Genomic DNA, 110,217 nt, shown 5'->3' on the forward strand with positions numbered 1-110,217 from the left:
CTGGAGGCCGGACTGCCGCCGGGCGTGCTCAACGTCGTCAACGGCACCGGCCCGGTGGCCGGCCGCGCACTCGGCCTGCACCCCGACGTCGACGTCCTGGCCTTCACCGGATCCACGGCGGTCGGCCGCCGGTTCCTGCACTACGCGGCCGACTCCAACCTCAAGCGGGTCTGGCTCGAACTGGGCGGCAAGTCACCGAACATCATCCTTCCCGACGCCCCCGACCTGGGGAAGGCCGCCGCCACCGCCGCCTGGGGCATCTTCTTCAACCAGGGCGAGATGTGCACCGCGCCCTCCCGCCTCCTCGTCCACACGTCCGTCGCCGAACAGGTCACCGAAGCCGTCGTGGCCCGCGCCCGCGCCCTGCGCGTCGGCGACCCGCTCGACCCGGCCACCGAGATGGGCGCCCTCGTCGGCGAGCACCACCTCGCCCGCGTACTCGACCACGTCCGCGCGGGCGCCGACGACGGAGCCCGCGTCCGCACGGGCGGCGCCCGCACCCTCCCCGAGACCGGCGGTACCTACCTCGAACCCACCGTCTTCGACCAGGTCGCCCCGGACAGCCGGCTCGCCCGCGAGGAGATCTTCGGCCCGGTCCTCTCCGTGCTCACCTTCGACGACCTCGACGAGGCCGTCGCCCTCGCCAACGCGACCGAGTACGGCCTCGCGGCCGGTCTGTGGACCTCCGACCTGTCGACCGCGCACCAGGTCTCGCGCGCCCTGAAGGCCGGCACGGTGTGGGTCAACTGCTACGAGGAGGGCGACCTGACCGTCCCCTTCGGCGGCATGAAGCAGTCGGGCAACGGACGCGACAAGTCCGCCCACGCCCTGGACAAGTACATGGAACTGAAGACGACCTGGATCCAGCTGTGACGACGCCCGTACGCCCGCTCATCGCGATCCCCGCGCGCTTCTCCGCCACCACATCAGCCTTGCGCTACGCCGCAGAGGTCAACGCCCGCGCCCTGATCGAGGCCGTCTGGCGGGCGGGCGGCGAACCGGTCACCCTGCACCCCGCCGATCCGGCCGAGAGCGACGTGGCCACCCGGCTCGCCCGCTTCGACGGAGTCCTGCTCCCCGGCGGCGGCGACCTGGCACCGCACCGATACAGCGCGCCCCACGCACACGAGACCGTCTACGACGTCGACGACCTCCAGGACGCGTTCGACCTGGAAGTCGCCCGGCAGGCACTGTCGGGCGGGTTGCCGCTGCTGGCGATCTGCCGGGGCCTCCAAGTGGTCAACACCGCTCTGGGCGGGACACTCCACCAGGACATGGGCGGCCCCCGAAGCGAACACCGCCACGTCCGCCACCCCGTCTCCCTGGCCCCCGGCTCGGCCCTGGCCCGTATCACCGGGGCGGACAAGACGGAGGCCTCCTGCTACCACCACCAGCACGTGGACCGCCTGGGGGAGGGGCTCCACGTCACCGCCCGCGCCGCCGACCAAACGATCGAGGGAGTCGAACTCACCGACGCCGGCGCCCTGTTCGTGGCCGTGCAGTGGCACCCGGAGGACACCGCGCACGAGGATCCGGCCCAGCAGCGCCTCTTCGACGCGCTGGTACAGGCCGCGGCCGAAAGGGGCTGACAGAGAGCCGGTCGAGTCTTCGCCGGCTCAGCCCTTGGAGCGGCGCCCGCTGCGGCGGGGCGAGGGGGCCTCGCCGTTCAGCAGCGACTGGCGACGCTCCTCGCCGCCCTCCTCGACCTGGAGCACCACCTTGCGCAGCCCGTCGGCGAGACTGCGGCACTCGTCGTCGCTGAGCCGCGACGTGACGAACGCCTCCTCGTCGTTGAACGCCGGGAACACCTGACGCATGAAGGCCTCGCCCTCTTCGGTGAGGGTGAGCAGCACGAGCCGTCCGTCGGTGGGATGACCGGCACGGGCCAGCAGCCCGCGCGACTCCAGCGTGCGGGCCACGCCGGTCAGGGTCCCCTTGGAGATGCCCGCCTCCTCGGCGACGTGCCGGGTCTCCGACTCGCCCCAGACCCAGACCACCCACAGCACCACGAACGCGGTCCAGGTGAGGTCGGAGCCGCGCAGTACCGAGTTCTCCAGATGCTGGCGCACGGCGGACGCGGCCCGGTAGATGTTCGCCACGGCGGCCATCTGCTCTCGGCGGATCGCGATGCCGCCGAGCTTCGCCTCCGCGAGCTTCTCCGCCTCGCTGATGGACCGCTGCCCTGGCACGGGTCCCCCTCGCATCGTCGCCGCCCCCGGGTCGTGTCTCCCGGGGTCATTCGACCTCAAATTGTACGGCTGCCCGTGTCACCGGGGTGGCTGAGCGGCCCGGCGTTCCGACGGCTACTTCGTGCCGTGAGGAAGGGCGCCCGGACTCTTGGCCAGGGCGGGCGAAGCGGCACGACGTGCGGCCGCGGCCTCGCGGGCGGCTTCCCGGGGGTGACGCCGCTTCCAGTAGGGGTTGTCGTGCGGCAGCCGGCTGGAGACGCGGCCGTACATCCCGAAGACGAGAATCACGAGGCCCATCACGAAGCTGAAGATGACGTTCGAGATGCCGAAGTCCAGGACGTTGGCGCCTTTGTCGAGGATGAACACATGGACGAAGCCGCTGATCAGGAAGAGCGTCCCGACAGTCATGTTCAGGGTCGACGCGAAGTTTCCACCGATGACGGCACCGACGACGAGGGCCAGGCCGACGATGACGGAGATGAGGCTGAGGACGCCGTTCGTGCTCAGCCCGGCGATGTGGCTGCCGTCGGTGTCGAAGGGGCTGAGCTGATCGGCGAAGCCCAGGCATCCGAAGACCAGCAGTACGACGCCGCAGAACGCGGCGCCCCATCGGTACACCTGAGCCAGTTTGTGGTCCGTGGGCAGCTCGTCCTTGAGCTTCATGGCGACGTCACCTTTCTGCCGTCTCGAGTGGGAGGCGGCGCTCTGGGGGGTGCGCACGCCTCGCTCTCTTCTCAAACGGTGGCACAGGGTGGCGAACGGCGCAGATCCGGCGGGACGAATCCCGGGGCGGGGTGCACGATGAGGGCCATTCGGCACTCTGAGTAGTGTTGTGGCCATGGGGAAAGGGATGGGGCGCCGGCCCAAGGTGGACCTGGAGAGCGGCGTCGAGGATGCGACGCTGCTCATCCTGGAATGGCTGGGCGAGCAGGGCGTGGGGGCCATGATCCGGGTCGACGCGGAGCGCCTGCGCGACGGCCTGCCGGCGTGGACCTTCGCTGCCGGCGGCGGGCCGTTGTCCGCCGGCATGCGAGCCGATGGTTCCTCCGTCGCCGAGTGCATGGGCCGGGCGTTGCACCAGCTGCGCGAAGCCGGGCTGGCCGTTCCCTTCTGAGGCAGCGCCCCGCTCCCCACGAGGCCGTGGATCTTCGGCTGCCGTCACGCAACCCTTCGTGCACCTCGTGAGTCACATCTCCGAGATCCGTCGCTCTCATTGCCCCCTTCGACTACGGGAGTTCCCTCGTGCGTGCACGCACCCTGGCCGTCACCGCCGCCGCAGCGGCCCTCACCGCCGCCGGTCTGACCCTGCCGCTCGCCGGGAGCGCCGCCGCCGCAACGACTCCGCGGTTCGACTTCAACGGCGACGGATACGCGGACATCGCTGTCGGCATGCCCGACGCCACGGTGGACGGCAAGGTCAAGGCCGGCTACGTCAGCGTGATCTATGGCGGCCCGCAGAGCCCGAGCCAGTCCACCGGTGTGATCAGCCAGGCCGAGGCCGGCATCCCCGGCACGCCCGAGGCGGGCGACCGCTTCGGGTCCTCCGTGGCACCTGTCGACGTGAACGGTGACGGCGTCTTCGAGCTCGTTGTCGGCGCGAGCGGCGAGTCGCTCACCTCCGAACAGCTCAGGGACGAGGGCACCATCACGGTCCTGGACGGCTCGGGATGGAACGTCAAGGGCACCACCCTGGCCAGGGGCACGTCCGAGTTCAGCAAGATCGGCAGCACCATCGCCACGGGCGACTACGACGGCGACGGCGTCACCGACCTTGCCTACGGCGAGAGCGGCGAGGAGCACGGCTCGCTCCGGTTCCGCCCGGGCCCGCTCACCACCGACCAGGCGACCACCACCACCCTGCGCAGCTACGGCATGGGGGGCGGCACCGTCGACCTGGCCACCGGCGACTTCGACGGCGACGGCCGGGACGACCTCGCCACCACCTGGAGGGCCATGGAGGACTCCGGCACCTTCATCACGCGCTGGGACGGCCGGGCCAAGCCCGCCCAGTGGTGGGCCGACGCCGACCGTGGCAGCTCGCTCGCCGCCGCAGACTTCGACCGGGACGGTACGGAGGACCTCGCGATCGGCCTCGTCCAGCCCAACCCCGAGTCGGAGACCACGCATTGCGAGAACCGGCTCGGCGGTGCGGTGCTCGTGCTCAAGGGCTCGAGGACCGCGCACTTCGGCGCAGAGAGCCAGTGCATCACCCAGTCGAGCCCGGAGGTCGGCGGCGCCGCCGAGGAGGGCGACGACTTCGGCGCCGCGCTGGCCGCGGGCGACCTGAACGGCGACAGCCGTCCGGAACTGGTCGTCGGCGTACCCGGCGAGGACGTGGGCACCGTCAAGGACGCGGGCGGCTACGTCACCCTGAACGGCACGGAGCAGGGCCTTTACGGCGGTCTGGCCCGCAGCCAGAGCACCACGAACATGCCCGGCACTGCCGAGGCCGGCGACCGCTTCGGCGCCCAGGTGGCCGTCGGCGACTACAACCACGACGGCCTGTGGGACACCGCGGTGAGCGCGCCCGGGGAGAACGCCGGTGAGCCCAGGTCGGGCGGCGTCTGGTTCGTGCCGAGCAGCACGGAGGAGACGTACCCGGTGGGCAAGTCGCTGACTCCGTTCGGATTCGCCCTGCCCCACGGGGCCATCAAGTACGGCGAGGTGCTGGGGCTTTAACAGTTCCACGCGTCCACAGGGAGAGGTTGCTGCTCGTCGCCACGGCGATCGTTCGGCCGGAGAGGGAGAAGCCGGCCGCACGGAATGGGGAGTAGTGCGCGTGGAACATGTGCCACCACTCCTCTCCGTAGAGCCTGCAGACCCTCCCCGACGTACGCCAGCGAACGGCCCCGTGACCGGCTGGATGCTTTCCGAACGGTCTGGTCGGCGGTGCGGTCCAAGATCGTCGCTTGTAACCTGGAGCCATCGTGGCGAACGAGGTTCGCTGTCGTCGAGTGCGCTGCAAGCGCGACACTTTCGGGGCGAGAGGGGAGCGATCGATGAAGGCAGCCCGCTTCAGCCGGTTCGGGGGCCCGGAGGTCCTCGAGATCGTCGATCTCCCCGATCCGCATCCGGGCCCAGGGCAGGTGCGGATCGCGGTGCGCGCGGCCGGGATCAACCCGAGCGACTGGAAGAAGCGCAGCGGCCAGATGGATCCCGAGCTCCCGCAGACGATGGGGTACGAAGCCGCGGGCGTCGTCGACGAAATCGGCGAGGGCGTGACGGACGCGGCCGTCGGTGACCGGGTGTTCGGCTTCTCCGTCGAGGGGGCGGCTCAGGCCGAACGGGCCCTGCTGTCCTTCTACGCGCCGATCCCTCGGTCACTCGACTTCCCCGGAGCCGCCGCGTTGCCGGCCGCCATCGAGACGGCCACGCGCGCGCTCGACCAACTCGGCGTCGAGAACGGCAGCACGCTGCTCGTCAACGGCGCCTCCGGAAGCGTCGGCAGCGCCGCCGTTCAACTCGCCGTCGTGCGCGGTGCGCGCGTGATCGGCACGGCCAGTCCGGCGAACCACGCGTACCTGAGCGCGTTGGGGGCCGAGCCTGTCGCGTACGGCGAGGGTCTCGTCGACCGGGTCCGCGCGCTCGCGCCCGACGGCGTCGACCTCGCGCTCGACGTCGCCGGAAGCGGGGTGCTGCCCGAACTCATCGGGCTCGTGGGTGGCCCGGAACACGTCCTGACGGTCGCCGACTTCATGGGCGCGCAGGAGCACGGCGTGAGGTTCAGCCGTGGAGATTCCGGCCGCGCGGTCCATGTGCTGGCCGAGATCGGCGAGTTGGTCGACACCGGGCGTTTCTCGCTCCCGGTCGCGCAGACGTTTCCGCTCGCCGCGGTAGCGGAGGCGCATCGTGTCGGCGAGAACGGTCACATGCGCGGAAAGCTCGTGCTGCTCGTCGGCTGACACGGCGACGACGACCGCGACGGTGAAGCGCCACCGCAGGAACTGGCTCGGCCCGGTCCGCCCGCATCGGTCGCCCGAGAGGCAGCGGGACGGCCGGAGCGGTATCGGCGGGTCGCCGACCGGCCAAGCCGCCCCGAACATCACGTTGAGCCTGCGTGAGGCGGCCTACCAGGACCCGGATGTGCCGGACGCCGCCGCACGCCTGATCGCCGCGATCACCGGATCTGTGCGGGGTTGTACAGCTCGCTCAGGGCCGTCCCGATCGTCTTCCTCGCGTACGTCTCGCCGCGAGGGGTGTCGACGTGGGCTGTGGCCAGGTCCGGGTGCTCGGCGAACAGTTTCCGGGTGCCGGGCAGCATGCGCGCGGCGAGATCCTGACGGGTCCGCTCGTCCGAGTCGGTGCCCAGCAGCGCGAACTCCCTGTCCACCTCGTCGTCCGAGTGGTCCCGCATCACGTCGGCGTAGGCCTGTCGCGGGGCGGGCCCGACGACGCGCGTCATCACGGTGCACAAGGAGCGGTCGGCAGCAGACATGGCCGACCGGGCGGCCGGTGCCGGCTCGCCGGGCAGGTCGGCCGGCAGTGACTGGCGCAGGATCAGGGCGAGTTCGGCACGGGCCCGCCGGAGGCGCTCGATGATGGCCGCGAGTTCGGCGTCGAGCGTGTGCAGCGCTTCCACCGGATGCTCGTCGCCTTCGCCCATGGCGGCGATCTGCGGCAGCGAGAACCCGATGTCGGTCAGCCGCTTGATGCGCAGCAGGCGGAGCAGGTGCGCGACGCCGTCTGCTTGTAGCCGTTGCTGCGCCGCTCGGGCTCGGACAGCAGCCCGACCTCGTGATAGTGCCGGACCGCCCGCAGGCTGACGTCGGCGAGCTCGGCGATCTCTCGGGTGCTCCAGGCCATGGTTCCAGCGCACACCATGCCGCAGCGGCACGGTCAAGCCCGTCGGATGCGGGCGGGCATGGAGGGCGGCGCGCGTCATGTGCTTCTTGACTGTGCCGCGGCGGCACAGTGTGCGGTGGGCGGTGACAGCTCCGGCCGGGCGCCTCGCCCGTCATGGAAAGGACCCGCACCATGGACCGGCTCACCGATGGCGACCGGGCGCGCGCCCAGCAGATGCTCGCCCTGTACCGGGCGTGCCACGTTCCTCGCAGCCACCCGCCGTGACGCCTTCGACCCCGCCCGCCACGCCGCCGGGCTGTCGATGGCCTTCAGGCACGCGATCGGGGGCGCGGACCTGCCGATCACGAGGATGGAGTCTGTGAGCCGGACCGGCTCCATGGGCGGGCGTTCACCGGCCGTGCGGGGCAGGCTGGGACACGAGGGCCCCTGTTCCTGACACCGCACACCGCCATCCGAACCCCTACACACAAACCGAACCACCCGATGACACCGGCCGGAAAGGCTGACCATGCAGAGGCAGACCAAGCAGAACGAGCCGCTCTCGTCGAGGACCTGTTGCTGCTGATGTTGGACGACAAGTCGGGCACCATCGCAGGAGAGGGCACGCTCTACTACACCCTGGGCGGCGCCGTGCTCGTCGAGCTCGGTCTCAAAGGGCGTGTCAGGGTCGACGAGAACGATGCCGGGCTGAACGGCCTGAAGGTGCACGCCGTCGCCGGTGCGCCGCTCATCGACCCGTTGCTCCAAAGCGCCCACGGCAAGGTCGCCGAACGGCTGCGCGGTGTCCAGACCCTTCTCATCGAGATCGGCACCGGGCTGCGCGGGACCGTGCTGGACCGGCTCGTCGAGCGAGGCATGCTGCGCCGGGAGAAGAAGAAGCGGCTGGGTGTCTTCTCCTCGACGTCGACGACGATCGTGGACACCGAGTACAAGAAGGCCCTGGTCGAGAAGGTGCGGGCGGTCCTGGTGGACAACGCGGAGCCCGACGCCCGTACCGCAGCACTGGTCGGGCTGCTCTCCGCGAGCGGCACCCTGCCCAGCCTGCACCGCTCCATCCCCTGGTCGGGCAAGGTCTACCGGCGCGCCAAGGAGCTGGAGCAGGTCAGCTGGGGCGCCGAAGCGGTGAACAGCGCCGTCATGCGGACCATGGCCGCGATCTCCGCGGGAAGCGCCGCGGCTGTCACCAGCTGAGCCCCTGAACACCCGCGGCTGTCGGACGTCATGCGCGACCCCGGTCTGCGACTGCCCCGCTGTCCGACTCCGGCCGGTCAGTCGGTGGCCCCGGTGAGGAGGCAGTGGAGGACGTGCGTCATCGCGCGGTGCACGGCATCACGCGCCTCCTCGGTGTGATCGAGGTCCTCGAAGCCGTGGCGTGCCCGGGGCACGTCGATCACCTCGACCTTCTTGTCGTGGGCGGCCGCCGCCTGCAGGAACTCGTCCACCGTCGCCGCGATCACGGGCTGCTCCAGCTCCGGGCGGAGAACGACAAGGGGGAGCGCGGCGGCGGCCGGGACTGCCAGGGCCGGACGGAAACGGCCGACGGGCACACCCCAGTTCGGCAGCGGCGCCATGATCGGGTAGCAGGCGACGAGACAACGCAGCCAGGCCGGAGGCCCGTCCAGCCACTCGGCGGTCAGGGGCCCGCTCCCGGACAGGAACCACAGCGCGATCCGCTCCGCGTCGACACGGGGATCGGCCCGCAGGGCCGCCACTCCCTCGGCCAGGTCCGTCGCGGCCACGGCGTAGTCCGTCACGTCGTGCAGGCGGTGGTCCAGGGTGGCGCCCACCACTCCGCGCGAGGCCGCGTAGCGGCCGTAGCCGGTGAGCACCGGCCAGTCGCGGGGCGTCGGCTGCATCCCGCGCGGCACGGGCCCGCCGTGCACGAACAGCACCGCCGGCAGCGGCTCGTCCGCCGGCTCGCGGGGGAGATACAGGTCGAGATCGCCGTGCCGTTCGCGGGCAAGGGGCGGCACGTCGAGGAGGAAGGAGCGCGGCTCCTCGGCCGGCCGGGTCTCCCCGTCCTGCGGGGTGCCGAGGCGTTCACCCTCACCGGCCGCCGCCTTGACGAGCGTCTCGGCGAAGTCGTCGGGACAGGACAGCATCGGCCAGTGTCCGGTGGGCAGTTCGAAGAAGGTCACATCCGGGTGCACCAGCGCTTGAAGGGCCGGATTGCCGAGACGGACCAGTGTCCGGACCGACTCGATGCTCGAGCCGTTGAAGTGGCACAGGACACCGGTGGTGGGGATGGCGGCCGCCTCACCCGTCAACTTCAACGGCTGGACCAAGGTGCCCAGAGGCTGCGGCGAGGACAGGGCGGTGAGCCGCTCCAGTTCGGCGGCGGGAACACCCCGGGTGCTGCCCCAGAGCTGCCAGTCATCGGGCGCGGGCACCGGCAACGTATCGCCCTGAGCGCTGCCGGAGGCCAGTTGCGCGCGCAGGGACTGGTCCGGCACGGCCGACAGGGCCGGCATGCCGTCGCCCGGCACGGCGGCATCCACGTAGACGATGCGGTCGATCCGCTCCGCACGGCAGTCCGCCGCGCCCAGTGCCGGGTACACGCCGTAGTCGTGTCCGACGAGCACGATGTCGCGCCCTGTACCCGCCCCGGCGCCGTCGATGGCCGCGACGACCCGCTCGACATGTGTGCCGAGGACGACGCCGTCACCGGGACCGCCACGACCGGTACCGTCGGCGTCCGTGAGGTCGACCGCGTGCACCTCGGCACCCGTCGCCTCCAGACGCCGGGCCACCCCCGCCCACACCTCGGCGCCGTTGAAGAACCCTGGAACCAGAACGAAAACGCTCATGCCCTCTCCCTGCTCGATGTGCCCCGAAACCGACGGGACCGGCTTTCGGGCTCGCTCGCGGGTAGGTTAGTAACTCCCCTTGAGGGAGGTTCAAGTGCTGTTTCCGGACGACGGGTCGTGGAGCATCGGTGAGCTCGCCGAGCGCGCGGCCACCACGGTCAAGACGGTCCGCTTCTACTCCGAGCGCGGACTGCTCCCTGAGCGCCCGCGCAGCAGCGGTGGGCACCGCCGCTACGGCCCCGACGCGTTGGAACAACTGCGCCTGATCCGCTCGTTGCGCGGCCTCGGACTCGCACTCCCGCAAGTGCGCCGGGTGCTGGACGAGGCGGAGGACGACGGTGCCGGGACGGCGTTCGAGGACGCGGTCGCCGCCCAACTGAGCACGCTCGGCTCCCAGCTCAGCGCGCTGCGCTGGCAGGAGGCCGCACTCCACCTCGTCCACACCTGCCCGCCCGAGGAACGTGCCGAGCGGCTACGGCTGATCGGCGCCGTGAGCACCCCGCCGAGCACGCAGGCGATGGCCAGGTTCTGGCGCGCCTGGCTGCCCGTGCGCATGCCCGCCAAAGCGATGGCCGCGTTCCTCGACGCCACCGTCCCCCCGATCCCGGAGACGCCCCACCCGCACCATGTCCTCGCCTTCGCCCGCCTCCACGCCTTCGTATCCCGCCCGTGCACACCGGACCGGCCCACGCAGCCCGCGGCCCACCAGCACGCGAGCCCGCGCGACATGGCCATCCTCTACGCGGGGTTGGCGGAGGCCTACGACCTGGCCCGCCCTGAGCTGCGCGCCGAGCGGTCCCCGCGAGCAGGCCAGGCGCTCGACGGATTCGTGGACACCTACGCACGCGTCCAGGGCGGGCGCGACACCCCCGGCTTCCGCCGGCAACTGGCGCGGCAGCTCTCCAACGACCCACGGATCGACCACTACTGGGAGCTGGTGACCCAGGTGATCACCCCGGTGGGACGCCGCCCGGAACCGACACCGGGATCGGCCCACGACTGGCTGCTGGAGGCACTGCGCACGCAGGTCGCGGAGAGGGCCGCTTGAAGAGGCGGGGATGTGTTGGTGCCGCCGCGCCTCAGATGTCCCTAACGCTCTGGATGATGCGGGTGATGATGGTCGCGGCCTGCGGCGGGTGCTCCTCCAGCCAGGTGCCGAGGTGCTCTCGGACGGCTGTCTCCATGCAGGAACGTACAGAAGTGTTGCTCAGTCCACCCCGTGTGGCCCCATGAAACTCCGGGCTGTCCACCTTCACCGAGACGACCGCTGTCAGACCTTCGCTGACGGAAGCGGAGCTGAGATCGGCGTCGGCTGTCGACAGCAGGCGCATCCTCCGCGCACAGGCGTTGATCGCAGCGGTCACCCCGCGCCGGAAACCCTCCAGGTGCGTGCCGCCCTGAGGAGTGGATCGGCTGTTGGCGAAGCTCCGGACGTGCTCCTGTCGGGAGGTGCACCACCTGAGGGCGACCTCCATGGTGGCCGCCACCTGTGGGTCTGACCGCTCGAAGTGGATCACGTCAGTGTGGAGCGGTGTGCGTGTCTCCGCGTCGAGGAAGGCCACGGGGGAGCGTGCCCCGTCCGGGAAGCGGAAGCTTTCCGACCGTGGCCGGCCGGGATCATTCTCGTCGCGCATGGTGATGGCCAGGTCCCCGTTCAGCAAGGCCAGTTCCCTGAAGCGTTCTGCCAGTGCGGGAAAGGAGAGCTCTGTCGACCCGAAGATTTCGGGGTCGGGCCGGAAGGTGATGGTCATCCCGCTCTGGGGCGCCGGTCCTGCGGCGCTGGGCGGGGCGAGCGGGACGCCACGCACATACTCCTGGACCCAGCACACGCCGTCGCGCTTGACCTCGGCCGTCAGGTGGCTCGACAGGGAGGCTGCCGATTCGGGATCGTCGTACGCCCCTCGGAACGGACCACGGCCGGCACACCTCTGCGGACGGAAGCAAGCCGGCAGCGTCAGCTCCGCTGCGACGTCAACAAAGGCTCCAGAAGCAGCCGTTGAGCCACGGTCGCGGGCAAGTCGCTGACCTGACCGTCCCCGACCTCCACGACGCGCCACACGCCGTCGGAGCGCAGGGCCAGATCCGTGGTGACGAAACGGCAGCCGAGGGCGCGCACCAGCGGTGCCACGTGGTCGAGTTGCGGCACCAGCCGCGAGGCCCCGTCCCCGTACGCGTCCGGATGCGCGGTTGTCAGAGCCGGGCTGCCGTCGATCCACCACACCCGGACTTCGTCGCCGGTGAACTCCTCGAAGGTGCGCAGGACGATCCCTCCGGCGAGGAACTCCTCCTGCAGCTCGACGAAGTTCCGCACCACGGCGGCCAGTTGCTCCGTGTCGGCGGCGTCGGGTACGAAACAGGCCTCGTCCCACTCATGCTTGCGGGACTTGACGTAGTCCTTGACGACGACGGGCCCAGAGCCAAGGGACGCGGCGAGCTCGGCGAGGCGCGCGGCCGGAAGGGCCTGTCCTGGCTGTGCCGGGAGCCAGACGCTGCGGGGCGTCACGGCAGCGAACGTCGCGTACCAGCCGGGCAGTTCATGAGCCCTGCGGTACTGCAGTGCGTCTGTCGCCAGGGTGGTGCCGCGCTCGGCCAGCGCGTCTTCCAGTTCGGCGTAGCGACTGCTCGGCAGCATCCAGCCCCGGTACCAGAGCGGGCCGGCACCGCGTGGCACCCTGGCCACGGCCTCGCCGGCACCTCCCTGCATCAGGGCGTCATGATCGATGAGTGCGACGTCACGGCCCAGGACCTCGGCCGCTTCGACCACGGCCGCGAAGTGCGGGTCGGGCAGACGCGCCCGGAGCGGGTCGCGGCACGTCAACAAGGCAGCCGTCATGGGCGCAGCTTAGAGGCCGTCCCCATAGGCGAAGATGCCGGCCTGGTCGACCCGCTCGGTGTTGATGCGCCTGCCGTTCGTGGGTCACCTGAGATCGGGCGAGGCAGTGCGTCATCTGCCGACGGCACCGTCACTCCGCTCACGCAGGATGTCGGCGTGACCCGCATGGCGAGCCGTCTCCTCGATCATGTGCACCAGCACCCACCGCATCGATCGCACCATGTCCGCTGCGCCTGCCGCCCGAGCACTCGGATGGTTCAAGTCGGCACAGCGCTCGACGATCTCGTTGGACCGTTCGATGGCACTGCGATAGCCAGTGAGGAGACTGTCCGCGCTGTCCCCCTCGGAGAGGTTCATGCTGAAGTCCGGATGCTCGATATCGGCCCCTTCGAAGGCCCAGGCGAACCAGTAGAGCTCTGCTGCCGTCAGGTGCTTGACCAGGCCGAAAACACTGGTGCCAGAGGGCACTCCGGGCGCTCGTCCGTGCCCGTCGTCAAGGCCCTGCGCCTTCGCGGCCACCGCTTCACGGACGTAGTTCAAGAACGCGAGCAATGTCGATTTCTCGTCGGAGTCACCGTCAGGCGGGCCTACGTCGCGGTGTTGTTGAGTCTCTGGCACCGAGGGCACACCAGCTTGATCCACTTTCGAAGCACACCCCCGCGGCGGGCACTAACCCGTCGCCCCGTCGCCCCGTCGTCTGGCCATGGCCATCGCGTGAAGTGGCGCGGAGACGGACGCCGTCATGGTGCCGGTACAAGGCCCACAAGGGCGGAGGACAGGCCGGCCGGGCCCCGCCGGTCGTCGGAATCAGTGCTCGTCGGGCGGGGATTCCTCAGCCGCGTCGATCGCCATATCCGCATCCTCGCCCAGGTCGAAGACGCTCTCACGCAGTGCCTGGATCACGCCGTCGAGCTCGGCCACGCCGTGCATCAGCCGCTGGTGCGCGGGCCCCTCGCCGATCATCGCGGCCGTGCCGTGCAGGCTCAGCCCGGCGTCGAAGATTCGCCGCACCACGCTCTGACGCAGATCAGCGGCGATACGGTCCCGTTCCCGGGCCAGGGACAGCTCGCGAACCTCGGCCTGCAACGCCGCGTTGGCCACCTGGGAGCCGCTGATTCGGTCCCGCAGTCCATGAGCGGCCACCGCGATCAGCACGCTGAGCGCGCTCCAGAGCAGCAGCCGCCTGCCGACCACGGCTCCGGGCGTCGCCTGAGCGACCGACGACACCGCCTGGACCGTCACCACCGCCACCACCACGCACGCCGACTCCCACCGGCGGCGGAACAGCACCGACCAGATCAGCGGGACCAGCAGTACGAGTCCCACGCCGGAGGCCACGCCCGATGCGAGGATCAGTTCCAGGACGGAACCGGTGTAGAGCAGCGGCACCAGAACCGGCGTCCACGCCGGAAGCCGCTGCCACGGCAGGAAGAAGGCGCCGACGCACACAAGCAGGAGCCCGACGCTGACCCAGTACTCCAGCCAGGACTGCATGTCGATGTCCGGCACCAGGACGCTGACCGTGGCCACGACGGCGACGAGCGCGAACGGACCGGCCCGCAAGGCCAGTCCGGGCTGTTGGAACTGCCGGCCGACGGAGTCGCCGTCGGTTTCGTTCAGCGCCTTCCAGGGATCCATCGGTGACTTCACAGCACACCCCCGTCGGGTCGGAGCACTCGAAGCCCCCACCACAGGGCAAGTACGGCCGTGCGCATCGTATCGACGTACACCGATGTCATACAGGGAGGCAGCTGCGAAACCGCTACGCGCTGGCCTGGGCCGTTGACCGGTACGACAGCGCGCTACGGCACTGCGCCGACCACGCCCGGCCGGACTTTTGAAGCGGGCGTTCCAAGCGGTAGGAGCCGTCAGCCGTTGTGCGCGGGCCGCCGCCGTGACCGGGGGAGCTGTTCAACGCGCCGGGTTGTGGGGGACGTCAGGCGTTCGGAGTGCCTGGCGGCGGGGGAGTGGGTGCGGCCCAGGGGCGGGCGGCCCGGCGAGGCGCGTCCCGAGGCGGAACGGCGGGCGGCGGAGGCATGGGAGGCGGCAGGTCCACCACCGGCAGCACCGGACCGGACCACCTGCTCGCAGCCGGGCCACCGTCCTCTCGGCGCGACGCCGCGCGACCGGGCCGTCGTCACGCGCGAACACCAGGCGGAACCTCGTATGGGGAAGCCGCTCCGCGGTCGCCGGCCCGTACCCGAACGGGTACCCCACCAGCTCGACGCGTTCCCGCCCCGCGGGAGCGACGACATCGGGCTGCACCACGACAGAACCCTTACACCCCCCCCGAGCCTCGCTCGGCTACTACAACTACCGCTACCGCTTACTACAACTACCGCTACGACGAATGAGACTGAGACTCGTCCTCGACGGACGCTGCGCCACAATCACCGGATGATCGGCAAACGCAGAACTGAACACTCCCGGACCGCCGTCATGACGCGTCTGCTGCGCGCCAAGTACGAGCAGCACCCTCAGCTCGCCGAGATCCTGCTGGCCACCGACGACGCCACCTTCATCTACGACGACATCGACTCGGCTTTCTGGGGCGACAACGCCGGCCGAGGGCGCAACTGGACGGGGCGTCTCCGCGAACTCGTTCGCCCCGAACTGCACCTGCGGCGAGCCGAGATCCCGGGGTTCTGACCTGACCAGGCCGGACCTACTGATCTGTTCGGGGTGTTGTCGGGAGGGGTGACGGGCGGTGATTCCCGCGGTAGGCCGGTGGTATGCGGTACGCACAGGGCGGTGGACTGACCGCCGAACGGCAGCATTTTCGTGAGCGGATTCGCCTCGAGGCCGGGGAACGGTTCGAGCGGGGTGAGAAGAACACGGTGATCGCGAAGGAACTGCGGGTCAGTGTGCGCTCGGTGGAGCGCTGGCGGCGGGCCTGGCGCCAGGGCGGGACCGCCGCCCTGACCTCGGCCGGGCCGCCGAAGCTGCCCAGGGTGAGCGATGACCGGTTCACCGAACTGGAACAGGAGCTGGCCCGGGGGCCGGCGGTGCACGGCTGGGAAGACCAGCGCTGGACCCTGGCGAGGATCCGCATACTGATCTTCCGGCTATTCGCCCTGGAGGTCTCGCCGGCGGCGGTGTGGCGGCTACTGCACCGGCACGGCTGGTCCTGGCAGTCACCCGCCCGCCGGGCCGTTGAACGCGACGAATCCGCGGTCCATCTGTGGAAGAAAAACGTGTGGCCGCAGGCGGAATGACTGCGGCGGCGCTGGGCGCCTTCCTCGTCTTCGAGGACGAGGCCGGGTTCGGGATGACCCCGACACGGGCCCGGACCTGGGGCCGGCGCGGGCAGACGCCGGTGGTGCGGGTGCGCGGCCGGTCCTGGCGCCGCTATTCGATCGCCGCCCTGTGCTGTTACCGGCCGGGCGAGTTCTCCCGGCTGATCTACCGGCCCCGCCGGCACCGCAAGCACCCCGGCACGGGACGCAACAGTTTCGCCTGGACCGACTACCGCGACCTCATCGTTCGCGCCCACATCCAGCTCAAGGCTCCCATCGTCCTCATCTGGGACAATCTCAACACCCACCGGACCGCCGGGATGCGCCAGTACGCGGCAGGCCACGACTGGCTCACCATCGTTCATCTGCCCTCGTATGCCCCGGACTTGAACCCGGTGGAGGGCGTCTGGTCACTGCTGCGGCGCGGTCCGCTGGCCAATGTCGCCTTCACCGACGACGACCATCTCGAACACACCCTCCGCCGCGGCCTGCGGCACATTCAACGCCACCCCGAACTCATCGACGGCTGCCTCACCGGCACCGGACTCAAACTGACTCACTATCCGACGACAACACTCCGAATAGGTCAGTAAGCAGGCAGGCGACCAGCGTGACGCTCCCTCGCAGGCCCGCCCCCTGCCTCGTGCACCACCGTCATACGTCGAGAGGCCGCCTGAGCCCCTGCAGCAACAGCTCGATCATGCGCCGCGGGCTGTAACGGGGATCGGTCTCGCGCCCGATGCACAGGTTCCCGATGCTGCGCATCACCTCGAAGGGCTCGTAGCCGTCCCGGATCTCACCGGCCTCGACGGCCGCGTCCAGCAACTGACCGCACACCGGGACGAGACGGTCCAGGAAATGCGTGTGCAGGGCGGCGAAGCGGCTGCTGTCGGACTGCAGCGCGTCAGCCAGGCCGTGCTTGGTGACCAGGAAGTCGACGAACTGGTCCACCCACCGCTGCAGCGCCTCGAAGGGGCTGGCGCAGTCGGCCAGGAGCACCGGCCCGGCCTGCGCGCATTCCTCGATCTGGTGGTTGTACACCGCGGTGACGAGGTCGGCGCGGGTGGGGAAGTGGCGGTAGATGGTGCCCATCCCGACACCCGCCTTGGCGGCGATCTGCCGGATCGGGGCGTCGACTCCCGACGTGACGAACACGTCGGCGGCCGCCGCGAGCAAGATCTTCTGGTTGCGCTGCGCGTCCGACCGTTTGCCGCGCGCCCCTGCCTGCGCGGGTTCGGGGGGCGTCATCCCCGACTCCTTCCTGCCACGGGTTGACAAAGCGGAACGCTGCTCCGAATATGAAATGGAACGTCGCTCCGCTTGAATGGTACGCCACGCGGAGCCTGCCGTCCTCTTGCCGCTCCTGCTCTGTGCGCGGCAGCGCCAACACACGGAAGGGGCACCTTCATGTCCTCCGCCACCTTCGACCCCGACGCCCCGGTCCTGTCTTACAGCCCGGTGACTTTCCAGATCCCCGGTCGTCCCGTCAGCCTCCAGGTCCGGGTGACCGCGCCCGCCGCCGGCGGCAACCTGCCGGTGATCCTCCTCTCGCACGGGCACGGAGCATCCAACAATCTGTCCTCGCTCAACGGGTACGCACCGCTGGTCAACCAGTGGGCCGCGGCGGGATTCGTGGTCATCCAGCCCACGCACCTCAGCTCACGGACCCTAGCCGCGAAGCTCTCCGACGCTCCCGGCGCACCCTTCTTCTGGCAGTCCCGTGCGACGGACATGAGCCACATCCTCGACCACCTCGGTGAGATCGAGAACGAGGTCCCCCAACTGGCCGGTCGCCTCCACCGCGACAACGTGGCGGTCTCGGGACACTCCCTGGGCGGCTTCACTGCCGGCCTGCTCCTCGGCGCCACGGTCACGGACCCGGACACCGGTGAGGTGGTGAGCTTCCTGGAGCCCCGCATCAAGCAGGGCGTGCTCCTCGCGGCCCCCGGCCGAGGCGGAGAGGACGTCCTGACCGGATGGATGGCGGCGCAGGTGCCGTTCTTCCACGGCATCGACTTCTCCACCATGGCAACGCCCGCGCTCGTCGTGGCCGGCGACAAGGACGACTCCCAGCACTTCACCTCGGTCGGCCCCGACTGGCACGCCGACCCCTACCGACTCGCACCCGCACCGAAGGCCCTGCTCACCGTCTTCGGAGCCGAGCACCTCCTCGGCGGAATCTCCGGCTACGACGCCCAGGAGACCAGCGACGAGAACCCGGAGCGGGTGGCAGCCGTGGCCCGCCTCAGCGCGGCCTACCTGCACAGCCAGTTCCGGCCCGGAAGCCTGACGTGGGAGGCCGCGTGCGCGGAACTGGCCGCCGGCACCGCACCGTTGGCCGGTGTCGAGTCCAAGTAGCGCAACTCCAGCGGGCCAGGGCGCTGTTCCAAGAGTGACGCCACGCCTCTCGGGTGCCGCGCAACCGGATGCTTCGGCTCTGATCCGGCAATGCGAAGGCGAGTTGGAGCCGGTTCCGTCGGAACGGGTTCCCCTATCCGCACTATTTGCCCTATCCGTCCTATCCCTCCTCCTGTGCCGGCTCGCCGCGGCCGATGGTCATCGACCACGTCATCGTCGAGGGTGCGCTGACGGAGACCGTGCCGTTCTTCTCCGCGCCGGAGACGTCCAGTTGGTTGTACGTGGTGCGGACTTCGCCATCGACGCAGGCGAACGAGAAGGTGGACCGCAAGGGCTCCAGGTCCACCTTCATCTCGCCCTTCCCCTTGCGCCTCACCGCGACGACAAGGGCGTTCCCCTTCTCGCCACCTGGGAAGGCGAAGATGCGGCCTCCGCGTGTCTCGCCTTGGCGCGCGGCGAGCGTCTCTCCCGGCTCCAGCTCCGGCGCGACCTTCACGGGGATCTGTTCAGAGCTTGTGGGAACGGGGGAGCTCGACGTCTTCGATGCGGCGTGGACGGTCGCCCTCTTCGCGGCTGCGTGATCGTCGGCGTGATCGGTCGTGCAGGCTCCTGTCAGCGGCAATACGGCCGCCGTCAAAATACTCCCGGAACTACTCCTACGCCTCGTGCGGCGGTCGAATCCGTGGCGGTCACGTGGTGCCGGTCGGCAGCCAGTTGTCGACGGCGGCTGCCAGCTCCTCCCGTCCCGTGAAGGCATGTCCCTCCATGCCGATGGCCCGCGCCGCGCCCACGTTCTCCTCGCGGTCGTCGATGAAGAGGAAGTCCGCGGGTGCGGCCTGCAGGGCGGTGACGCAGTGGTGGAACGCTGCCGGGTCCGGCTTCGCGGCACCGATCTTTCCGGAGAAGGCGACGTGGTCCAGTTCGTGCAGCCAGGGCTGCGCGGTGAGGAAGACATCCGCATGGTCCGACGGGATGTTGGACAACGGGGCGACCTCGGCCACGTCCCGTAGCGAGCGCACGTAGGCGACCATGCGGTCGTCGACGCGTGACCAGCTGTCGATGTCGGTGAGCCGCAACTCCTCGATCGTGTCGGCGTCGTGGGGGAGCGACAGCGTTCGCAGTACGGCCGTCCAGTACGCGGACGCGGAATGCCGGCCGGCGTCGTAGGGCGGGCGGCAGGCCCAGTAGGCCTCGGTGAAGGTGCGCGTCGGTGCGTGGCAGCGGGCGGCCATCTTCTCCAGGGCGCCCGGGCGCTGGTGGCGGGCGATGACCCCGAAAAGGTCGAAGAGGACGATGTGTCGGTCGGTGGGCATGGCGGCAGGTGCCTCCGTGTCTAAGGGGTCGGCTCAGGAGCGGGGGTCCAGGACGCGCGCGAGCGAGTCGAGGCACGCCGGGGCGTCCGGGCCGGTCGGGGCGAGGACGACGCTGGTCGCGCCTGCCGCGTGGCGGGCCCTGATCGCTTCGCGTGCCTGGCCGGGCGTACCTGCGATGCTCAGCTGTCGGACCCAGGCGGCGGGCATGGTTCGCGCGAACTGCTGGGCGTCGGCGCAGGCGGCACGGTGCTCGCGCAGCTCAGCGGCGAACGGCAAGGGGGCGATGTGCGCGGCCCAGTCCGGCTCACCGATGACGCTCAGGGCGTCCCGGACGCGCGCGACGGCTGCGCCCTCGTCCTCGTCGACGGCGGCGGCGTCGTAGGTGACGACGTGAGGGGTGCCCGCGTCGGACGGGCTGCCCAGATTCCGTAGCGAGGCGGCGACGTAGGCGGGGGCCGCGGGCTCGGCGAGGAGCAGCCCGTCGGCCACCTGGCCCGCGGCGGCCTGTGACTTGGGGCCGCGCACGCCGAGGACGACCGGAGGCGCGACGTCGGGTGTCTCGGTGAGGACGACGCCCTCGCAGCGCACGTAACGGCCGCCTGCCGGACCGGGCTCGCCGCGCAGGAGCAGGCGCAGCGCGGTCGTGTACTCCTTGATCAGCGTCAGGGGGCTGTCGGGCCAGGCTCCGGCCTGCCGCATCCAGTCGGGCATTCCGTGGCCGATGCCGGCGATCAGCCGGCCCGGAAAGAGCTGGGCGAGGGTGGTCAGTTCCATCGCGGCGAAGCACACGTTGCGGGCACCGGCGGGCATGATGCCGATTCCGACGGTGATGCCGGTGGTGGCGGCGAGGATGGGGCCGGCCTGGGCGATGCCGCCACGCCAGCCCAGGTCCTCCACCACCCAGATCTGGTCGAACCCCAGCTCTTCTGCTCGCCGGGCGAACGGCAGCACCTCCCTCACGGGCAGGTCGCGGGGGAGCAGGACACCGACACGGCCACGCGTGGAAGCGGTGTCTGTCTCGGGCAGGGGCATCGAGGGCTCCTTGTGTCGGGCGGTGATTTCTGGCGTACGGCCCGGTCGGCCGGGGCGGGGAGCCTGCGCGGCACGGGGGTCAGGGTCCGTGCCGCACAGGCGGTCAGAGGCTGCTCGGTGCCGGCTCGCGCGTGCGGTCGGATCCGGTGCGCAGGATCCCGGCCGCCGCGGCAGCGACCGCACACAGCAGGATCAGCAGTACGAAGGTGTGGTTCAGGGCTACGAGATGGGTCAGCCAGCCGATGACGGCGGGGCCGGCCAGCATGCCGACATAGCCGAGGCCGGCGACGCGCGAGACGTTGGCACCGGCAGCGGCGGGGTCCGCATGCCCCGCCGCGCTGAACAGTTGAGGCACGCAGCCGGACAGCCCCAGACCGAACAGCGCCCACCCCAGGAACGCGGCCCATGCCCACGGGGCGATGGTCACGAGCGCGATGCCGACCGCGGCCACGGCCGAGCCGTGACGCAGGACGGCCACCGGCCCGAACCGGGCCGCGAGCCGGTCGGCGAGCAGCCTGCCGATCGTCATCGTCGCCGCGAAGGTGCCGTACGCGAAGGCGGCGGTGCTCGCGGGCGTGCCCAGGACGTCCTTCATGTGCAGGGCGCTCCAGTCGTTGGCGGCGCCCTCGCACAGCATGATCATGAGCGCCAGGGCGGCGAGAACCCAGATGCGTCCCGGGGCACCGTCTCGCTCTGCCGCCGGTGCCCGCTCACCCTCGGCCGAGCCGGAGTCGGCAGAGGGCGGCGCCGACGGCAGCAGGGCGCGGCTCGCCGCCAGTGCGGTCACGATGCCCAGGGCTCCCATGGCGCCCATGCCCGCGGCCGGGCTCAGTCCGGCGCTCGCGGCAGCCGCACCGACCAGCGCGGCGATGACGCCGCCGACCGAGAACGTGGCGTGGAACGCCGACATGACGGGCCGGCCGTAGGCCTTCTCCACATGTACGGCGTGGGCGTTCATGCTCACGTCCAGGCAGCCGTTGCAGAACCCGAAGACCAGCAGAGCGCCGGTCAGCGTCCAGGCGTCCCGGGAGAGGCCCGGCAGCACCAGGGTCGCGCCGCACAGGACACCGGAGGCCGGAACCACGACGCGCGCGCCGAGCCGGTCGGTCAGCCGCCCGGCGACCTGCATGCCGATGAAGGCTCCCAGGCCCAGCAGCACCAACAGGCCTCCCAGCGTCGCGTGGCTGACGCCCACGCGCTCCTCGATGGCGGGGATGTGCACCACCCAGGCGCCCATGAGGGTGCCGCAGAGGATGAAGTAGACGAAGGTCGCCACACGGGCGGATCGCAGCGAATGTTCCATGCGGGAACCGTAACGAACAGATGTGGTGTTCGTAAACTGCCACTTCGAACACTTTGCATGTTCGTTCAAGGGTGGTGTTCAATCGCGGTATGAGCAACGCAGACCGGCACGGGCTGATCGCGCAGGCCGTCAAGGAGTCGGGCAGTGTCACGGTCCAGGAACTCGCCGAACTCACCGGTGCCTCGGAGATGACCATCCGGCGCGACCTCGACGCACTGGCCGCGCAGGGTGTCCTCGAACGGGTCCGCGGCGGGGCGCGCACGCTGCTGCTCAGGGGCGAGGAGCCGCCGTTCGCGCTGCGCTCCCGCGAGGCCGTCGATGCCAAGCGGCGGATCGCGGCCGAGGTGGCCTCGCTCATCGCCGACGGCGAGACCGTCCTGCTGGACAGCGGCACCACCTGCCTGGAGGTCGCCCGCCTGCTGAGAGGGCGGCCGGTCACCGTGATGCCGTTGTCCCTGCAGGCGATCCACTCGCTCAGCGACCCTCCGGGCACGGCCGCGCTGATGGTGCCCGGCGGACGGCCCCGCGCCGCGGAAGGTGCTCTGACCGGCCCTCTCGCGCTCGCCTCCCTGGCCGCGCTGCGCTTCGACACCGCTGTCATCGGCTGCTGCGGCCTGAGCGCGGCCGAGGGCCTGACCGCGTACGACCTCGACGACGCGGCCGTGAAGAAGGCGAGCATCGCCTCCGCGCGCCGCGTCATCGTCGCCGCCGACGGCACCAAGCTCGGCCACACCGCCTACGCCTACGTCGGGCCCTCGGCGGACCTGCACACCCTCGTCACCGACACCGGGGCACCCGCCGGCGAGGTGAGCGCGCTCGAAGGCGCCGGAACCGTCGTCAGGGCCGTCTGACAAGGCCGGTACGCGAGCGCGGCGCCCTGTCGCAGGGCCTGACAAGGTGCGATCGCCGTCACCTGCGGGCACAGTGGACGACAAATTGCGCCGATGCCGCGCGCAGTGGAGGACCGGAAGACCGACGGACCGACGCGAGGGGTTCTCGTGGAACCGGAGTGACAGATGTTCCGCACCGGGGAGGCCGACGACGGCGAGGAACTGCTTGCCAGGCTCGGGGCGCTGACCGCCCGGGCACGGGAGCTGGCGGAGATGCAGCGTTCCCGGGTCGAGCTGGCGGTGGCGCTGCAGCGCGGCATGCTGCCCCGGGACCTTCCCAGCCCTCCCGGCGTCCGCCTGGCCGTGGGTTACATGCCGGCCACCCACGGGCTCAACGTCGGGGGCGACTGGTACGACGCCTTCACGCTGCCCGAGGGACGCATCGGCCTGTCCATCGGCGACGTACAGGGACACAACATCAAGGCGGCCGCATTCATGGGGCAGGTCCGCGTGGCGCTGCGTGCGCTGGCCTCCGTGACCGGAGACCCGGGCGAGCTCCTCGGCCGTACCAACGACCTCTTGATCTCCCTGGGCGCCGACCTGTTCGCCACGTGCACCTTTCTGCGCCTGGATCCGGCCACCGGCCTCCTCGAGTGCGCGAGAGCCGGGCACATTCCCCACATCTGGGCCACCGCCGACGGCCGCTCCGGTGTCGCCGAAGGCGAGGGCGGTCCGCCGCTCGGCGTCCTCAGCGGCGCCGAGTACCCCGTCGCCCAGTACCGGCTCACCACCGGTGGAGTCTTCGTCCTGCTGACCGACGGAGTGGTGGAGGGCCCGTCCTTGAGCCTCGACGACGGCCTGCGCCAGGTGATGCGGCTCGCCGAGGTCACCGTCGTCGCCGGCCTGGGCATCGACGCCCTCGCCAACGGCGTGATGAAGCTGGCCGAGACGGTGGGGCATGAGGACGACGCCGCGGTCCTCGTCGTAGGCCACGACAGCGGTCCCTCGTGGCGGCGCCGACCGGACGCTTGAGGGGGCCGGGAGGCCGTCCCGCGCGGGGCGGCTGCGGCGGACGTGACGCACGTTGCTGCTGGTCCCTGAGATAGCGCCCGATCCGGACCCGGACAGGGGCGCTCGTATGGCCGAGAAGGTGCGGCCGGTGTCTGATTGCTGCTGTGTTGGTGACTCGGCGGTTCCGGCTGCCCATGGAGGCGGCCCTGAGCACGCTGGCCGTGGCCGCCTGCTATTACGTGGTCGGGCGCCTCGGTCTGCTGGGACGACTCGTCGTCGAAGGCGTGGTCGTCACACCCGTCTGGCCGCCCACCGGCGTGGCTGTCGCCGCGCTGCTGGTCTTCGGCGTGCGGGTGTGGCCCGGGATCGCCTTCGGCTCCTTCTTCGTCATCATGTCCCTCACCACTCCCCAGGCCACCACGCTCGTCACCGTGGCGGGCAACACCGTCGCGCCGCTCTGCGCCTACCTCCTGCTGCGCCGCGTCGGTTTCCGGCCCGACGTCTCACGGCTGCGGGACGGGCTCGCCCTCGTCTTCCTCGGTGGACTCGGAGCCATGCTGATCAGCTCCACGACGGGGGTCGGGTTACAGCTGTGGACCGGGGAACTGGACAGCGGAGACTTCTGGTCCGTGTGGCTGGCCTGGTGGGTGGGTGACGCGATGGGCGTCCTGCTCGTCACCCCGCTCCTGCTCCTGCTCGCGGGACTGACCGGCCCCTTCCGGGCCGGGCGCTGGAAAGAGGCCGTGTGCCTGGCCCTCGCGACCTCGGTGCTCGTCCCGCTGGCCGTGTTCAGCCCGATGAGCTTGCTCTACCTCATCTTTCCCCTGCTGATCTGGGCCGCGCTGCGCTTCCAACTGGCCGGAAGCATGCTCTGCGCGCTGTTCGCGTCCGTGCTGACCACGTTCGAGGCGAACGAGCAGCGTGGCGCGTTCCTCCACCTGTCGGCCATCGAGGTCATGGCCAAGCTCCAGGCGTTCAACGGCGCCGCCGCTCTCACCGCCCTGCTGCTGTCCGCCATGGTGACCGAACAGCGCGCCACCCGACGTTCCGTGCAGCGTGCTTGTCAGGAACTGGCAGAGGTCCTCGATCATCTCGCCGCGGGCGATACGATGCCGGGCCAACCCACCAAACCCGCCCCCGGCATCGACGCCGACGAGGGCATCCCGCCGGCGACGGGCAGCCACCGGGACAGATGAGCGGGCGGCCCCGACCGGCTCTCCGGCCGTCGGCCCAAAGGTTCACAGGTCCCTGGTCTCTGGTCCATGCACCCGTAGGCCCCGTTCGGGAGGGGCCGATAGGTCGCGGTGGGGCTGACGAGTCTGGCGAGAAACTGATGTACGTAAGTTGTGGATGAGATGTAATGAAGAGGTGTGAGCAGTGTGCTCACGCCTTTGCTGCTCACGCAGGAGTCGCACCACCATGGCTTACCGGTTCAATCCGCCGCCCACCTGGCCCGTACCGCCTCAGGGCTGGGTGCCCCCGGCGGGCTGGCAGCCCGATCCGTCCTGGCCCGTACCCCCGGGCTGGCAACTGTGGATCCCGGAGCAGGCCCAGGCGACCCCCGCTCCCGTCCCGGCCGCATCCCCCTACAGCACGACAGACACCGGTGCGTCGAACGCCGGCGGCCTGTTCGGCCGTCGCCGCAAGCAGGCCGAGGCGGAAGCCGCGCGCCTTTCGGACGAGGTGGCCCGCGCCGACGCCCGGGCCGGTCAACTGGAAGAGGACAACCGGCACCTGACGCAGCAGCTGGCCGGCCTGCTGGGCGCCGACAGCGCGCAACTCGTCGCCGAGCAGCAGCGCTTGCAGCGCGCGCACGACGAGAAGGTCCAGGAAATGGCCCGGATCGACGCCCTGCTGGACGCCAAGGCCGAGCACGCCGCCGAGCGGGCAGCCCAGTCGCTGATCGACGTGCGTCGCCAGGCCGACACCCTGGCCCAGCAGGCACGTCAGGCCGAGCAGCAGGTCGCCGCCGCACAGCATGCGCTGGTGCAGACCGAAGAGACCCGGATGCTGCAAGAGGCCGGCATCTACACCTATCGGCACCCGCTGGCCGACGCGCTCGCCTACAAAGCCCGCCTCGACGATCTCAAGTCCCGCTACCAGCAGCTCGCACGGAACGACCGTGCCGTCCTGGGCAACCAGAACTGGATGGTCGACGGTTCGGCGGCCAAGGGCCGCAAGATGGTCCGCGACTTCTCCAAGCTCATGCTCCGCGCCTACAACGCCGAGGCGGACAACGCGGTGCGCGGCATGAAGCCCCACCGCCTCGGCTCCCTCGTCGACCGGCTGACCAAGACCCGGGACACCATCGCCCGGCTCGGCACCACCATGCAGATCCAGATCAGCGACGACTACCACCGGCTGCGCGTACAAGAACTCGAACTCACCGCCGACTACCTGGCCAAGAAGGAAGCCGAGAAGGAAGAACAGCGCGAACTGCGCGAGCGTCAGCGCGAGGAGGAGCGTCTCCAGCGGGAGATCGAGCGCGAGCGCCAGCGCCTCGACAAGGAACGCCGCCACTACGAGAGCGCTCTGCGGCGGCTGCGCGCGGGCACCGCCGACGCGGCTGCTATCGCGGAACTCGAAGGCAAACTCGCCGAACTGGACGCCGACATGGCGGCAGTCGACGCCCGGGAAGCCAACATCCGGGCCGGCTACGTCTACGTCATCTCCAACATCGGAGCCTTCGGCGAACGCATGATCAAGATCGGCATGACCCGTCGCCTGGACCCCATGGACCGCGTGAACGAACTGGGCGACGCCTCCGTGCCGTTCCGCTTCGACGTCCACGCCCTCGTCTTCAGCGAGGACGCTGTCGGCCTGGAACGCCACCTGCACCAGGAATTCGAGGCCCAGCGCGTCAACCGGGTCAATCTGCGCCGCGAGTTCTTCTACGCCACCCCGGCCGAGGTGCGCGACGCGCTGGCCCGACTGGCCGGACAGCATCTCCTGGAATTCCAGGACACCCCGGATGCGCCGGAATGGCGGGCGAGCCAGTCACCAGCGAGGAATTGAGGTTCCACGTCACTTCTCGGTCCCCGGAGCGACCCCGCGCTGAGGTTCGGCCGCGCCTCGGCCTCCGTCGTCACCCGTGGCGATGAACGCCGAGCGCGCCGCCCTCACGCGCACTGCCCCGACGGGCACAGTGGGCGGATGCGCCGCCCACTCCTGTTCGCCCTGCTTGCCGCAGCCGTGCTCGCGACCGGATGCACCACCGTGGGCCCGGACGACGCCAACCCGCCCCGGCGGGTCGGCCAGTTCGCGCCCGAGCAGGGAGGACAGCCCGCCCCCGTGCGACCCGTCACGTCATGGACCCCGCGCCAACCGGCAGCCCGCGAGGCCCTCGCGGACACGTCCACGGGCAAGTCGAAGGAGCAGCGTCAGCAACATCAGAAGAAGTCGAAGAAGTCCGACAAGCCGAAGAAGTCGAAGCGCGCGGCGAAGTTCCACGAACCCGCAGCACGGCCGGATCGGCACGTGGCCGAGCACTCCGTACGCCGTCCGGCTGCCCGGCACCGCACTGCGCCGACCGCGCCTCGCAGGCACCGGCCCGCCGCCCGGCCGCCGGTGCGCCATCAGACCCCCGAGCACCGTCCGGCCCCGCCGCGCCACCACCAGGCCCCGCGACCGCAGCCCCGTTCCACCTACGACCTGCGCACCGTGTGTCAGTGGGGCGATCAGATCGGCATGGACCCGTCGTTGTCGACCGCCTGTCATCAGCGGAGCCGGTGAGGGCAGGCGGCCGTCACGAGGGCCTGCGTCAGTCGTGCCTTCAAGGTCGCGTAGCGGCTACGAGGAGTCAGGAAGCGCCGGTGTGGTGGTCCAGCAAGCGGGAGAGCAACCGCACGAACTGGTCACGTTCGGCGGGGCTCAGCGGCGCGAGCAGTTCGTCGTGAAGGTCGTCCAGGACTCCGTCGAGACGGCGTAGGCGACGACGGCCCGGGCCGGAGATCGTGATGATGTTGCGGCGCTGGTCGTCGGGGTCCGGCGCCCGCTCGACGAGGTCGCGCTCGGCCAGTTCGTTGAGCACGCCGACCATGTCACTGCGGTAGATACCGGTGCGACGACTCAACGTCGCCTGGCTGCAAGGACCGAAATCCTGCAATGAGGCGAGCACGGCGTAGTGCCACTTGCGGGCGTCCACCCGGGCCAGCCCTTCGTTGACCAGCCGGTCCGACCGCGTGGTCAACTGCGACAGCAGCCGACTCGCCCGTCGACGCAGCCTGTCGGGCGCCTTGGGGGCGTCGTCCTCGGGCATCTCCGTAGCTTCGGCTCTGCTCATGACGCTCATCCTACGCATTGTGTTAGTGGGACTAACGATGTACGGTCGCTCGCGCCGATCAGCGTTAGTCCCACTAACGCTGATCCGCGAACTACAGGAAGGAAGCCCGCCATTCCCAGCCAGACATTGCTGATTCCCACCCCTGACGGTCAGGCCGACGCCTACGCCGCCTTCCCCGACGACGGCGAGCGGCACCCGGGGGTGCTGCTGTACACGGACGCCTTCGGCATGCGTCCCGAGCTCACGGAGCGAGCCCGCGAACTGGCCGGGCACGGCTACTACGTGCTCGTCCCCAACCTCTACTACCGGCACGGCCCGGCACCGGTGGTCGAGCTTCCCGAGCACATCGGAGAAGACGTCCGGCCTGCGGTCATCGGCCGGTTGATGCCCCTGGTCCAGGAGCACACCACCGAACGCATCCTGCGCGACGCCACTGCCTACCTCGATTTCCTCACCACCCGGCCCGAGGCCGGCGCAGGACCGGTCGCCACGGTCGGCTACTGCATCGGTGGCGCCCTGGCGCTGCGCACGGCGACGGCCCACCCCGACCGGGTCGCCGCCGTCGCCGGTTTCCACCCCGGCTTCCTGGTCACCGACGCGCCCGACAGCCCGCACCGCTTCATCCCAGAGCTGACCGCCGAGGTCCACCTCGGCCTGTCGGGGAACGACATGTCGTCCGAGGCCATGAGCGAACTCGACCGGGCCCTGGAGGCCGCAGGCGTGCGCTTCACCGCCGAGACCTACCCCGGCACCGTCCACGGCTTCACGATGTCCGACACCGACGCGTTCAGCGCCTCCGGGACGAAGCGCCACTGGGACGAGTTGCTCGGCCTGCTGGACCGAAGCCTGGCCGACAGCTGAGGCCGGGGGGGCTCGCCGCCTCGCAGATCTCGTTGGCCGCGACCATCACCATCACCGTCACTGTCGTCGACCAAGGCCGCAGGGACGTTCGCTCCGCCGCGAAGTGGGCCGTCAGCGAGACCTGCCTGCGTTCAGCCGGGCGGCTTGCCGCGTCAGATAGTCGCGTTCGGCGAGGTTGGGAGCCTTGTGGGCGGCGTCGGCGTACAGCCGGGCCGCCTTCACCAAGTCGCCGTCGCGTTCGTGGAGATACGCCGCCACCGCGACGTAGCGGGGGAGCGAGTCGTCGTCCAGAGCCGCGAGTGCCGCGAGCCCGGCGCGCGGTCCGTCCGCCTCGCCCACGGCGACCGCCCGGTTGAGCCGGACGACCGGGCTGTCGGTCAGCCGGGCCAGCTCGTCGTACCACTCGACGATCTGCACCCAGTCGGTCTCCTCGGCGGTGGGCGCATCCGCGTGCAGGGCGGCGATGGCCGCCTGCGCCTGGAACTCGCCGAGCCGGTCGCGAGCGAGAGCGGCCTGAAGGATCGCAACGCCCTCGGCGATCGCGGTCGTGTCCCACCGGCCGCGATCCTGTTCGGCGAGCGGCACCAGGCTGCCGTCCGACGCTGTCCGTCCGGGGCGCCGGGCGTGGTGGAGCAGCATGAGCGCGAGGAGCCCCGCCACCTCGGGGTGGTCGATCGCCGCGGCGAGCTGCCGGGTGAGGCGGATGGCCTCGGCGGCGAGGTCGACATCTCCGGAGTAGCCCTCGTTGAAGACCAGGTAGAGGACGCGCAGCACGGTGGCGACATCGCCGGCCTGATCGAACCGCACGCCGGAGACAGTGCGTTTGGCCCGGCTGATGCGCTGCGCCATGGTCGCTTCCGGCACCAGGTAGGCCTGGGCGATCTGACGGGTGGTGAGGCCGCCGACGGCGCGCAGGGTGAGCGCGACCGCGGAGGCCGGGGTCAGTGACGGGTGGGCGCACAGGAAGTACAGCTGCAGTGTGTCGTCCACGTCGGACGCGGGCCCGGGCGCCGGCTCCTCGTCCACCAGGTCCTCACGCCGCCGACGGGTCGTATCGGCGCGGGCCGCGTCGAGGAACCGGCGCCAGGCCACGGTGATCAGCCAGCCCTTCGCGTCCCGCGGCGGGTCGTCCGGCCAGACCCGGACCGCCTCGACGAGCGCGTCCTGCACTGCGTCCTCGGCCGCCGCGAAGTCTGCTCCGCGGCGGACGAGGACAGCGAGCACGCTCGGGGTGAGGCTCCGGAGCAGGGCCTCGTCCATCTGAGTCACCCGGAGGTCACTCCGCGGTGGTGGAGTGCGCGCCCAGGAACGGGCGGACCTCCAGCCACTCGTGGATGGGCTTCCCGCCCGCGCCGGGGGCGGCCGACAGCTCGCCCGCCAGCTCGACGGCGCGCTCGTAGCTGTCCACGTCGATCATCATCCAGCCGGCGATGAGGTCCTTGGTCTCGGCGAACGGCCCGTCGGTGACCGGCGGGCGTCCCTCACCGTCGTACCGGACCCAGGCACCCTCGGGGGCGAGTGCCTGACTGTCGACGAACTCGCCGCTCTTCTCGAGCCGGGCCGCGAAGTCGTTCATGTACTGCACGTGAGCCGAGATCTCCTCCGGCGTCCACTGGTCCATGGGTGCGTCGTTGACCGAAGCCGGGGCGCCGCGGTAGTGCTTCAGCAGCAAGTACTTGGCCATGGTGTTCTCCTCGGTTCTGGTGCGACCCATTGTGGTCGCGCTCACCCCGGGGACGGAGCCGGACGCGGGTTCTTGACATCATCGGCGGAACTTTTCTGGAATTTCTGGCCCGATGGCCCGATGACGGGGCTCGGAGCCGCCTCGGCCGGGCGCGAACTCGGCCACGACCGCGCAACGGCGGATGCGGGCGGCGGTGACGCGATGGTTGGTTCGAGTGGAATCCCCCCCGGACTGTCCTGCTTCCCTGATCTTCCGTAACGGCCCGTCGACCCGCCTGTCACAGGGGCGTCTTGATCGAACTCCGGGCGCAACGGCTCACCGGAAAGTGCGTGTCCTATGAAACGACAGCGCCCCGCTCGGGCCGAACGAGCGAGGCGACATCGCTTCCCAGGAGTACCGATGCGCGTCAAGAAGATCTCCGCACTCGCCCTCGTCGTCACCGCCGCCGGTCTGTCGCTGAGCGCTTGCGGCGGCAGTGAGGGTGCGAGCGCGGCCACCGACACCAGCGCGTCCGCGACCGCCGACAGCTCCGCCGGCAGCCAGGACGCGACCTCGGATACTTCTTCGGGTTCCTCCGCAGACTCCGGTTCGGACGGCAAGGTCACCGCCCGGACCCAGTCCATGACGTCGGGATCGATGTGCAAGACCGACGACCTCGCCTTCAGCGCGGGTTCCGCAGGAGTCAAGAACGAGATCGTCGTCAACCTGAAGAACGGCGGCTCGGCCACGTGCAGCATGCACGGCTTCCCCGGTGTCCAACTGGTGGGCCCCGACGGGCTGGGTGACACCGGGCCGGACGCCGCCCGCACCGACGCCTCGGCGTCCACCGTCACCATCGCGCCCCGAGAGGAGACGCGCTTCCTGCTCCGGTACATCCCGGACACCAGCGGTTCCGGCAAGACGTACACCAGGCTCTCCGTGACCCCGCCGAACGAGACCGTCTCGGAGATCGTGAACCTCGACGGCCTGAACATCACCGTCCCCGCCTCCAGCGGGCACGCTCCCGACGTGTACGTCGACCCGATCGGCTACCACACGGGCTCCGGCAAGTGAGCCCGGCCGCGACGGGCCCGGCGCGGGTCACGGACTGCGGCGAGACCGGCTGGCAGCCACCGGCGAATGAGGGGGATGCGGCCGACGGGCCGTAGCGGTGCTGGGCAGCGCGGACAGAGCCAGTTCGCTGGGTGCGGGGAGTGCCGTGTGGCGAGGCGTCGCACGGAAGGCGTCAAGAAGGTAGGCCACCAGACGCCTTGACGCCGCGTCGTCCTCGGGGAGGGCGGTCACCAGGCCACCGTGCGCGACCAGCGCGACGATCAGGTCGGACGGGGCGAAATCGGGGCGCAGGGCCCCGGCGGCCTGAGCTCTGCGGATGAGACCGGTGAGGTGGCGCTCCGCCGCAGTCCTCGCCTCGGAGTGCTTCTGGGCCTGGCCCGGAAACGCGGCGAGGAAGCCTCCGGGAAACCCCGCTCCTTACGCTGCAGCCGGCAGAGTTCCTCCACCAGCAGGCTGAAGCCCCGCCAGGGATCCGCATCGGCGACCGCCCGGGTGAGGACGCCCGCGCACGCCGTCATCTGCTCGGCGAAAGCCTCCTGGACCAGGTCGTCGCGGGTCGGGAAGTGACGGTAGAGCGTGGCGACCCCGACTCCGGCACGACGGGCGACGGCCGACATGGCCGCGTCGATGCCCCGCTCGGCGAACACCTCGCGGGCGGCCGTGAGGATCCTGCGCCGGTTTCGACGCGCGTCCACGCGCAGCCCCTGACCGCCCTGCGGAGCGTCGCTCGCCGAGGCGTCGCCCTCGATCCGAGAGGAATGCGCGGTCACTGTCTCTCACCTCCGCCGTAACCGGACGATGTCGTCCGTTTGTCACCCTACGCTGCGCAAACAGCCGCCGGGGTGGGCCCGCCGGCTGGGCAGAGCAAGGGAGGCGGGAGCGATGGAGCCGACGATGAAGGCGGTGCTGTACGACCGGTACGGAGGCCCGGACGTCTTGCGCGTGGGTGACATCACCCGCCCGGCGCCGGGCCCCGGCGAGGTACTGGTCCGGGTACGCGCGTTCAGCGTGAACGGCGGTGAGCTGGCAGCCCGATCGGGCCGGGTGCGCTTCGTCACCGGACGCAGGTTCCCGCAGCGGACGGGGCTCGACTTCACGGGCGAGATCGCCGCGCTCGGCGCGGGGGTGACGGGCGTCGCGCCGGGCGACCGCGTGTGGGGCGTCATGGGCCGGACCTCTGGATTCGGCAGTGCCGCGGAGTACGTGGTCGTACGACCCGAGCGCCTCGGACTGGTTCCCGATGACCTGGACCTGGTGGAGGCCGCGGCGCTCCCGGTGGGCACCACCGCCGTCACCGCGCTTCGGGACAAGGGAGCGCTGCAGCCCGGCGAGCGCCTGCTCGTCCGGGGCGCCGCCGGCGGCGTAGGAAATGTCGCGGTCCAACTGGCCAAGGCGCGGGGCGCTCATGTCACCGCCCTGGCGCGGGAGACCAACCTCGACTTCGTCCGCTCCCTCGGCGCCGACGACGTCGTGGACCATCACCGGGTTCAGCCGCGGGAGTTGGGGCGCTTCGACATGGTGCTCGACACCGCGGGCACCGACCTTTCGGCCTACCGCAGATTGCTGAAGCCCGGTGGCCGCATGGTCACGATCGCCTTCGACCTCAGCCGCCCCATCGCCTCCCTCGGCTTCATCGCCGCGAGCACGGTGTACGGACGCGGCCGGGTGCGTTTCTTCAGCGGCAACCCCAAGCGGGCGTTGTTCGACATTTTGGCGCGGCACGTGACCTCGGGTGAGCTGCGGCCTTACGTGGACCGGGTGTTCTCGCTCGACGAGGTGGCGGACGCTCACCGGGCCTTGGAGGCGGGCGGGGTGCGCGGCAAGTATGTGGTGCGAGTCGATTAGAGTCCGCACCCATGTGACGGCCGTCGAGGGACTGGTCCCCCTACAGGAGTTCGCTTTCGGCGCCCGTGGGATCGCCGTCGGATGCGGTGCGGGTCGGGGACGCGATGTCCGTCGTCGTCACCTCGGTCGGCCGAGCGGAACGGCGACTGTTCCTCGCCGGCCCGCGTGCTAGCGCTCCGCCTTCGCCCAAGGATTGACGCCCAGCTTTCCAGTGGTTCCCAGGTCGAGGTTCGGGGTCACCGTCACCGGGTCGGCTCCGGCCTTCGCCCGGACCCGCACGTAGGGCACGTTCACCGGAGTACCGGACTGGGTGGTGTTGCGCCACACCAGGCCGGCGGTCGCCGACTCGCCGGGCTTGAGCGTGACGGACTGGGGCGGTCCGTCGGGCCCGGTGCCGGTGGAGATCTCGCCGCTGCCGTCGAGGATCCTGATGCCGTCGACGGGCTCGAAGTCGGCGTCCAGGAGCTCCAGTTGGGGGTAGCCCTCGACGGTGTAGTCGTGCGTGCCGCAGTTGTCGAGGTGCAGGCCCACGACGCGCAGCCCCATGGCCGCGTCGCCCTGGTCGGTGCTGACGCGGATCCCGGAGGCCGGGCAGGTGCCCGGCTCGGCCGGTGCCTCGTCCGAGGGGACCTTCGTCACGGTGAGGACCTTGGCCCCCGTCACCCGCGGCGCGACGGACGGCAGTGCCTCGGCGCGGACCGTGCCGCGCACGGTCCGCCCGGGACCGACATCCCGCACGGTCGCGGTCTGGCTGGTCACGGCCCCGCCGTCGCCGCTCAAGAAGCTGATGACGACCGTATAAGTCAGGCTCTTCGCGCCCTTGTTGGTGACCTCGTAGGCGGCAGTGGCCGTCGGGCCCGTGGAGAGACTGTCGGCGGTGACAGAGGTGCTGCGGGAGGGAGTGGGGGAGGCCGACGGGAGGGTCAGCGAGGTGATCCGTACGCCGTCCTTGCCCGGATCGTCGACCTGCGTGCGCGACGGTGTCGCGTCCGCTTCGGCGCCGCTGTGGCCGGCGCCGCCAGGGCGCTGCGTCCCGCAGGCGGTGAGCAGCAATGCGCTCGCGGCGAGAGCCGACAAGAAGGGGGCGGTCGCGGCGAGGGCCGGGCGGAGCGGCGTGGGTCTCGGCATCCGGTCATCCCATCATGGCGTCACCTGTGCGTGTGATGAGGGCCATCGACGAACGCCGCACCGCCGGTCAGCGCCCCCACAAGATCGCGTGGGCAGGCCCCGGATCGGGGTAGACGGCCCATAGAGGCCCGTCGGGGAACTCGTCTCCAAGTGCGTGGCGGGGCTCGGTGGCGGGTGCCGGGAAAGTTTCTGGATCTGGTGCGTCACAACTGTCCACGGGCGGGGTCCAAGCACACAGAACGTCAATACAGCAAGGAGATGTGGACATGGCGACGCAGCAGGTTGCGGCTCCTCAGCAGAAGACTCTTACGCCGAAGGTGGCCAAGCTTTCCGAGGCCACGACCGAGGTGGGCACGGGACGTTCGGGAGTGGACGAGCCGGCGTCCACGCGGGGCAAGACGGCGATCGCCGATGTGGTCGTGGTCAAGATCGCGGGTATGGCCGCGCGGGAGATCCCGGGTGTCCACGCGATGGGCGGCGGCCTGTCGCGCACGATCGGCGCCGTGCGCGAGCGCATTCCGGGCGGGCGGGCCAACGTGGGCCGCGGCGTGAAGGTCGAGGTGGGCGAGCGGCAGACCGCCATCGACATCGACCTGGTCGTAGAGTACGGCGTGCCGATCATGGACGTGACCTCGGACGTGCGGGAGAACGTCGTCCTCGCGGTCGAGCGGATCAGCGGTCTGGAGGTCGTGGAGGTCAACGTCACCGTCAACGACGTCCACCTGCCGGGCGACGACGACGCCCCCGCCACCGTCGACTCCCGCGTCGAGTAGACGTCACCAGGGCAGCCGCGCCCGACGCGGACACGATCAGCAGCCGCCCCGTCGCGGGGGCACACGAGTGGAGGCACGCGGGTGAGCAGGGCGTTTCAAGGAATGCTGGCGGGAATGGCGCTGGCTTTCGCCGGCTACTTCGGGGGATTCGGAGCGTTCCTGCTCGTCGCCGCTCTCGGCGCCATCGGCTACGCGGTCGGCTACTGGCTGGACGGCGGCGGACGGATCGAGGACGTCCCGAACATGTTCTCGCGGAGCCGGCGGTGACCGCCCCCGCCCCCGCGCTGCGGGGCACCACCGTCCTGTCCGACAGAGCCGTGCGCAAGGTCGCCCAGGGCGCTGCCCGAGAGGCCGTCACCGTGGCCGCGCGTGACGTGAGCGCCTCGGCCACGGTCGCGGGACGACGGGCATCCGTCGGCGTGCAGGTCGCTCTGCCGTATCCCACGCACCTGTCGACCGACGCGCGCAGGGTGCAGGAACACGTGACCTCCCGCACGCGCGCCCTCACGGGTCTGCAGGTCCCCACGGTCCGCGTGGTCGTGTCCCGTCTGGCGCCGGACGCCGCGCCGCCGTCGCCGCCCGCCGACGCCGAGGCCGTTGCCGGGCCGGCGGTTCGGCCGCCGCGCCGCTGGTGGTCCCAGCGCCGTCGGCCGATGGGCGTGCTGTCGGGACTGGCCGCGGCGGCCGCGGTCGTGTGCACGGTCGACGTCTTCCGTGTGCATGCAGCCGGTGCACAGCCCTGGGTATGGCGACGCTCCGCCGTGACCTGGCTGGCCGGTCACGGTCCCGGTGATCCCACCGTCACGCTCGCCGGAGTCGGCGCCGCGCTGGTCGGCGCATGGCTGCTCTTCATGGTCGTCACGCCTGGCCGACGCCGTCAGTTGACACTCGGCACCGCGGGGGAGGGATGGAGCGCCGCGATCGACCGACCGGCCGTCGCCGCACTGCTCCGCGACGCGGTGGCCGATGTACCCGGAACGCAGGACATCAAGGTCCGCTGCGGCCGACGGACCGTCAAGGTACGCGGTGAAGTCGCCTTCGGGGACTGCGCATCGGCCCGGGCCGAGGCCCGTCGGACCGCCACCGACGTACTGGATTCCTGTGGTCTACGACGCCCCTTGCGACTGCGCCTGGTCCTCCGCCCCGCCGACACGTGGCAAGCACCTGCAGCAGACGCCGGGCAGAACCCCGAACCGCACCACGCAACACTGACGACCGGCGAGGGGGACGCATGATGTCGCGACCACGCACCACCGCCAACCGGCTGACCCTGGGCACCGTCGCACTCATCGTGCTGTGCGCGGGCGTGTGGCTGGCCTCCTTCGACGAGCGATGGGCCGCACACCTGCCTGCGGGCTGGCCGGCACCGCCCGCGGACAGCGTCCTGCTCGATCGTGACGGTCTGGCCGAACTGCGCACCCACGCCTGGTGGACGCCGACCGTCATGGCGGTCGGCATCCTGGCTGCCGTCGCTCTGATCCTCTGTTTCCTGTCCCAAGTGACCGTCCGGCGCCCCGCTCGCCTGACCCTGGCCGCTCCGGGCAGCCATGTTCGAGGCTCCGGCCTGGAAGACGCGATCCGCCTGCGGACACAGTCGGTCGACGGAGTGGCCCGCTGTCACGTGCGCATCGCCCGCCGCCGACGCCGCCTGCACGTACAGCAACACGTCTGGCTGGAGCCCGGCATCACACCCAGCAGCGTGCTCGGCGCGCTCAACACTGTTGTCGATGAGGCCCGGACCGCGGCCGCACCCCGTCCCGTCACCGTCCAAGTCCGCCTGCGCGGCACACACCACCGCACACCTCATGTCCACTGAACCCACCCAGCTGCCCACCCGGGCATCCGCCGTCGAACGCATCGCGCCCGCACCGCGCGACCTGCGGCACGCCCTGTTCCGTACACCGGTGTCGCTGTGGAACGACGACATCACCGACTACGCCGCTGCCCTCACCTACTACGCGACCCTGGCCGTCCTGCCGGGGCTGCTGGTGATGGTGGCGACGTTCGGCCTCGTCAGCCCCGACACCGCGCAGTCCCTGATCGAGCATGTGACCGCGTACGCGCCCGGACAGGCGGGCAACCAACTCCACGAACTGCTCACCCGCATGATCCGGGAGAACGCCGGCGCCTGGACCATCATCGGTACCGGCCTGGTCAGCGCGGTCTGGTCGGCCTGCAGCTACCTGGCCGTCTTCCGGCGCGCCCTGCACCGTATGCACCGCACCGCCGACCGGCGCACCCCCCTGTCGAGGGCCCACCACACCATCCTGACCGCGTTCGCCCTGCTGGCCCTTCTCGTCCTGACCGCTCTGGTGCTCGTGCTCAGTCGGCCGGTCGCCGAAGGCGTCGGCCGGGCTCTGCACCTGGACGCGACCGTGGCCATCGCCTGGTCGGTCGCCCGCTGGCCGCTGCTGCTCGCCCTGATCGTCCTGCTGGTGTCCACGGTGTTCCGCAACGGGCCCGCGGCGGCCCGCGTACAACACCGCAGTCTGCCGGGCGGCATCCTGGCCGCGGTGCTGTGGCTGATCGTGACGGGCGGTTTCGCGCTCTACACATCCATGATCAGCACGTACAGCCGCCTGTACGGGTCCGTCGCCGGCATCGTGGTGTTCCTGATCTGGCTGTGGCTGTCCAACCTGGCGCTGCTCACCGGCGCCCAGTTCTCGGCCGAACTCGCCGCATCCGAAGAGACACCCCAGAGCCGTGAATGAGCGATCCCGGCGTCCCGCCCCACCACCGCCTGCGGGGCACCTCTTCGCCCCGCTGGTTACTGGACCGGGCCCGTCGCGCCGGACCGGAGGTCGGCACCGACCGCGACCTCGCCACTCGGCTCCGGATCAGCGCCGCCCGTACTCCTTGACGATCTCGCCCGGCTCCTGCGTACGGCCACCGCTCAACTGGCGGCGGCCGTACGCGAACACCCGGCCCGCACCCGGACACGTAACCGGGCAGCTCACATCAACTCCGGCTGGGCGGCCGCCTCGTCGGCCACGATCTTCAGCGCCGTGTCCCGCTGCTCGACCAACGGGACGAGCTGCTCCCTGACACGCGCGGACGGCGAGATCACCCGCACCTGCCGGCCCGTGGACACCTTGCGCAGGAAACACAGGAACGCCGCCTGCACATGGGTGACGGGAGACAGGTCGAAGGCCACAGGAGCCTCATGGTTCAGCGCCTCGACCCGCTTCGTCACTTCCACGGCGGCGCGCGCGTCCGCTCGGCCGGCGAGACCGATCACCCACACCTGACCGACCTGAGCCGAACGCGTCACTCTCGGGCGCCGGTGCGTCGGCGCCTGATCGGACCAGGTCATCCCGGCGGCCAACGGAATCCCGCGCCTGCTCGGAGTGACGTCGAGGGTCTCGCCGAAGCACCCCAGCGCGCGCCCCGGCCGCCGACGAGGAAGCTCACCGTGCACATCAGCCATCGCGAACATCTCCCGTACTCGTCGTCTCCTGTGCCGCTCGCACGACGCATCACGCGTACGGCACCGTCACTTGGTTAGACCCGGTACCCGGGGTTGCGTGACGCAGTCGACCTCTGCCCGGATACGGACGTGCAGGCGCAGCAGGCTCGGAGACCCGCACCAGAGCTGCCCCGGTGCCGCCCCGTGCGATGTGCCGGGAGGCGGTGGTCCTCTGATTGTGGGTCTGTTCGAAATCTGCCGGGTGACGGGTGCAGCGGGGCAGTGGCCGGGCTGTGGGGATCTAGGGTCCGGGGTGTGAAGCCCCCGCTCAACGAAGACGCCGTACCCAGACGTATGAAGCGACGCGTCCCGCCCGGCGCCAGGGCCGCTGCCGTCGTGGCGGGCCTCGCGGGCCTGACCGCGTTGGTGGCCGCAGGCCTCTGGACGACAGTTGTCCCAGGACAGAAGGAGACCGGGCAGACGACGGGCGCCGGCGCCGGGCCTGCCATTACGCCGGCCTGGCAGAACGCCTCGCCGCCGGCCACTGAGCCGCAGGATCCCTCCTCCCGCCGCGGGCCGTCTTCGTCGCCGGCCGGTTCCGGCTCCCAGCGGGCCCCCGCGCCGGGGGCGTCCTCGCCGACGGCCGCTGACGACGGTGGGACCGCCCATGACGATCACCGGCCACTGCGTGCGGGCAGTCGCGGAAGCGGTGTGGTCGACGTGCAGGAGAGGCTGCGACAGATGCGGCTGTACGAAGGCCCGGTCGACGGTTACTACAGCGTGGACGTCGCCTCGGCCGTGGCGCGCTTCCAGCAGGCCCGGGACATCGACGAGACGCTGGGTGTCTACGGTCCGCGCACGCAGGCCGCGGTGGAGGCGGCGACGCCAGGTGTCTAAGAGGGAGGGGACCTAAGCCCTGACCCGGGCAGGGGCATAAGGCCTCTGCCTCGCCCGATCACCGCTTCGTGCGATTTCTGTGACATTTCATACGGATTGCCTTGATGTGCAGCTCCTACGTTCAGTGGCGTCGCACCAACCACCGAACAGGAAGCAAAGGGGGCCATCCCATGCAGACCTCTCGAATCGTCCGTACCAGCCTTGTCTCCGCCATCGTCGGAATCGGGGCCGTCACGGCTCTGGCCTCCACGGCAGGCGCCGCCACCGGGCATGCCCAAGCGCCTGCCGCCGACGTGACCCTGCCGTCGCCCACCCTGGACCAGCCGCAGGACATCGACCTGAGCGACGGCACCGTGGCGCACATCAGCCACCTCTCCGACGGGCACTGGCAGGCCTGGATCACCCAGCACGGCACCCGCATCGCCGCCCTCGACGCGAAGCAGCCCAGCAAGCAGACCCACGGCTTCACGTACGTCCTGAACCAGGCCAACGGCTTCGTGGGCGTCATCCACCCGGGCGGCTGGCACAGCGAGCAGGACGTCGCCCCCAAGCACCAGGCACACAAGCAGTACCGCGGCGAGCGGAACAAGGATTGCGGCCGGCACGCCAAGGCCGCGCAGGGCGCCGAGCGGGACTACAAGGCGCTGAAGGAGGACCTGCTGCGCGTCGTGCGCAACGGCGGGCATCTGGACAGGTCCCAGGAACAGGCGCTCAAGGACGCCCAGTACAAGGCGCAGCACGCGGCGGGCCACGACCGGCATTGCGGCGCGGTCAACTCCGGTGCGGGTGCGGGCAAGTAGCCCGTAGCCGCCGAACACCGGCGCTCAAACACGACACGTCCCGCCTCGGCCGCGCATGGAGGGACGCGGCTGAAGCGGGACGTGCTGATCGTGCCCGCGAGGGAACCCGGGTGCGGGTCAGAGGATGCGCTCCTCGGCGTCGTACTGGTCGACGGGCTCGTTGGTGCAGGTGCTGACCGGGCCGCCGAGGACGTTGCCGCCGACGCCCTGGGGGTCGGCAACGGCGCAACGCAGGTCGACGTTGACGAACGAGGAGCCGTAGGTGTTGGCGATGCCGCCCGGGTCTCCGGCGATGGCGACGTCGCCGTTGTCGGTGGCGAACTGCGAGGTGCCGGTGCCCGACATGGTCTCGCCGTAGGCGGCGCGCGAGGCCTGGTTCATGTCGTGCGCGCTGGTCATCGAGTCCGCCTGCGGGGCGGCCTCGGCGGCGGAGGCGACACCGGCGGCGCCGACGGTGGCAGCAGCGGCGGCGGACGCCAGAGCGGCTCCGGCCATCACCTTGCGAATCATGACAACTCCCGTCTGAAGGAAACGCTCTCGAAGGAAGAGCTCTCGCCGGAAGAATCGGCTCTCACCAGCGACGACCCGTGTCTGCGCCCGCTGATTTCGGCGGGGTCCACTCCTACGTGCGGCAAGCAGCCGAATCGTGTGCCGATTGGTCCTCTCGAGTGAGGCAGTCGGAGCGGCGAACCGAGAGCGAAGGCCCCACGCCGCGTGCCACCGGATCCGGCCCGAGCCGGTGTGTCAGGGGTCGCTGCGGCACGGATGAGGCCGACGGCCGTGTCTCACGCGGTGACGGTGGCCCGGACCCCGCTTCGTGTCAGGACCCGGCCCAGGTCGAGCACGCTCAGGCCGAACATGAGGATCCCCAGGGGGACATGCAGGCTGAGTACGTGAGCGATGCCGAGGACCACCTGGAGAGACGCGAGGAGCAGGAACCCGGTCGCGTACAGGACGGGGCGGGGCGAGGCGCCACCCGGACGCCAGGCGAGGACCGCGGCGAGCACGTACAGCATCGACATGCCGTACATGACACGGGCGCCGACGCTGTGCATGAGGTCGCCGTGCTGAGCGGACAACAGCAGTCCCGCGCTGACTGCCTGCAGGAAGATGGCCACGGTCTGCAGGGCGATCGAGGCACGTACGAATGCGGAGAACCTGGTGCCGGGCTGCTGTGCCTCCGACTGTGCGGGCATGGTGCGTACGGGCATGACGCCCCTTCCTTGCTGCTGCTCGGGCGTTGTCCGGGGCTGACACCGCGGACTGTCAGCTGTCCGACGACGCAGCCGCAGCAAACGTGAGGCGCAACAAAACCTCTGGTGTGTGAGCTGCGTCTCAGCGATCATGTGGAGGGGCGCTGTACGCATGGGGGAGTCACAGGCATGTCCGATAGTTCAGCAACGGGTATTTCTGCTGCGAGTGGTGGGCCAGTGAGCGGTTCCGCGACGAGTGGTTCCGCGGCGAGTGGTTCTGCGACGGGTTCGATTCAGGTGGCGGGGGAGCGCCGCCAACTCATGAACCTCACTTATCGGTTCCTCGGATCGCTGGCCGAGGCCGAGGACGCCGTCCAGGAGACCTACGCGCGCTGGTACGCCCTGTCCCAGCAGGAGCAAGAGGCCATCGCATCACCGGGTGCCTGGCTGACACGAGTGGCCGCCCGCATCTGCCTGGACGTGCTCGGCTCGGCTCGGGCGCGGCGTGAGCGCTACGTCGGTGAATGGGTGCCGGAACCCGTGCCCGACACCCGTGAATGGGGCTCGGGCATCGACCCGGCCGAACAGGTCACCCTGGACGAATCGGTCGACATGGCCCTCCTCGTCGTCCTCGAGACGATGACCCCGGCCGAACGCATCGCCTTCGTCCTGCACGACGTCTTCCGCTACCCCTACGCCGAGGTCGCCACCGTTCTCGGCCGCACCCCGGAAGCCTGCCGCCAACTGGCCTCGTCCGCCCGCCGTAGAGCCCGCACCGCGCGCGCTGCCCAGGCCCCCACCGCCCAACAGACCGCCGTCGTCCACGACTTCCGGCGCGCCTGGGACACCAAGGACATCGCCGCCCTGATCGCGCTGCTCACTCCGGACGCCACCCTCATCGCCGACGGCGGTGGCCTGGTCGGCGCGGCCCTGCGCCCGATCACCGGAGCGGGCGACATCGTTCGCTACCTGACCGGAATCGGCGACCGGGCTCCGGCCATGAATCTGCTGCAGCGAACGGTCAACGGACGTGCCGGCCTGGTGGCCCAGACGCGGACGAACTCCGTCACCGTGACGGTGGCCGCGTTCAACGTCGGGAGCGACGGCCGCGTCACGCACATCTGGGCCGTACGCAACCCGGAGAAGCTGCAGAGGTGGAGCAACGACGCCGTCGACCGGGGGAGCCTCATCCAGTGACGGGGCGCGGGACCTGCTCAATGCCGGGGCCCGCACTTGCACGATGCCGCCGCAGTCGCCCGGAGCCGGTCCGCGCAGACCGCTTCAGGCACTCGCCTCCGGTTCGGAACTGGCAGGGCCCTGTTGCTCGCTGTGAGGCTGAACCGAGCCGCTTGTCCCGGTCGTGAGGCGGCGCGTCATGGCGATGAGGTCGGCGCGGAGTGCGTCGGGGGAGTTGTCGGCTCCGGCCCGGGTCATGCGGGCGAGCTGGGGCATGGTGAGCCACCAGGTCGCCAGGGCGAAGACGGCACCGAAGAGCCGGCCGGGCGGGAAGTCGGTCGTGGCGGTGCCCGCCTGCTGCAGGAGGGCGATGGAGGCGGCCTTGTCGGCGTAGTGGGCCGAGCGTTCGTCCTCGGACACCGGCGGGGTGGTGCCGTCCTGCAGTGCTTCCCAGGAGAGCAACCGCAGCAGGTGCGGGTGGGCGCGGTGATAGTCGAACAGGCGCCCTGCGAGTTCCCCGAGGTCGCCGTCCGGACCGGGCATGGGCACCGCAGCGGCCGCCTGGGCCAGCTCTGCTTCCAGTACGGCGTTGAAGAGGGACTTCTTGTTCCCGAAGTACTGGTAGATCCGTTCCTTGTTGACGCCTGCCGCCGAAGCGACGCGGTCGACGCGGGCGCCTTGCGGTCCGTGCTCGGCGAATTCGGTCACGGCCGCCTCGAGCAGCAGCCGTTTTGTACGTGCGGTGTCCCAGGCCATGAGGCAAGTCTAGCCATTCTCCAACTGAAGGGTTGGACATGGGTGGCCGTCCATGCCAGACTCCAACTCGACAGTTGGAAAACGTGACCGCCCTCGCTCTCGCACAGGAACAGGAGCAGCACCTCTTGACCACACCTCACCTCTCCGACGAATCCTCGACCGGCCCCACGCGACTGGAGCGCGGTCTCGCCCTGCTCGACACCGTGGGAGCAGGCGCCCCGACCCCACTGGAGACCCTCGACGACATCGCGCCCGACCTCGCCCGCTACGCCGTCGAGTTCGCGTACGGAGATCTCTACTCCCGCCCTCACCTCACCCTGCGCGACCGGCAGTTCGTCACCATCGCCGCGCTCGCTGCCCTCGGCACAGCGGAGCCGCAGCTGCGCTTCCACATCGCGGGCGCCCTCAACGTGGGCTGCACACGACGCGAGATCACCGAGGTGCTCATCCACACACTCGTCTACGCAGGAGTGCCGGCGGCGCTCAACGCGGTAACCGCCGCACGTGCCGTCTTCGACTCACACCCTGGGTACCTCCAGGAATCCCAGGCGTCCGAAGCAACCGACAGCAACAGCGCCGAAGACAGTCACAGCGACATCGACGACCGCTACACGCGAGGACTTGCCGCCCTCTCCGCCGTCGACGGCCACGCAGGCGAAGCAGTCGTTACGTCCCTCGCCGACATCGCCCCTGACCTGGGCCGCTACATCATCGAGTTCGTCTTCGGCGACATCTACGCCCGCCACGGCATCGACCTGCGTACCCGAGAGCTGGCATCCGTGGCCATGTGCACCGCGCTGGGCACCGCCGCGCCCCAACTCCGGGTGCATCTGCACGGACTGCTCAACACCGGGGGCACCCGGGACGACGCCGTCGAGACCATCACGCACCTCGCCGCCTACGCGGGCTTTCCCGCGGCCCTGAACGGCATCACCGCCCTGCGCCAGGTCCTGCAAGAACGCGAGACGCCCGCGAACTCGGGGCGCGGCTGAGGAGCCGATCGTGCGGGGCGGTGTCGTTGAGAGTGCGCGCGGCATTGGGCCGGAAGGGTTCGCTGGTCGTTGCCGTTGCCCCTGCTGATCGTGTCCGGTTGGGCCCCTACAGCGCTTGGGAGAAGCGGTTCTCAGCGCGCACGGTGTCGCGTGGCGAAGAAGATGAGCCCGATCGGTGCCAACGCGACCAGACGGCAGATCTCCGCGACGAGCCATGGGGCATGAAGAGCACGGGGCAACCACACCACGCGGCGACCGGCCATCGGCCGTAAATCGAGTGCGGACTGTCGGTGCGGTGAGGTGTGATCGGGGGCATGTCGATTGCGATGAGCGAGCCGGGAGTTGACGGGCTGGGCGAGATTGTCGGCGTGCTGCGGGAGTGGCAGCACGACAGGGCGCCGATGCACCTGCACCCGGGCGACCTGGGCTGGTTCTGGCGGTTCGGGGCGCAGGCGACGGCCGCCGCGGTGCGGACGTGGAGCCGGGGCGGACGGATTGTTGCCGTCGGGTTGCTGGACGAGCCGGAATTGCTGCGCCTGACGATGGCCCCGGATGCTCGCCGGGACGAGGAGCTGGCGCGTCGGCTGGTCGACGACGTGAGCGCTCCGGAGCGCGGCGTACTGAAGGAGCGGAAGGGGTACGTCGACGCACCGACGGGCGCGCTGGTCCGAGAACTGCTGCTCGAGAGCGGATGGACCGCTGACGAGCCGTGGACGCCGCTGAGCTGTGACCTCACCCAGCCGGTGCGGGATCCGGGCGTGCGAGTCGAGGTGGCCGGACCGGAGCAGGCACAGGTGCGGACCGCCGTACATCGGGCAGCGTTCGACAGGCCGACGTTCACGGACGAGCGCTGGCAGGCGATGGCGGCCGGACCGGCGTACGCCGACGCCCGGTGTCTGATCGCGTACGACGACGCGGGCAACGCGGTGGCGGCGGTGACCGTGTGGTCGGCCGGTCGTGGCAGGCCCGGGTTGCTCGAACCGATGGGCGTGCACCCGGATCATCGAGGTCACGGCCACGGCAAGGCGATCACCCTCGCCGCGGTGGCCGCACTCCAGGAGCTGGGATCGTCGAGCGCGATCGTCGCGACGCCGAGCCGTAACGTCGCAGCCCTCGCCACCTACAAGTCGGCCGGATTCCAGCCGCTCTCCGACGTCCGGGACCTGGCCCGGGACGCGTAGCCGACGCCGACTCCGGCAGGCGGGAGCTCCGGCGACATCGTGAGACAGTCCGTTCACTGTCCGTCCGGGGCCCCCGGCCCGTCGTTCTCCGAGGGAGCGGCGCGGCGCAAAGTGCGGATCGCCGGGATCGCGAACAGCGCCGCGCAGCCCGCCAGGCAGGCGCCGGCCGACACCAGCAGGAGCCGCTCGGGGGAGGCCAGCGCGGTCGCGGGCCCGGCCAAAATCTGGCCGAGCGCGATTCCGGACACCGAGCCCGCCAGCTCGTAGGCGCTGACCCTGTTGAGTACAGCGGGCGGCGTGTGGGTCTGCACGCTCGTCGCCCACATCACCGACCAGAACGCCAAGGCGCCGCCGCCGAGGGCGTGACCCGCCAGCAGCAGCGGCAGGTCGGAGCCCAGCGCCACGCAGAGCGGCAGCACGGCGTACAGCACCATCGCCACCGCGCCGGCTGCCAGCGGCCGGGCCGGACGCAGCCGCAGTGCCAGCAGGCCGCCGAGCACCGTGCCGGCTCCGAGGAAGGAGACGGCCAGGCCATAGGAGTTCGGGCCGAGCCGGTCGCCGACCAGCGCCGAGCTGAGCGGTACCAGCGGCCCGAAGAGCAGCACGCCGTAGCCCATCCAGATGAGGATCACCGCCCACATCCAGGTGCGTGAGCGGAACTCCTGCCACCCCTGTCGCAGCTCGCGCCGCAGCGAACTGCCGGTGCGGGGCGAGGAGCCGATGCCGACCGAGGTGTCGGCGGACGCGTCGGCCAGTGCGAGCCGGATGAGCGCCAGGCACAAGGCGCTGAGCAGGAACGTACCGGCGTCGATGGCGTACACGGTCCCGGCACTGGTGGCCGTGATCAGCAGTCCCGCGAGGGCCGGGCCGATCAAGTGGGCGAGGGCGTCGGCCACCTTGAGCGTGGCGTTGGCCCGCTGCGGTTCGCGGGCGACCAGCGGAACCATCCCGTTCACCCCGGGCAGGAACATCGCGACGGCCGCCCCGGCCAGTGCCGCCATGGTGATCAGCAGCCAGAACGGCGGCGGTCCGGCGAAGAACGCCGCAGCCAGCACACCTTGGGTGAGCACCCGGGCGAGGTCCGCCAGAACCATCATCCGGCGCGCTCCGAACCGGTCGGCGAACACCCCGCCGAACAGGACCAGGAGGACGAACGTCCCGGTCCAGGTACCGAGGACGAGGCCGGCCCCGGAGATCCCGTACAGCGCGCCGACCGCGAGCGCGGCCGCCACCGGCATCATCGCGTCGCCGACCAGTGAGATGGTGCGGGCGGTGAAGTAGAGCGCGAAGCGCCGCTCCCACAAGGGACGTTGAGTGGTCGGCGGATCGAGCACGGTGGGCTGGGCGGTCTGGTCATGCGTCTGCGCGGTGGTCACAGCACTGATGTTGGACTGGACCAATCGGTCACCCCAGTGTCTCGAACGACACGGTGAGGTACTTTCCCGCCATGACGCCCGGCTCACTGCCCCATTCCACGGCACCGCACCGCGTCGTGGCGCTGCTGCAACCCCCTCAGGCGACCTTCCCGCTGGCCTGCGCGAGCGCGGTGTTCGGCGACCACGGACCGGCGATCCCTCAGCGCTACGCCTTCGAAGTCTGCACGGAGTTCCCCGGCACCGTACGCACCGACGTCGGCTACGACATGCTGGTCACGGCAGGCCTGGACGCGCTGGAGCGCGCGGACACCGTGCTCGTCCCCGGCTGGCGGCAACCGCCCGGTACCGACGTGTCGTCGGCGGTCGTCGCGGCGGTCCGCCGGGCGCACCGGCGCGGCGCCCGGATCGTCGGCATCTGCTCGGGCGCGTTCGTGCTCGCCGCCGCCGGACTGCTGGACGGCCGACGCGCCGCCACCCACTGGGCCCAGGCCCCCGAACTGGCAGACCGGTTCCCGAAAGTCCAGGTCGATCCCGCGGTGCTCTACGTGGACCACGGCGACGTCGCCACCAGCGCCGGATCGGCGGCCGGAGTGGACCTCTGCCTGCACCTGGTCAGCGCCGACCAGGGGTCTGCGTACGCGCTCCGGATCGCCCGGCAACTGGTGATGCCGCCACACCGCGAGGGCTGCCAGCTGCAGTACGCCGAACTGCCCACCTCCGGACCGGTCGCCGACTCGCTGGCCCCGCTGCTGGACTGGCTGGCCGGGCGACTGGACCAGCCGGTCAGCGTCGCCGAGATGGCGGCTCGCGCCCAGGTCTCGTCCCGCACACTGACTCGCCGCTTCACCGAACAACTCGGCATCAGCCCCGGACGGTGGCTGCTGGACCGGCGCATCGCCGCCACCCGGGCGCTCCTCGAGGAGACCGACCTGCCCGTGGAGACCATCGCGCACCGCGTCGGTCTCTCCTCGGCCGTCAACCTGCGCCGCCGCTTCCACGAGGCCCTTCGCACCACTCCCGCCGCGTACCGTCGCGCCTTCCGCGCGGAGAAGGCCGGGTAGGACACGGCTCGGTGGACAGGACCACAGGTCCTCGCCGTGCCGCCCAGTGCTCTGACCGCGGAGGTTCGCCGGGCTGGCGGTTGGCACGGTTGGAACGGTTGGATGGGCGGTGACGTCCGTTGCGACGCGTGTGAGTGGTGGCGACGGCCACCCAGGCCACCTCGATGCCGTCCGCGTCCACGACGGGCACACCGCCAGCGTGGCCGCTTCCTGACGTGCCTTGGAAAAAGTTGCGGGCTGCTGTCGATCCGGCCACGCCCCGTTCGACGTGAGGATGTGCGGCGCCCCGCCACACGATGACGCGACAGGACCTGAGAAGGAAACACGTGGAACAACTGCTGAGAGTCATGAACTTCACCGTCTCGAGTGACGGAATCGGTGCCGGTGAGGACCAGAGCCTCGAGAGTCCGTTCGGCCACGCCGTGGACCCGGCGAGGCTGTTCGCCTGGGCCGGTGCCACGGCGAGCTGGCCCATGCGCACGGATCCCGGGGGGAGCCGGGGCCTCGACGACTACTTCACGCGAGACTTCGCACGGAACATCGGTGCCGAGATCATGGGCCGCAACAAGTTCGGGCCCCAGCGCGGGCCCTGGCAGGACCATGAGTGGCGCGGCTGGTGGGGAGAGGAGCCTCCGTTCCACACACCGGTGTTCGTCCTGACCCACCACACGCGTCCGTCGTTCACGCTCTCCGACACCACGTTCCACTTCGTCGACAGCGACCCGGCCACGGTCCTCGAACAGGCGCGGGAAGCGGCGCAGGGCAAGGACGTCCGGCTCGGCGGCGGGGTCACCACCATCCGGCAGTTCCTCGATGCCGACCTCGTCGACACCATGCATGTGGCGGTCTCGCCGGTGAAGCTCGGGTCCGGACTGCGCCTGTGGGAATCCGCCGATGAGCTGCTCGACCGGTTCCACCTGGAGATCGTGCCCAGCCCGAGCGGCATGACGCACCACCTGTTCTGGCGAAGGTGACACGAGGGCCCACTCGAGTTCAGGCTGCGACTGCGAGAGGGGCGTCCGCCTCAGCGGATGTCCCTCTCGCCGCGGATGCGGGCACGTTCCTTGCGTTGGGCGGCGAGGCTGTCGGGTCGGGCGGATGATGGCCGCCTGAATGACGAAGTCCTCGTCGTCAGGGCTGAGCAGGCGGCGACGGCCTCCCGCCCACTGAGGGGCCGGACAGGCCCTAGCCCGGCAGGACGGCAGATACGTGTGCCGCCGTCCGTTGCATCGTCCGCGACTACGCCAAGGCCCGTTGCGGCTCCCGACCACCGTCATCGGATCCCGACGCATCCATGAGTACTTCACCGGCCGCCGTCCGCACATACAACACCGACCGTCCAGCCCGCCGTCGCTGAACGAGCCCCGCGTCCAGCAGCACCCGCAGGTGCCGGCCCACCGACCCCAGCCCCTGCCCGGTCACGGCGACGAGTTGCGTCGTGCTCATGGGAGTTCCGACCAACGCCAGCAGCCGGGCCCGCGCGGTGCCGATGAGCGCGCCGAGACCGGCCGGGACGGGGCGGCGGTCGTGGTCCTCGGAGAGCACCCCGAGGCACGGGTAGACGACGGCGTACCGCTCTCGTCCCTCCCACGACACCCAACCGGTCCTCGGTGTCACCGGCATGAACAGCAGCTCGGCCCCGGCGGCGATCTCCCGCGGCGGATACGTGTTCAGGTTGACCTGGAACCTGCTCTCCCCGAGCCACCGAGTCATCCCCGGCTGCAACGAATCCAGCACGGCTGCCCAACCGCCCTGGTTCACCCTGGCGGTCCGCGCGACCATGTCGGCCTCCAGGACACGTCGTCGGCGGTCCCAGTCCGGCCGTACGGTCTCCTCCCAGACGTACGTCAGGAGCGCGGTCGCCCGCTCGGGCAGGTCGTTGCGCTCCAAGGCGGCGGGCAGCGAATCCTTGAGGCACACGCGGAGGTTGGCCCGAGCCTCCTCGGCCCCGGTCTCCCGCACCCGCGCCACGGTCTCCTCGAAGGCCTCCCCGACACACGAGGTGGGGCAGAAGAAGTCGGCGATCCACGAGGTGCCGATGGCCACCCGCACGAGATGCGCGACCACCGGATCGGCTTCGAGGCGCGCGCGATAGCCGGGCAGGTGGGCGCGCAGCCAGGCATCCTCGCCCGGATGGGCGCCCGTCTCCGTGTGCAGCAGCCTCAGGCTCGCGAACGTCTCGGCGAAGGGCGAGAGGACGAAGCGGCTGCGGGCGAGAGTGTCGGTGCCGATCTGCCACAAGCCCATGAGTACGACCTTTCGCGTGTCGGCGAAACAGTACACACGCCTCCGGACCGCTCCGAGACTGCGGCACATGCGCAGCTACCGCTCCCTGTTCCGGACCCCGGAGTTCACCCCGTTCCTGCTGTCCTTCGCCGCCTTCGCCGCGGCCCAGACGGTCGGCGGGCTGGCCCTGGGCACGCTGGTCTTCAAGGCCACGGGCTCCCCGCTCCTGTCGGCGTTGAGCATGTTCGGCCCGCAACTGGCGCAGTTGCTGGGCGGCGCGTTCCTGCTCTCGGGCTCGGACCGGCTGCCGCCACGCGCGGTGCTGTCCGGCCTCGGGCTCGCCTTCGCGGCCGGAACGGCGCTGCTGGCGCTGGACGGCCTGCCCGTCTGGGCGGTCTTCGCCGTCGTCCTGGCGCAGGGGCTGGTCGCGTCACTGAGCGGGGGAGTACGTGGGGGACTGCTGAACGAGATCCTGTCCAAGGACGGCTACGTGCTGGGCCGATCCGTCTACAACATGCTCTGGGGCCTGACACAGATGGCCGGATTCGCGACGGGCGGCGCCCTGCTGACGCTCCTGTCCCCACAGACCTGTCTCCTCCTCGCCGCGGCCCTGTACGTGATGTCGGCCCTCGTCACGCGCCTCGGCCTCACGGCCCGCCCGCCCCGCTCCACAGGCCGGCCGTCCGCCGCGGCGAGCTGGCGCACCAACGCCCTGCTGTGGTCCTCGCGTCCGCGCCGCCTGGCGTACCTCGGCCTCTGGATCCCCAACGGACTCATCGTCGGCAGTGACTCGCTCTACGTCTCCTACGCCCCCGCGGCAGCCGGCACGCTGTACGCGTTCGGGGCGCTGGGCATGTTCGTGGGCGACCTCGCGGTGGGCCGCCTGGTGCCGCCCGCGGTACGCTGCCGTCTCGCGACGCCGCTGCGCCTGCTGCTGGCGGCTCCCTACCTGTTCTTCGTGCTGCGGCCCGGCGTGGCACTGTCCGCTGTGGCCGTCACCGTCGCCTCTGTCGGATTCGCAGCGAGCCTGGTGCTGCAGGAACGCCTGCTGTCCCTCACCCCCGACGACCTCACGGGCCAGGCCCTCGGCCTGCACGCCACTGGCATGGCAGCTCTGCAGGGCATCGGCGCCGTCCTCGCGGGCACGCTGGCCCAACTGGCCTCTCCGGCAACGGCGATGACCCTGATGGCGGCCGGGTCGGTCACCGTGACACTGTTCCTCGCGGCGCTGGGCAGGCGCGAGGAACGACAGTCGGCAGCTGTGCCAGGTAGGGGCTCCGACGTCGTGCCGGAGACGGCGGCCACGGAGTGAGCCTCGGTCCGGATCCGTTCCACAGTTCCGCACCTGTCGAACTGACCGCGTGTGGACCGGGCGGCGACACCACGGCGAAGGACGCCTCTTCGAGCAGCTCCCCGCCCACGCGGCTCACCCTGGGGCAGCCCGGGCCCGCGCAGGAGATCACCAAGTACAAGAAGACCTCGAAGTTCCTGGTCACGCCGACGAAGGTGATCGAGGGCACGGCCGCAGACCTCAAGGAACTCGACGACCAGAGCAAGTACGAAGGGCAGAAGGTCGCCTGGGTCTACGTGAAGGCGAAGAACGTCGGCACCAACGCCATCAAGTCCCCATGGTGATGAGCGACGTCGGCGCCGAGGCCAACGGCAGACCCGCTACGAAGCTCCTGCTCCTGATGGGCGACCTCAGCAGCAGGCCCAAGGACTGCGTCGGCAACGACGGCACCACCCGGCTGGACGGCGAAGACATCTGGAAGCCGAGAGACCAGCGCACCGTGTGCCAGCCGTACCTGCTGCCGACAGACGCGAAGATCACCGCGGTCACGTACTCGCAAGGTTCTTACAACGAGCCCTTGAAGTGGTCTGTCTGAGGAAGGACGAGGATCCTCCTGATCCTCGCGGAGCGGTGAGCAGCAGAGCCGGCGCGTAAGCAGGGCTGCTGCTGCTCGTTCGCGAAAACGTGACGCCGCGACTCCGCGACTCCCGATGGAAGCGACGGAAACGCCGGAAGCGACGGAGACTGCGGAAGCGACGGAAACTCGGATGCGGGTGTCGAAGGGCCACCCCTAGGCTGCGCCTCGGGGAGGGCGATGCGTGCCGCGTCGGCCGTCAGCGGATCGGAGATGCGCGGGGTATGACCAGTCAACTGTTCGCGATCTGCTTCAATGCGACCCGGCCATCGGACCTGGCACGGTTCTGGTCCGGAATCCTGGGCTGGCAGTTGGCCGACGATCCGGACGGCGATGACGTCGCGGTCCTGCCTCCGAGCGCCGCCGGTTTCCGCATCCGGTTCCTGCTGAGTCAGGAACCGAAGACCGCCCAGAACCGGGCGCATTTCGACCTGACGAGCGCTACCCCGGAGGACCAGCAGCAGACGGTGGCCAGGGCATTGGCATCCGGCGGGCAGCACATCGACGTCGGTCAACTCCCGGAAGAGGGGCATGTGGTGCTCGCCGATCCGGACGGCAACGAGTTCTGCGTCATCGCGGCGGGCAACAAGTTCCTCGCCGACACCGGTGTCGTCGGAGCGCTTGCCTGCGACGGTACGCAGAAGGTCGGCTACTTCTGGAGCGAGGCGCTGCGGTGGCCCCTGGTCTGGGACCAGGACGAGGAGACTGCGATCCAGTCGCCGAGCGGCGGTACGAAGATCACGTGGGGTGGTCCGCCGGTGGCACCGAAGGCGGGCACGAACCGGCTGTACCTGGAGCTGGCGATCCCCGCCGACGCCGACTGGAACGCAGAGGTCGACCGCCTGATCTCGCTCGGCGCGACCCGCACCGACACCGGCGAAGGCGACAGTGGTCAGCTGCTGATGCTCGACCCCGACGGCAACGAGTTCGCGGTACAGAAGCCCCGGTAGCGGCCTTGGCGCCCGACGGACCGAGCCTTCGTGGGGAGCGTCAGCGCTCGCGGCTCTTCGACCACCATCAGCCGCCCGCCGTCCGTTCGCTCCCTGAACCGGGGGCCGGCAGAGTACGACGCTCGAACTCGTCGTCGATGCGAGTAGTCGGTCGGCCCGGATCCGCGCGGGAAACGCCACGTATCTCCTGAACCACAACATGTTTGCGTGACGGCCATCGCCCGGCGCGGACCGCGAGCCAAGCATGGCCGGCCCACTCTGAGGTCGCCCTTGCAGGCCCCCGTTTCCGCTCGACCGGACAAGGCCCTCTGGCGGCAAGGCAGTTGAACCAGGAACAATGAGCGGCGCCGGCTCCGCCGTCCCATCCCCGTGACGGCGGAGTCCGGTCCTGCGCCGGCGCGCTCTTTCGCGGCATGCTCATGGAGAAGGGGGCCAGGGCCCCGCCCCGCTCTTCTATCTCCAACCTGGATTGTTTCTAGAATGTCCGGATGGAGGACATCGACGCGATCGCGGCACTGCAGGATCCGGTGCGGCGTCGCCTGTACGAGTACGTGGCGGCGCAGGGCCGCGAGGTCGGCCGCAACGAGGCCGCCGAGGCGGCCGGGGTGACACGCACGCTCGCAGCGCATCACCTGGACAAGCTGACCGAGGCCGGGTTGCTGGAGAGCGGCAGTCGTCGCCTGACCGGCCGCTCGGGCCCCGGGGCGGGCCGCCCCGCCAAGGTGTACACGCGGGTCCGGACCGAGCGGGCGGTGTCGCTGCCCGCCCGCGACTACCGCACCGCCGCCGAACTGCTCGCCGAGGCCGCCGAAGAGGCCGGCCTGGACGCCGGGCTCTGCGCCGCCGCCCGCCGCCGGGGCGAGGCCCTGCGTGGCTCGGCGGCGCCCTGTGCCGATCTCGAGCAGGCCATGAAGATCCTGGCTGCCCGCGGCTACGAACCGCACGCCGAAGACGCCGAGAACTCCCAGGGGGAGGGTGAGCCCGGGGAAGCGGCGCGCGTCATCCGTATGCGCAACTGCCCCTTCCATGCCGTCGCCGAACGCTTCCCGCCGCTCGTGTGCGGCATGAATCTCGCGCTGCTGGAAGGGCTGCTCGGTGCGGGCGGCCCCGTAGGCGCCCGGATGGACGCGCGGCCGGGGGAGTGCTGCGTCGTGATCGAAGCTTCTAAAAACAAAACTCGTTGACATAGAAAAGCGGGCCATGCTGGGATGAGGCCATGACCGCACCCACGCCTGCCGCCCACCTCGCCCAGCTGAATGTCTCCACGCTCCGTCATCCGCTCGACGACCCACGCAGCGCACACTTCGTAGAGATGCTGGACCCGGTCAACGCCGCGGCCGACGACGCGCCCGGATTCGTCTGGAGACTCGTGGGGGAGGGGGCGGCGGACGCCACCGGCCTCCGTCCGGCGGGCGAGAACGTCATCATCAATCTGTCCGTGTGGGAGACCCAGGAGGCGCTCTGGGACTTCGCCTACCGCAGCGGGCACTTGGAGGTCATGCGGCGGCGTCGCGAATGGTTCGAGCGGCATGTCGAGGCGCACCTGGTGCTCTGGTGGGTTCCCGCCGGTCACATCCCGACCGTCGGTGAAGCCTTGAAACGCCTGGCGGACCTACGGGCGAACGGGCCGTCGCCACGCGCCTTCACCTTTGCCTCCGCCCACACCGCCGCCGAGTCCGCTCAGCAGCGTGAGGTCATGCCACCGTCCCGGTCCGGCGAATCTGCCGCGGCGACGAAGTAGAAGAAGCAGTCCGTTCGGCGCCGAGACAAGCGAAGGCGCCGTCGCGGTCAGTCGTTCCTGAGACCATGGCGGGCATGACCGAGCCCGCTGCCGACGCGCGCCCCGAAGTCCAGATCTTCGAAGTGGAACATCTCGGACCCGGCCGACTCGCGCTCATCGTGCGCTGCTTGGCGACCACGCGGCTCGGTGATCGCTTCCGATGCCTCGACCGCCAAGGCCGAACCGTCGACCTGACCGTGACCGAGATCCGACGTTACCCACCGTTCACGGTCACCGAAGTCGCCCCACCGCACGCGGCACGCCTCGTCCTCACTGCCCCAGGTGCGGCCGAACTCGACCTCAGAGCATGGGACATCCTGCGAGGTGCCGACCTAATAGCGCAGCCCATGCCCGATCGGGAACAGGGTCTGTGACGGGTCACCGGCCACCGGGATCGACACCGGCAGTCGCCCACTCGGGCCGTGCTCGCCGACGATGACCTGAACAGCGTGGTCGAGGGCGTCCGCGCCATTGCCGTACGTCGCCAGATACACCGGCGCGTCGGGGAAGCGGTTGATGTCGTACGGAGTGCGGACGCCGACCACGACCACGCGCGTCTTCGCCGCCAGCAACGCGCGCACCAGACCCACTTGCGCGACACCCGCGTCCTTCCCGCCACCGACCGTCAGGCCGCTGGTGGCCACAACCACCAGATCGGCGGCGGCAGCAGCGGCGACGACCTCGTCGATCCTGCCCCGGTCGGGGGTGGCACCCGCGTCCAGCGACGTGACCGCATGCCCGCGCGACGTGAACGAGGCCGCCAGGCGCGACACGGCGACGGAGTCGGACCCGGTGACAAGGACACCGCGAGCGCCGGTACGGATGGGGAGCGCACCGTTGTCGTTCTTGACCAGTGTGGTGCTGCGCGCGGTGATCGCGACGACGTCGGAGCGGAACTCCGGACGGCCCACGACGCGTTCGGCCCGGTCCTCAAAGCCGTCGCCGGGCGCGTCGGTGAAGAGTCCGCGGCGGATCTTGTGGCTCAGGATGCGGACCACCGAGGCGTCGAGCCGTGACGCGGAAATCCTGCCGGACCGCACGGCGTCGACCACCGCGGCGTGAGCCAGCGGCAGGTCGGGGGAGAGGACCAGCATGTCGACCCCCGCGGCAAGCGCGGTGACAGCGGCCTTGTCCGGAGGGAACTGCTTGCTGGCTCCCTGCATGTCGAGCGCGTCGGTCACGATCAGACCGTCGAATCCCAACTCCTCGCGCAGCAGACCGGTGACGACGGCGTGCGACATCGTGGCGGGAACCAAGGTGGGATCGAGTGCGGGGACGCTGATGTGCGCCGTCATGATCAGGTCGACACCCGCTGCGACCGCCGCACGGAACGGCGGCAGATCGATCGCGTCGAGCTGCGACCGGCTGTGAGTGATGCGGGGCAGTCCGAAGTGGCTGTCGGTGTCCGTGTCGCCGTGACCGGGGAAGTGCTTCGCGGTGACGGCCACGCCGCCGCGGTGCAGCCCCTTGATCGCGGCCTGGACGAACGTCGACACGGCCTGCGGGGAGGCACCGAAGGACCGTACGCCGATCACGGGGTTGGCGGGGTTGACGTTCACGTCCGCCACCGGAGCGTGATCAGCGGTGATGCCGCAGGCGTGCAGCTCGGCACCGGTGATCTCGTAGGAGCGACGGGCGTCCGACGGGGACCAGGTGGCCCCCAGCGCCATGTTGCCCGGCTGCGGAGTGGCAGGCGGAGTGGGCATCCGGGAGACCGCGCCGCCCTCCTGGTCCACCGAGATGATCAGCGGCAGTCCCGTAGCACTCCGGGACGCCCTCTGCAGACCGTCGGAGAGCCGGGCGATCTGCCGCGGAGAGGCGAGATTGTCGTCCCCGCGCGCCGAGAAGTAGATCACTCCGCCCGGTGCGTACTTGCGGAGAACCTCTGCCGGAGTGGCCACCCCGTAGCGCCTGCGGTTGAGGGCCGCGGCGGCCTCGCTCACGCGGAAGGCGTCCTGGCCCGCCACCTCGATCATGAAGAGCTGGCCGACCTTCTCCTCCAGCGTCATCCGATCCACCAGCGACCGCGCCGTGGCCCGATCGGAGGCGGCCGAGGCCGAGGCCGCGTTCGGCATGGCGGCGCTCCACATCCATGCGGCACCGGCCATGCCGGCCAACGCCTGTCTACGGGATGTCATCCAAGGTCCTGGGGGCTGCGTCGGGATGGCACTGCTCCTTTGTGTGATTTTGTCGCACTGTACTGAGGCAGGCCGTCGATGAAGTGGTCCGCCGCGCTGTCATACGTGTCGTGCGCGCCGCACCGGCGCAGGGTGTCCAGCACATCGGTGTGCCTCACGAAGGGCGGAAGCCCGTCGTAGGGTGAACCTGCACGTGAGAGGCAGGAGGCAGGGATGGCCGAGACGACAGTGGCCGAGGTGTTGGCCGAGCTGGCCGGACTCGATGACCCGAGAGCACGAGCCGTGAACGAGAAACACGGCGACGACCACGCCGTGAACCTCAGCAAACTGCGCGCGCTCGCGAAGCGCCTCAAGACACAGCAGGAGCTGGCGTCCGGTCTCTGGGCGACGCGGGACAGCGCGGCGCGGCTCCTCGCGATCCTCGTCTGCCGCCCCAAGGCCTTCGGGCGTGATGAGCTGGACACCATGCTGCGTGAGGCGCGCACGCCCAAGGTGCACGACTGGCTCGTGAGTTACGTGGTGAAGAAGAACCCGCACTGCGAAGAGCTGCGCCAGGCCTGGTTCGCCGATCCTGACCCCGTGGTGGCGAGCGCCGGCTGGGCGCTGACCACCGAACGCGTGGCGAAGAAGCCCGAGGGCCTCGACCTCTCGGGCCTGCTCGATGTCATCGAAGCGGAGATGGAGGACGCCCCGGACCGACTCCAGTGGGCGATGAACCACTGCCTGGCCCAGATCGGCATCGAGCACCCCGCGCACCGCGCCCGAGCTCTCGCCATCGGTGAGCGCCTGGAGGTGCTCAAGGACTATCCGACGTCCCCGGGCTGCACGTCACCGTACGCACCCATCTGGATCAACGAGATGGTGCGCCGACAAGCCGGTTGAGACGGCAGGGCCCGTCCCAGCCCCAGACGCCTCGACTCCGCCCGCACGCCGAGCTCCTCGACCTCACCCACGGCGATGGCTCGCCCCCGCCGACGGACAGAACACAGAGCGACGCCGACCAAGGCTGAAGACAGGCCGAAAGCCGGTGGTGAGCAGCAACGCCGTTGACTCCTCTTCCGAGGCCATGGCGTTCGCGCCGAACACGGCCGTCCGAGCGGTGTCATGCTGCTGCACGAGCCGCCGGACCCGGCTCTCGGCACAGGCGAACATGGCAGAGCCGAGCCCCAGCCCGCGGTGTGCAGGTCCTCCTGGCCCCGATACGGCCGGAAGCCGTAGCCTTCGCGGATCGCGCCCACACCAGATCCCTCCGTCACGTCGGGCGTCCCTCACAAAGGCTGCCGACCCAGCACCGTCACGTAGGCGCCGTAACTGATCGACACCACGGCCAGGGCGCCGGCCACCACGATGGCCTGCGTCCGTCTGGTCCGCCAGGTCTGCTCCAGCGCCCGGGCCAGCGGGATCAGCAAGGGGAACGCGGGCAGCAGGAAGCGGGGTTTGGATCCGAACGGGCCCGACACCAGCACGGCCAGCGCCACCATGGCGGCCGCGTACGCAAGGAACACGAGAGGTGCCCGGTCCACGCACAGCAGCAGGAACAGCAGCAGGCCCGCCGCGACGATCACCAGCGCCATGGCGTACCCGACCCGGCCGCCGTGCAGCAGCAGCTTCTTCAAGAAGCCCAGGGTCTGGACGCCGAAGTCGAAGCGGGTCTGCCAGGTGCTCTGCACTCGGGTGTAGCCATGCCACAGGTCACCGTTCTGCGCTCCTACCCACAGCACGTACCCCGCCCAGCCGGCCGGCGCCAGCAGCGCGCCGATCCACGGTCTGGCGGACACCGGCCCGCGACGGCGTACGACCTTCTCCGCGGCCGCGACGACGACGGCCGCCGCGACCGCGATTCCGGTGGGCCGGGACAGTCCGGCAAGCGCCGCGAGCACACCGGCGGTCAGCCACCGGTCCGTCAGCACGGCATACAGGGCCCAGGCGGCGAGTGCGGCGAACAGGGCCTCCGTGTAGGCGAGGGTCAGGACGACGCTGTGCGGGAGCATCCCCCACAGGGCGACAAGGACCGTGGCGACCGCGCTCCCGTAGACCCGGTGCGCGCAGGCATAGATGCCGTACGCGGCTGCCAGCGCCGCGCTCCAGGCGATCAGCAGCGCGGCCTGTTCCACCGTGAGGGGCAACGCGTGCGTCACGGCTCTGATGAGCATCGGGTAGAGCGGGAAGAAGGCCCAGTCGGTCTGCGTCAGGCCCGAGGCGGCCTCACGCGAGAGGTGCCCGTAGCCGAACTCGGCGATATGCAGGTACCACTTGGAGTCCCAGGAGCGGCTCAGACTCCTGACCGGGGGACGGCCGGCCAGATGATTCACCGAGATCACGGCGGCGATGCCGTCCAGACGGAGCGCCGCGAACACCGACAGCGCACGCAGCACACCCGATGGACGCCCCCACCACGAACGTCTGGTGACGGGAGAACGGAGCTGCCCGGATCGTGCCGCCTTGCTCGGCTGTTGCGCGGAGGTGTTGCCCACGGCGGTGAGTCTTGTGCGTCGCACGTTCCGGCACAGCGAGAAATCAGGCTATATCCGTCTTCATTACGCTAGATCTTGGAGTGTGGCGCGTATTGGCTGAAGTCGACCGGCGGTGGCGTGGACCTCCGGAAGTGAACATGGCCCCCGCGAACCCCAACCGTCCTCCATGCAGATGTAGATGGTGTTCCGAGAGAGGCGCGTCGGCGAGAGACGGCCGCTATTCCAGCCACAACCCGTCGCGCATGATGACTCTCCCGCGCAGTTCTGGCTCGCCGCGCCAAGCGCGCACAGTCGTCGGAACCACACGTACATACACGAAGGAACCTTCGTCCGTGCGCGGATCCCACCCGAACTTGTCGGCGAACGCCTTTGCTGTTCCTTCGGGCACCTCCTGGTCCGGGAAGCATTCCGCCTCACCCTGAAGGAGCACCACGTCGAAGGTGTCCGGTAGCGACAGGCGCACGCGCGGTTCTTTGCGGACGTTTCGCGCAGTCGCGGACGTGGCGCTGGTGCACATCCACACTGCTCGCCCATCCCACGAGAACCACAGCGGTACCTGGTGCGGCCCGTGATCAGGGTGAGCCGTCGACACCCATACATCCCGCTCGGTAACGAGCCGCTCCAACGTGTCGCGCACACGCTCCGCCGTCTGGCGACGAGCAATTCCCGTGGTCTCCATGAGGACCGACCCTAACCAGGCAGGCGCGAAGCGCGCCTGAGGCGCAGGACCTACTACCAGCGACCGATGCCCCCCTCAGCTCGTGACTCGGGACGGGCGACTTCGGCGCTCAGCGCGGCCAGCTGAATTGCTCAGTCACGCTTGGCTCCGGTGACATCTGGATGCCGAGATAATGGCCCGCGACGAGCTATCAGCAGGAGAGGGAGACAGCTTTGGGGACTCACGAACAACGCGAGGCAGAGGCCGAAATGACCACCGCTGTGGCATGGGTCGACGCACGCGACCGACTGCCCGGTGACGGCATGCCTGTCGCCGCAGCAATCACGGGCCGGTATCCAGCCGAGAGTTCAGACACAGCCGGTGAGGAATTCTGGCTGGTCATGCCGATGTACTTCACCACGCGGCACCGGAGCGCGGACGGTACAGAACACCGCGACTGCTTTGTCGACTCCGACGACCTCGTCCGGTTTCCCTATGGCCGTTCCGGCGCCGAACCGGTCACACACTGGGCCGCACTGCCCACTCTGCCCGGCACGACAGTGCATTACGTACGTGGAGCCGAAGTTCAGCCGGCATTGCGGAATGTGCGGGACAAGCGGCCCTCGGCGTGACGGATGACCGCCGCCGGGCCTGCCGCACTCCGAAGACCGCTCGGCCGAGCTACCGGTGCCAGTCGCCGGTTTCCCGCAGTGCCTGATCGATGTATTGGCCGAGACCGTATGAAGCCAAGGATCGGCTGTCCGTCTCGTGATCCCAGACGAAGATCTCGTCGCGTTGCGGTGTCCGGACGAAGGCGAACTGGTCGCCGCCGTTGTCGCCGAAGAACATCAGCGGTTCGAACGGCATGTACAGCTCGGCGAAGTCCGGAGCGGCGCGGAATTCCGCGTTGTCCTTCGCGATCCGCTCGGCGGTCCAGACGACGTCGAGACCGTAGCGTCCTCGCACACCGTTGCACTCGCGCAAGAGCGCGGCCAACTGCTCGGGAATTGGCTGCCCGAGGGCGTTCTCGACCGCCGTCAAAGCCTCTTCGCTTGCCGGGTCGCCGAGTTCGGCATCGGACATGGTCTTGAGGATCTGTTCACGCCACATCAGCGAACCCTCTCAGATGCCATGCCGAGGGACGCATGGCGCCCCTGCCAGGTGTGTTGTGCACACGTGCATCATGGTCGTATGACCAATCTTGGGGAGCCCTCACTCGAGCAGCCTCTGAGGCCTGTCGATTCATCCGCGTTGCTGGCGCCGGCCGATCGGTACCACGCTCGTGCGGTACGCCCCCTGGGCAGCCGGGCGGTTACGGGGGCACCTGGTAGCGGCCACGTCCTCGTTCACCCATGGATCGAGGGGTACATGTCCGACCTCGCCGTCCTCGTAGGCCCGGCTGGGGATGTCCGATGACGGGCACCGGTTCGGTCAGAGTACGCCGCGCACGCGTCGCCGATCTTCCGCAGGTCGTCCAGCTCGTGTCCGAGCACGCCGCCTACGAGAGGGCGGCGGCCCCACCGACTGGCCTGGCTCGGCGGCTGGAGGCGTTGCTGTTCGGCGCGGACACACCGCGATTGCGTTGCTTCGTCGCGGAGTTGAACGACAGCGAGATCATCGGATACGCCACGTGTGCTCCGGAGGTGTCCACGTGGGACGGCGCGGAGTATCTCCACATGGACTGTCTGTTCCTGCGCGATGGTCATCGGGGTCTGAAAGTCGGCCCCCTGCTGGTGGAAGCCGTGGTGGCCGAAGCGCATGAGCTGGGGCTCGGGCAAGTCCAGTGGCAGACCCCGCCCTGGAACACGGACGCGATCAGGTTCTACGACAGGCTGGGGGCGCAGGCGAAGGAGAAGCTGCGGTTTCAGCTGTCAGTCGGCTGAATTCTGCTGGACCGCTCCCACATATCGCTCCCGCCTAGGCCGTGTGTCGAAAGTGGATCTTGGGCTGTGGATGATCACGGTTCATGGGCCGGGGAGATCTCACGGACGAGCGGTGGGCGATGCTGGAACCGCTGCTGCCGAATGGCACGAAGGCAGGTCGGCCACCGGTCTGGTCCCGGCGGCGGTTGATCGACGGCATACGGTTCAGGGTCCGGACCGGTGTGCCGTGGCGGGACGTGCCCGTCGCGTACGGACCGTGGGGCCGGATCTACGACCTGTTCCGCCGATGGCAGCGGAACGGCACCTGGCATCGGATACTCGCCCGGCCGCAGTACCTGGCCGACGCGGGAGGTGCGATCACGGTCCGCCCCGACCGGGTCCGCGCGGACAAGGCGTGCGCCTCCCGCAGGAACCGCGCTTACCTGCGTCGCCGCGGGATTCGCTGCACCATCCCTGACAAGGCCGACCAGGCGCGCAGCCGCCGGAGGCTCGGTTCCCGCGGCGGCCGGCCGCCGCGCTTCGACCCGGCCGACTACCGCGAGCGCCATGCGGTCGAGTGCGGGATCAACCGCCTCAAGAGGAACCGCGCGGACGCCACGCGCTACGACAAGCTCGCCGTCCGCTACGAGGCGACAGTCCTGGTCGCGGTGATCAACGAGTGGCTGTAATCCTTCACTGAAAAGGCATCGGGGCCCACGGCAGCGCCTCCCGCCATCCCTGTCGATCGTGAGCCCAGTCCATCATCACCTTGGCGGTCGACTCTTCCGGGCCGAAAACTTCATGGAGCCTTGGAACGTGGGCCTGGTAGTGCTTGTCTGCACTGCCTTCGCGGTACTCGACCTGGTAGCTGAGGTCGTCGTTCAGGTACACCTGAATGTAGTGCTGATCCACAGCCTCCAGATCGAGTCTTTCCAAGATCACAAACCGGTGCGACAGGTTCATCTCAGAGAGCAGGTCGTGCAGAGCCTCCTCGGTCGGATCGTCCACGGTACGACCGCCCGCTTCAACTACACGCAGCACTGGCTTCAGCATGCACGCGACTGTACCGACCCACAGGGCTCAACTGCCCAGCAGCGCACTCCCGCAACAGGCCCTGACGCTCCCTCGTACCGGTCGCCGACCGGCGTCGGTGCGATGAAACCCAGCCCTGGGAGTTGTCGACAAAGTGACCCCGGTGAGACCCCGTGCACATTCAGTGCCGTAGGTCGCCAGGCGAGGCATCCCGGTGAGTAGAGACGCTTGGGTTCCGGCAGCTGGGACCACTGCCTGCGCCGATACTCTCTCCGGAAACAGCCCAGACGAATTGCGAGGGGCCAGTGATCCGAGACCTGTACAACGTCCGGGCGCAACCTGCGGAAGGCGGTACCACGCCTCTGACGGAGGAGGAAGAGCAGCGCGCTCGGGCGGTGTTGCTCAGCGATCTCGGCGACAACATCGCCGAACGAGGCTGGGTCCGGTTCCCCGCATACTCGGCTCATTGGGGGCAGCAGGTGCTCATCGAAGCCGAAGACCAGTGCGCCATGAAGCCCTATGGTGCCGGGCACGGATCGCAGCCGGCGAATCCGCTGCTGCCGTAGGGGGGGGCGCGATCTGCGCGATCCCGGTTAGTGGATCATGGCTGGGTGATCTGTCGCAGTGAACTGGCGGACTCCGAGTGGGAGTTCGTCCGTCCTCTGTTGCCTCGGTCGGAACGGTGGACGAAGCGGCTGGACGACCGGACGGTCCTTAACGGGAGCATCTGAAAGTTCCGGACGGGCGCGGCTTGGGCGGGACGTGCCGGAGAGGTCCGGATCCTGGGCCACGCTGCGCACCCGCTACCGTCGATGGGTCAAGGACGGCACCCTTCAAGCGGATGCTTCGGGAAGCGCAAGGGCGAGTGGACGCCGCTGGTGAGGTCTACTGGGAGGTGTCGGTCGGCTCCACCCTCGTTCGCGCCCACCAGCACGCTGCGGGAGCCCGAAATGGGGGCTCCACACTCCTGGTCCTGGACGTTCCCGAGGTGGTCCGACGACCAAGATCCATCTCGCTTGCGACGCCTCGGGCCGTCCGCTCGCGTTCACCGTCACGGGCGGCAACACCAACGATTGCCTCGCATCGTTCCTGATGTGGGCGTGACATTTGACGACACTCCCTAGCTCGGGTCCAGGTCCGCGTGCAGCGGGTGGTGATCCGAGTACGCGCTGGGATGAACCCCGTGCGCGATCGAGGCGATGCCGCGCAGGAAGACGTAGTCGAACTTGCTCTGCCAGTCGGTGGTCGTTTCGCAGGGGCCGGCGGACGACGGGCGGCAATGAGGATCGGCATCCGTGGCCAGCGCCCACATTCCGCTGAGCTCGGGGGCGCCCGGCACGGCGTTGAAGTCGCCGAGGACGATCGTGCGCTCGTGCCGGGCGACTTCCGCGGCCAGGACGCCGACCTGGTCCGCTCGGACGGCCTCTTGACGCCGTTCCGCGAGGTGGGTGTTGAAGACCCGGACGGGGCGGCCGCCCACCGTCGTGGTGACCGCCATGTATCCACGGTCCTCCGATCCGCCGTCGGGGTACTCCACGTTCGTCCGGTCCGTCATCGGTGCCGCCGAGAGGATCGCCTGGCCGAAGCCTCCCGGGCGCCACGGAAACCCGCCGCAACGGCCCCAGTTCCGCAGCACCGATCCGTACTCGACGTGGTACGGCAGCCCGTAGAAGTTCTCCAGATATTCCCGTATCTTCTCGACGTCCCGTACACACGCTTCCTGCAGGCCGATGACCTGAGGCGCGTACGTGGCGATCTCCGCGGCCCGGCCGAGGTTGTGCCCGCTCTGGTTGCAGGGATTGCAGATGTTCCACGTCATGACCCGGTTCGGTACCACGTCCTTGGCGGCGTCGACCGGCAGTGGCCGCGCGATGAGGGCACCGCTGGGTGCGCTCGGGCCGATGAGCACCATGCAGACCGCGGTGATGGCGACCGCGAACAACCGCGTGCCCCTTCCGAGCACCAGCGCCTCCTCGGACTTGATGCACCTGGCAGCGCATGACGTCTTTGTGCACGAGGTTATGGGACGGGTCGTCGACGGCACACACGGTGTTCCGGATCGCGTTGCGCTCGGCCGGGAGCGCAACGAGCAGCCGGGTCTTGCTCGTGGCCCGAGAAGGTCGCCCCACCCGAATCCGAAGGAACTCCAAACATTCCTTCAAGAACTCGCGCAGCAAAGCAACAAACATTGACCCAACCGAACATGGAGTCTACGTTCCCGCTCTGGCACGCAACGGCAACTGACCTACCAGACCGTTGAGTTGAGGCTCCACTCCATCCCCCCTCAGGAGCACATCATGCGCAGAACGGCTCACCCCGCAGGCAGAACAGGCACCTCCGCACTCGGCTTACTGGCCCACCCCCGCCGGGCCGCCCTCGCCCTCATCGCGACTGTGGCCCTCGTCTTCGGGGCGCTGCTCAATATGCCGGGACTCTCGCACGCGGCGACGTCCCTGCCGTGCGACATCTACGGCAACGCCGGCACCCCCTGCGTCGCCGCGCACAGCACCACACGCGCCCTCATCTCCTCCTACAACGGGCCGCTCTACCAGGTGAAACGGGCCTCCGACGGTACGACCAAGGACATCGGCCCGCTCGCGCCCGGCGGATACGCCAACGCCGCGACGCAGGACACCTTCTGCCAGAACACCACCTGCTCGATGAGCAAGATCTACGACCAGACCTCGCGCCACAACGACCTCACGCCCGGGCCCGCCGGCACCGCCGGAATGGGCGCCGACCGCGGCGCCGACGCCGCCGAGATCTCGGTCACGGCAGGCGGGCACAAGGTCTACGGGATCTGGGTCTCACCCGGCGTCGGCTACCGCTCCAACGGCCAGGCCTCGGGCACGGCGGTCAACGGGCAGGCCGAAGGCGCCTACATGGTCGCCAGCGGCACCCACGTCGGCTCCGCCTGCTGCTTCGACTACGGCAACGCCGAACGCACCCCTGCCGACACCGGCAACGGCCACATGGACGCCGTATCCATCGCCACGACCTGCTACTTCGCCCCGTGCACCGGATCGGGACCCTGGGTGGAGGCCGACCTCGAGAACGGCATGTTCCAGGGGGCCAACGGCTCCAACACCGCCAATCGTGGCAACAACTCCACCTACGTAACGGCGATGCTGAAGAACGACGGGCAGACCAAGTACGCCCTCAAGGGCGGCAACGCGCAATCGGGCGGTCTGTCGACCTGGTGGGACGGGGCCCTGCCCGATCGGGGCGGCTACAAGCCGATGCAGCAGGAGGGCGGCATCATCCTGGGCACCGGCGGAGACAACAGCAACTGGAACCGCGGCACCTTCTTCGAAGGCGTGATGGTGTCCGGCTACCCGACCGACGCCGCGGAGAACGCCGTCCAGGCCAACGTCACCTCCGTCGGCTACTCCGGCCAGACCGACGAACCCAACGGCGACCAACGCAAGTTCACCGGCCCAGGCGGCAAGTGCGTCGACGTCGCCGCCGACGACACCGGCGTCAACGGTGCGGCGGTCCAACTGTGGGACTGCCAGAAGTACGCCGAGGACCAGCACTGGGCCCACCCCTCCGACGGCACGCTGCGCACCCTGGGCCGTTGCCTGGACATCAACGGAAACGGCACGGCCGGCGGTACCAAGGTCGAACTCTGGGACTGCAACGGGGTCGGCGGCCAGAAGTGGGTGACCCAGTCGGACGGTTCGCTCCTCAATCCGCAGTCCGGCCGGTGCCTCGACTCGCCGAGCGGCGCCACCGCCAATGGCACTCGGCTGCAGATCTGGGACTGCAATGGCGCCGACGCGCAGAAGTTCCAACTGAACTGAGGCCAATGACCTGACGGGTGCGGGGACACGAGGAGTTGGAGTGCTCCTGGTGTCCCCGCCGGTCCCGGCCTTTCGGCGGCGCGTCAGCTGGTCCGGCATCGGGGGGCGAGTTCGGGGCTCTGACCGGCGAAGGCGGCCAGATTCTTGGTGTGCCGACGGTCGGGAGGCTCACACTGCCAGGCCACCGGGGACGGTCGGCGCCTGAAGCGCGGGCCGTCCCCCGGCGCCACTGCAACCACCCGGGTCAGCGGCGCCGAACCGTCACCGTGTGCTTTCCTTCGGCAAGTCCGGTGAGCCGGACGTACCCACCCTCGTACTGCGCGTCGTAACTCCGCGCATCGCGATCCCACGCAGCCTTGCCGTTCACACGTACGACGTAGGAGTTGGCGTCGAGCATCGGCACAGCGACCTCGGTCACGCGCCGAGCAGGTATCGCGGCGGTCAGCCCGAACTCGCCGCGGCCGGTGCTCTGCCACGAGACGGCGATCACCCCCGTAGGGGTGGTCAGCTGACCCTCGGCACGCTTGACGTCGCCGGGCTGCGGAGCGATGCGGTACGTCCCCTTCCCGTCGGCGACGGGCGCGATGCCCAGCAGATGGAACGTCAGAGCCGAGGTGGGGCCGGTCGACCAACCGTGCGCGGCGCTCATGTAGGAACCGGAGTAGTCGGAACTGCCGTCCGTCTTGTACCCCTCCCAGAAGGTGCTGGCCGTTCCTTGCGGGGCATCGAGCATGTAGCCCCACTCCAGACGGATCAGATCCAGCGCCGTCCGTGCGCGGCCCGCGGCGAAGTGACCGTGGACCTCCATGCTGCCCGGGAACGGGTGCACCGAAGAGTCGGTCTTCTCCGGTGAGAGGGCGCCGGTCTTTGTCCAACGCTTGGCCAGCGCCTGGCTGATGGCCTGCGCGCGCTCCTCGTCGTCCACCAGCCCGAACCAGAGGACGAGCGCGTTGGCATCCTGCGGATAGAGCGTTGCCCCGGGCTTGTTCCGGTACAGGCCGGTGGCCCCGTCCCAGTAACCGGCGTCGTCGATGGCCGTCTTCAGCGCACCGGCCTTCTTGGTGCACGCGGCACCGGTCTCCGCGTCGTCGACGGCTTCGGCCAGGGCGGCCGAGGCGAGGAGCGCCCGGTACATGATGGCGTTCGCTTCGAGATTCTTGCCGTCACTGTCCCTGCGCGCCCAGTCGCTGGACGCGGTGACGTTCAGGAGTCCATCACTGTCGATCTTCGCGGTGATGTAGTCGAGCGCGCGTTTGAACTTGGGGTAGATCGTGTGCGCCCACGCCGAGTCGCCGCTGAACTCGACGTACTCGGCCGTCCCGATCAGCGTCCACAGGTGGTAGGCGTCGGAGTTCCCGATGAAGTTGACGGCCGGACCGGCGTAGGGGAGCGCCCCGCTGTCGGCCTGGTGGTTGTACAGCGTCTGCAGCGAATTGCGCATGGTGACCGTGTCACCGAGCGACACGTAGTCCGTGAGCCCGGAGATGCCCAGGTCCCCGGGCCACACGGTACGGTCCCGCTTCGCACCGTCGACCAGGACGGTGTCCCCGACGTCCCCGATGCGGGCGCTGTTGTCCCACCCCAGGTCGGGCGGGCCCCACACCCGGCCCTGGGTGTTGGCGACGATGTTGGTCTGCACGGTGTAGGCACCCGCGTACCAGATACGTGTGAGCAGGTCGTCGTCGCAAGAGAAGTAGTTCGGGTAGGCGCGCAGGTCCGCCACGTTCGGCGCGAACGCGATGTCGACGGACACGCCCGTGATCTCGACGGTGCCGCCGCTCTGGTTCACGAGCGTGAGGTACCGGAAACCGCCCCGCAGGTTGGCGGCGGGATTCTTGGTGGCGTCGGTGCCTGCGGTCGGGGTGGACGTGGCGGTGTTGATCCGGCCACCGGGCAGGGCCGTGTAATTCACCGGGGGTTCGTTGTTCGAACCGCCGTTGGATCCGTCGCTCGATGTCGTGCTGATGTAGGTGGACAGCTCGGAGTACGTCAGGCCCAGGACCTGGTCGGCGTCCGTGCCCTGCCCGAGGGTGATCGTGACGTAACCGCCCACCTCCAGCCCGAAGTCGAGGGTCACGGATGTGCCCTTGCCGTTCAGGCGGGCGTGGGCCGGTCCGGACTTGCCGGCGAGGTTCTTGGCGCCGTCGACCGAACCGGTCGTGCCGTGGACGGACGTCGGGCGCACTGTGCGGTCGGCCGGGGAGAGCTTGAACCGGTCCCACGGACCGCGTGGGGCGACGGAGGAGCTGAGAGGCGCCCCGTCCGCGCCCGTTCCGCCCGCTGACGGTGACGTGACGGGAGCTGCGGCCGCTGCCGTGGTGCGCATTCCGGCGGTCAACGCCACGGCCGCGGCGCCCGCCCGCAACAACGCGCGCCGCTTGAAAGCACCGACGCTGCCGTCGACAGATCTGCCGGCGTGCTCGGGCGAAGTCGGTTCCTCGGACATCGGGGCTCCCGCTCAGATAGACGGTCGTACGTCGTGCCTGACCGCAGAGCACGGCGGGTTGTGACCCTGGGACCGGGCCAGCCGCACTGCGGACAGAGACGCTTCGGAAGAGAGGCGTGCAGCAGACGAGTTGAATGGATTCACTCGCGAGCCGCGGAACACGCTAGCCATGGGTTCACATCGGCGACAACCGTCGTGCGCCGCTCAATCTTGATCGCGCGCCTGGTTTATGCGGTTCTATCTGGTAACTCCTCATACCTGCGCTCCGAGATGACAATTCAGGGGCGGTGTGGAGTCGAACTGGTCGTGTCGCAGGGGTTGTTCGACCGGCTGGCGAGGGCTATCACCTGAATGGGCTGAATCGTTTTATGGCTGGAGGTGATGGGACGGGCTGAGCCGCCACGCGTGCGACGGCTTCAGCTTGGGCTTGGGCTTCTGCCTTCTGGGTCTTGTGGGCGTGTCCGTGAGATGCGCGAGATGGATCGTTTGGTGGCGCTCAGCGGGGGCTCACAGATGGTGAGCCGACAGGTCTCCAGCCGTAGCCCGTTGCCGGGAACAGCACCCGATCAACTCACCTGGCTACGCGCCTTGTCTCGGTCGCAGAGACAGGCCCAAGCGGCCGATCGGTAGTGGAGCTGGTCATGGCAGCACGCGATAGGTCAGGTGTGTGACGAGCGTTGCGGACCTCGAGGACACCTGCTCAAGTCTCAGGGACGGGACGCCCTCGAACAGCCGCGTGCCGGCGCCGAGCGTGAACGGCACGATGTGCAGCCTGAGCTCGTCGATCAGGCCGGCGGCGAGGTACTGATTGATGGTGGTCGCGCCGCCCTGGACCAGGACATCACCGCCGTCGGCCGCCGTGCGGGCCCGCGTCAGCGCTGAGGTGATTCCGTCGGTGACGAAGTGGTACGTGGTGCCGCCGTTCATCGTCTGCGGATCGCGCGCATGGTGGGTGAGCACGAACACCGGTGCGTGGAAGGGCGGTTCGTCACCCCACCAGCCGTTCCACTGCCGGTCCCACGCGCCACGCACAGGGCCGAACATGTTGCGCCCCATGATGAATGCCTCGGCGGCGGCCATCTGATCGATCTCGGCCCGGTTCTCGTCGGGAGTGTCGAACATCCAGGCGTGCAGCCGGGCGCCCGAGCCGTCGCCGCCGTCGTCTCCGAACGGGCGCTTCTCGGTCTGATTGAGCCCGGCCGCGTACCCATCGACCGAGATCGTGATGTCGCAGATCACCCTGCCCGATCGTTCGGCCATTGCGGCGCCCCTTCGTTGCGGTACCCGCCGCCTTCGCGGTCGGCGAGACCTCTGTACAGCGTCGGCAAGAGGACGAGTACACGCAACAGCTGCGCACCCTTCGCGAACTCGTCCTCAGGACTCCTCACAAAAGCGGTGGGCTTGACCTGGTCGGAGGTCGGTGTCGTGCACGAGGCGCCGGGCAGCGGGTAGCGGTCAGCCGCGCCGTCACACGCGATAAACCCGGCGACATCGGCGATCATCCCCGGGATACTGGTCGCCCATGGATGAGGTCAAAGTCGTCGTCGCCCATTCCGAGCGCGCGACCCTGCGCGTCGGCGACGTGTTCCTGAAGGTGGACGCCGATCAGGCGCGCATCGACGTCGAGGTCGAGGCGATGTCCCTCGCGCCGGTCCCCACCCCAGAAGTCCTGTGGCGCAAGCCGCCCGTGCTCGCGATCGCCGCACTCCCAGGGACGACGCTCGGCCGCCTCGGCGGGCCGTCGACCGGGTCGCCGGCGGCGTGGGCCGCGGCGGGCGCGGCCATCCGGAAGCTGCACGACGCGCCGCTGCCGCCCCGGCACGGCCGGGCGGGCCGGAGCAGCCGCGCGTTGGCTGCGGAACTCGACGACGAGTGCGAGTCGCTCGTGGCGAACGGTGTCCTGCCCGCCGACCTGGTCACCCGCAACCGCGAGGTCGCCGAGGCCGCGCTCCGGCCGTGGACTCCGGCGTTCACCCACGGCGACCTGCAGATCGCCCACGTCTTCCTCGACGGCGACGAGGTCACCGGCATCATCGACTGGTCCGAGGCGGGCCAGGGCGATGCCCTCTACGACCTCGCCACCTTCACACTCGGACACGAGGAGCACCTCGACGACGTCATCGCCGGCTATGGCACCGATGTCGACCTCGATGTGATCCACGCGTGGTGGTCGTTGCGAAGCCTGCTGGCAGTTCGCTGGCTGATCGAGCACGGCTTCGACCCGTCCGCGCCGGGCTGTGAGATCGACGTGCTGAGATCCCGCATGTGAGGCCGCGCGGGCCCGCGTGCTGTGAGTTGGCTTGGGAGGGCTGAACGGAAGTCGTCGCGAACCCTCTTCGACGTCCGCCTGGCTGCGCGTATTCCGAGGCTTGCTTATCCGCCGAGGGAGCAGAGCCGACATCCACGCATCTGATCAGCACGTGGGCTTGACCCTCACGCCGCTGGAGAGTCGATGATCGCGCCGTAACCCTCACCTGGTCGAGCGGGATGTGCGGGTCATCACCGAGGACCTGCACTGCACCGCGATCCGCATCACCGGTGGCGACCTGGACCGGATCGAGACCACCGCACGCCACGCCGCGGCCGCCGGGCTGGAGGTCTGGTTCTCGCCGTTTCCCTGCGAGATGACGGACGAAGAGATGCTGCCGTACTTCACCGACGGCGCCCAGCAGGCCGAACGGCTGCGCCGCGACGGCGCCGACGTCGTCCTGGTCACCGGCTGTGAACTGAGCCTGTTCGCCCGCGGGTACCTGCCCGGCGACACCTTCAGCGACCACGTCCCTGTCCTGGCCGGCCCCGACCGTGAGGCCGCGCTGCAGCCCCTTCCCACCAAGGTCAACGCCTTCCTCGGCGAGGTCGTCCGCGCGGTGCGGCCCGTCTTCAGCGGGCTCGTCAGCTACGCCTCCTGTCCCCTGGACGGGGTGGACTGGAGCCCGTTCGGCATCGTCGGCCTGGACGCCTTCCGGGGCGTGCGGAACGCCGCGACCTACCGCGACGATCTGCGCGAGGAGTTCTCCCACGGCAAGCCGGTCGCCATCATGGAGGTGGCTGCTGCACCTTCCGGGGAGCGGGCGACTACGGCGGCGCGGGCTGGCACGTCGCCATGGGGCCGGACGGCGTCACCCCCAAGCCCTGGTGCGCGACGAGGGTGAACAGGTCCGCTACCTCGACGACTTCATGCCCATCTTTGAGGACGAAGGAGTCGACTCGGTCTTCTGGTTCAGTTTCTCCGGCTACCGCACCCCTCACCGTCTGACCGGCCCGTATCCCGACCTCGCGTCCTACGGCATCGTGAAGGTCCTCGACGGGCAGAGCGGAATTCCGGCGGACGCACGCGCCTACCTCGGCATGCCGTGGGAACCGAAGGAAGCGTTTCATGCGCTCGCCGGCCACTACGAGGCCCTCAGGTAACGAGAAACTCCTCACCGGCGCCTGCGGGAAGGCGGGCCCCGGGCGGTGCAGTGACCGGCCGTGCTTGATGCGGATCGGCGGATCGGCGGATCGGCGGGACGGCCTGGACCAGCGGGATCAGTTGGGTGTCGTCGTTGCGGTTGCCGTCGGTGGTGATCGCCGCGAGCGGGATGCCGTGTGCCTCGACGATCAGGTGGTGCTGGCTGCCGGCCTTTCCCCGGTCCACCGGGGACGGACCGGGGGCCGGCTCGCCCTGCACCGCGCGCGGATGTGGCTGGAGTCGACCGCTGCGCGGGAGAAGACCAGGCAGGTCTGCGGCCCACAGCTCGATGTCCGCCCACAACTCGTCGTCGATCTCCCGAAGCCGGGCAGCGGTCCTTCTCGTCTCGACTGGCTCGCCCCCCCCTTCGGCTGGCATTCAACGAGAACTGACACACCATCATTCCCGGCGCCTCAGAGCCCTCCTGTTGTGAGGAGTCGTGAGCGGTGAGGCTGCTCGGTGCGGTCGGTCAGGGCAGGATCTCGATGTACCCGTCGGTTCCGTGCACACGGATCCGCTGTCCGTCCCGGATCAGCCGGGTGGCCTGCTCCACGCCCACGACGGCCGGCAAACCGTACTCACGGGCGATCACTGCGCCGTGGGTCATCAGGCCGCCCACCTCCGTCACCAGTCCCGCGATTCCGACGAACAGCGGCGACCAGCTGGGGTCCGTGAAGGCCGTGACCAGGATGTCGCCCGCTTCGAGATCGGCCTCCGCCATGTCAAGGATGACGCGGGCCCGACCCTCGACGGTCCCCGCGGAAACCGGCAGGCCGATCAGAGCGCCGGCCGGCACGTCGTCGCGCCGGTACGCCCCGCTCACGGCCTCACCATCCGATGTGAGCACCCGCGGTGGCGTGAGCGCGTGGTACGACTGAAACGCGTCCTTGCGCTGCTGGATGAGCCCGTCATCCACCTGGTTCGAACGCACGACGTCGTGGAGTTCCTGGAACGTGAGGTAGAAGATGTCCTCCTTCTCAGGAAGCACGTCGGCCTGCACGAGGCGCTCGGCCTCCGCCAGCAGGGCCTGCTTGTAGACGAAAAAGCGGCTGATGATGGCGTACTTCGGGTACTCGCGGTAACCGATGAAGGTCCTGACCCTGTCGATCATCCGCTTGGCCTCGTCGGCCTTCCGATCCCCGTCCGGCAGGGCCCGCAAGCGCGACAGAACCTCCTGTTCCTTCCTCTGCGCCTTCTGGCGTCCTTGCTCGAAGCGGCGCTCGGCGGCGCCCGGCGCGAAGCTCCTGACGTTGTCGAGGATCACGGGAACGAGCGTGCTGGGGCGCTCGCGCCACCGTGGCCTCGTGATGTCGATCTCGCCGACGCAGCGCATGCCGTACCGGTCGAGATAGGCCTCAATGGCGTCGCGTGCTTCGGGCCCGCCCGCGAGTTTCGCCAGCTCGTCCAGGAATCCGTCGTCCTCGACGTTTTGCAGGAACGCCACCACTTCCGACTGCGGGCGGATCACGTCCGCGACGTCGAGCAGCGCCAGTCCCATCTCGGAGGTGACGTTGTCGGGGGCGGACAGCGTGAGCGTGTCAGCGGCGTTCTTCTCGCCCAGCCACTCCAGCAGCTTGTCGTTGAGCCACCACGTGGCCTCCATCCCTGCCATGATCGCCTGCAAGCTCAGCGGATCACTCAGTACCCGCTTGTGCTCCTCGAAGGCCTTCAGCAGGAAATCGAACAGCGCCGGTCCGGTCTTCGTCCGAATGTCGCGCTCCAGGGCGGCGATGGACGCCTGGCTGCGTTCGACCAGCCCGGTGACGATGGCCGGATCGGTCTCGATCGGAGCGGAAGCAGGGGTGGCCCTCGGTCCACCGGTGGTCGCGTCCGGGAGCGACGGGACGAAATCGCCGCGGTCCAGGACGGTCTCCAGCGCGTCTCGGATCAGTGGATCGCCTCTCCCTACGAGGTCCAGGAGGGCGGTGCGGCTCGCGGGCGAGGCCAGGCGCCGGGTGGCGTCGACGAACAACCGCCCGCCTGCCTCATGCATCGGCGCCATGGCCGTCAGCCGCCACACGGAGAGCCCCAGGGGCCTCATGGGGTCGGTCATCATCTGCTGATGACCGACGGACAGGTAGACGTGATTGTCCTGGTCGCCGCTCTCGGGGATGGGGAACAGCGTCGTGATCGGCCGACTCTGCACGATCTGGAAGTCATCGTCGACCAGGCACCATTCGATGTCCTGCGGGCGGCCGAAGTGCCCTTCGATCCGCCGCCCGAGCTGCACGAGCCGCACGACCTGCGCGTCCGTCAGCGCCGGCTGCTCCTGCCGCTGCGAGTCGATCGCCACTTCGTGCGTGCCGCCGCTCGGTAGGGCGAGCACGGCACGCTGTTTGGCGGAGACCGCCTTCGCGACGACTTCGCCTTGTCGCACCTTGAACACGTCCGGGTTCACCAGACCGGAGACCAAGGCCTCGCCGAGGCCGAAACCGGCGTCCACGGTGGCGACCTTCCGGTTGCCCGTGACCGGGTCGGCCGTGAACATGATGCCGGCCGCATCCGGGAAGACCATCCGCTGCACGACCACGGCCATGTGGACCGTACGGTGGTCTATGCCGTTGCGCTGGCGGTAGGTCACGGCCCGCTCGGTGAACAGTGAGGCCCAGCACCGGCTGACGTGCCGGAGGATCGCCGTCGCCCCCACGACGTTGAGGTACGTGTCCTGCTGGCCGGCGAAGGAGGCCGTCGGCAGGTCCTCCGCCGTCGCGCTGGATCGGACGGCGTACGCGGCCTGCTCACCGAGCCGGGAGACCGCGCGGGTGATCTCCGCCGCGACATCATCCGGGATCGCGATCTCTTCGATGGTCCGGCGGATCTGCGAGCTGAGCCGGCGCAGCGCCTCCCGGTCGTCCGGGTGCAGACGGGACAACTGCTCGAGCCGATCCCCGACGGACGGCGCATCCGCCATGATCCGCCGGAAGGCGTCCGTCGTCACGCAGAATCCGGCCGGTACGCGGATGCCTTCGATCCGTGACAGCACGCCCAGGTGTGCGCCCTTGCCGCCGACGATCGCGACCTGCGACTCGTCGATCCCTTGAAGATCCAACACGTATTGCTCAGTCATTCCGATACCTCCGAGGGGGCGGTGCTCCGTGACTCCGTGACCGCCCTGCCGGTCCCACCACTGGTTCGATGTCACCGTGTCCCGCATACGTCCACACCAACGCACACACGTCCTGCCCCCCATTTACGCAGGTGGTGGCATCGGCCGATGATTCTGCGGCATCACCCGGGCCTTGCGGCAAGCCCCCTGGCGCGCTATATGTTGAGAGTGGCAAGGAGATGATTCTCCTTGCCTTTTGCTTTTCCTGCACAGCGGTGTCTTGGGCACGGCGGGACTGGCTCAGTCGTGCGGCTCAGGCGGTGTCGTGGTGCCCCATCGGGACAACCACGAATTGTTCTCGTCCTCGTAGACGACCCGTCCTGGGTTCCATGACTCCGACCGATGGCGTTCGACACCGTGTGCGGCCAGAAGCTCCAGGTATCCGTCCACGCGCCGGATCAGCTCTGTGGCGGATGACTTGAACCAGGCGACAGCACCTGGATGCACTTGCGGGTTGTACACCTGTGGGTCGACATGGGACGGGTTCGTGTAGTCGGCGTCGCACCAGTCGTTGTCGGCTCTCCAGAATGGGTACTGCTCCTCAGCCAACTCGCTTTGCGCGACGATTTCGTGGGCGAGGACGAAGACGTTGAGAAAGCGTCGCCTGCGTTTCGCTCGGCTCCCAGGAAGCGGACGTACAGCCTGTGATTATGACCATTCCGCGCTTCAGATGTGAAGTTCGGCGGGGAGGCCCGTCCAGCGAAGGTCGCGAGGAAGATGGCCCGTGTCGTTGTAGACGAGCAGGGACGCCGGGCGGTCGGGCGCGTAACGGACGACGGTCAATGCGGCGTTGGCGTGGCTGAGGCCGATCCACCGCCAGCTCGGGGCGTCGAGGGCATCGCGGACGAGCCAGGCGACAAGGAAGTTGTGAGTGACGACCAGTTCGTGGCGGGGTTGGTCGCCTTCCACCGGTCCCGTGAGGCGAGCAAGGGCCGCCTGTGCGAGACCCGGCCCCCTCTCGCGTGCTTCCCTTGGGAACTGGGCCAGGCGCTCCAGGGTGGCGTCCGCGGTCCCGGGCGGCAGCTCATCTCGGTTCGGCAGGTAAGGCAGGTAGTCTCCGGCGAACTCCGAGCATCGGACAGGGACTTGGTCGAGCCGGCCGTGGATCAATTGGGCCGTCTGCCTCGCTCGGGGGAGAGGACCGTGGTGGATCACTGACAGAGGTGTCTGTCGAAGCCGTTCGCCGAGCAGTTCAGCCTGGCGTCGTCCCCGCGCGGTGAGCTCAGTCTCGTCGTCGGTTGCCTCGCCGTGCCGGGCAAGGTACAGGTATCGGGTTGCTGTTGAAGGCATACACGGCCCTCCGGTCGTTTCAAGATCACCTGGCCTCGATGACGCACCCCGAAGTCGACTGGTTCCCCTCACGCTCAATCGGTCCCTGAGGGTTGCAAGCAGCGATGGGCAGGACCTGGACCAGGCCGACCCGGACTCCCTCGTCGACCTCGGTATGGGTGGCTCGGACCCTCCAGCGGCCGGCGGGCAGAGAAACCGATGCCTGGGCGGGCAATCCACCGCCGGGATACGTGGTGGCCAGCTCAGAGCCTGCTTCGGCGGAGTCCATGAGCATGGCTGGACCGTCCGACACCCACGTGCCGCACTCCTCCCAGCTGGTGCCCGGGTCGGTAAGGACGGACTCGGCCGCCGCCTTCAGCTCAGCCTCGGAGCCGCCGGCGAGCCAGCGCAGGAAGGCCCGATGGTCGGGCAGGTAGCAGCTGGTGGCCGGCTCGTCCGCCAGCACCAGTGCTTGCGCGCCGTTCTCGCCCACAGTGATCACACCGGCCAGATCGTCCACCGCGCAGGCCCGGTCGTAGTCGTCCGGAGCGGTGGCATCCCCCGCCATGACACCGGTCTCCGTACACCCATGCCATGCGTCCAACGCGGATACGGGGATGACGACCAAAGGCCCGCCCATCGACTCGACCCAAGCAGTGGCGGTGCGGGACGCATCCGGTGCGGCAGACGAAGAAGAGCTCATGCCGTCAGTGTGCCCGTGCCCACTGACAACGCCCGCGGTGGTCCATGTGCGTTCCTATGCTCCTCGACGAGCTGGACGGCGGCCTCGCCGACCTGCTCAACATGAAGTGGACGCTGAGCGCTCCGGCAGGAGATGCGGCCGTCGCCCGCTACCTGGATGCCTATGTCAACCAGGCCTACCGCACCCTCCCGCTGGTTCGCCCACCCGCACTCCTGACGCTCGCTCCTCTCCCCGAAGGGCAAGACACCCGAAGCGCGGAGGGCTGCTGCACCACCCTCCTGCGCTGGGTGCGATCCTGAGCGGATGTACGAGACCGCCGCCGCTCTGGCGATCGCCCGGTGGCCGCTCGCCCCGTCCGAGGAGACCGACTGGCTGCTGGACCTGACCTCGGATGACGGGCTCACCGGATTCATGCCGCGGGCGCTGCCCGACGCGGCCTGGGTGCTCCACTCCATGTATGAGCACGAACTCGGGCCGACCGACATGTCCTACGTCGCATACCGACGGGCCGCGCTGACGAGCGGAGGTGTCGAGACCATCCCGGGCCTCGACCCCGCGGACGTGCTCACCGGCACCGGGGGAGAGCGCCGCGGACCCCGTTGGCGCCGACTGCGCTGGGCCGAACTGTCGCGGCGGACCGGTGACCCCGTGGTGCCCGAGGGACGGCTGCCGTGCCACACGTCGTTTCCTTCGATCGCGCCGGGCGGCTGGCCGGTCGGCATCCAGGCACCGTCCGAGGGCAGCCTGAACCGGGCCGACTGGAACCGCCTGGTCGACATCCTCACCGAACACAGCCCACAAGGCGCCGCAACCGGCTGCCTGGCCTACTACAGCCCCTTGCTGCACGGAGCCGAGGATTTCGACAATCCGCGCGTCCGGGCCGGCACCCTCGCGGACGCCAAAGCGTTGTACGACCACCCTGAAGAGGACGGCTGGAGTCCGTCCAACCTCTGGGCGCAGAACCGCTCCTGGGTGCTCTGCACGGATTACGACCTGTGGGCGACGAAGGTGGCGGGCCCCGCCCCACTCGTCGAGGCTCTCCTCGACGACGCGGAGATCGAGGCCGTTCGACTGCGATGGGCCTGCTGATCCTGATCGCTCGACAGGGGGCTCGGCTCACCTTTCCGACCGCAACAGCTCCGCGCTATCGCTGGGTCACCGAGCGGATCCAGGCGAGTTGCTGCCGGATCTCCCCGGCTTCTGCGATCTCCTGCCGGTCGGAGCCGTCGAAGACGCCGAGGAGGGTCTCCTTGCCGCGAGGGCCGATGCTCATCACCGGACCTCCCGAGTCGCCGCCGGCGGGGATTCCGGACACCCTTTCCATGCAGAAGTCCGAACCGCCAGGCGCGGTGTAGCCCTCACAGCGGGGGTCATCGGCCGGAACGACCCGCAGATCCGACTGCTTGAGCACGGGGGACTGACAGGCGTTCTCATCCCCGGCGCACGTAGCGCCCCAACCGTACTGGCGCACGGCCTGACCTGGCCGGACACCGGTCGTGGCCAACCGCGCCGTACGGATCTTCATCGCCGGTACTTTGACGAGCATCATGTCGGCGTGCGCGCTTCCCACGCGTTTGCCGGGCAGGGGACGAACCGTTGCGCCCTTGCGCACGTCGAGGCTGCCGACGCGGAACGCGATGCGCTTGTCGGCGACCGGCTGCCCCTGCTCGAAGAAGCAGTGTGAGGCGCTGATGATCCACTGAGGCGTGACGGCCGTCCCGGTGCAGGCTGGTTCGCCGTCGACGAGCATGCGTACCGCCCATGGGCCGTAGGAACTCTTCGACCCTCCGATGACAGCGGACGCGGGTGCGGACGACATCACCGAGCCTGTCATCAGCAAGAGAGCCGTCAACAGCAGCACGCGCACGCGACCACCGACCATCAGCTACAGCTCCTCACTCGTCGGTCATGGACATGGATGGAGATGCCGTGTTGCAGCGAGAGCATTGAGGGCGGCTCAGCGCGCCGAGGACTGCTCCTTGGCGTACCGCACCAGGTCCTGAGACGTGTCGATCAGTTCCTGCTGCTCCTCCTGCGAACCGACCATGGGCTGGGAGCCGTTCAGCGGCAACTGCGCGCTCTCCGGAAGGAACTTGACGGTCACCAAGCCGATGACTCCGGCCACCATCAGGTAGTAGGCGGGCATCAACTCGTCACCGGTCACGTTCACCAGTGCCTCTGTGACCAGCGGAGTGGTGCCGCCGAAGGCCGCCACAGCGAAGTTGAAGCCGATGCCCATGGCCGCGTACCGCACCGCAGTGGGGAACAGCGCGGGCAGCGTCGCGGCGCTCGGTGCGGCGAAGCAGGCGAGGAGCGTGGACAGGATCAGCACTCCGATGACGGGACGCCATGTGCCCTCGGCCTTGATGAGGAGGAAGGCCGGGATGGCGAGGACGATCATCGCGGCTGCCGCGGTGGCGTACAGCGGTCGCCTGCCGATGTGGTCGCTGAGCCGTCCGAGGAAAGTGATGATGATGACGATCCAGACCATGCCGACGAGCACCAGGATGTCCGCCGAACTGCTGGAGCGGTCGAGCGTCTCCGTCTGATAGGTCGGTAGATAGCCGGTGACCATGTAGTTCGTGACGTTGTAGAGCAGCACCAGGCCCATGCACAGCAGCAGGGGACGCCAGTGGTCGCGGACGATGGTCTTGAACTCACTGCCGACCGAGTCCTGGGCGAGGTTCTTCTCGTGGTCGTCGAGCTGTTGCTGGAAGGCGGGAGACTCCTCCAGCTTCAGCCGCATGTACAGGCCGATGACGCCCAGCGGACCGGCGATCAGGAACGGGAGGCGCCAGCCCCAGGACAGCATCTGGTCGTCCGAGAGAGCCAGGTTCAGGACGGTGACCAACGCGGATCCGAGGGCGTAGCCGACGAAGGTGCCGAAGTCGAGCCAGCTGGAGAGGAAACCGCGACGGCGGTCCGGCGAATACTCGGCCACGAAGGTGGTGGCACCGCCGTACTCGCCGCCGGTGGAGAAGCCCTGCACCATTCGGGCGACCAGGAGGAGAATCGGAGCGGCGATACCGATCGTGGCGTAGCTCGGGATGAGACCGATCGCGAACGTACCGGCCGCCATCATGATCATGGTGGTGGCGAGTACTTTCTGCCGGCCCACGCGGTCGCCGAGCGGGCCGAACACGAGGCCGCCGAGCGGTCGGACCACGAACGCAGCAGCAAACGTTGCGAAGGACGAGATCAGCTGGGCGCCCGGGGAGGCGCCCGGGAAGAACACCTTGCCGATGGTCGCGGCGAGGTAGCTGTAGACGCCGAAGTCGAACCATTCCATGCAGTTGCCGAGCGCGGAGGCGCCGACGGCCCGCTTGAGCAGAGGCTTCTCGACTACTTGTACGTCCTGCTTGCGATAGGCCCGCTTGGTGCGGCGCAGCCGACGGGCCAGTTCCTCTCGTACGTGCCGAGGCATGTCCGCGACCGTTGCCGGCATGCGCTTGCGGACTCCGCCGCTCGGGCCGTCAGAAGGTGTGTGGGCCACGTGCCGATGCCGCCTCTCTCGTTCTCCGACTCTGCTCGCCAAGGGAAAGTGTCTGCCACATTGATCACCCGGCGCACGTCGGAACCGCTTCCCGCAATTTGCTCCGGCACACCAAATCTTGTGCGGCGCCGTATCGCCGAGGTGGGTCGATTGCTGCGGGCAGAGGGGCAGCGACCGGGTGACGTGCGGCGGATACGGTGCGGGCGGCGGCTCTGTGAGGCAGGCCTCTGGTGTCCCGTCGGCTGGGCCGTTTGCCCGGTGGCATGTGGAGTACGGGGCGCGCCGCCTGCCGGCCCGGCACGGCGCTCGGCGTGCTGGACTGACCGGCCCGATCGGGGGCACCTGACCTACATGAAGATACTGATCCTTCTGGTTGTGATCGTCGTTGCCGCGGTCTGGTTCGTGAAGTCGCGCAAGGGCAGGTGAGCCCGCACCCCGGGGGCGTGGCGAGCGCCCCGATAGTCGTTCACCCACCGCTCGGCACGGGCGGCCGGCGGGTTACTGCGCACGGACAGATCCTCGGCCTCGCGCACTCGGATGCGGACCTCGTCGATTTCCTGCACCGCGCGGGCCTGCCCAACGTGGACGGGTTGCTCGACGACTCGTCGTGGGTCAAGTGGCGAGGCGGGCGCGCACACCAGTACGAGGATGACTGAGAGGGGCGGAGCGACCGGATTCGAACCGGCGTCCTCGCGATTTTGGAGACCGCGCGCGTCGACCGCTGCGCTACGCCCCGCCTTGGTGCGTGAGCCTAGCTTGTTCGTTCGCCGTCTCGTCCGTGTGGACGGGCGGACCGGTCGGTGTGAGGCTCCGACACTGCTGACCCAGACGCAGTAGGGCGTGAACTCCGGTCCGGTCTGCGTCTGCTCCGAGAGGCTCTGCCTGTCGTCGTCACAGTCACGGCGTGAGCCGTGAAAAGGGCTTCGCGGCTTCCTCTGGTCCAGGCATGATTGCCGCCGTGTATGAGGGCGGCGGCCAACACAGGCCGGAGCGGTACGTGTTGACGGGGACAGAGCCCGGTTGGGTCTGGGGTGCCTGTGTCGAGGTCGACGGGCTGTTCAGGGAACCCCGCCGCGGGACGTACGAGCTGTTCGGCTGGGAGTCGTCCGGTACCGAAGTGCGAGGCTGGGTCGGATGTGAGGTGTGGCTGGTACCGGAGGACAGCACGCTCGACGCCTGGCTGCTGGAAGACGTGGAAAGCCTCGGGCTGCACGCGCGGACGGACGCTCTCGTGCTCACCGGTCTGGACGACTACCTGGGCCCGCCAGAAGGACACCGGGCCCAGGTCCGCCTGCACGACGGGTACCAATGGCTGGGCTCGTGCCGGGAGTTCACACGTGTTCTGCCCGACAAGCAGGCTGCACCGCCGCTCGTCCTGCGAGACCTGGCACCGAGTGAGCGACTGAGGCGGGTACTGGCAGTGGGCACCCGCCGCGCGTTGGACTTGGATGAGGCCTGGCTGGAGATACGAGACGACAATGGAGATCGGCTCACCAGCCGACTGCTGCACCCCAAGGTTGGTGCGTGGCACCCGTCCGCGCACGCGCCGGGCCTGATCGACCTGGAGCTCGAGCTCGACCAAGAGTTCCACGAACCCGTACCTGGCCATGCCCGTCCGGTCATGGACCGGTGGCTCGCCGGCCCGCCCACCACCTCTGGCCTCTGGGCCGGCCTGGATACCCGGCAGCGGGCATTGTGGCTCGACCTCGTGCGCGAGAGGGGCTGCCGGTTCAAGCACCAGGGCCGGCCAGGCGGAGCTGCGTACGAGCTTGATGGCCGGCACATCACTGACGAGGCGAGCCTCTTCTTGGCACTCGGCGAGGCGGTCAACGGGCCGGGCGGCTACTTCGGCGGATGCGTGGACGCCGTGGTGGACTGTCTTCGCGGAGACTTCGGCTACACCGCCCCCGCAACCCTGCACTGGCGGGACTCCGCGATCGCCCACCACCATTTGTCCCGGGTTCTGGCATCGGACGGTGCACCTTATGACTTGGTTGCTGTGATGCTTGAGATCCTGGAAGAAGGCGGGATGAGTGTTGTCTTCACGTGAGGAGCGGTGTCTCGCCGCTGACACGCTCACCCGGGGGAGTCCTTCACCAGGGCCAGGGCGTCGCCTATGAGCTCGAGCAGCTCAGACCTCGTCGTCCGATAGGCGGCGCGGAGAGCAACTCACCGACGTGCCTTAGCGATGCGCAAGAGCCCTGCTTACATGGAGGAGGGTCAGCGCGAGCGACCTGTCACCACCCGGTAGAGCAGCAGCACGATCACGGAACCCGCGATCGCGGCAATCCAGGTGGAGAGGCTGAAGAAGCCGTTGATCGAGTGGACGCCGAAGATCACCTTGCCCAGCCAGCCGCCGAGCAGGCCGCCGACAATGCCGATCAGCATCGTCACCAGGCAGCCGCCGGGGTCCTTGCCGGGGGTGAGCGCCTTGGCGATGGCGCCCGCGATGAGGCCGATGAGGATCCAGGCGATGATGCCCACGAGGGTGTTCCTTCCGTTCTGCTGTAGCGACGTCGAAACCCCGACCGGAGCTCCGACGTACTTCCGGATATCCCTCACGCAGTGGCATATGCGGGACCAAGGTCCTCAGTTTTCCTCGGCCTCGACGCTGGGGGCGGTCGACCAGTGGGACGGCTACCAGACGCGCAGCTTCAGCTCGCCGCTCGCCGCTCGCCGCTCGCCTTTCGTCATCGGATTCGTCACCGGCCTGGCGGGCGACAGGCGCTCCAGCAGTTTCTGCTCCGGTCAGACGTTCAGCTCCGTGAGCCGGGTCACCAGCAGACCTGCTCCTGAGGGGCCACGCGGATGTCGAAGACGTCGTCGAGCAGCTTGGGCACTTCCTGCGGCTGAACGGTCTCGGTCACCGGGGCCCGGTCGGGGCGCTCCGTCGTCCACACCAGCGCGTCGAGGGTGTCGTGCCGGTCCGTGCGCAACCGCTGGATGTAGGGGCGGGTCACAAACGGAGAGCGGTCGTGGGTGGCCACGAAGTGGTTCCCGACCGCGTAGTCGATGGGGTACTGCGGGGTCTCGGTGAAGACCTGGCGAACCGTCCAGCCTTCCGGCCCCTCCGCACCGTCCCCGCGCTGGTGCACTGCCCAGCCGGGGGAGCCGTGGGTGATGTTCTGCCGGCGCAGCAGGTAGGGCCACGGTCCTCCTTCGCTGCGGCTGCCATCGGCCAGCTCGATGGGCTCCAGAGGACTGGCGCCGAAGCCGATGTCGTTCAGCCAGCGTGTGCCGTCCAGATTCACGATCAGCATCGCGTGGGTCGCTGGACGCGGCGTGGTGGAGTCCGCGCCGAGTTGCACCCGACCAGAGACGGCAGTGAAGCGGAACCCGAGCTTTTCCAGAGCGGCAGCAAAGAGCACGGTGTGCTCATAGCAGTAGCCGCCACGGCCCCTGCGCAACAGCTTGTCCTGGACCGACGGCACGTCCAGCCGCACTTCTCGGTAGAGGAAACTGTCGAGAGTGTCCCACCGCACAGTCAGCACATGTGCACGCTGTAGGGCTCGCAACGTCTCGAGAGTGGGTGCTCGATCGCCCTCGTACCCGAGGTGAGTGAGATATGCGTCCAGGTCGAGTTGCTCGCTACTCCACATGTGAGAGGCAACTGGCGAGGCCGTGACAACTATTCCGTGGGGTGCTCCGATAGACCGGCCGCACTGGTCCTCCGCGATCGCGAACGCCTTCGTGTAGGCCGGCACCATCCCTTCGGCGGGCGTCCACGCGAGCAGGGCCGTTACGTCGATTGCTTCGCGGGCATACCGGTATCCAGTGACGAGCTTGATGCCGAATCGGAGCGCGAGCTGCGCGTGGGTGTCGCCGTCACAGCGAAGGTGGGCCAGGGCGAGCAGGGCTTGGCGCCCCGGAGTCAGCCGGCGCCTGGCGCCGAACTCCCCGCGTCGCGCCGCCAGTTCCCGTCTGGGTTCAAGCAGATACGCGGTGGACAGGTCCATCGCCGACGGCTGAGCAAGCGTGGGCTAGCTGGCGGGCCGGGCTCAAGACCGCTCCGCTCCCAGCGGCCTGGCAGCAGTACGAAGCCTCACGGTGCCGGGTCACTCGGCCCATGCAGGCGGCTTGACCGCTCAACCCCCTCCGTACGCCGTTTCGAACTAAGATCCGCCGAGGAGGGGGTGGCGGTGTCGATGCGACGGGCTTTGACAAGCATGGGTGTTGTGCTGCTGGTGACGCTGACCGGATGTACGTCAGGGCACACGGCGTCACCCACACCCCCGAAGTCCTCGGGCACGAAACCGTCGGCCCTGCACCGACCGTACGACACGATGCCCGCCCGACCCAGGGGCAAGGCCGCCGCTACCGATCGCGACGATGCGCTCCTGAGTGCGGCGTTACGCCGTGCCCAGCTCCCCGTACCGTACGAGCTCCCCTCGGATGACATCGTGACCGTGATTCACCGAGTGGACGACGACAACGGCGAGCTGGCGTGGATGCCTGACGGACACACCTTCTGCTATGCCCTGGTGCGGCGCGCGAAGACCACGCTGGTCTGTGGCACTCTTCCCGACCGGGCGCCTGCGCCGGGGCTGCTCCTCGTTCGCCGCGGTGACCCCGACCAGGTCCTGGAACAGGGCAAAGAGGGCCGGACTCGTATGGTGAGCTTCGTGATCGCCGAGGGTGGTGACCGGCACTTCGACCATGTCGGGCGGGCGGCGGGCGCGGGACCGGTGAACCAGGCCGTAGCGAGGTTTCCCTCAGGACGGATGGTCACCTTCCTCACCTTCGACCGTCCCTATGGCCCCATCAACTCGAAGGCTGAGATCTGCAGCACGGACCGGTCAGTCTGCTTCCCCTCTCAACCGTGAACTGAGCCTCTGGACAGGCCCCGGCCCGTCCAGCCCGCGCGTGGTCCCTCGCTACTTGTAGGGGAGCGCTTCTCGTCTGCCTCAACGCGCGAAATGGCCTTAACTCCTACCAGCGCACCGGCAGTTCTTGCAGGCTCCTCATCAGACTCGCGCGCCATTTTGGTGTGCCGTCGCCGTCGAAGGCCAGACCGGGGAAACGGTCCAGCAGGATGCGCAGGGCCACATTCGCCTCCAAGCGGGCCAGCGGGGCGCCCAGGCAGTGGTGCAGGCCGTGCCCGAAGGCGAGGTGGGCTCGGGTCGCTACGGGGTCGCGGTGGATGTCGAACCGTTCAGGGGCGGGGAAGCGTGCGGGGTCGCGGTTCGCGGCGGCGATGGAGAGCACGACACGCGCACCCACTGGAATGCGGGCGCCCCCGAGGTCGACCGGTTCGGCGGCGTAGCGGTAGGTGCCCGCCGGCGCGGGGGATTCGAAGCGCAGCGTCTCCTCCACGGCGCTCTCCAACAAGTCCGGCTCGGCGCGCAGGTCAGCGAGCTGCTGGGGATGGCCGAGCAGTAGATGTACGGAGTTGGCGATGAGGTTGACGGTGGTCTCGTGTCCCGCGACCAGCAGCAGGAAGGCCATGCCGAGCAGCTCTTCCGGCGTCAGCCGGTCGCCGCCGTCGCGGTCGTGGGTGCGGACCAGTGCATGCAGCAGATCGCACTCCGCTGCGTCCCGCAGCCGCCGCTTCTCCTCCGCCAGTCCCGCGAGGTAGGCGGCCATCTCCTGTGAGGCTTGGGCAGACTCTTCGGCATCGTCGAGGGCGACGACCTTGGTGGACCATGCCCGGAAGGCGGCCCGGTCCACGTCCGGCACGCCGAGCAGCTCGCAGATGATGGTGAGCGGGAGCGGATAGGCGTACGCGGCCACAAGGTCGGCGCGGCCGTCGGCGGCGACGGCGTCGAGGAGTGCACCGGCCGCCTCCTGGATGCGGGGGCGCAGAGCCTGGACGCGTCGGGCGGTGAACTCGCGTGCCACCAGGGTCCGCAGGCGGGTGTGATCCGGTGGGTCGACCTGGAGCATGTTGCGGCCCACGGAGTAGAGCCCGTCGTCCTCGAAGTCGGCGGAGTGCCGTACGTCATTGCGCAGCCGGGGGTCGGCGAACGCGGCGCGTACTTCCGCATGCCCCACCACCAGCCACGACTCGTCCCCGGTGGGGAAACGCACGTGGTGGACGGGCCCGATGGAGCGCAGAGCGGTGAAGGCGGAGTAGGGGTCGACGGCGAAGTCGTCCGTGAGGTCAGCGAGTTGGACGGTGGAGGGCTGCGTGCGCATGGCGGCTCCCGGACAGAAGTGGGGATCTTTCCCCGTTTGCGTGTCGGAGGTGACCGTAGCGCTAAGCGGGGAGTGCTCCCCACTTAGTGCCTCAAGGGCGGCGCTCGGGCGGCGGCTTAGGGGATAGGCCCGGAAGGCGTCGACCGCGCCTCACGGCTGGCTTGCTGATGGTGACGAGTCCCGCCGCTCTCGGTGGGCCGCGTCGCTCGGTGCCCGGATGTGCCGGATGGAGGGCGTTGAAGATGAGCTCCCGTCCGTACGCGAACAAGGTGGCGTTCTGGGTGCGGCCCACTCCTGGCTGTGCAAGCAGGCTGCCTGCCAACAGAACTGACGGGCTGTCACCGCACCCGCCCAGATCCGATGCTTCCTGGTGTTCGGATTTTAGGTAGCTAGCCATGCGCTACCTTGAACGCGTTCAATTTTGAGCCTCGGGCTGGCGGCGGTGTCGGGGAGGCCGAGGGGGCTCGGCGCCGTCCTGGCGCATGAGTGGGTTCGGGGGAGGACCTGTAGATGAGTGTCACGTTCTTGTGGCTCGCGTGGCCGGTGTTCCTTCTGTGTCTGCCGCTGGCGATTTGGTTCTGCCGCGCGGTCGGGGCTCAGTCCTCGCCGCGCGTCGGCTGGGTCATGGCGGCCGACATCATCTTTCTGCCCGCGGTTCTCCTAGTTGCCCTTTTCGCGCCCCTCGGGTCGTCGTGAGACACGGAGCCAGAGCGGCCCCCGGTACTGCGCCGGTAGATCGTGATCCGAGACACGAGCCGCTCCAGCGCGGCGAGGAAACGCTCCACCGTCTGGCGACGAACGGTCCCCGTGGTTTCCACAAAGGCCGCCCCTAGCCAAGCAGGCGTGAAGCGCGCCTGAGGCGCAGGACTTACTGCCAGCGACCGAAGACCCCCTCAGCTCTTGGCTCGGGACGGTCAACTTAGGTGCTCAGGGCGGCAGGGCGAGGCAGGCAGACGCTCGTGTACTGCCAGTCCGGTTGACGGTCGTCCTGGCAAGATGGCGGCATGGAGCGTGTGCTTGGAATCGGTGGATACTTCATGAGGGCCTCAGACCCGTCGGCCCTGAGCGCGTGGTACCGCGAGTGCCTCGGTTTGGACACGGATGACAATGGCCTGTGGCGTCAGGCGGCCGGGCCGACGGTGTTCGCGACGTTCGAATCCGGCTCCGACTACTTCGGATCCCGCGTGCAGCAGACCATGCTCAACTTCCGGGTCCACGACCTGGACGCGATGCTCTCGCAGCTGCGCGCCACGGGAGCGGACGTGGCCGAAGAGACCCAGGACATTGAGGGTGTCGGGCGATTCGGCTGGGTCACTGATCCTGAGGGCAACCGGGTCGAACTATGGCAGCCCGCGTGACCGGGTTTCCACAGGTCCGGTGATGAGGGAGCGGCCTGTCAGACCGGTGCGGTGTGAAACAGGCCCTGTAGTGGACTCATGCGACACAGTCGCTAACGGCAGCACGTCAGGACTCAAGAGCTCAGCGGGCAGTTCGTCCAGTGCAGTGTGCTTGTCGCCTGCTTTGCCAGTGAGCCTTTTCCAACCTGAGGTTGAGGCGTGGTGAAGGACGAGAACGGTCTGCACGATGTCGGTGATCCGGTTGGTGCTGCAGCGGACGTTTCGCAGGAGGCCCATCCCCGCCGGCAAGGTCCCGGTCTCCATCGGCACCTCGGCCGCCAACGCCAGCTACGCGGGTTCGATCACCGTCAAGTAACCCCTTCAGTACGTCCGTTCGGGGCACACGCGCCCCGAGCAGTCTCCCCATGCTGCCCCCTGCCCGGGCAACGATGTCCGGGCAGGTACTGCGGCCAGCACCATCCCACCGCGGCGGGAAGGGCTGAGCCACGTGCCTTCTGCAGGCGGCGCCCCACTGATGCACGCACCTCGCACGCACCTTCAGATCCGAAGTAACCCGGTCTTGCGTACGCATAGGAGAGCGGCATGAACCACCTCAGTTGTCGCACCGTGGTCTCCGCGGCGTTGGGTATCACGCCGCCACAGCACTGCCAGCCACCCATGCCGCCGCCAGCGGTGCGCGCTGTCAAGGCTGCGGCGGGCAGGGCTTGGCGACACGCATCGGCACGTAGACCGCCAGCGCGTACCCGATGACCACGAACACGGTCCCTCCGATGCGCAACCCCACGTGCTCACTGGCGGTGCCCAGTCCCCAGATCAGCACCACAGCGATGGTCAGGCACAAGCACCACCAGATCGTCATTGCTGACCACGCACTGAGCCCCTCGCGATACTCGCCCTCCTTGAAGGCGCGGTCGCGAGCAAGGGACTCGGGGGTGTCGCACAGGATCCGAAAGCGCCATTCCACGAACACCCCCCGCTGCTCGCGGTCCAGGGTGTCCCAGTCCGACGGCGTCAACGTGGTGGGCATGCCGTGCTGGTGCAGGTAGGACCGTCGCTCGTCTCCGCTCAGGCCGTCCCATTCGGCTGGCGGCTGCCAGGCCATGAGTTCCGCGCTGGTTCTGATCGCCATGCCAGGTCACGGTAACGGCCGGTCGTGGCAGGCGCGCCCGCGACTGCGAAGCTGCCCGCAGGGGCGATCAGATCTGACCGCCTCGCAGCGAAACACGGCCGAGATCAACCGATTTCCCCGTGCCCCACACGGTCTCGGCGGCCTCACGGAACGCCGTACCCCGACGGCGTCGAGCGCTGATCGCAGACCTCCGCATCGCGTCGGCCGTCTCCTTCTGGCTCCTCTGGCAGCGACTGACGCCGCTCCACTCGCGAGCCAGCGAAACTCCGAAATCCAGCGCGCCGGCCCAGACAGTCAGTTGAAAGCGTCGGTCACGCAGTCCACCCGGCAGTCGGCGGCCTCATAGCGTTGGCGGAGGGCGGCAGCCGCCTCCTCGCGCTCCACGAAGACGTGCCCGTAGTGCTGGCACGCCACGCTGGCCACATCTCCGACCGTGACGATGGCCGGTTCGCCGCGTGCGGCCCGGCGGCGCGCTTCGGCGATCGCCATGTCCGCGGAACGCAGCAGATGTCTGGAACGGTCCCGGATCACGGCTGCCTGAGCCCGTTTCGCCGAGAGGGGGCGCAGGACGCGTCCCCGCCAGAGGAAGCCGGCGGCGACAAGTACGAGACCGAGCGCTACGAACATGAGTCCGCCGGAGTCGCGAGGCATCTGTCCAGTCTTCACCACTCGCACGGTGATCGTCATGCCCGCGGCGGCGGCCGCTTCTCGGAACGGCTTGGCTGCCGAGCAGCACGCCCCTGAGTGACGGTGAGGAGCACGCGTTTGCGGAGGAGGGGAAGTCCGGGCCTGCCCGCGACAGACAACGAGCCCGCCGCTCTCCTCGCCGCGATCACGCTGCTCGCCCTCGCGCACGCCAGGATCGCAGAGCTTCGGGTCGAACGGACGGGGGCGATGCCATGCGCCGTGACACATATCCGTAGTTCCGCACGCACCGGAGCGCGAACTCGCACCGCCTTCGGGCATCCTCTACGTCCTGCACCGCGACGTCGCCTGGCAACTCCTGAAGTCGTACGACTCATAAGCCGTACGCGCGGCTGCAGTTGCGCTACCCGCGGTGCCCGGCGGCGAGGTACCGGCCGAGCGCTGTGCGAAACGCGTCGACGAACGTGCGCCTGGTGCTGTCGGGTACGAGGTCCAACGAGAGGTACGGATTGAGATCCTCGATCTCCATGAGCAGCAGTTGCCCGTCCTCGGTACGGCAGCCGTCAACGCGCTGGATGCCGTGACGGATGTCGTTCCAGGAGATGAAGGAGCGGGCGAAGGCGAGATCGGCGGCCGTGGCCTCGTAGGGTTCCAATGCCCAACGAGCCTGTGGATCAGGTGCGTTGAGGGCGTACTGGAAGATGTCGTCGACGAAGTAGAACGAGACCTCGTAGCGGATCGGAACCGTCGGCTGCAGCAGGTTGCCTGTCCGCTCGACGGTGGCGGCCTGCCGGGGTGACAGGTGCTGAAGCCCGATGGAATCCGCTCCCCACAGCGGCTTGAGTACGTAGCCGGCAGCACTGGGCAGTGCGCTGAATTCCTCGTGGTCCTCGATGGTCGGGATGACCGGACAGCCCGCGCGGTAGAGGTGGGGGAGGTAGGCCTTGCCGGCCATGTCGGCCTTGCCCCGCAGCTCGTTGTAGACCAGCGCACCCGTGCTTGCCGCCTGCTTGCAGAACTGCTCGTACTCGAGGCGGTAGTGGATGACGGGGCCGCTGTTGCGGACCACGACCAGGTCATGCTCTTCGAGCATGTGGGTGGCCTGCGCAGGTGTGCAGGTGGTGATCGCGAAGGCGTCGCGGAGCTGGTCGGTCAGGAAGACGTCCTCTGCTCCGTAGGAACGTCCGCCCTGGGCTCCGTAATGCGGGTCGGTCACGTACAGCACGGAGGGCTTGCCGGTCACGGTGGTGCGCCTTTCCTCGGGAGTCTCACATGCCATGAGTTCAGCGGACCGTCTGGGTGGCGGGGCCGCGTGCCACGATGCGTTCCGCGAGGTCCAGGGCGACGTGGTGGGGTGTCTGTCCCGTGCCGGCGGATTCGGCGAGGACTTCGCGCGTGGTGGTGCGGATCCGCTGGGTGTGGGCCCGGGCGCGTTCGGCGTCGAAGTGCTTGAGCTCGTCGGCGATCTGGATGACGCCGCCCGCGTTGACCATGAAGTCCGGGGCGTAGAGGATGCCGCGCTCGTGGAGTACGTGGTCCAGGCCGCTCTCCTGGAGTTGGCGGTTGGCGGCGCCGCAGATGACGCGCGCCTCGATCGTGGCGGCCCGCTCGGCGCTGATCGCGCCGCCCAGCGCGCAGGGTGCATAGATGTCGAGGCCGGCGGCCAGTACGGCGTCGTCGTCCTCGACCAGGGTGACGTCGGGGTGGCGGCTCTGGAGCTGTGCGCGCGCCTGCGGCAGCACGTCGGTGGCCACGACCTTCGCTCCTGCCTGGCGCAGGTGTCCCACGAGGCGGCGCCCCACCTTGCCCAGGCCGGTGACGCCGACGGTGCGTCCGGACAGGTCCGCGGAGTTCCAGGTGTGTTCGGCGCAGGCCAGCATGGCCTGGAACACGCCGAAGGCGGTGAGTTCACCGGAGTCGTCGGCGCCGCCGTGCTCGGCCGGCCGGCCGGTGACGTAGGGGGTGGTGTGCGAGATGCGTTGCATGTCGGCGGGGGCGGTGCCGACGTCGCAGGCGGCGATGTACTGGCCCGCAAGGGAGTGCAGGAAGACGGCGAACGCATCCAGCCGCGCCGGAGACTTCTCGGTGGCGGGGTCGGCCATGATCACGGCTTTGCCGCCGCCGTGCGGCAGGAGGGCGATGGCGTTCTTGTGCGTCATCGCGCGCGAGAGTTCCAAGGCGTCCTCGACGGCTGCTTCTTCGCTGGGATACGGCATACATCGCGTGCCGCCCAGGGCCGGCCCCAGGCGGGTGGTGTGTACCGCGATGACGGCCCGCAGTCCGCTGGAGGCGTCCCTGCACAGCACGACTCGCTCGTGCTGGTGGCCGGCCGTCAGGTCGATGATGTCCATGTCGTTCGTTCTCCTCAGATAGCGGTGGTGTGCCTGTTGGTGAGAGAGGGTTGGATCAGGCGTCGTCGCCCCATGCGGGCGACATGTTTCGTGCGAACTGAATGGCGCTGTTGCTCGAGTGCGGCATGACCATGGGCCACAGCGTCTCGTCGGCGCGGACGTGGAAGTCGATGACGACCGGGCGGTCGTTGACGGCCTGAGCGCGAGCCAGGACGGGCTCGATGTCCTGCGGGCGCGTGCAGCGCAGCCCCACACAGCCGAAGGCGCGGGCCAGGTCCGCGATGTCAGGGGTGCTGCGAGGCAGTGTGGTGTGTGCGCGGCGTCCGTCGTAGAAGAGGTCCTGCCATTGCCGGACCATGCCCAGACCGCCGTTGTTGATCACAGCGACCTTGACGGGAATGCTCTCCGCTACGCACGTGGACAGCTCTTGGCAGGTCATCTGGAAGGATCCGTCGCCGTCGATGACCCACACGGGGCTGTGGGGATCGGCGAGTTGAGCGCCCATCGCGGCGGGCAGCCCGTAGCCCATGGTCCCCAGGCCGCAGGAACTGAGAAAGCTCCCCGGACGCTCGTAGGAGATGAACTGGGCGGCCCACATCTGGTGTTGCCCCACACCCGTGGCAATACGTGTGTGCGTGCCGCCGATGCGTCCGACCGCTTCGATGACCTCCTGTGGTGCGACAGCCCCCTCGCGAGAGGGCTCGTACCCCAGGGGATAGGCGTGCTGCCAGGCCCGCAGCTGCTCGCGCCACGACTCGTGGGCCGTAGTGGAACGGCCATGGGCCCATGCCTTGTACAGGTCAGTCAGGAAGCGTCGGGCATCGGTGTGCACGGCCAGATCGGCGTGACGGATCTTGCCGATCTCGGCGGAGTCGATGTCGGCGTGGATGACCTTGGCATGCGGTGCGAACGTGTCGGCCTTCCCCGTCACCCGGTCGTCGAAGCGGGTGCCCACGGCGATGACCAGATCCGCGTGCTGGAGCGCCCCGACCGCGGCGATGGTCCCGTGCATCCCCGGCATCCCCAGGTGTGCGGGGTGACTGTCGGGGAAGGCACCGCGAGCGGCAAGGGTGGTGACCACCGGGATGTGCGTGGCGTCCACCAGATCTCGTAGCTCGCCCGTGGCCCGCGCCCGTAGGACGCCCCCTCCGATGTAGAGGACGGGCCGGTCTGCTGCCCGCATCATGGCCGCGGCGGTCTCCATGGCCGCCTGGTCCGGCGCCGGAGAGGAGGGCGGAGCCGGCACTGCGGACAGTGGCGCTACGGCGGTGGGAGCCTGCAGCGCGTCCTTGGTCACGTCGACGAGGACCGGACCGGGGCGACCTGAAACGGCCAGATGGAATGCCTCGTTGAGTGCCTCGGCGATGTCAGCGGCGCGGGTGACCTGACGGCTCAGCTTCGTCACCGGTGCCGCCAGGGCACAGATGTCGGCCTCCTGGAAGGCGGCAGTGCCCAGAGCCGTGCTGTCCACCTGCCCGGTGACAGCCACCAGGGGGACCGAGTCCGCGCATGCATCGGCCAGAGGGGTGAGGAGATTGGTCGCTCCCGGTCCACTGGTGGCGATACACACTCCGGGCTTCCCGCTCACCAGGGCATATCCCTCGGCCGCGTGTCCGGCGCCCTGCTCGTGGCGGACCAGTACGTGGCGGATCGAGCTGCTGCGCGCCAGCGGGTCGTAGAGCGGCAGTACCGCGCCACCTGGAATTCCCCACACATGCCGCACGCCGAGCTGTTCCAACGTGTGCACCACGACGTGGGCTCCCGTAACGGTTTCACCTGACATGGAGTCTCTCCCAAGTAGGGGCATGAGGGCCGGACGGCTGTCGACGGTTCAGCACAGGAGGTTCTGCACCTGACGCCGCAGGAGCGGCAGGTGGGACGACAACGCGGGATCCGCAGCGACGGGCAGCCAGCGTGAAGCGGTACCCAGATTCGTGTTCGGGGGAATGCCGCAGGTGCCGGCCAACAGAGCCAGCAGCCACGCCGTCACCTGGCCGGCACGCGCGCCGGCCAGCGGGTCACTGTCGCGGCCGCCCAGGACCCCCAGCATGATCACTTCGTCGTCGGGCGGTGAGATGCGGCCGGGGGCGGCACACGGAGCCGGCGCTTTGCCCTGCCAGATACATCCCTGAGCATCGATGAGGTAGTGCCACGGCAACTCGTCGCGGCCCCGTATGTCGGAACAACATCGAGCCAGGGCCGACATGTTCAGCCACGCGTTGCTCTCGCAGTCCGCTGAGCCCTCCAGAAGGTCCTCTGCACAGACATGCTGAAGAGCGATCACTTGCGGATGGCTGCCCGGCTGACCAGAGTCGCGCAGATCAAGTTCCGCTCCTGCCGCCCACTGGGCGCGGGAGACGAAGTCGCTGCGGATGCTCTGGCCTTCGGGGAACCGGAATCCCTTCACGGGTTGGGGACGCACGGCAGACGCAGGGTCCAGGTCGAGACAGAGCTCGACGATGCGCACCACCGACATGCCTCGGGGGACGCGCAGCTCATAGCGTTCACTGAGCGGGAGCGCGATGAGACCGAAGTAGTCGCCGTCGCCCCGCGATCCGCCCGTCGGCACCAGGCCCGGCAGACGCACCCACGGGGTCCACAGCCCCTCGGACTCGGCACGGACCACCACTCCGTCCGGCGCCCCGTGCCACACCACCTGAAGGTGCGTGAGTCGGTGCTGCGCAGTGAAACTGCCGCCGGTGGGCGAGTGGTGTGCGTACTTCCAGACGAGCCGTGGAACGTCCGGCGTAATCGATTCAACTTCTGATCGCACTAATTGGGTAGTGGTGGCCATTCCTGTCCTCCGCTTGATTCGAGGCGCGGGGTAATCCCAGGCCCGCACAGGGCGGTCGTGTGCCGTCCGGTACGTGCGGGCTCGAGCGGACGGTGTGCGGTTGCTGTAGTGGCGTCTTCCTTGAATCGGTTGGGCCACTCCCGGGATTCAACAGATTCAACATCTGCGCCGCTCGCTGCGGTTGGCGACAGGGCGAGGAGAACCCGGGAGCGCTCCGCATGTTCGCAGTTCAGCGGCGATGCAGACCTTCGTGGTCCGAAGTATCGGTCCGGCACGAATACGCCACCGGATGCGCCGGGCGCACGCCACTGCCCCTCAGTGCGATGCGGAATCCTCTTTATCAGATGGCGTGCGCAAGATACGGTCGGCCACCTGCCCATTGACTGGCCGGAATAGGTCACCCGCGCAGGCGCCGCCGTCGGCGAAATCGCAGGAGCACGAAATCTCGCCCCACAGGCCGTGTTCTCTCACCCGTGCGACATCGGGCACTGCGCCAAGGTGCCGCCCAGCCGAATCCAGCGCCGGAAAAGCGCTCACAGAGTGAGGTCTTGAAATCCTTCAAGGAGACGGAGCGACCTATGAATGCGACAGCGGCTTGGCAGGTGACGGCGCGCCATTCTCGCCTGCTGCCCGGCCCCATGACCAACAGAACGGGACACAAACGCGACAGGGGCCCTACGACGTCGTCCGCCGCCTTGACCGACCAACTCGTCCACCAAGCATTCTTCGCGCTCAGTCACGCGAGTCCGGCGCAGCCGGCGCTTCTCGACACGCGAGGGTGCCTGAGCAGGACCGCCCTCGCCTACCACGCGCGACGGGTAGCGAGCGTGCTCGTCGGCCACGGGGTCAAACACGACGACAGAGTGGGCATCAGCGTGCACGACAGCCGGCACTACGTCAGCGCCCTCCTGGGAATCCTGCTGTGCGGCGGATGCTGTGTCCCCGTCAGCCCCCGCAGGAAGCCGCGACGACAGCAGGTCGAACTCGCCCGCTCCGGGTGTCGCTTCGTCCTCACGGACCGAACCTGGGACGCGGCGCTCAGCCCTACCGATCCCACCCCCGTAGACGCATCCGATCCGTATGACGTCCCCACCATCTGGACGGTCCCGCCGATCCAGCTGCGCACGGCCGCGCACGCTCCTCCACTGCCGGCCCACAACTTCGCCAAACGGGCGGGTGATGCCTGGATATGGCGAACAACGGGAACTGCCGAAGCCTCCGCGACCGGTCACCGCACGGCGACCCGTACCGTCTCTGCCTTGTGTTCCCGCCTCGGCCTGCACGAGCACACCCGGACCAGTCTCCGGCAAGCATCGGGATCCGAACTGTCTCCCTACGCCATTCTCCCTGCGTTGAGCACTGGAGGAACCTTGATCGTTCCGGATGGGCAAGCGCCGACACGGCCCACATGAAGCGCCACCAAGCTGCGCTCGCACCCGTCAGCTGACCTGCAGCATCTCTTCATCCTGCAGATTCGCCTCGAGAGGCCACAACCGTCAGGTGGTGTGCCGCGCCCTCAACGGGGGAGTGACGATCAAAGCGGGGGCTGCGCGCGACGCGGCCACCCAAGTGAACCTGTTGGAAAGGAAGTCGACGCGTGAGCAGTCACAGTGTGAGCCGCTTCGGACACGTTGCACTGGCGGATTTCCCACAGGACCTGCGGGAGCGGATCGAGGCGGTCGCGGAGAAGACGGGGTTCGTACCGAACGTCTTCCTGGCTCTCGCCCGGCGCCCCCGTGAACTGCGGGCCTTCCTGGACTACCACGATGCCCTCATGGACTCGGACGAGGGGCTGTCCAAAGCCGAGCGCGAACTCATCGTGGTGGCAACCTCGGGGGCCAACCGCTGCACCTACTGCGTAGTGGCGCACGGCGCGATCCTGCGGATCCGTACCAGGGACCCAGAGATCGCGGAGAAGGTAGCCACGAACCCTTACGGCGCTGAGCTCAGCCCCCGGCACAGGGCTCTCGTGGATCTGGCGCTGGTGATCGCCCAGGATTCCGCCTCGCTCACCGAGGCGCAGCTGGAGCGGGCGCGCGCTGCGGGACTGACCGAGGACGAGATCTGGGACGTCGGGGCGATCACCGCACTGTTTGCCCTGTCCAACCGAATGGCCCACCTGACGGCACTGCAACCCAACGCCGAGTTCTTCACGATGGGCCGCCAGGTGTAGTGATCGTAAGGGCTGCCGATGAGGGCGGGATGCGGTGATAGCGAGGGCCCGTGTGCGGAGGGGATGCCTGACCTTTGCCTCCACGGGGCGCCCACCCGCGGGACGCCAGTCACACGGCGGCATCAACTCTGCGATGACTCTCATGGTCGACGTTGGCGTTGGGCCGCTGTGGGCTGTGCGGTGGAGGCGTTGGAAAGTGCCGACCCCTCGGCGGGTTGCTCCGGCGGGCCTGTTTTCCGTACCTGAACTCAGCCTCAAAGAATCGGGCTTGGCCCAGCGGACCAGGACGAGGTCCGCTCCGCGTCCGCGGAGGCGAGTCGAAGGCCAGAGAGCAACAGTGAGTTCACCCGGGTGGCTGTGACGGCTCGTGGCCGGGTGCGAGCTGTACCAGCATCGCTCTCGGAAGGCGGCTGTCGAGGCGGAGAGTGAACTTGGCATGAACGACCCATTGATGACCGGAGCTCTCCTGCACGAGTGGGCGGAAAAGCCGGAGGCAAAAGAACTGCGGCTCCACGGAGCGAAGAACGCTGACGCCGGACAGAACAGCGCCGGCGCGCCCAATCCGTCGGTGCGAAGGAGCGCATGCGCACCCGGAGATCACCACTGTGAGTCGACTGATCCCGATCACGAGTCCGTCGTGCACCTCGACAGCCCCAGGACCGTGAAGTGGCGTCGCCAAGGCGGCCCGGACACGGAACGCCGGCGAAGCAAGTGAACGGGAAATCAGCGCGCCGGTAACGCCAGTCGCGTCACCCATCGATGCAGCTGAGCATTTCGCTGGGTGAGCGGCTCGTTGCGCACGCTGCGTACGAGGCCGCGAAGCGCGTCCTGGACGGCGTCCGATCGCAGTTGCCCGGGCAGACCCAGATCGAGCAGAGCATTCAGGTGGGGCGTCGCGGCAGCTGCCGAGGAAGGCAGAAGGAGTTGGGCGAGCCTGACGTGAGTCAGAGCCCGATTGCGCAACTCCGCCGCGGGGCGCAGCTCCAGAGACTCGTTGAGTACGGCAATGGCCTCCTGCCGGTGACCGCAGTCAGCGAGGACATGGGCTTGCTGGAAAAGGAATCCGGCTTCTGGGTACGTCGTGAAGGGATCATCAAGCGCCCCGGGCGCCTGGTAGAGCGACTGGGCCCGGTCGAGGGCGCGTCGGGCGGCTTGCGCGTTGTGGATAGCCGCCAGGATGCTGGCACTCATGATGACCGAGTAGGCCTGAGTGGCAGGCGCCTGGGCGTAACGGCGGGCCTCGTCGGCCAGGCTGAGTGAGGTGATGTGCTGCCCGCGGCGGTGGGCCAGGGCTGCGCGGGCCCGTAGGGCGATGGACTGCAGGTCAGGGGAACCCGCGTGCTGCGCCAGACGAATGGTGTGCTGCCACAGTGTGTCCGCTCGTCCAGGTTCTGCGCGGTCTGCGACGAGCAGGCCGAGTGTGTAGGCGAGCTTCGCGGAATCGGTCAGTGACGCAGGAGAGGTGTCTCGGGGCCCCTCGTCCGTGATGTATGTGGTCAGCGCACTGCTGCCATGACTGCCGTAGCGGTAGTGCAGATGAATGAAGAACGCAGCTGTTGCTTCACGTGGTGTTGGCGCGGTCGTTCCGCGTTGCCCGGACGACGACGTGTGAACTGACGGCGCAGGGTGCTGTTCTGCGTGAGCAGGGGGAGGGGCGCATGTCTTCAGGAGATCTTCGATGAGGCTGGAGGCGGCCGGCCCCGAAGCAGGGGGAGCTGCCAGACCGACATCGGACAGCGTGAGTGCGCGATTGAGGCGAATGCCCAGCGCGGCGGCAATCAGACGCGGGGTGGGATCGCGCGGTCGTGTACCCCTGAGCCAGTGCGCCACCGAGGTGCGATCGTAGTGGAGAGACGTTCCTTCGTGGCTCGCCAGAGCATTGACTGAGCGAGCCAGCTGTTCCATCGTCCATCGTGCATCGTCAAGTAGACGGCGCAGCTGCAGATTCGGCGTGCGCGTCATGTCTGGCTTCCTCCTCGACCAACCGTACGGAGATACCTTTCGCCGGCACACCTGGAACGGATGCGGTCCTTCGTCAACGGTGATCAGCTGGCTTGTTTGCAGCGTCTCGCGGCCGACAGCCGTCGCTCGGGCGTGGGTTGGTCGAGCGTGTGTCCAGCGGCTTCGCAGAGGTACAGGCAGAGTCGGTGGCGGCTTGGGCATGAGGCGCCGCTGCACCCGTGAGCCACAAGACCTTGATCAGTCGGCCCTCGAAGGATGCCCGTACTTGCCATCGGAATGCGCGGATTCCATCGATAGCGTGGGCGGTACGCGTGAATTCAACACTTTCAACAGTCAACCGCGCGATTGCTGCTTGAAGTGTCGCGAACCGGCGCAGCATGCCACGTGAGTGCAGTGAGATCCCTGCGCGGCCGGCGGCTGATGGCTCCCGAAATGCCGCAGCATTTTTGCAGGACTCATCAGCAGCTCGTGTGAACGCGTCTTCAACCCACCTTGGTCGAAGAGGGGTGCTGTCGTCCTGCTCCGGGCACGCCTCGCACCATCCCTACCGTGACCGCGACCGCGACCGCGACCGGGACCGGGACCGCGACCTGGAACAGCCCACCCCCCCCTGCAGCCCGGTCAGGTCTACGGCGAGGGGGGCCGCTGCGGGGAGCGGAGCACGAGCAGGGTGATCTCGCTGGGGGCGAAGATGCGGAACGGCGGACCCCAGAAGCCGGTGCCACGGCTGGTGTAGAGAAGAGTGCGGGTGCCGTGGTGGCTGAGACCGGCGAGTGCGGGCTGGTCGATGCGGACCAGGTGGTGGAAGGGCCAGATCTGTCCGCCGTGCGTGTGCCCGGAGATTTGGAGGTCGATGCCGGCGGCTGCCGCCCGGTCGACGAACTTGGGCTGATGGGCGAGGAGCAGGACGGGTAGGTCGGGGTCGGCGCCGTTGAGGGCTCCGGCGAGGTGGGCGCGGTGGCCGGCCAGGCCGGAGGACTCGGCGGTGACGTCGTCCACGCCGGCGACCACGAGGGTGTCGCCGCCGCGTTCGAGCAGCAGATGGCGGTTGCGCAGCGGCTCCCAGCCCAGCTCGTCCATCAGGTCGACCCAGCCCTGGGCTTCGCTGTAGTACTCGTGGTTGCCGGTGACGTAGACCCGCGCCCGGCCGGCCCGTACGGTGCCGAGTGGGGCGGCCTGGGCGCGGCGGCGTTCGGCCGTGCCGTCCGCGATGTCGCCGGTGTGGCAGACCAGATCGGCCTCCAGGGTGTTCACCGTCTCGCAGACCCGTGCCGACCAGCGAGCGCGATCGAGCGGGCCGTAGTGGGTGTCGGTGATGAGGACGACGCGAGTGCCGTCCAATCCGGCTCCCAGGCGGGGGAGTTCCACGTCGAGGTGACGCACGCGTGGCACCCGGCGGGCCTCGGCGTATCCCCAGGCCAGGAGCACGGCCGCTGTGCCGAGGACCGCCCAGGTGACGATCCGGGCCCGGTCCTGGCCCTCACCGACGCCGGCCAGGGCCAGGGCGAGCCGCAGCAGGACGCCGAGCAGGACGGACCAGGTGAACAGGACCCAGCTGGTGCCCAGCAGGGTGTCCCCGACGATCGCGGCCCGGTCCTGCTGCCGCCGCCCGTGGCCGCGCATCATCGCGAGCGGCATGCAGATCAGGCCGAGGGCGAACAGTGCGGTGCCGACCAGCGTGACGGGGAGCGGCCAGTGCTGGCCGGTGTGCAGCAGCACCCAGCAGGGCACGGCCCACAGCAGGACGGGGGCGATGAGGGGGATGTAGCGCATCAGGCGGCGCAGTCGGCTGTGCTCAGCCGCAGCCGCTCCACTGTCGGCGGGTGAGGTTTCGCTGGTGTCGGTCACGCTGCCCCTTCTCAAGCAACCGGACTGCCGTTGCGCGCACTGTATCCGGTCGTCTTTGGGCCGGTTCCTAGTGGTGACCTATGCGGTGAATGGGCAGAGCGTGCCGCTGCTCCTGTCGCTGCAAGCGCGCGACGAACTACGCTTCCGGGCCACCCGGTTCAGCGCCGGCATCGGCCGCATCGCGTCGTGGACGACTACGTGCGTGCGCATGCCGTGCAGGGTTCTCGCATCGACCGTGCGGGGTCAGACGGTCGGGGGAGGGGCGTCCCCGGAGGGCTCCCGTTCGTGATGGACCGGTTCGCGCAATGCCGTTGAGAGCAGGATCGCGAGGATCGGGACGGTGGCGAGGACCATCAGCGCGCCCCGGGGGCCGTAGTGGGTGGCGACGATGCCCAGCAGCGGCATGAACAGACCGCCGGCGCTCATGGCGAGGCCGAGCGTCACCCCGGCTGCCGTGCCGGGCCTGCTGGGCAGGTAATCCTGGCCGAGCTTGATGAGCACCGCGAACGGGATGTTCGAGATCAGCCCGACCAGCAACGCCAGAGGCAGCGCGGCGTATTTGTCGTCGCAGATCAGCATGAGCCACAGTGCGGGCAGCATGGCGGCGTTGCCGATCTGGACCGTGCGGACCATGCCGATGCGATCGGCGAGCCGGCCGCCGAGCAGTGTGCCGAGTACGCCACCGCCGAGTTCGAGGGTCAGGGCGAGGCCACCGAGGCCGCTGCTCGCCTCAAGGTGGCGGATCCAGTACAGGGAGATGAACGTGTTGAGGCCGGTCGAGATGGTGGAGCGCACGATCTCGACGGCGGTCAGTGCTGCGAACAGGCCGGGCCGGTCCGTGCCCTGACGCTGAACCGTCCTTGCCGCGGCACCGGCGGTGCGATGGTGGTGGCGCAGCAGGATGAAGCCCATGAGGACGGCCGGCGGGACGAACAGCGCGGTCGCCTTCATCCCGAGGGTGTCCAGAGCTGGTGTGACCAGCGCCGGGGCGACGAAGAAGCCGACGCTGCCGCCGGCGGCGAAGTAACTCATCGCGGTGGCGCTGCCGCCGGCCGCGCGGCGTGCATCGCGCCCCGCCGGCGGATGGAACATGGCTATGCCCACGCCCGCCAGCAGCAGGAGCGCGAACACCAGCGGGTAGGAGGTCACCCGCCCGGACAGACCTGCCCCGGTCCCTGCCAGGCTGATGCCCAGCGGCGACATCCATCGCATCCGGTACCGGTCGGCCAGCAGCCCGATCGGTACCTGCGGCAACGCACTGCCTAGCGTTGCGGCCAGCGCCAGCCCCGACGCCTGCACGTAGCTGAAGTCGCGTTGCAGCACGAAGTACGGGACGGTCGCGGGCACCAGGCCCTGGTAGAAGTCGTCGACGGCATGGGCGCAGGCCCAGATCCGCATCCGACGCCAGTGCCCTGGCGAGGCATCGGCATGGAGGGGAGTGCTTGTTTCCTGAGTCGATGTCACCCCTCCACGATGGAGAAGAACACCATGGGCGCACTTCCCGTATTCTGCCTATCCATGTCGCAGATCCGCCATACGCCTGTCGCGCCGACCAGCACCCAGTTCCGCGACGGCGGCGACACCATCGACCGGCACCGCCACGACGACCACCAGCTCATCTACGTCAGCTCCGGCGTCCTTGCGATCACCACCGAACACGGCTCCTGGATCGCCTCCAACGACCGGGCCCTGTGGGTCCCGGCGAACACCTGGCACGAGCACCGCTTCTACGGACAGAGCCGCTTCCACACCATCGGCTTTCCCACCCGGAAAACGCCTCTGCTCAATGCCCGGCAGCCGACCGTCATCGCCGTCGACCCTCTGGTCCGCGAACTTCTCATCGCCCTGACCAGCACCACCCTCACACCGTCCGAGACCAGGCACATCGACGCGGTACTGCGCGACCGGCTGCGCCGCGTCACGACCGAGCCGATCGCCCTGCCCGCCGCACAGGACCGACGCCTCGCCGACGCCTGCCGCCTCGTCGAGAACGACCTGCGTCAGCCTCACACCCTCGCCCAGCTCGCGGCTCAGGTGCACACGAGCGAGCGCACCCTCTCGCGGCTGTACCGCGACGAGTTCGGCATGACCTACCCCCAGTGGCGCACCCGCGCCCGCCTCTTCACCGGGCTGATCATGCTCGCCGAAGGCGCCGCCGTCACCGACACCGCCCACGCCTGTGGCTGGGCGACCACCAGCGCGTTTGTCCACACGTTCGCCCAGACCATGGGCACCACCCCCGGCGCCTACCGAGCGGGCGTCCGCACGTCACCGGATCAGTAGCCCGCGCGCAGGCAGACAGGACTGCCGGCGTGGTGGCGGCTCGACGGCGAACGGCGTGGGGGCTGGCGAGAGTGGTCAGTTGGTGTCTGGATCGGGTTTCCACGACGTGGAGGGGCGGCGCCGGGCTCCTGCTCTCGGCTAGCACTCGCCCAGCAGCGAGGCGAGGGGGTCCTGGGTGAGCGGGACCGGCGCGGCCAGAGCCTCGTCGTAGGCCGGGCGCGAGAAGACGTAGGGGCCCAGGGGCAGTTCGCCCCACTCGGGACGTTGGGGCTGGTGGAAGCCGGACCAGGCGACCTCCGTCGAGGTGGCGCGGACCATGGCGGGCAGGGGCCAGCAGCCGGGCAGACCAGCCTGGTTCTGGGCCTGATAGACGAGGAGCTGGTCCCCGCCATGTGTTGACTTGCTCTGCGAGATGCCCGGCTCCAGGTTCAGGACCGGGCATCTGCAGCCACTCCAGGTCGCGCAGAGTGACGCCAAGCGCTCCAGCGTTCGGCATCGTTACGGTGGGGGAGAGGGGGTGAGCAGGCGCCCACCTGCGTCGGCTCGCTCCGTAGCACCGCCAGACCCTCGACATCCTGGGTGACCCCAGCCCACCCTGCCGGTCTAGGAGGGCCGCGCTCCAGGCCATTGAGTACGGGTAATCAGTCAGCCCCGACCGAGGACGCAGAACTGGTTGCCCGCAGGGTCGGTCAGGACGACCCAGGAGACGTCACCCTGACCCACGTCGGCCCTTTTGGCGCCGAGGCCTTCGAGCCTGGCGACCTCCCTCGCCTGATCCTCGACGGGCTCGGACATCACGTCGAGATGGATGCGGTTCCGTACGGCCTGGGCTTCGGTCGTACGCCGGAACTCCAGGTACGGCCCCACACCCTTGACTGAACGCAGCAGCGCTCGCTCGTCCGTCAGCTCGTGGACGGCCCAGTCGATCGCCTCGCCCCAGAACTCGACCATGGCCTGCGGCTCGTCGCAATCGACGACGATGGCGGCTATCGGCCCGGTGTCCCGGTAGAGCTCCCGGGGCTCCAGAACACTGAACGTGTTGCCTTCCGGGTCGGCCATCACGGTCCACGGAGTGTCGCCCGAACTATCAGAGGCGGGTGATGCCCCGAGGTCTGTCAGGCGTCCGACCAATTCCGCCTGATGGGCTTCGGAGGTGGTGGCGAGCTCGATGTGTACTCGGTACTTCACCGTCTCCGGGTCCGGGACGCGGACGAGATCGATACAGACGGCGGACGGGTCCGGCCAGTCGAAGCCCACGGGTTCCAGGTTGGTGACGCCGGGGCCCTCGCTGGATACGTCCCAGCCGAGTGCCTTCGCCCAGAACTGGCCGAGCGCCGAGTCGTCCCGGGCTTTGAAGTTCACCTGAACAAGTTGCAGCGTCATGCAGTGCAGCCTAGGCGATCATCTGTCGCGCAAGTGTGCGGAGTTGAGGGCGACGCCGGCCTGGAGCAAGGCCTCCTGAGTCGGACATCTCTCGTGTGAAGCGGGTGTCCTTACACGCCGGGTGTTGCTCAGGGGCTGTCGGCTGCAGCGTCATGACCTTCCGGGCCCCGGCCGTGACCGGAGGCTTCCTGCGTGCGTAGATCTCTATACGACAGGTGTCCAGCAGGCATTACTGCAAGAAGCGCTCCGCGAGCTCGCAGTGTGTTGCATATGCCTATGGAAAACACGCGGGGTGGCTAGCGTCTGGAGTGAAACTGGCTGTGCAACTGGCTGCGCCCTGCGTACGGAGGACCGAATGACCAATGTGGATGTCTCCCTCAAGATGCTGCTGACCGAGGTCGAGGGAGCGCTGGGTGCGGCCGTCGTCGACTACAACAGCGGTATGGCGCTCGGTGTTCTCGGGGGCGGCAAGGAACTGGACCTGACCGTCGCGGCGGCAGGGAACACAGATGTGATCCGGGCCAAGATGCGAACGATGGAGACACTCGGTCTCCAGGACAAGATTGACGACATTCTGATCACTCTCGGCACGCAGTATCACCTGCTCCGGCCCGTCGTCGGCAGTAACGGGCACGGGCTCTTCATCTACCTGGTGATCGACAGGTCACGGTCGAACCTGGCCATGGCGCGGCACTATCTCAAGCGTGTAGAGGAGCAGTTGGAGGTCTGATTGACCATCGATCGCCCTGCGCGGTGACGGCCTGCAGTGCGGACAGGCTGGCTCGCCGTCCTCAGTGGAGCCGCGACGACGATCGACGGGCCTACGGCGGGGTCAACGACCTTCAGATCCCACCCGTCGGTATGACCTTCGAGGCCAGAGCCGTCGCCACGGTACGCGAAGCGTGGACACGCCTGTCGGTACCCAGCCCCCGTCAGCCCGGCAAGCCGGCAGCCCTGCGCCTGGACGCGTCTTCGACGATGAGTGTGGTCACCCGCACCAGCGCGGGGCGCGGGGGAGTTGAGCCGAAGCCGAACCGGACCGGAGGGGTGACCGTGGTGAGGGGGCCTGGATCGTGCCCGTCGAGGCGTACGGATGCTGAGGTCAGTAGGTGTTCGTCCAGGGCGCAGTAGTACTCGTGGCGGGCGCCTCCGGCGCTGCCGTTGGTGCGCACGCCTCGACGTGCCAGCCGTGCGACCGGGTTGATCAGGCGGCACCAGCCGCGGGTTCGGGCGAGTGGCCGTGGTACGAGTGTGAGCAGTAGCCCGACGCCGGTGCGGCGGCCGGTCGCCAGCGCGAGTTCGACCGAGGGGCTCCGGACGATGAGGCGGCCCGATCTCTCGACGGTGAGTACGACGGATTCAACCCGTACTTCGTCGAACGTGTACGTGGTCGCGATGTAGTCGGCGACGGAAGGGGTCGGTGCGATCAGTATGCGGTGTCCGTCCGGCCGCTCGATCATCACGTCGGTCACCGGTCCGAACGGCGAGTCTCTCCACATGCCGACGACCAGCCGTACGCCGGACCGTGTGCCCAGCCCCGCGATCGCACCGTCGAATCGGTCCACGTCATCAAGCTTATGCGGTCGGTGCGGATCGTGATTGTTCCGGTTTCCTCGCCCTGAGCCGGAGGTAGCCCACAAGGGCGACGTGAGGCTCGCCCCTGAGCGTTGTGGCTATCGCAAAGAACTATCGCGAAGAAGGGGTCAGGACCGGGGCCAGGGCTGGCCGCTGAGTCGCTCGATGCTGGTGTTGAAACGCTGGAGGTAATGCGCGAAGGCTGTCACGTCCTCGGCCGGCCAGTCCTCGAAGACCTTGTCCAGTTCCTCTACGTGCACCTTCTGCTCGGCGTCCAGCCGCCGCACGCCCTCCTCGGTCAACCGGAACTTGCGGGCCATGCCCCCGTCGGGGTCGGGAATCCGCTCGAGCAGTCCTGCCCGCATCGCCTGCGCCGTCTGGCGATTGACCGTGGAGGCGTCGAGCGCGAACGCCTCGCTGAGCTGACCGATCGACATCGGCCCCTGCGCCCGGATCCGGCTGAGCATGATGTAGGCGCTGCGCTCGAGACGGTCTGCTTGCCGACGGCGCTTGTCATTGCCGAGCTGATGCCGGCCCAGCACCATGTGCTCGAACTCGACCAACTGCGAGGGCTTGTCCATGTACGTGCGTCCTCCCAGGTCCGACGGTATCGCAGGGCTTACGGCCAGGTTTCCCTGCCCTGGGCTGCACGCCCCTCATGCATGTGCCCTCTGCACGCGATATGCACGATACATTGTATGTGTATGCTGCACATCGTCGTACGCGGTGAAGAGATTCACGTGTTGAAGAGATAGAGGAGCCCTTATGGATGCCCCCGAGACGAGCAGCAGGTCAGGCGCTGTCGTCGCCACCCTCGCGCTCGCCGGTACCGTGGCCGCGATCATGCAGACGCTGGTGACGCCGCTGATCGCTGAGCTGCCGCAGATCCTGGACACATCGTCCTCGAACGCGGCGTGGGTCGTCACAGTGACACTGCTCGTGTCGGGCGTGTGCGTGCCGGTCTCCGGCCGCCTGGGAGACCTCATAGGCAAGCGCCGCATGATGCTCATCTGTGCCGTACCGCTGATCGTGGGATCGGTGGTGTGCGCGCTCTCCTCCTCGCTCGTGCCGATGATCGCCGGCCGTGGTCTGCAGGGCATGGGCATGGGGATGGTGCCGCTCGGTATCGCGCTGCTGCGTGACGTCGTGCCGGCCGAGAAGCTCAGTGGCTCCATCGCCCTGGTCAGCGCTTCCATGGGCATCGGCGGTGCCATCGGGCTGCCGATCGCGGCCGCGGTCGCCCAGTACGCGAACTGGCGCGTGCTGTTCTGGGGTTCGGCCGTGCTGGCCCTGATCGTCAGCGTGATGATCTTCGCCATCGTCCCGGATGTTCCCGCAGGCGCGAAGGGGCAGCGGTTCGACGCGCCCGGCGCCGTCGGCCTCGCCATCGGCCTGGTCTCGCTGCTGCTGGCCATCTCCAAGGGAGCCGACTGGGGCTGGACATCGGGCACCACGCTCGGTCTGTTCGCGGTGGCCGTCGTCGCGCTGTTCGCCTGGGGCCTCTACGAGCTGCGTACTCGTGAACCGCTCGTCGATCTGCGCACCACGGCCCGGCCCCGGGTGCTGTTCACCAACGCCGCTTCGATTCTCATCGGCGTCGGCATGTACTCCTTCATGCTGATCGCGCCGCAGTTGCTGCAGTTCCCGAAGGCCACCGGCTACGGCCTAGGCCAGTCGATGCTCGCGGCCGGTCTGTGGATCGCCCCCGGCGGCATCATGATGATGCTGATCTCGCCACTCGGCGGAAAGCTGATCAATGCGCGCGGCCCGAAGACCGCCCTCATCTGCGGTGCCCTCGTGATCGCTGTCGGATACGGCGTCGCTCTCCCGCTCATGGGGACGGCGTGGGGCATCATGCTCGCCGGAATCGTGATCAACAGCGGTGTCGCGCTCGCCTATGGCGCCATGCCCGCCCTCATCATGAGCTCGGTGCCGCTCTCCGAGACGGCCGCCGCCAATGGCTTCAACACCCTGATGCGGTCGCTCGGCACCACGATCGGCTCCGCCGTCATCGGCGTCGTTCTGGCCCAGATGACCATCAGCATGGGCGGATTCACCTTCGCCTCCGAGAACGGGTTCCGTACCGGCCTGATGATCGGCTGCGGTGTGGCTCTTGTGTCCGCCGCCGTCGCGACCCTCATTCCCGCCATGCGCAAGCCCGACGGCGACGGAGCCGCCGACGGACAGCCGACCGACGCCGACCAGGCTCCCGCCCGGGCCTGATCCTTCCGACGTGCGCGGTGCGCCCGGTCCTTCGGCCGGGCACACCGCGCACAGTCGCATGTGCTCACTTGGCTGCGGCTTTCGTTCTCCGGCTGCGGAAAGCGGCCACGCGCGCGCGGTTCTGACAGGTGACCGAGCAGAAACGGCGTCGGCCGCCGGGCGACTGGTCGATGTAGACGTCGGCGCAGTGCCCGCCGGTACAGACGCCGATCCGCCCGAAGCCGTGCTCGCCGAGGTACTGGCGCAGGGTGACCGCCGCCGCGGCGAGCAGGGCGCGGTCGGTCTTGGTCACCGTCCAGACCGCGCGGAGAGTGTCGTCGGCGCCTGCAGCTTCGAGTGCCGGCCGCGCGCCGCTGGTGGACAGCAGCCGCGTCAGTCGTCGCGCGCAGGTGCCGGCGTCCTCGGCGGCGAACACCGGGTGCAGCGCGTCCGCCGCGTCGGCCAGCATCTCCTTTGTGAGTCCGGCCCGCGCCTGCCCGGTAAGGCCCAGCCCCAGGTCCGCAAGGGTGTCCGGAGACGGCAGAGGTTCCTCTCCGCGACGGTCCTCCTGGCGAGGTCGTGTGCCCCATCTGTTGACCAGGTCAACGAGAACGCCCAGCGGGAGCGTGGAGATGGTGATGGCCATACCGCCCAGCGTAACGCATTGACCGGCTTCTTGGCGTTGCAGCCTCATCGGTGCCGACGTAACGTATTAAGCGGCTCTTGTGCGTTACGCAAATGGGTCGGGACAGACCAAGGAGGACGCCATGCTGGACCTCAGCCTTTTGCCGGCCTATCTGGTGGCAGTAGCGCTCATCTCCGTCGCCCCTGGTCCGGACGCCGCGTACATCGTGGCGGTGGCCGTGGAGCGCGGACCGCGAGCG

General features: G+C 69.1%; 114 protein-coding genes, 1 tRNA gene and 5 pseudogenes (2 of these 120 only partly in view). 60 read left to right on the plus strand and 60 right to left on the minus strand.

Features of this window, described 5'->3' with window-relative positions:
* Together ACVHNB_RS18430 and ACVHNB_RS18435 are read left to right on the plus strand one after the other, a co-directional pair.
* On the plus strand, positions 1-873 hold the 3' portion of the coding sequence (locus ACVHNB_RS18430; protein ID WP_428950044.1) for an aldehyde dehydrogenase. It extends 618 nt beyond the left edge of the window; only the last 873 of its 1,491 coding nucleotides appear in the window; its start codon lies beyond the left edge, outside the window; its stop codon occupies positions 871-873.
* Complete coding sequence (locus ACVHNB_RS18435) at positions 870-1,589, plus strand: gamma-glutamyl-gamma-aminobutyrate hydrolase family protein (protein WP_456228639.1); 720 nt, start codon at positions 870-872, stop codon at positions 1,587-1,589. Before ACVHNB_RS18430 ends, ACVHNB_RS18435 begins: the two co-directional genes overlap by 4 nt.
* Positions 1,590-1,616: 27 nt before the next feature.
* Here ACVHNB_RS18435 and ACVHNB_RS18440 read toward each other — a convergent pair whose 3' ends face one another.
* Both ACVHNB_RS18440 and ACVHNB_RS18445 read right to left on the minus strand, forming a co-directional pair.
* Positions 1,617-2,189, minus strand: a complete 573-nt coding sequence (locus ACVHNB_RS18440; RefSeq protein ID WP_428950042.1) for a MarR family winged helix-turn-helix transcriptional regulator — start codon at positions 2,187-2,189, stop codon at positions 1,617-1,619.
* A 114-nt stretch (positions 2,190-2,303) separates the two neighbouring features.
* Positions 2,304-2,852: a DUF4383 domain-containing protein gene (locus ACVHNB_RS18445; RefSeq protein WP_428950041.1), complete on the minus strand. Its 549-nt coding sequence runs from the start codon at positions 2,850-2,852 to the stop codon at positions 2,304-2,306.
* Between the two features lie 205 nt (positions 2,853-3,057).
* Here ACVHNB_RS18445 and ACVHNB_RS18450 point away from each other — a divergent pair, with 205 nt between their 5' ends.
* From ACVHNB_RS18450 to ACVHNB_RS18460, 3 genes are all read left to right on the plus strand, one after another.
* Positions 3,058-3,303 carry a hypothetical protein gene (locus ACVHNB_RS18450; RefSeq protein ID WP_456228640.1) on the plus strand — a complete coding sequence of 82 codons (246 nt, stop codon included), beginning with the start codon at positions 3,058-3,060 and terminating at the stop codon, positions 3,301-3,303.
* 128 nt (positions 3,304-3,431) lie between these two features.
* Positions 3,432-4,868: an FG-GAP repeat protein gene (locus ACVHNB_RS18455; RefSeq protein ID WP_456228641.1), complete on the plus strand. Its 1,437-nt coding sequence runs from the start codon at positions 3,432-3,434 to the stop codon at positions 4,866-4,868.
* Positions 4,869-5,188: 320 nt separating this feature from the next.
* Positions 5,189-6,091, plus strand: a complete 903-nt coding sequence (locus ACVHNB_RS18460) for an NADP-dependent oxidoreductase (RefSeq protein ID WP_456228642.1) — start codon at positions 5,189-5,191, stop codon at positions 6,089-6,091.
* A gap of 215 nt (positions 6,092-6,306) precedes the next feature.
* On the opposite strand, the gene ACVHNB_RS18465 is transcribed toward ACVHNB_RS18460, so the two are convergent.
* Together ACVHNB_RS18465 and ACVHNB_RS18470 are read right to left on the minus strand one after the other, a co-directional pair.
* The gene (locus tag ACVHNB_RS18465; protein ID WP_456228643.1) at positions 6,307-6,792 is read right to left on the minus strand and encodes a hypothetical protein; all 486 of its coding nucleotides are present in this window, start codon (positions 6,790-6,792) and stop codon (positions 6,307-6,309) included.
* Positions 6,793-6,827: 35 nt separating this feature from the next.
* Complete coding sequence (locus ACVHNB_RS18470) at positions 6,828-6,992, minus strand: MerR family DNA-binding transcriptional regulator (protein WP_456228644.1); 165 nt, start codon at positions 6,990-6,992, stop codon at positions 6,828-6,830.
* A gap of 564 nt (positions 6,993-7,556) precedes the next feature.
* Here ACVHNB_RS18470 and ACVHNB_RS18475 point away from each other — a divergent pair.
* Entirely contained in the window at positions 7,557-8,183 is a 627-nt protein-coding gene (locus ACVHNB_RS18475) for a GOLPH3/VPS74 family protein (protein WP_456228645.1), read from the plus strand.
* A 77-nt stretch (positions 8,184-8,260) separates the two neighbouring features.
* Here ACVHNB_RS18475 and ACVHNB_RS18480 read toward each other — a convergent pair whose 3' ends face one another.
* Positions 8,261-9,799, minus strand: coding sequence for an alpha/beta hydrolase (locus tag ACVHNB_RS18480; protein WP_456228646.1), 1,539 nt, complete (start codon positions 9,797-9,799; stop codon positions 8,261-8,263).
* Between the two features lie 94 nt (positions 9,800-9,893).
* Between ACVHNB_RS18480 and ACVHNB_RS18485 the strand changes: the two genes are divergently transcribed.
* Positions 9,894-10,847, plus strand: a complete 954-nt coding sequence (locus tag ACVHNB_RS18485) for a MerR family transcriptional regulator (RefSeq protein WP_456228647.1) — start codon at positions 9,894-9,896, stop codon at positions 10,845-10,847.
* Between the two features lie 31 nt (positions 10,848-10,878).
* Here the strand turns inward: ACVHNB_RS18485 and ACVHNB_RS18490 are convergent, their stop codons facing one another.
* From ACVHNB_RS18490 to ACVHNB_RS18505, 4 genes are all read right to left on the minus strand, one after another.
* Complete coding sequence (locus tag ACVHNB_RS18490) at positions 10,879-11,550, minus strand: hypothetical protein (RefSeq protein ID WP_456228648.1); 672 nt, start codon at positions 11,548-11,550, stop codon at positions 10,879-10,881.
* A 203-nt stretch (positions 11,551-11,753) separates the two neighbouring features.
* On the minus strand, positions 11,754-12,632 hold the full coding sequence (locus ACVHNB_RS18495) for an ATP-grasp domain-containing protein (RefSeq protein WP_456228649.1): 879 nt from the start codon (positions 12,630-12,632) through the stop codon (positions 11,754-11,756).
* A gap of 111 nt (positions 12,633-12,743) precedes the next feature.
* Positions 12,744-13,250, minus strand: a complete 507-nt coding sequence (locus tag ACVHNB_RS18500; protein WP_456228650.1) for a DinB family protein — start codon at positions 13,248-13,250, stop codon at positions 12,744-12,746.
* A gap of 189 nt (positions 13,251-13,439) precedes the next feature.
* Positions 13,440-14,270 (minus strand): hypothetical protein, encoded by an 831-nt coding sequence (locus ACVHNB_RS18505; RefSeq protein WP_456228651.1) that lies wholly within the window; start codon positions 14,268-14,270, stop codon positions 13,440-13,442.
* Between the two features lie 780 nt (positions 14,271-15,050).
* On the opposite strand from ACVHNB_RS18505, the pseudogene ACVHNB_RS18510 reads away from it, so the two are divergent.
* Positions 15,051-15,281, plus strand: a pseudogene (locus tag ACVHNB_RS18510) (NADAR family protein); the annotation flags it as partial.
* Between the two features lie 83 nt (positions 15,282-15,364).
* Positions 15,365-16,461 (plus strand): IS630 family transposase gene (locus ACVHNB_RS18515; RefSeq protein WP_456228652.1). Its coding sequence is split into 2 segments (ribosomal slippage): positions 15,365-15,826 and positions 15,829-16,461, totalling 1,095 coding nucleotides; the frame shifts between segments, so codons are not numbered across the junction.
* 61 nt (positions 16,462-16,522) lie between these two features.
* Here ACVHNB_RS18515 and ACVHNB_RS18520 read toward each other — a convergent pair.
* Entirely contained in the window at positions 16,523-17,116 is a 594-nt protein-coding gene (locus tag ACVHNB_RS18520) for a TetR/AcrR family transcriptional regulator (RefSeq protein WP_456228653.1), read from the minus strand.
* Positions 17,117-17,275: 159 nt separating this feature from the next.
* On the opposite strand from ACVHNB_RS18520, the gene ACVHNB_RS18525 reads away from it, so the two are divergent.
* Positions 17,276-18,226 (plus strand): alpha/beta hydrolase family protein, encoded by a 951-nt coding sequence (locus ACVHNB_RS18525; RefSeq protein ID WP_456228654.1) that lies wholly within the window; start codon positions 17,276-17,278, stop codon positions 18,224-18,226.
* A gap of 160 nt (positions 18,227-18,386) precedes the next feature.
* Here the strand turns inward: ACVHNB_RS18525 and ACVHNB_RS18530 are convergent, their stop codons facing one another.
* The 4 genes from ACVHNB_RS18530 to ACVHNB_RS18545 form a co-directional block, all read right to left on the minus strand.
* The gene (locus ACVHNB_RS18530; protein WP_456228655.1) at positions 18,387-18,722 is read right to left on the minus strand and encodes a hypothetical protein; all 336 of its coding nucleotides are present in this window, start codon (positions 18,720-18,722) and stop codon (positions 18,387-18,389) included.
* A 193-nt stretch (positions 18,723-18,915) separates the two neighbouring features.
* Positions 18,916-19,539: an HAD-IA family hydrolase gene (locus ACVHNB_RS18535; RefSeq protein ID WP_456228656.1), complete on the minus strand. Its 624-nt coding sequence runs from the start codon at positions 19,537-19,539 to the stop codon at positions 18,916-18,918.
* 33 nt (positions 19,540-19,572) lie between these two features.
* Positions 19,573-20,571 (minus strand): LLM class flavin-dependent oxidoreductase, encoded by a 999-nt coding sequence (locus tag ACVHNB_RS18540; RefSeq protein ID WP_456228657.1) that lies wholly within the window; start codon positions 20,569-20,571, stop codon positions 19,573-19,575.
* Positions 20,572-20,674: 103 nt separating this feature from the next.
* Complete coding sequence (locus tag ACVHNB_RS18545; RefSeq protein WP_456228658.1) at positions 20,675-21,874, minus strand: MFS transporter; 1,200 nt, start codon at positions 21,872-21,874, stop codon at positions 20,675-20,677.
* 89 nt (positions 21,875-21,963) lie between these two features.
* Here ACVHNB_RS18545 and ACVHNB_RS18550 point away from each other — a divergent pair, with 89 nt between their 5' ends.
* The 5 genes from ACVHNB_RS18550 (at position 21,964) to ACVHNB_RS18570 (ending at position 27,447) form a co-directional block, all read left to right on the plus strand.
* Positions 21,964-22,725, plus strand: coding sequence for a DeoR/GlpR family DNA-binding transcription regulator (locus ACVHNB_RS18550; protein WP_428950022.1), 762 nt, complete (start codon positions 21,964-21,966; stop codon positions 22,723-22,725).
* 165 nt (positions 22,726-22,890) lie between these two features.
* Positions 22,891-23,736 carry a PP2C family protein-serine/threonine phosphatase gene (locus ACVHNB_RS18555; RefSeq protein WP_428950021.1) on the plus strand — a complete coding sequence of 282 codons (846 nt, stop codon included), beginning with the start codon at positions 22,891-22,893 and terminating at the stop codon, positions 23,734-23,736.
* Between the two features lie 173 nt (positions 23,737-23,909).
* Positions 23,910-24,911 (plus strand): MASE1 domain-containing protein, encoded by a 1,002-nt coding sequence (locus tag ACVHNB_RS18560; RefSeq protein WP_428957420.1) that lies wholly within the window; start codon positions 23,910-23,912, stop codon positions 24,909-24,911.
* Positions 24,912-25,134: 223 nt separating this feature from the next.
* Complete coding sequence (locus ACVHNB_RS18565) at positions 25,135-26,730, plus strand: DUF4041 domain-containing protein (RefSeq protein ID WP_456228659.1); 1,596 nt, start codon at positions 25,135-25,137, stop codon at positions 26,728-26,730.
* A 138-nt stretch (positions 26,731-26,868) separates the two neighbouring features.
* Positions 26,869-27,447, plus strand: a complete 579-nt coding sequence (locus ACVHNB_RS18570; protein WP_456228660.1) for a hypothetical protein — start codon at positions 26,869-26,871, stop codon at positions 27,445-27,447.
* 67 nt (positions 27,448-27,514) lie between these two features.
* Here ACVHNB_RS18570 and ACVHNB_RS18575 read toward each other — a convergent pair whose 3' ends face one another.
* A complete protein-coding gene (locus ACVHNB_RS18575) occupies positions 27,515-27,997 on the minus strand; it encodes a MarR family winged helix-turn-helix transcriptional regulator (RefSeq protein ID WP_428950018.1) in 483 nt (160 codons plus the stop codon).
* A gap of 111 nt (positions 27,998-28,108) precedes the next feature.
* On the opposite strand from ACVHNB_RS18575, the gene ACVHNB_RS18580 reads away from it, so the two are divergent.
* Entirely contained in the window at positions 28,109-28,858 is a 750-nt protein-coding gene (locus ACVHNB_RS18580; protein WP_456228907.1) for a dienelactone hydrolase family protein, read from the plus strand.
* 111 nt (positions 28,859-28,969) lie between these two features.
* Here the strand turns inward: ACVHNB_RS18580 and ACVHNB_RS18585 are convergent, their stop codons facing one another.
* The gene (locus ACVHNB_RS18585) at positions 28,970-30,118 is read right to left on the minus strand and encodes an RNA polymerase sigma factor (RefSeq protein WP_428957418.1); all 1,149 of its coding nucleotides are present in this window, start codon (positions 30,116-30,118) and stop codon (positions 28,970-28,972) included.
* A 16-nt stretch (positions 30,119-30,134) separates the two neighbouring features.
* Positions 30,135-30,542, minus strand: a complete 408-nt coding sequence (locus ACVHNB_RS18590) for a YciI family protein (protein WP_428950017.1) — start codon at positions 30,540-30,542, stop codon at positions 30,135-30,137.
* A 399-nt stretch (positions 30,543-30,941) separates the two neighbouring features.
* Between ACVHNB_RS18590 and ACVHNB_RS18595 the strand changes: the two genes are divergently transcribed.
* Entirely contained in the window at positions 30,942-31,595 is a 654-nt protein-coding gene (locus ACVHNB_RS18595; RefSeq protein WP_456228661.1) for a DUF4232 domain-containing protein, read from the plus strand.
* A gap of 27 nt (positions 31,596-31,622) precedes the next feature.
* On the opposite strand, the pseudogene ACVHNB_RS18600 reads toward ACVHNB_RS18595, so the two are convergent.
* Positions 31,623-32,296 (minus strand): annotated as a pseudogene (locus tag ACVHNB_RS18600) (TetR/AcrR family transcriptional regulator).
* Positions 32,297-32,477: 181 nt separating this feature from the next.
* On the opposite strand from ACVHNB_RS18600, the gene ACVHNB_RS18605 reads away from it, so the two are divergent.
* A complete protein-coding gene (locus ACVHNB_RS18605) occupies positions 32,478-33,440 on the plus strand; it encodes an NAD(P)-dependent alcohol dehydrogenase (protein ID WP_428950015.1) in 963 nt (320 codons plus the stop codon).
* A gap of 168 nt (positions 33,441-33,608) precedes the next feature.
* Here ACVHNB_RS18605 and ACVHNB_RS18610 read toward each other — a convergent pair whose 3' ends face one another.
* Positions 33,609-34,568 (minus strand): DUF4232 domain-containing protein, encoded by a 960-nt coding sequence (locus tag ACVHNB_RS18610; protein ID WP_456228662.1) that lies wholly within the window; start codon positions 34,566-34,568, stop codon positions 33,609-33,611.
* Positions 34,569-34,834: 266 nt separating this feature from the next.
* On the opposite strand from ACVHNB_RS18610, the gene ACVHNB_RS18615 reads away from it, so the two are divergent.
* From ACVHNB_RS18615 to ACVHNB_RS18635, 5 genes are all read left to right on the plus strand, one after another.
* Entirely contained in the window at positions 34,835-35,341 is a 507-nt protein-coding gene (locus tag ACVHNB_RS18615) for an Asp23/Gls24 family envelope stress response protein (protein ID WP_428950012.1), read from the plus strand.
* 114 nt (positions 35,342-35,455) lie between these two features.
* Positions 35,456-35,608 (plus strand): hypothetical protein, encoded by a 153-nt coding sequence (locus ACVHNB_RS18620; RefSeq protein ID WP_428957785.1) that lies wholly within the window; start codon positions 35,456-35,458, stop codon positions 35,606-35,608.
* Positions 35,605-36,576 carry a DUF6286 domain-containing Asp23/Gls24 family envelope stress response protein gene (locus tag ACVHNB_RS18625; RefSeq protein WP_456228663.1) on the plus strand — a complete coding sequence of 324 codons (972 nt, stop codon included), beginning with the start codon at positions 35,605-35,607 and terminating at the stop codon, positions 36,574-36,576. Before ACVHNB_RS18620 ends, ACVHNB_RS18625 begins: the two co-directional genes overlap by 4 nt.
* Positions 36,573-37,157: a hypothetical protein gene (locus tag ACVHNB_RS18630; protein WP_456228664.1), complete on the plus strand. Its 585-nt coding sequence runs from the start codon at positions 36,573-36,575 to the stop codon at positions 37,155-37,157. The genes ACVHNB_RS18625 and ACVHNB_RS18630 overlap by 4 nt, the downstream gene beginning before the upstream one ends.
* The gene (locus ACVHNB_RS18635; protein ID WP_456228665.1) at positions 37,147-38,052 is read left to right on the plus strand and encodes a YihY/virulence factor BrkB family protein; all 906 of its coding nucleotides are present in this window, start codon (positions 37,147-37,149) and stop codon (positions 38,050-38,052) included. The genes ACVHNB_RS18630 and ACVHNB_RS18635 overlap by 11 nt, the downstream gene beginning before the upstream one ends.
* A gap of 242 nt (positions 38,053-38,294) precedes the next feature.
* On the opposite strand, the gene ACVHNB_RS18640 is transcribed toward ACVHNB_RS18635, so the two are convergent.
* A complete protein-coding gene (locus tag ACVHNB_RS18640; RefSeq protein WP_428950008.1) occupies positions 38,295-38,768 on the minus strand; it encodes a hypothetical protein in 474 nt (157 codons plus the stop codon).
* Between the two features lie 720 nt (positions 38,769-39,488).
* Here ACVHNB_RS18640 and ACVHNB_RS18645 point away from each other — a divergent pair.
* Positions 39,489-39,644 carry a peptidoglycan-binding domain-containing protein gene (locus ACVHNB_RS18645; RefSeq protein WP_456228666.1) on the plus strand — a complete coding sequence of 52 codons (156 nt, stop codon included), beginning with the start codon at positions 39,489-39,491 and terminating at the stop codon, positions 39,642-39,644.
* A 170-nt stretch (positions 39,645-39,814) separates the two neighbouring features.
* Positions 39,815-40,444 (plus strand): hypothetical protein, encoded by a 630-nt coding sequence (locus ACVHNB_RS18650; RefSeq protein WP_456228667.1) that lies wholly within the window; start codon positions 39,815-39,817, stop codon positions 40,442-40,444.
* Positions 40,445-40,561: 117 nt separating this feature from the next.
* Here ACVHNB_RS18650 and ACVHNB_RS18655 read toward each other — a convergent pair whose 3' ends face one another.
* Positions 40,562-40,954, minus strand: coding sequence for a hypothetical protein (locus tag ACVHNB_RS18655; protein WP_428950005.1), 393 nt, complete (start codon positions 40,952-40,954; stop codon positions 40,562-40,564).
* A 275-nt stretch (positions 40,955-41,229) separates the two neighbouring features.
* On the minus strand, positions 41,230-41,640 hold the full coding sequence (locus ACVHNB_RS18660) for a hypothetical protein (RefSeq protein WP_428957416.1): 411 nt from the start codon (positions 41,638-41,640) through the stop codon (positions 41,230-41,232).
* A gap of 318 nt (positions 41,641-41,958) precedes the next feature.
* Between ACVHNB_RS18660 and sigJ the strand changes: the two genes are divergently transcribed.
* The gene (gene sigJ, locus ACVHNB_RS18665) at positions 41,959-42,834 is read left to right on the plus strand and encodes an RNA polymerase sigma factor SigJ (RefSeq protein ID WP_456228668.1); all 876 of its coding nucleotides are present in this window, start codon (positions 41,959-41,961) and stop codon (positions 42,832-42,834) included.
* A gap of 84 nt (positions 42,835-42,918) precedes the next feature.
* Here the strand turns inward: sigJ and ACVHNB_RS18670 are convergent, their stop codons facing one another.
* Positions 42,919-43,569 (minus strand): TetR family transcriptional regulator, encoded by a 651-nt coding sequence (locus ACVHNB_RS18670; RefSeq protein WP_428950003.1) that lies wholly within the window; start codon positions 43,567-43,569, stop codon positions 42,919-42,921.
* Positions 43,570-43,694: 125 nt separating this feature from the next.
* Between ACVHNB_RS18670 and ACVHNB_RS18675 the strand changes: the two genes are divergently transcribed.
* A complete protein-coding gene (locus ACVHNB_RS18675) occupies positions 43,695-44,561 on the plus strand; it encodes a carboxymuconolactone decarboxylase family protein (protein WP_428950002.1) in 867 nt (288 codons plus the stop codon).
* Between the two features lie 314 nt (positions 44,562-44,875).
* A complete protein-coding gene (locus tag ACVHNB_RS18680) occupies positions 44,876-45,742 on the plus strand; it encodes a GNAT family N-acetyltransferase (RefSeq protein ID WP_456228669.1) in 867 nt (288 codons plus the stop codon).
* A 53-nt stretch (positions 45,743-45,795) separates the two neighbouring features.
* On the opposite strand, the gene ACVHNB_RS18685 is transcribed toward ACVHNB_RS18680, so the two are convergent.
* Positions 45,796-47,118, minus strand: a complete 1,323-nt coding sequence (locus tag ACVHNB_RS18685; RefSeq protein ID WP_456228670.1) for an MFS transporter — start codon at positions 47,116-47,118, stop codon at positions 45,796-45,798.
* 71 nt (positions 47,119-47,189) lie between these two features.
* Between ACVHNB_RS18685 and ACVHNB_RS18690 the strand changes: the two genes are divergently transcribed.
* Together ACVHNB_RS18690 and ACVHNB_RS18695 are read left to right on the plus strand one after the other, a co-directional pair.
* Positions 47,190-48,179 (plus strand): GlxA family transcriptional regulator, encoded by a 990-nt coding sequence (locus tag ACVHNB_RS18690; protein ID WP_456228671.1) that lies wholly within the window; start codon positions 47,190-47,192, stop codon positions 48,177-48,179.
* A gap of 326 nt (positions 48,180-48,505) precedes the next feature.
* Positions 48,506-49,153, plus strand: a complete 648-nt coding sequence (locus ACVHNB_RS18695) for a dihydrofolate reductase family protein (RefSeq protein ID WP_428949998.1) — start codon at positions 48,506-48,508, stop codon at positions 49,151-49,153.
* Between the two features lie 265 nt (positions 49,154-49,418).
* On the opposite strand, the gene ACVHNB_RS18700 is transcribed toward ACVHNB_RS18695, so the two are convergent.
* Positions 49,419-50,426 (minus strand): ArsR/SmtB family transcription factor, encoded by a 1,008-nt coding sequence (locus ACVHNB_RS18700; protein WP_456228672.1) that lies wholly within the window; start codon positions 50,424-50,426, stop codon positions 49,419-49,421.
* A gap of 67 nt (positions 50,427-50,493) precedes the next feature.
* Between ACVHNB_RS18700 and ACVHNB_RS18705 the strand changes: the two genes are divergently transcribed.
* The 7 genes from ACVHNB_RS18705 to ACVHNB_RS18735 all read left to right on the plus strand — a co-directional run bounded on the left by ACVHNB_RS18705 (position 50,494) and on the right by ACVHNB_RS18735 (position 55,434).
* Positions 50,494-51,717 carry an MFS transporter gene (locus ACVHNB_RS18705; protein ID WP_456228673.1) on the plus strand — a complete coding sequence of 408 codons (1,224 nt, stop codon included), beginning with the start codon at positions 50,494-50,496 and terminating at the stop codon, positions 51,715-51,717.
* Positions 51,714-52,040: a hypothetical protein gene (locus ACVHNB_RS18710; protein ID WP_428949995.1), complete on the plus strand. Its 327-nt coding sequence runs from the start codon at positions 51,714-51,716 to the stop codon at positions 52,038-52,040. The genes ACVHNB_RS18705 and ACVHNB_RS18710 overlap by 4 nt, the downstream gene beginning before the upstream one ends.
* A complete protein-coding gene (locus ACVHNB_RS18715; RefSeq protein ID WP_428949994.1) occupies positions 52,034-52,291 on the plus strand; it encodes a hypothetical protein in 258 nt (85 codons plus the stop codon). Before ACVHNB_RS18710 ends, ACVHNB_RS18715 begins: the two co-directional genes overlap by 7 nt.
* Before the next feature lie 263 nt (positions 52,292-52,554).
* The gene (locus tag ACVHNB_RS18720) at positions 52,555-53,280 is read left to right on the plus strand and encodes a VOC family protein (protein WP_428949993.1); all 726 of its coding nucleotides are present in this window, start codon (positions 52,555-52,557) and stop codon (positions 53,278-53,280) included.
* A gap of 488 nt (positions 53,281-53,768) precedes the next feature.
* A complete protein-coding gene (locus tag ACVHNB_RS18725; protein ID WP_456228674.1) occupies positions 53,769-54,464 on the plus strand; it encodes a helix-turn-helix transcriptional regulator in 696 nt (231 codons plus the stop codon).
* 32 nt (positions 54,465-54,496) lie between these two features.
* Positions 54,497-55,021: a DUF3291 domain-containing protein gene (locus ACVHNB_RS18730; RefSeq protein WP_456228675.1), complete on the plus strand. Its 525-nt coding sequence runs from the start codon at positions 54,497-54,499 to the stop codon at positions 55,019-55,021.
* Between the two features lie 74 nt (positions 55,022-55,095).
* Positions 55,096-55,434, plus strand: coding sequence for a hypothetical protein (locus ACVHNB_RS18735; protein ID WP_428949990.1), 339 nt, complete (start codon positions 55,096-55,098; stop codon positions 55,432-55,434).
* On the opposite strand, the gene ACVHNB_RS18740 is transcribed toward ACVHNB_RS18735, so the two are convergent.
* Positions 55,393-57,198, minus strand: coding sequence for a glycoside hydrolase family 3 protein (locus tag ACVHNB_RS18740; RefSeq protein WP_456228676.1), 1,806 nt, complete (start codon positions 57,196-57,198; stop codon positions 55,393-55,395). The genes ACVHNB_RS18735 and ACVHNB_RS18740 overlap by 42 nt on opposite strands.
* A gap of 213 nt (positions 57,199-57,411) precedes the next feature.
* On the opposite strand from ACVHNB_RS18740, the gene ACVHNB_RS18745 reads away from it, so the two are divergent.
* Positions 57,412-58,080, plus strand: coding sequence for a DNA alkylation repair protein (locus ACVHNB_RS18745; RefSeq protein ID WP_456228677.1), 669 nt, complete (start codon positions 57,412-57,414; stop codon positions 58,078-58,080).
* 5 nt (positions 58,081-58,085) lie between these two features.
* Here the strand turns inward: ACVHNB_RS18745 and ACVHNB_RS18750 are convergent.
* From ACVHNB_RS18750 to ACVHNB_RS18760, 3 genes and pseudogenes are all read right to left on the minus strand, one after another.
* Positions 58,086-58,383: pseudogene (locus ACVHNB_RS18750) on the minus strand (hypothetical protein); the annotation flags it as partial.
* An 83-nt stretch (positions 58,384-58,466) separates the two neighbouring features.
* Positions 58,467-59,573, minus strand: coding sequence for a hypothetical protein (locus ACVHNB_RS18755; protein WP_456228678.1), 1,107 nt, complete (start codon positions 59,571-59,573; stop codon positions 58,467-58,469).
* A 316-nt stretch (positions 59,574-59,889) separates the two neighbouring features.
* A complete protein-coding gene (locus tag ACVHNB_RS18760) occupies positions 59,890-60,351 on the minus strand; it encodes a pyridoxamine 5'-phosphate oxidase family protein (RefSeq protein ID WP_428949986.1) in 462 nt (153 codons plus the stop codon).
* A gap of 248 nt (positions 60,352-60,599) precedes the next feature.
* Here ACVHNB_RS18760 and ACVHNB_RS18765 point away from each other — a divergent pair, with 248 nt between their 5' ends.
* The gene (locus ACVHNB_RS18765; RefSeq protein ID WP_428949985.1) at positions 60,600-60,962 is read left to right on the plus strand and encodes an AQJ64_40280 family protein; all 363 of its coding nucleotides are present in this window, start codon (positions 60,600-60,602) and stop codon (positions 60,960-60,962) included.
* A gap of 49 nt (positions 60,963-61,011) precedes the next feature.
* Here the strand turns inward: ACVHNB_RS18765 and ACVHNB_RS18770 are convergent, their stop codons facing one another.
* Positions 61,012-61,413 (minus strand): SMI1/KNR4 family protein, encoded by a 402-nt coding sequence (locus ACVHNB_RS18770; RefSeq protein ID WP_428949984.1) that lies wholly within the window; start codon positions 61,411-61,413, stop codon positions 61,012-61,014.
* A gap of 329 nt (positions 61,414-61,742) precedes the next feature.
* Here ACVHNB_RS18770 and ACVHNB_RS18775 point away from each other — a divergent pair, with 329 nt between their 5' ends.
* On the plus strand, positions 61,743-62,213 hold the full coding sequence (locus tag ACVHNB_RS18775; protein WP_456228679.1) for an N-acetyltransferase family protein: 471 nt from the start codon (positions 61,743-61,745) through the stop codon (positions 62,211-62,213).
* 83 nt (positions 62,214-62,296) lie between these two features.
* Complete coding sequence (locus tag ACVHNB_RS18780) at positions 62,297-62,881, plus strand: transposase (protein WP_456228680.1); 585 nt, start codon at positions 62,297-62,299, stop codon at positions 62,879-62,881.
* Positions 62,882-62,885: 4 nt separating this feature from the next.
* On the opposite strand, the gene ACVHNB_RS18785 is transcribed toward ACVHNB_RS18780, so the two are convergent.
* Positions 62,886-63,245 (minus strand): hypothetical protein, encoded by a 360-nt coding sequence (locus tag ACVHNB_RS18785; RefSeq protein ID WP_456228681.1) that lies wholly within the window; start codon positions 63,243-63,245, stop codon positions 62,886-62,888.
* Between the two features lie 284 nt (positions 63,246-63,529).
* Here ACVHNB_RS18785 and ACVHNB_RS18790 point away from each other — a divergent pair, with 284 nt between their 5' ends.
* Both ACVHNB_RS18790 and ACVHNB_RS18795 read left to right on the plus strand, forming a co-directional pair.
* Positions 63,530-63,790 (plus strand): hypothetical protein, encoded by a 261-nt coding sequence (locus tag ACVHNB_RS18790; RefSeq protein WP_428949981.1) that lies wholly within the window; start codon positions 63,530-63,532, stop codon positions 63,788-63,790.
* Between the two features lie 165 nt (positions 63,791-63,955).
* Positions 63,956-64,298: pseudogene (locus tag ACVHNB_RS18795) on the plus strand (IS5 family transposase); the annotation flags it as partial.
* A gap of 46 nt (positions 64,299-64,344) precedes the next feature.
* On the opposite strand, the gene ACVHNB_RS18800 reads toward ACVHNB_RS18795, so the two are convergent.
* Positions 64,345-65,190, minus strand: a complete 846-nt coding sequence (locus ACVHNB_RS18800; RefSeq protein WP_428957415.1) for an endonuclease/exonuclease/phosphatase family protein — start codon at positions 65,188-65,190, stop codon at positions 64,345-64,347.
* Between the two features lie 331 nt (positions 65,191-65,521).
* On the opposite strand from ACVHNB_RS18800, the gene ACVHNB_RS18805 reads away from it, so the two are divergent.
* Positions 65,522-67,027 carry an arabinofuranosidase catalytic domain-containing protein gene (locus tag ACVHNB_RS18805; RefSeq protein WP_456228682.1) on the plus strand — a complete coding sequence of 502 codons (1,506 nt, stop codon included), beginning with the start codon at positions 65,522-65,524 and terminating at the stop codon, positions 67,025-67,027.
* Between the two features lie 244 nt (positions 67,028-67,271).
* On the opposite strand, the gene ACVHNB_RS18810 is transcribed toward ACVHNB_RS18805, so the two are convergent.
* From ACVHNB_RS18810 to ACVHNB_RS18820, 3 genes are all read right to left on the minus strand, one after another.
* Positions 67,272-69,473 carry an alpha-L-rhamnosidase-related protein gene (locus ACVHNB_RS18810; RefSeq protein ID WP_456228683.1) on the minus strand — a complete coding sequence of 734 codons (2,202 nt, stop codon included), beginning with the start codon at positions 69,471-69,473 and terminating at the stop codon, positions 67,272-67,274.
* 639 nt (positions 69,474-70,112) lie between these two features.
* Positions 70,113-70,733, minus strand: a complete 621-nt coding sequence (locus tag ACVHNB_RS18815) for a dihydrofolate reductase family protein (RefSeq protein ID WP_456228684.1) — start codon at positions 70,731-70,733, stop codon at positions 70,113-70,115.
* Positions 70,709-70,975 carry a hypothetical protein gene (locus ACVHNB_RS18820; protein WP_456228685.1) on the minus strand — a complete coding sequence of 89 codons (267 nt, stop codon included), beginning with the start codon at positions 70,973-70,975 and terminating at the stop codon, positions 70,709-70,711. The genes ACVHNB_RS18815 and ACVHNB_RS18820 overlap by 25 nt, the downstream gene beginning before the upstream one ends.
* Positions 70,976-70,995: 20 nt before the next feature.
* Between ACVHNB_RS18820 and ACVHNB_RS18825 the strand changes: the two genes are divergently transcribed.
* From ACVHNB_RS18825 to ACVHNB_RS18835, 3 genes are all read left to right on the plus strand, one after another.
* Positions 70,996-71,742: a phosphotransferase family protein gene (locus tag ACVHNB_RS18825; protein WP_456228686.1), complete on the plus strand. Its 747-nt coding sequence runs from the start codon at positions 70,996-70,998 to the stop codon at positions 71,740-71,742.
* A gap of 220 nt (positions 71,743-71,962) precedes the next feature.
* Positions 71,963-72,625, plus strand: coding sequence for a hypothetical protein (locus tag ACVHNB_RS18830; protein WP_456228687.1), 663 nt, complete (start codon positions 71,963-71,965; stop codon positions 72,623-72,625).
* Entirely contained in the window at positions 72,609-72,884 is a 276-nt protein-coding gene (locus ACVHNB_RS18835; RefSeq protein ID WP_456228688.1) for a hypothetical protein, read from the plus strand. Before ACVHNB_RS18830 ends, ACVHNB_RS18835 begins: the two co-directional genes overlap by 17 nt.
* A gap of 55 nt (positions 72,885-72,939) precedes the next feature.
* Here ACVHNB_RS18835 and ACVHNB_RS18840 read toward each other — a convergent pair.
* From ACVHNB_RS18840 to ACVHNB_RS18855, 4 genes and pseudogenes are all read right to left on the minus strand, one after another.
* Positions 72,940-73,190: pseudogene (locus ACVHNB_RS18840) on the minus strand (transposase); the annotation flags it as partial.
* A 203-nt stretch (positions 73,191-73,393) separates the two neighbouring features.
* On the minus strand, positions 73,394-75,991 hold the full coding sequence (gene rph, locus ACVHNB_RS18845) for a rifamycin-inactivating phosphotransferase (protein ID WP_456228689.1): 2,598 nt from the start codon (positions 75,989-75,991) through the stop codon (positions 73,394-73,396).
* Between the two features lie 705 nt (positions 75,992-76,696).
* Entirely contained in the window at positions 76,697-77,320 is a 624-nt protein-coding gene (locus ACVHNB_RS18850; RefSeq protein WP_456228690.1) for a histidine phosphatase family protein, read from the minus strand.
* Between the two features lie 25 nt (positions 77,321-77,345).
* Positions 77,346-78,002, minus strand: a complete 657-nt coding sequence (locus tag ACVHNB_RS18855) for an Imm21 family immunity protein (protein ID WP_456228691.1) — start codon at positions 78,000-78,002, stop codon at positions 77,346-77,348.
* A gap of 56 nt (positions 78,003-78,058) precedes the next feature.
* On the opposite strand from ACVHNB_RS18855, the gene ACVHNB_RS18860 reads away from it, so the two are divergent.
* Positions 78,059-78,301 (plus strand): hypothetical protein, encoded by a 243-nt coding sequence (locus ACVHNB_RS18860; protein WP_456228692.1) that lies wholly within the window; start codon positions 78,059-78,061, stop codon positions 78,299-78,301.
* A 4-nt stretch (positions 78,302-78,305) separates the two neighbouring features.
* Entirely contained in the window at positions 78,306-79,091 is a 786-nt protein-coding gene (locus tag ACVHNB_RS18865) for a hypothetical protein (protein ID WP_456228693.1), read from the plus strand.
* Positions 79,092-79,146: 55 nt separating this feature from the next.
* On the opposite strand, the gene ACVHNB_RS18870 is transcribed toward ACVHNB_RS18865, so the two are convergent.
* The 4 genes from ACVHNB_RS18870 to ACVHNB_RS18885 all read right to left on the minus strand — a co-directional run bounded on the left by ACVHNB_RS18870 (position 79,147) and on the right by ACVHNB_RS18885 (position 82,231).
* Positions 79,147-79,884, minus strand: coding sequence for a S1 family peptidase (locus ACVHNB_RS18870; protein ID WP_456228694.1), 738 nt, complete (start codon positions 79,882-79,884; stop codon positions 79,147-79,149).
* A 75-nt stretch (positions 79,885-79,959) separates the two neighbouring features.
* Positions 79,960-81,426 (minus strand): glycine betaine/L-proline transporter ProP, encoded by a 1,467-nt coding sequence (proP, locus tag ACVHNB_RS18875; protein WP_428949970.1) that lies wholly within the window; start codon positions 81,424-81,426, stop codon positions 79,960-79,962.
* Between the two features lie 416 nt (positions 81,427-81,842).
* Entirely contained in the window at positions 81,843-82,058 is a 216-nt protein-coding gene (locus ACVHNB_RS18880; RefSeq protein WP_428949969.1) for a hypothetical protein, read from the minus strand.
* A gap of 98 nt (positions 82,059-82,156) precedes the next feature.
* Positions 82,157-82,231 (minus strand) — tRNA-Trp (locus tag ACVHNB_RS18885).
* Between the two features lie 210 nt (positions 82,232-82,441).
* Between ACVHNB_RS18885 and ACVHNB_RS18890 the strand changes: the two genes are divergently transcribed.
* On the plus strand, positions 82,442-83,545 hold the full coding sequence (locus ACVHNB_RS18890) for a barstar family protein (protein ID WP_456228908.1): 1,104 nt from the start codon (positions 82,442-82,444) through the stop codon (positions 83,543-83,545).
* A 170-nt stretch (positions 83,546-83,715) separates the two neighbouring features.
* On the opposite strand, the gene ACVHNB_RS18895 is transcribed toward ACVHNB_RS18890, so the two are convergent.
* Complete coding sequence (locus ACVHNB_RS18895) at positions 83,716-83,979, minus strand: GlsB/YeaQ/YmgE family stress response membrane protein (RefSeq protein ID WP_428949968.1); 264 nt, start codon at positions 83,977-83,979, stop codon at positions 83,716-83,718.
* 290 nt (positions 83,980-84,269) lie between these two features.
* Entirely contained in the window at positions 84,270-85,451 is a 1,182-nt protein-coding gene (locus ACVHNB_RS18900; protein ID WP_456228695.1) for an arylamine N-acetyltransferase, read from the minus strand.
* Between the two features lie 444 nt (positions 85,452-85,895).
* Between ACVHNB_RS18900 and ACVHNB_RS18905 the strand changes: the two genes are divergently transcribed.
* Positions 85,896-86,318: a hypothetical protein gene (locus ACVHNB_RS18905; RefSeq protein ID WP_456228696.1), complete on the plus strand. Its 423-nt coding sequence runs from the start codon at positions 85,896-85,898 to the stop codon at positions 86,316-86,318.
* 106 nt (positions 86,319-86,424) lie between these two features.
* Here ACVHNB_RS18905 and ACVHNB_RS18910 read toward each other — a convergent pair whose 3' ends face one another.
* Entirely contained in the window at positions 86,425-87,630 is a 1,206-nt protein-coding gene (locus ACVHNB_RS18910; RefSeq protein WP_456228697.1) for a cytochrome P450 family protein, read from the minus strand.
* Between the two features lie 510 nt (positions 87,631-88,140).
* Here ACVHNB_RS18910 and ACVHNB_RS18915 point away from each other — a divergent pair.
* The 3 genes from ACVHNB_RS18915 (at position 88,141) to ACVHNB_RS18925 (ending at position 89,343) form a co-directional block, all read left to right on the plus strand.
* Positions 88,141-88,326: a hypothetical protein gene (locus ACVHNB_RS18915; protein ID WP_456228698.1), complete on the plus strand. Its 186-nt coding sequence runs from the start codon at positions 88,141-88,143 to the stop codon at positions 88,324-88,326.
* 308 nt (positions 88,327-88,634) lie between these two features.
* Entirely contained in the window at positions 88,635-88,988 is a 354-nt protein-coding gene (locus ACVHNB_RS18920; RefSeq protein ID WP_428949962.1) for a VOC family protein, read from the plus strand.
* A 226-nt stretch (positions 88,989-89,214) separates the two neighbouring features.
* Complete coding sequence (locus ACVHNB_RS18925) at positions 89,215-89,343, plus strand: hypothetical protein (protein WP_456228699.1); 129 nt, start codon at positions 89,215-89,217, stop codon at positions 89,341-89,343.
* A gap of 327 nt (positions 89,344-89,670) precedes the next feature.
* Here ACVHNB_RS18925 and ACVHNB_RS18930 read toward each other — a convergent pair whose 3' ends face one another.
* The 6 genes from ACVHNB_RS18930 to ACVHNB_RS18955 all read right to left on the minus strand — a co-directional run bounded on the left by ACVHNB_RS18930 (position 89,671) and on the right by ACVHNB_RS18955 (position 95,907).
* Positions 89,671-90,117 carry a hypothetical protein gene (locus ACVHNB_RS18930; RefSeq protein ID WP_428949961.1) on the minus strand — a complete coding sequence of 149 codons (447 nt, stop codon included), beginning with the start codon at positions 90,115-90,117 and terminating at the stop codon, positions 89,671-89,673.
* Positions 90,118-90,411: 294 nt separating this feature from the next.
* Positions 90,412-90,804 carry a hypothetical protein gene (locus ACVHNB_RS18935; protein ID WP_456228700.1) on the minus strand — a complete coding sequence of 131 codons (393 nt, stop codon included), beginning with the start codon at positions 90,802-90,804 and terminating at the stop codon, positions 90,412-90,414.
* 361 nt (positions 90,805-91,165) lie between these two features.
* Positions 91,166-92,005, minus strand: a complete 840-nt coding sequence (locus ACVHNB_RS18940; RefSeq protein WP_456228701.1) for a hypothetical protein — start codon at positions 92,003-92,005, stop codon at positions 91,166-91,168.
* 40 nt (positions 92,006-92,045) lie between these two features.
* Entirely contained in the window at positions 92,046-93,113 is a 1,068-nt protein-coding gene (locus tag ACVHNB_RS18945) for a Leu/Phe/Val dehydrogenase (RefSeq protein ID WP_428949958.1), read from the minus strand.
* Positions 93,114-93,168: 55 nt separating this feature from the next.
* Positions 93,169-94,920, minus strand: coding sequence for a biosynthetic-type acetolactate synthase large subunit (gene ilvB, locus ACVHNB_RS18950; RefSeq protein WP_456228702.1), 1,752 nt, complete (start codon positions 94,918-94,920; stop codon positions 93,169-93,171).
* Between the two features lie 24 nt (positions 94,921-94,944).
* A complete protein-coding gene (locus tag ACVHNB_RS18955; protein ID WP_456228703.1) occupies positions 94,945-95,907 on the minus strand; it encodes a hypothetical protein in 963 nt (320 codons plus the stop codon).
* Between the two features lie 638 nt (positions 95,908-96,545).
* On the opposite strand from ACVHNB_RS18955, the gene ACVHNB_RS18960 reads away from it, so the two are divergent.
* Positions 96,546-97,319, plus strand: a complete 774-nt coding sequence (locus ACVHNB_RS18960) for an AMP-binding protein (RefSeq protein WP_456228909.1) — start codon at positions 96,546-96,548, stop codon at positions 97,317-97,319.
* A 185-nt stretch (positions 97,320-97,504) separates the two neighbouring features.
* The gene (locus ACVHNB_RS18965; RefSeq protein ID WP_428949954.1) at positions 97,505-98,080 is read left to right on the plus strand and encodes a peroxidase-related enzyme; all 576 of its coding nucleotides are present in this window, start codon (positions 97,505-97,507) and stop codon (positions 98,078-98,080) included.
* A 723-nt stretch (positions 98,081-98,803) separates the two neighbouring features.
* On the opposite strand, the gene ACVHNB_RS18970 is transcribed toward ACVHNB_RS18965, so the two are convergent.
* From ACVHNB_RS18970 to ACVHNB_RS18980, 3 genes are all read right to left on the minus strand, one after another.
* Entirely contained in the window at positions 98,804-100,042 is a 1,239-nt protein-coding gene (locus tag ACVHNB_RS18970) for a hypothetical protein (protein WP_456228704.1), read from the minus strand.
* A 627-nt stretch (positions 100,043-100,669) separates the two neighbouring features.
* A complete protein-coding gene (locus ACVHNB_RS18975; RefSeq protein ID WP_456228705.1) occupies positions 100,670-101,890 on the minus strand; it encodes a metallophosphoesterase in 1,221 nt (406 codons plus the stop codon).
* A gap of 243 nt (positions 101,891-102,133) precedes the next feature.
* Positions 102,134-103,288 carry an MFS transporter gene (locus ACVHNB_RS18980; protein ID WP_456228706.1) on the minus strand — a complete coding sequence of 385 codons (1,155 nt, stop codon included), beginning with the start codon at positions 103,286-103,288 and terminating at the stop codon, positions 102,134-102,136.
* 120 nt (positions 103,289-103,408) lie between these two features.
* Here ACVHNB_RS18980 and ACVHNB_RS18985 point away from each other — a divergent pair, with 120 nt between their 5' ends.
* Entirely contained in the window at positions 103,409-104,173 is a 765-nt protein-coding gene (locus ACVHNB_RS18985) for an AraC family transcriptional regulator (protein WP_456228707.1), read from the plus strand.
* Between the two features lie 138 nt (positions 104,174-104,311).
* Here ACVHNB_RS18985 and ACVHNB_RS18990 read toward each other — a convergent pair whose 3' ends face one another.
* Positions 104,312-104,650, minus strand: coding sequence for a hypothetical protein (locus tag ACVHNB_RS18990; protein WP_456228708.1), 339 nt, complete (start codon positions 104,648-104,650; stop codon positions 104,312-104,314).
* Between the two features lie 168 nt (positions 104,651-104,818).
* Positions 104,819-105,556, minus strand: a complete 738-nt coding sequence (locus ACVHNB_RS18995; protein WP_456228709.1) for a VOC family protein — start codon at positions 105,554-105,556, stop codon at positions 104,819-104,821.
* 355 nt (positions 105,557-105,911) lie between these two features.
* Here ACVHNB_RS18995 and ACVHNB_RS19000 point away from each other — a divergent pair, with 355 nt between their 5' ends.
* On the plus strand, positions 105,912-106,286 hold the full coding sequence (locus ACVHNB_RS19000; protein ID WP_428949947.1) for a hypothetical protein: 375 nt from the start codon (positions 105,912-105,914) through the stop codon (positions 106,284-106,286).
* A gap of 202 nt (positions 106,287-106,488) precedes the next feature.
* On the opposite strand, the gene ACVHNB_RS19005 is transcribed toward ACVHNB_RS19000, so the two are convergent.
* Positions 106,489-107,121: a hypothetical protein gene (locus ACVHNB_RS19005; RefSeq protein ID WP_456228710.1), complete on the minus strand. Its 633-nt coding sequence runs from the start codon at positions 107,119-107,121 to the stop codon at positions 106,489-106,491.
* A 138-nt stretch (positions 107,122-107,259) separates the two neighbouring features.
* The gene (locus ACVHNB_RS19010) at positions 107,260-107,712 is read right to left on the minus strand and encodes a MarR family winged helix-turn-helix transcriptional regulator (RefSeq protein WP_428949945.1); all 453 of its coding nucleotides are present in this window, start codon (positions 107,710-107,712) and stop codon (positions 107,260-107,262) included.
* Positions 107,713-107,896: 184 nt separating this feature from the next.
* Here ACVHNB_RS19010 and ACVHNB_RS19015 point away from each other — a divergent pair, with 184 nt between their 5' ends.
* Positions 107,897-109,354 carry an MFS transporter gene (locus ACVHNB_RS19015; RefSeq protein ID WP_456228711.1) on the plus strand — a complete coding sequence of 486 codons (1,458 nt, stop codon included), beginning with the start codon at positions 107,897-107,899 and terminating at the stop codon, positions 109,352-109,354.
* A 64-nt stretch (positions 109,355-109,418) separates the two neighbouring features.
* Here the strand turns inward: ACVHNB_RS19015 and ACVHNB_RS19020 are convergent, their stop codons facing one another.
* Positions 109,419-109,979, minus strand: coding sequence for a CGNR zinc finger domain-containing protein (locus ACVHNB_RS19020; RefSeq protein ID WP_428949943.1), 561 nt, complete (start codon positions 109,977-109,979; stop codon positions 109,419-109,421).
* Positions 109,980-110,100: 121 nt separating this feature from the next.
* Here ACVHNB_RS19020 and ACVHNB_RS19025 point away from each other — a divergent pair, with 121 nt between their 5' ends.
* Positions 110,101-110,217, plus strand: the 5' end (the start) of a protein-coding gene (locus tag ACVHNB_RS19025; protein ID WP_428949942.1) for a LysE family translocator. 516 nt of this gene lie beyond the right edge of the window; only the first 117 of its 633 coding nucleotides appear in the window; it begins with the start codon at positions 110,101-110,103; its stop codon lies beyond the right edge, outside the window.

Source organism: Streptomyces sp. YJ-C3, from assembly GCF_053891275.1.

Bases quoted from the DNA above. Each gene is read 5' to 3' on its own strand.
- ACVHNB_RS18445 (WP_428950041.1), bottom strand. From the start codon at position 2,852: ATGAAGCTCAAGGACGAGCTGCCCACGGACCACAAACTGGCTCAGGTG.
- ACVHNB_RS18460 (WP_456228642.1), top strand. From the start codon at position 5,189: ATGAAGGCAGCCCGCTTCAGCCGGTTCGGGGGCCCGGAGGTCCTCGAG.
- ACVHNB_RS18465 (WP_456228643.1), bottom strand. From the start codon at position 6,792: ATGGGCGAAGGCGACGAGCATCCGGTGGAAGCGCTGCACACGCTCGAC.
- ACVHNB_RS18470 (WP_456228644.1), bottom strand. From the start codon at position 6,992: ATGGCCTGGAGCACCCGAGAGATCGCCGAGCTCGCCGACGTCAGCCTG.
- ACVHNB_RS18475 (WP_456228645.1), top strand. From the start codon at position 7,557: ATGTTGGACGACAAGTCGGGCACCATCGCAGGAGAGGGCACGCTCTAC.
- ACVHNB_RS18480 (WP_456228646.1), bottom strand. From the start codon at position 9,799: ATGAGCGTTTTCGTTCTGGTTCCAGGGTTCTTCAACGGCGCCGAGGTG.
- ACVHNB_RS18490 (WP_456228648.1), bottom strand. From the start codon at position 11,550: ATGACCATCACCTTCCGGCCCGACCCCGAAATCTTCGGGTCGACAGAG.
- ACVHNB_RS18495 (WP_456228649.1), bottom strand. From the start codon at position 12,632: ATGACGGCTGCCTTGTTGACGTGCCGCGACCCGCTCCGGGCGCGTCTG.
- ACVHNB_RS18505 (WP_456228651.1), bottom strand. From the start codon at position 14,270: ATGGATCCCTGGAAGGCGCTGAACGAAACCGACGGCGACTCCGTCGGC.
- ACVHNB_RS18520 (WP_456228653.1), bottom strand. From the start codon at position 17,116: ATGACGCCCCCCGAACCCGCGCAGGCAGGGGCGCGCGGCAAACGGTCG.
- ACVHNB_RS18525 (WP_456228654.1), top strand. From the start codon at position 17,276: ATGTCCTCCGCCACCTTCGACCCCGACGCCCCGGTCCTGTCTTACAGC.
- ACVHNB_RS18535 (WP_456228656.1), bottom strand. From the start codon at position 19,539: ATGCCCACCGACCGACACATCGTCCTCTTCGACCTTTTCGGGGTCATC.
- ACVHNB_RS18540 (WP_456228657.1), bottom strand. From the start codon at position 20,571: ATGCCCCTGCCCGAGACAGACACCGCTTCCACGCGTGGCCGTGTCGGT.
- ACVHNB_RS18545 (WP_456228658.1), bottom strand. From the start codon at position 21,874: ATGGAACATTCGCTGCGATCCGCCCGTGTGGCGACCTTCGTCTACTTC.
- ACVHNB_RS18550 (WP_428950022.1), top strand. From the start codon at position 21,964: ATGAGCAACGCAGACCGGCACGGGCTGATCGCGCAGGCCGTCAAGGAG.
- ACVHNB_RS18555 (WP_428950021.1), top strand. From the start codon at position 22,891: ATGTTCCGCACCGGGGAGGCCGACGACGGCGAGGAACTGCTTGCCAGG.
- ACVHNB_RS18560 (WP_428957420.1), top strand. From the start codon at position 23,910: ATGGAGGCGGCCCTGAGCACGCTGGCCGTGGCCGCCTGCTATTACGTG.
- ACVHNB_RS18565 (WP_456228659.1), top strand. From the start codon at position 25,135: ATGGCTTACCGGTTCAATCCGCCGCCCACCTGGCCCGTACCGCCTCAG.
- ACVHNB_RS18570 (WP_456228660.1), top strand. From the start codon at position 26,869: ATGCGCCGCCCACTCCTGTTCGCCCTGCTTGCCGCAGCCGTGCTCGCG.
- ACVHNB_RS18575 (WP_428950018.1), bottom strand. From the start codon at position 27,997: ATGAGCAGAGCCGAAGCTACGGAGATGCCCGAGGACGACGCCCCCAAG.
- ACVHNB_RS18585 (WP_428957418.1), bottom strand. From the start codon at position 30,118: ATGGACGAGGCCCTGCTCCGGAGCCTCACCCCGAGCGTGCTCGCTGTC.
- ACVHNB_RS18590 (WP_428950017.1), bottom strand. From the start codon at position 30,542: ATGGCCAAGTACTTGCTGCTGAAGCACTACCGCGGCGCCCCGGCTTCG.
- ACVHNB_RS18595 (WP_456228661.1), top strand. From the start codon at position 30,942: ATGCGCGTCAAGAAGATCTCCGCACTCGCCCTCGTCGTCACCGCCGCC.
- ACVHNB_RS18605 (WP_428950015.1), top strand. From the start codon at position 32,478: ATGGAGCCGACGATGAAGGCGGTGCTGTACGACCGGTACGGAGGCCCG.
- ACVHNB_RS18610 (WP_456228662.1), bottom strand. From the start codon at position 34,568: ATGCCGAGACCCACGCCGCTCCGCCCGGCCCTCGCCGCGACCGCCCCC.
- ACVHNB_RS18615 (WP_428950012.1), top strand. From the start codon at position 34,835: ATGGCGACGCAGCAGGTTGCGGCTCCTCAGCAGAAGACTCTTACGCCG.
- ACVHNB_RS18620 (WP_428957785.1), top strand. From the start codon at position 35,456: ATGGCGCTGGCTTTCGCCGGCTACTTCGGGGGATTCGGAGCGTTCCTG.
- ACVHNB_RS18630 (WP_456228664.1), top strand. From the start codon at position 36,573: ATGATGTCGCGACCACGCACCACCGCCAACCGGCTGACCCTGGGCACC.
- ACVHNB_RS18635 (WP_456228665.1), top strand. From the start codon at position 37,147: ATGTCCACTGAACCCACCCAGCTGCCCACCCGGGCATCCGCCGTCGAA.
- ACVHNB_RS18640 (WP_428950008.1), bottom strand. From the start codon at position 38,768: ATGGCTGATGTGCACGGTGAGCTTCCTCGTCGGCGGCCGGGGCGCGCG.
- ACVHNB_RS18645 (WP_456228666.1), top strand. From the start codon at position 39,489: ATGCGGCTGTACGAAGGCCCGGTCGACGGTTACTACAGCGTGGACGTC.
- ACVHNB_RS18650 (WP_456228667.1), top strand. From the start codon at position 39,815: ATGCAGACCTCTCGAATCGTCCGTACCAGCCTTGTCTCCGCCATCGTC.
- ACVHNB_RS18655 (WP_428950005.1), bottom strand. From the start codon at position 40,954: ATGATTCGCAAGGTGATGGCCGGAGCCGCTCTGGCGTCCGCCGCCGCT.
- ACVHNB_RS18660 (WP_428957416.1), bottom strand. From the start codon at position 41,640: ATGCCCGCACAGTCGGAGGCACAGCAGCCCGGCACCAGGTTCTCCGCA.
- sigJ (WP_456228668.1), top strand. From the start codon at position 41,959: ATGAACCTCACTTATCGGTTCCTCGGATCGCTGGCCGAGGCCGAGGAC.
- ACVHNB_RS18670 (WP_428950003.1), bottom strand. From the start codon at position 43,569: ATGGCCTGGGACACCGCACGTACAAAACGGCTGCTGCTCGAGGCGGCC.
- ACVHNB_RS18680 (WP_456228669.1), top strand. From the start codon at position 44,876: ATGTCGATTGCGATGAGCGAGCCGGGAGTTGACGGGCTGGGCGAGATT.
- ACVHNB_RS18690 (WP_456228671.1), top strand. From the start codon at position 47,190: ATGACGCCCGGCTCACTGCCCCATTCCACGGCACCGCACCGCGTCGTG.
- ACVHNB_RS18700 (WP_456228672.1), bottom strand. From the start codon at position 50,426: ATGGGCTTGTGGCAGATCGGCACCGACACTCTCGCCCGCAGCCGCTTC.
- ACVHNB_RS18705 (WP_456228673.1), top strand. From the start codon at position 50,494: ATGCGCAGCTACCGCTCCCTGTTCCGGACCCCGGAGTTCACCCCGTTC.
- ACVHNB_RS18715 (WP_428949994.1), top strand. From the start codon at position 52,034: ATGGTGATGAGCGACGTCGGCGCCGAGGCCAACGGCAGACCCGCTACG.
- ACVHNB_RS18720 (WP_428949993.1), top strand. From the start codon at position 52,555: ATGACCAGTCAACTGTTCGCGATCTGCTTCAATGCGACCCGGCCATCG.
- ACVHNB_RS18725 (WP_456228674.1), top strand. From the start codon at position 53,769: ATGGAGGACATCGACGCGATCGCGGCACTGCAGGATCCGGTGCGGCGT.
- ACVHNB_RS18730 (WP_456228675.1), top strand. From the start codon at position 54,497: ATGACCGCACCCACGCCTGCCGCCCACCTCGCCCAGCTGAATGTCTCC.
- ACVHNB_RS18735 (WP_428949990.1), top strand. From the start codon at position 55,096: ATGACCGAGCCCGCTGCCGACGCGCGCCCCGAAGTCCAGATCTTCGAA.
- ACVHNB_RS18740 (WP_456228676.1), bottom strand. From the start codon at position 57,198: ATGACATCCCGTAGACAGGCGTTGGCCGGCATGGCCGGTGCCGCATGG.
- ACVHNB_RS18745 (WP_456228677.1), top strand. From the start codon at position 57,412: ATGGCCGAGACGACAGTGGCCGAGGTGTTGGCCGAGCTGGCCGGACTC.
- ACVHNB_RS18760 (WP_428949986.1), bottom strand. From the start codon at position 60,351: ATGGAGACCACGGGAATTGCTCGTCGCCAGACGGCGGAGCGTGTGCGC.
- ACVHNB_RS18765 (WP_428949985.1), top strand. From the start codon at position 60,600: ATGACCACCGCTGTGGCATGGGTCGACGCACGCGACCGACTGCCCGGT.
- ACVHNB_RS18770 (WP_428949984.1), bottom strand. From the start codon at position 61,413: ATGTCCGATGCCGAACTCGGCGACCCGGCAAGCGAAGAGGCTTTGACG.
- ACVHNB_RS18775 (WP_456228679.1), top strand. From the start codon at position 61,743: ATGACGGGCACCGGTTCGGTCAGAGTACGCCGCGCACGCGTCGCCGAT.
- ACVHNB_RS18780 (WP_456228680.1), top strand. From the start codon at position 62,297: ATGGGCCGGGGAGATCTCACGGACGAGCGGTGGGCGATGCTGGAACCG.
- ACVHNB_RS18785 (WP_456228681.1), bottom strand. From the start codon at position 63,245: ATGCTGAAGCCAGTGCTGCGTGTAGTTGAAGCGGGCGGTCGTACCGTG.
- ACVHNB_RS18805 (WP_456228682.1), top strand. From the start codon at position 65,522: ATGCGCAGAACGGCTCACCCCGCAGGCAGAACAGGCACCTCCGCACTC.
- ACVHNB_RS18810 (WP_456228683.1), bottom strand. From the start codon at position 69,473: ATGTCCGAGGAACCGACTTCGCCCGAGCACGCCGGCAGATCTGTCGAC.
- ACVHNB_RS18815 (WP_456228684.1), bottom strand. From the start codon at position 70,733: ATGGCCGAACGATCGGGCAGGGTGATCTGCGACATCACGATCTCGGTC.
- ACVHNB_RS18820 (WP_456228685.1), bottom strand. From the start codon at position 70,975: ATGATCGCCGATGTCGCCGGGTTTATCGCGTGTGACGGCGCGGCTGAC.
- ACVHNB_RS18825 (WP_456228686.1), top strand. From the start codon at position 70,996: ATGGATGAGGTCAAAGTCGTCGTCGCCCATTCCGAGCGCGCGACCCTG.
- rph (WP_456228689.1), bottom strand. From the start codon at position 75,991: ATGACTGAGCAATACGTGTTGGATCTTCAAGGGATCGACGAGTCGCAG.
- ACVHNB_RS18850 (WP_456228690.1), bottom strand. From the start codon at position 77,320: ATGCCTTCAACAGCAACCCGATACCTGTACCTTGCCCGGCACGGCGAG.
- ACVHNB_RS18855 (WP_456228691.1), bottom strand. From the start codon at position 78,002: ATGAGCTCTTCTTCGTCTGCCGCACCGGATGCGTCCCGCACCGCCACT.
- ACVHNB_RS18860 (WP_456228692.1), top strand. From the start codon at position 78,059: ATGCTCCTCGACGAGCTGGACGGCGGCCTCGCCGACCTGCTCAACATG.
- ACVHNB_RS18865 (WP_456228693.1), top strand. From the start codon at position 78,306: ATGTACGAGACCGCCGCCGCTCTGGCGATCGCCCGGTGGCCGCTCGCC.
- ACVHNB_RS18870 (WP_456228694.1), bottom strand. From the start codon at position 79,884: ATGGTCGGTGGTCGCGTGCGCGTGCTGCTGTTGACGGCTCTCTTGCTG.
- proP (WP_428949970.1), bottom strand. From the start codon at position 81,426: ATGCCTCGGCACGTACGAGAGGAACTGGCCCGTCGGCTGCGCCGCACC.
- ACVHNB_RS18890 (WP_456228908.1), top strand. From the start codon at position 82,442: ATGATTGCCGCCGTGTATGAGGGCGGCGGCCAACACAGGCCGGAGCGG.
- ACVHNB_RS18900 (WP_456228695.1), bottom strand. From the start codon at position 85,451: ATGGACCTGTCCACCGCGTATCTGCTTGAACCCAGACGGGAACTGGCG.
- ACVHNB_RS18910 (WP_456228697.1), bottom strand. From the start codon at position 87,630: ATGCGCACGCAGCCCTCCACCGTCCAACTCGCTGACCTCACGGACGAC.
- ACVHNB_RS18915 (WP_456228698.1), top strand. From the start codon at position 88,141: ATGAGTGTCACGTTCTTGTGGCTCGCGTGGCCGGTGTTCCTTCTGTGT.
- ACVHNB_RS18920 (WP_428949962.1), top strand. From the start codon at position 88,635: ATGGAGCGTGTGCTTGGAATCGGTGGATACTTCATGAGGGCCTCAGAC.
- ACVHNB_RS18925 (WP_456228699.1), top strand. From the start codon at position 89,215: ATGTCGGTGATCCGGTTGGTGCTGCAGCGGACGTTTCGCAGGAGGCCC.
- ACVHNB_RS18930 (WP_428949961.1), bottom strand. From the start codon at position 90,117: ATGGCGATCAGAACCAGCGCGGAACTCATGGCCTGGCAGCCGCCAGCC.
- ACVHNB_RS18935 (WP_456228700.1), bottom strand. From the start codon at position 90,804: ATGACGATCACCGTGCGAGTGGTGAAGACTGGACAGATGCCTCGCGAC.
- ACVHNB_RS18945 (WP_428949958.1), bottom strand. From the start codon at position 93,113: ATGGACATCATCGACCTGACGGCCGGCCACCAGCACGAGCGAGTCGTG.
- ilvB (WP_456228702.1), bottom strand. From the start codon at position 94,920: ATGCCCCTACTTGGGAGAGACTCCATGTCAGGTGAAACCGTTACGGGA.
- ACVHNB_RS18955 (WP_456228703.1), bottom strand. From the start codon at position 95,907: ATGGCCACCACTACCCAATTAGTGCGATCAGAAGTTGAATCGATTACG.
- ACVHNB_RS18960 (WP_456228909.1), top strand. From the start codon at position 96,546: ATGACCAACAGAACGGGACACAAACGCGACAGGGGCCCTACGACGTCG.
- ACVHNB_RS18970 (WP_456228704.1), bottom strand. From the start codon at position 100,042: ATGACGCGCACGCCGAATCTGCAGCTGCGCCGTCTACTTGACGATGCA.
- ACVHNB_RS18980 (WP_456228706.1), bottom strand. From the start codon at position 103,288: ATGCGGATCTGGGCCTGCGCCCATGCCGTCGACGACTTCTACCAGGGC.
- ACVHNB_RS18985 (WP_456228707.1), top strand. From the start codon at position 103,409: ATGTCGCAGATCCGCCATACGCCTGTCGCGCCGACCAGCACCCAGTTC.
- ACVHNB_RS18995 (WP_456228709.1), bottom strand. From the start codon at position 105,556: ATGACGCTGCAACTTGTTCAGGTGAACTTCAAAGCCCGGGACGACTCG.
- ACVHNB_RS19000 (WP_428949947.1), top strand. From the start codon at position 105,912: ATGACCAATGTGGATGTCTCCCTCAAGATGCTGCTGACCGAGGTCGAG.
- ACVHNB_RS19010 (WP_428949945.1), bottom strand. From the start codon at position 107,712: ATGGACAAGCCCTCGCAGTTGGTCGAGTTCGAGCACATGGTGCTGGGC.
- ACVHNB_RS19015 (WP_456228711.1), top strand. From the start codon at position 107,897: ATGGATGCCCCCGAGACGAGCAGCAGGTCAGGCGCTGTCGTCGCCACC.
- ACVHNB_RS19020 (WP_428949943.1), bottom strand. From the start codon at position 109,979: ATGGCCATCACCATCTCCACGCTCCCGCTGGGCGTTCTCGTTGACCTG.